We start from the raw sequence: 115343 nt of genomic DNA, 5'->3' as shown, positions 1-115343 counted from the left end.
AGGAAAACAATATGAACTTATCGAAAAACGAATACAAGATGCTGTCCACATGCGCTTTTCTCTCCCTGTTGATCTTTCTCAAAAGCTTTTAAAAAAAATCAAACAAGCTGACCGTATCGCTGCATTTTACGAAGCTATTACGCTTGCTGGATTTAATACAGAAGAAGCTCTCCGCTATTTTGGTTCTCCAAATAATATCCTATCCAATGATCTCAATTTGCAACCCTACTCTACACAACAAATTGAAAATGCCTTTTTAATCCGTTTTAGTACTCTTGATACTCAGAGATCATACTAATATTCTCCTTCCATCATTCATCTTTTATCGCTCTCCTTTAAAAAACGAATATTGGTCCTCTTACCTTTTTTCCTTATTACCTGCTTGAATACAATAACAAAAGAACAAATCCGCTACTCTATAAGTATCTGATAGCCTAAAATTTTTGCCTTGATAATAACTTGTCGCTTTAAACAAACAAAAGCAACTGCTGTTAAATGCCAAGCTCTTCTGAAAAATACTATCAGTAATATCCCAGAAGACTTAGAAATTTACTCATTTCCATAATATCAACGAATGGCAAGCAAAAAAATCAGAGTTCAAATTGAACATGAATACATGAATAAAGGACATATGAGAGAATGCTCATTAATTTTATCAAAGTTTCAATAATAAATTCTCTCTTGTAAAGATTTTAAATGAAACAAGATTTTATTTAAATCTATAAACTTCCTTATCCGCTGGAAAAGCACGAGATGTAACATCTTCTGCATAGTTCTTAATTGCAGTCTCCATTGCTTGTTCAAGAGCCCCATAACGGCGTACAAATTTAGGAACCAAAGTGCCATAGCCCAACATATCTTCCATCACCAATATCTGCCCATCACATTGATTAGATGCTCCAATGCCAATAGTAGGAATAGAAAGCATTTTTGTAAGCTTTACCGCTAATGGTTCGATAACCCCTTCCACAACAACAGCAAAGGCCCCTGCTTGTTCAATCGCTATCGCGTCTTCTTCAATTTGTCGCCAATTACTTTCATCACGCCCTTGCGTCTTAAAACCACCAAAACGATTTACGGACTGTGGTGTAAGACCAATATGGCTCATAATGGGAATACCGCGTTTACACAAGAAATCAATTGTTTCTGCTATATAAACACCACCTTCAAGCTTAATTGCACCACACCCTGTTTCTGCAACAATCCGTGACGCATTAGAAAAAGCTTGTTCTGGACTTTCTTCATAAGAACCAAAAGGCATATCAACAACCACTAATGCCTTTTTAGACCCACGCATAACTGCTTGCCCATGCAAAATCATCATATCAACACTGACAGGGAGTGTTGTTTCAAACCCATGCACAACCATCCCAACGCTATCACCAACCAAAAGAAAGTCACAATATGGATCAGCAATCCGCGCACTATAAGCTTGGTAAGCTGTTAAGGATACAATTGGTTCTTGTCCTTTTCTCGACTTTATTTCAGAAGCAGTTATACGCTTTATGGTTTTCTGTACACTCATTTTAAGCCCTTCTATTGCAAAATATATTGATCAATAAGCCTAACCTCACCAAAACGAACAGTGAGTAATAAAACTGCGGGTTTCTCTAACATCCCCTTAACTATAGATAAAGTTTCCATATCTCGTAAATCTATTGATTCAATGATCGCACGGGATTCTTGCTGTAAAATATCACGAACAATTTGACACAATTTATCAATGGAGCGTTCCCCTTGGCGATAAAGCCTTTCAACAGCTTTGCCGCTTTCAGGAATAATTTTTGCCGCTTTGCGTTCTTCTAATGTTAAAAGCTGATTACGTGAAGAGCTGGCCACACCATCTGCATCACGTAAAATAGGCACACCAATAATTTCAATAGGAAAAGCTAAATCCTCAACCATACGACGAATAATCAAAATTTGTTGAAAATCTTTTTCCCCAAAAAAAGCTTTATCGGGTTGAACAATATTAAAAAGCTTAGCAACAACGCTGGTCACACCACAAAAATGTCCTGGACGTAATCTTCCCATCAAAATACGCGATAATTTTTCTACCTTCACAATTGTGTCATTTCCCTGTGGCCACATTTCTTCTACAGAAGGTGCAAAAACATACTCAACACCTGCTTGCTTCAACAAAGAACAATCACCGGCCAAATCTCTTGGATATTTATCAAAATCTTCATGAGGACCAAATTGCTTTGGATTGACAAAAATAGAAACCACACTCACGTCACACATAGCCTTTGCTTGCTGTACTAATGCAAGGTGACCTTTATGCAGTGCCCCCATGGTTGGAACAAAACCAATAGAGTGTCCTAAACGTCTTTCTTCTGCGAGACACCGGCGTACCTCGGCAATTGTTTTCAAGATTTGCATCTTCATATTCTTTTCATTTTTATCAAATCAACAAATTAATTTCTGCATCTGAAATTGCCGTTCAAACAATTGTATTAAATTCATACGCACGGATGGCTGTTTTATAGTCCGTGGTTCCCAGACATGACGCATTAAAAAGAAACCTGTTAAAATGAAACCATTTATTATATCTTTAAAATCTGCAGGACGTGTTGTTCTTTGCACAAGAAACTGTGGTAGAGTTAGAAGTTTCTCTTTCCAAGGATATCCTGCTTCCTCACAGACAGCTCGTCCCGACTTCGGCGATACATAACAAAGCCTTTCTGAACGCCCTGTTGCTGCGCAATGAGACAAATCAAGTCCAAAGCCAAGTTCTTCAAGAAGTCGCATTTCAAAGCGCACAAGTAATTCTGCATTTACAAATGGCTCAGCAAAATTCTGCATAAAAAGATGTAAAAGATCATATAAAATGGGATGCGGATCACGTTCAGGAAGAAGACGCAAATGGAAAGCTATCAACTGCAAAGCATAAAGTGCTTCTGGTAAAAGGATTAATCGTGCCGCATATAGATCAAGTGCTTCAAGCTTAAAAAGTCCTAGATGTTCTTCTAAACGCGCACCCCATTCAGCTTCAACTAGATTCCCAGGTTGAAGAAGAGCTGCCATACGACGCGAACGTCCTCCTTTTACCACTCCCATATAACGGCCATGCTGACGTGTCATGATTTCAAGAATAACACTTGTTTCACCATATTGGCGTGTACCAAGGATAATGGCTTGTTCTTTCCATCTCATGTTATTTTAAAAAATCTAACCCCATTTCACGATAACGCTCTGGATCAGTACCCCAATTCTCACGCACTTTCACAAAGAGAAAAAGATGAACCTTCTGTTCCATAATTTCCATTAGTTCCTTACGTGCTGCCTGACCAATCGCTTTAATTGTATCGCCTTTTGCTCCTAAAACAATTTTTTTCTGACTATTACGCTCGACATAAATCACTTGATTAATTTTAACTGAACCATCTGAGCGTTCTTCCCAGTTTTCTGTTTCAACCGTCGAAGAATAAGGTAACTCATCATGAAGGCGAAGGAAAAGTTTTTCACGGGTAATTTCAGCAGCAAGATGACGCATAGGCATATCTGAAATTTGATCTTCTGGATAATACCACGGTCCCTCCTGCATCATGTTACTCAATGCATAAAGCAAGTCCTTGCAACCCGACCCATTTAGAGCCGAAATCATAAAAGTCTGCACAAACGGCACATGCTCATTAATTTTAGTGGTTAGTGCTAAAAGGGACGATTTAACAACTGTATCAACCTTATTAAGAACGAGTATTTTATCCTGTTTAATATTTTTTACAATATCTAACATCGCATAGACATCATCCGAAAGACCATTTTGAGCATCAATTAAAACTAAAAGAACATCAGCACTCTTAGCGCTCCCCCATGCAGCAGACACCATTGCACGTTCTAACCGCTTATGAGGAGAAAAAACACCTGGTGTATCAATCAACACAATTTGCGTATTATCATGCATGACAATACCGCGGATCAAAGTTCGTGTTGTTTGTACCTTATGCGTTACAATTGAAACCTTTGTTCCAACTAATTGATTAACTAATGTTGATTTTCCGGCATTAGGCATTCCAATAAGTACAACAAAACCAGAACGCGTTTTAATAACGTCATCCATGATCATTTTTTCCCATTGTCTTCCATATACCTTCTCGTTGTAAAATTTTCTCAGCTGCCATTCTTTCAGCATATCTTTTAGAGCTGCCTTGCCCAATTTCTGGAGCAAACCCCAAAACATTGACCTCCACCATAAAAACAGGATCATGATCTGGGCCAGAACGCTTTATAACCCTATAATGTGGTTGTGCATTTCCTTGCATGTGAGCCCATTCTTGTAATTCCGTTTTAGCATCACGTCGACCAGCATCCATTTGTTTTGCCCGATTTTGCCAATATCTCTGAATAAAAGGGCGGACGTTTTCCAAGCCTCCCTCTAAATACATCACAGCTATCAAAGCTTCTATCACATCAGCATGCATATTGGTGAGTCGGCGCCCCTCAAAGTTTCTCATTTCAAAACCAACATGAATCATATCAGGTAGCCCCATCTCTCGTGCAATATCAGCACATGTTTGCGCATTGACCAAACCGTTTAAACGTACAGATAACTCACCTTCACTTGCTTGCGGGAAAAATTGATAGAGCATTTCTGCAATTAAAAGTCCTAGAACCCGATCACCTAAAAATTCTAGTCTTTCATAATTCCCTTGTTCCGAATCTTGTACACTAGAATGCGTTAATGCTCGCTTTAATCTCTCTTCATCTTTAAAACGATGCCCTGTCAGCTTTTCAAGCTGATCAATGATTGGACGTTTCATCGTTGATTCCTTGCTTGACAAGCGGCAAATCATGAACAGTATTTATAAAGGAGAACAGACGACTCCAACGCACATCAAACGGCCAGCGCCAAATCTGCCAAGCACTTGAACCATTGCTGATAGAGAAAAAAATCACACTTGCTCGACCAATAAGATTCTCCTCTGGAACATAGCCTACAGCTAAACGACTATCATCTGAATTATCGCGGTTATCCCCCATCATGAAATAATGTCCCTGTGGAACTTCAAAGACCTTCGTATCATCAACTTGTGGAATAAAAGCCAGATCAAGTGTATCGTAGCTAACACCATTCGGCATAGTCTCACGATAAACATCAACAGGGTAATTAACTTCTGTTATATCAGAATTATCAATCTTCCCAATAAAATGCCGCGTAACAGCCTGATCATTAATATAAAGAACACTTTGACGAACTTGTACACGATCACCCGGTAGACCAACAACACGTTTTATATAATCAATACTAGGATTACTTGGTAAACGAAAAACCACAACATCTCCACGTTGAGGCTGGGATGCCCAAATACGTCCCGAAAAAAGAGGAGGCGAAAAGGGCATAGAAAAACGAGAATATCCATATGCATATTTAGAAACAAACAGATAATCTCCTACAAGCAAAGTAGGACGCATTGAACCAGAAGGAATACTAAAAGGTTGAAAAAAGAGGGTCCGAATAAGTGCTGCTAAAAACAGAGCCTGTATTAGAACCCAAATAAATTCAAGAATTCCACCTTTTTCTTTCTTTCTATATATTTTCTCTTTCTGCATCATTACAGACTACCTTCCCATCGTAGATATAATTCATTTTTTATCATAATATTCAAATAATAAAAGCACAATCTCTAACCACGCGGAAGCGCTTCGATAATAATAAATGCCTGTGCCCAAGGAAAATCATCTGTTATACTCAGATGAATGACAGCTTCATAATGAGGAGGCAACAATTTCTGTAATTGCATCTGTGCACGATCTGTAAGTTTCATGACTGGTTTACCAGAGGGCAAATTGACCACTCCCATGTCTTTCCACCATACACCACAAGAAATTCCTGTCCCTAAAGCCTTAGCACACGCTTCTTTGGCGGCAAATCTTTTGGCATAAGAAGAAGATCTTTCTTTGAGGTTTTCAGACTTTATCTGCTCAATATCGGTAAAAATACGTTGAATAAAACGATCGCCATAACGAATCAACATTCTCTCAATGCGTCTGATATCAATGAGATCATTTCCAAGTCCAATGATCATAAATTATTACCCGAATTTCTTTGGAGCGAGTGCTTTTTTTTTATAATCTTTTGGTATCGCTTTTGTTGAAAACGGGCGATTGCTCTGTAAACCCCTATATAAGAAAGAGTACCAAAAACAATACCTAAAAGGGTACCACCTAAAATCATTGGTCTCATAATAGAATCCCAAGCGCCCTTAAAAAGCAAAGGTACATTTGTTAGTGTTAAACCATTAAACAAAATGCGAATTTGAGAAAGAGAAATCTCGTTTACATCGCTAAAAAGCGATAAACAGAAAGAGCCCACCTTATAATCGGCCATTACAATTAATAAAAATGTAAGTGGATTAGAAAAAACCGTCCCAATAATTGCTGCCGCAAAGTTTCCACGCAAAAGCCAAGAAAAAAATATTGCCAAAATAATATGCATCCCAAAAAGAGGCGAACAAGCTAAAAAAATACCAATAGAAAACCCTAACGCAACCTTATGCGGTGTTGCTGATATCCGTAAAATACGTTTACGTATGTAACAAAATGAACGAGAGAATGAACGACGCGGCCATAACCAAAGCCGAATACGCTTTACCAAATCTATTGATTCTCTACGACGAAAAAGCATATGATTCCTAATACTTATCTTGTGACAATAAAATAATGCGTATGATTCAAATTAATTTCTTCAAGCCTTTGCATAAAAAAAAAGAGAAAGACAATTAAATATTCCGACTTCCTGGCTTAACTGCTGGGATTACAGCAAGCTCAGCAGGAATAGCATCACTCGCGTAAGATGCTATCTCATATTCAGCAAGGGCAATTAACGGAACTCCAACATCAACCTTACCACCAGAACGATCAAGAATACATGCACTCGCCAACACCTCTGCCCCTGCTGCCACCATAGCTTCAACCGTCTCACGAATGGAAAGACCTGTTGTAACAATATCTTCAACAATCACAACGCGTGCACCCTTTTTGATTTCAAAACGACGTAACTCAAAAACACCATTTACACGTTCTACCCAAAGAGAAGGAATACCAAGGTGACGTGAAGTTTCGTACGAAGGAATAAGACCACCAATCGCAGGACCAACCACATAATCAACTTTTTCTCCAATCAATTTTTTGATTTTTTCAGCTAACCCACGACATAACTTCTCCGTCAAATCAGCATGCATGAATACTTTCGCTTTCTGCATATAAGTAGCACTATGACGGCCTGATGTTAAAATAAAATGCCCTTCCAGAATAGCATCTGCTTGTTTAAAAATATCAATTACATCTTGTGTATTCATCGTAAAATTCCTCTTCTTATCCATGAACGCGCCGTACTACACTAACCGAACCGGCCTCTTTTAACTGAGAAAAAATACGATTCAAATGTTTTAAATCCCAAACTTCCAGATCAATCATAATTTCTGTAAAATCCGGTGCGGTACAGATAAATGACAAATTTTGAATATTGGCATCATTAGTAGAAATCACTTGGGTAATTTCTGCTAATGAGCCTGGACTATTAACAGCTAAGATATTAACTCGAGCGGGAAAACGTTCACTCATTTGGGCATCAATATCCCAGCGGACATCAATCCATCGTTCTGGTTGATCATCATACGCCATCAAAGCCGAAGACTGTATCGGATAAATAACAATTCCTGATCCTGGTTGCATAATGCCAACAATCCGATCTCCCGGTACCGCTCCTTCAGGAGAAAAACGGACAGGAATATCTCCACGCGTTCCTCGGATAGGTAATGCTTTGGATTGACGTTTGTTGGCAATTGCATCCTTTTCATTTTCTGGAACTTTAAAAATCATCCCTTGAGCATTTTCAATGTTAAACCAGCCTTCTTCTCCAGGCTTAAAAGACGGTTTTTGTACAACACGATGATCTTGATAATCAGGATAAACCGCTTTAACCACATCAGCAGAAGGTAATTCACCACGCCCAACAGCAGCTAAGACGTCTTCCACATCTTTGCGTGCCAAACGAGGCAACACTTGCTTAAGAATATCCTTTGAAAATTGTTTTCCCATATGTTCAAACGAACGCTCGAGTATACGATACCCCAAACCTGAATATTGCTTACGAACAGCTGCGCGAGTTGCTCGACGAATAGCTGAACGCGCTTTTCCTGTTACAACAAGAAATTCCCATGCTGCTGGTGGAATTTGGGCTTGTGAACGTATAATATCAACCTCATCACCATTTTTTAATTTTGTCATTAAAGGCATAATACGACCATTGATTTTCACCCCCACACAAGAATTACCAATGTCTGTATGAACAGCATAAGCAAAATCAATCGGAGTCGCGCCTTTTGGAAAAGCAATCAACCGGCCCTTCGGGGTAAAACAAAAAACTTGATCTTGAAAAAGCTCAAGTTTTGTATGTTCCAAAAACTCTTCTGGATTATCCCCATCTGATAAAGATTGAATCGTTTGACGTAACCATGCATAGGCATTGGTTTCGCTTGATAACTTCGAAGTTGAATAATTGGAACCATGATCTTTATAAATAGAATGTGCTGCAACGCCATACTCAGCAACTTCATCCATAGCAGCAGTTCTAATTTGCAATTCTACACGTTGTCTCGAAGGACCTACAATCGTTGTATGAATGGAACGATAATCATTCTGCTTTGGTATAGAAATATAATCTTTAAAACGACCGGGTACCATTGGCCACGTCGTATGGATAACACCAAGAGCACGATAACAATCATTCACTGTTTCAACAATCACTCGAAAACCGAAAATATCCGATAACTGTTCAAAAGATAATGCTTTACTTTCCATTTTGCGAAAAACTGAATAAGATTTTTTCTGACGACTTTTAACATCTGCTTTAATCCCATACTCGAAAAAAAGCTTTGTCAGTTCATTTTCAATCCTAGAAAGCAAATCACGGTTGCGCTTCGATAATTCAGAAAGACGATTGGTTATCGTACGATAACCTTCTGGATTTAAATAAAAGAAAGAAAGATCTTCTAATTCTTCGCGCATATCTTGCATTCCCATACGACCTGCAAGTGGCGCATAAATATCCATTGTCTCCTCAGCAATCCTGCGACGCTTATCATCACGCATAACACCAAGAGTACGCATATTATGAAGACGATCAGCAAGTTTGACTAAAAGAACACGAACATCATCAGAAATAGCGATAAGAAGTTTACGGAGATTCTCTGCCTGTACTGCCTTCTTCGATACAAGATCAAGCTTATTAAGTTTTGTGAGCCCTTCAACTAACTTACCGATTTCAGAACCAAAAAGCTGATCAATTTCTGCTCGTGTAGCACTCGTATCTTCAATTGTATCATGTAAAAGAGCAACGGCAATCGTCGCTTCATCTAACCGCATATCTGTCAAAATAGCAGCAACTTCTAAAGGATGAGAAAAATAAAGATCACCCGAAGCACGCTTCTGATGAGCATGCTTTCGCATTGCATAATTGTAGGCTTTATTTAATAGAACCTCATCGACGTCAGACTTGTAACGTTGAACACGCCCAACAAGCTCACACTGACGCATCATACGAGCATATCCTTTATCTCTTTACAATTTCATCCTTATCGAACAAGAAAAATAACCGCTACCGCATGACAATCTCTATACGCTTTCATAATATAAATCGCTGCAATTAATAATCGTCACTTTTCTCCGGAACAACCAAACCTTCAATGCCTGCTAAAAGCTCTTCTTCTGACATATAATCAAATGAACCGTTCTCTTCTTCTGACGATGCTCCAAAAACATTCTCAGATTCACTTGAGTGAGAAATAAATTCATTTGCCACTTCTGGCTCATCAACTTCTACATGCTTTTGCAACGAATGAATAAGATCTTCTTTCAAATCAGCAGGTGATAATGTTTCTTCTGCTATTTCACGCAAAGCAACAACTGGATTTTTATCATTATCACGATCAACTGTAATCTGTGCACCCTGTGAAATCTGTCGCGCTCGATGTCCCGCTAAAAGTACCAGCTCAAAGCGATTATCGACTTTATCAATACAATCTTCTACCGTTACGCGGGCCATTTATCTCTCTTTCTTAAAGCTTAAAAAATTTCATAGTGGGTGTAGAGTATATACAATAATCAAAATAAAACACAAGAAAAACAACGCAAGTTTTATTTTTTGCTCAAAAGCTTATTAAAAAGCTTGGACGCTTTATAAAAGCACATTCCTTTGATAAACTCACTCTCTCTTCTAGAAAATTTGTCCTTTTAAATTATACAATCTCTTCAAGTTTATTAAAAATCTTTCTCAATAACAATAGTTTCATGAACACTGTTTATGATAATGATTGCTTATCAATAAGAAATTTTTCCCATTAAATAGCATCTTCATTCCTATCTTAGCTATTGAATAATCACTCTTTAAAAATAATGAGCAGTAGCTTAATGGTAAACTCTGTTACTAAATAGTTCCTTTGCATTCATCATAGTTGTTTACAAAGACATAATCCGTCATACACTCTATAAACAAAATAATTTTTATAAAAATGATAAATGCCACCTCATGAATAGCCAATTAACATCACTTTGCCCAGAACCGCCGAAAAATTGCAATTTATGCCCACGCTTACATAAATTTATCTCTGAGTGGCGTGTAAAAGAACCAAATTGGCATAACGCACCGGTGCGTCCATTTTTTCCCTATAAAGGTGCAGCAACAACACGCCTTCTCATTGTTGGTCTTGCTCCTGGATTACGAGGAGCAAATCGAACTGGACGCCCTTTCACTGGTGATTATGCGGGACACTTACTTTATTCCACTTTAAAAAAATTCGGTTTTGCTCAAGGCACCTTCGAAGAAAGAGCAGATGACACTCTTGAATTAATTGATGTAGCAATTGTCAACTCAGTTCGTTGTGTTCCACCAGAAAATAAACCCACTGGTGCGGAAATTAACACTTGCCGGTACTTCTTTTCTCCTCTTCTTACAAATCTTCCCAAACTTAAAGCTGTTATTACCCTCGGGACTATTGCACATCATTCCACATTACGTGCTCTCAATGCAAAAATTTTGGCTCATCCTTTCGGACACGGAGAAATAAACAATATCGGAGGATTACGTATTTTTTCAAGCTATCACTGTTCACGTTATAACACCAACACTGGGCGTTTAACAGATGCTATGTTTCATCAGATTTTTGAAGCCGCAAAAACATATCTGGATCAATGCTGAAATCTTCAAAGTGATAAAAAAGACATCGAAATCAATTTTATCACCCATATCTTTTTAAAAGTCTTGCTTTTTCACGTCCCCAATCACGTTTCTTTTCCGTTTCGCGCTTATCATGAAGCTTTTTTCCGCGTGCTAAAGCAATTTCCAACTTTGCACGCCCTTTTTCATTAAAATAAAGCTTGAGAGGGACAAGAGTCATTCCTTCACGAGAAGTCGCATTAAAAAATCGTTCCATTTCACGTTTTGAAATTAATAATTTACGCAAACGGCGTGGCTCATGATTAAAACGATTAGCTTGTGTATATTCAGGAATATAGCTATTTACGAGCCATAATTCCCCATTCTCAAAGCTTGCATAACTCTCAGCAATATTCGCCTGATTAGAACGCAAAGATTTCACTTCTGCTCCCTGAAGAACAACACCAGCTTCAAGATTATCAAGAATTTCATAATTAAAACGAGCTTTACGATTGTCAGCAATTATTTTTCGTACTGGCACGTTCTTTTTTTTGTTCATGGCTACAATATCATTTTATTCTTTAAGAAGACCCGCATGCTGCAAAGCCGCATCAATAATTCTCTTTGTACTCTCTTTTAGTGGAACAATCGGTGAACGAACAGAACTACCACAAATTCCTAATTTCACAGCAGCATATTTAATACCTGCAGGACTGGGTTCAATAAAGACTGCACGATTGAGAGGCATCAAACAGTCATTTAATTTAAGAGCTGTTTTATAATCACCACGCAAACAAGCAACTTGAAGCTCTGCACAGAGTTTTGGAGCAACATTGGAAGAAACTGAAATACATCCTACACCTCCATGTGCATTAAAACCTAACGCTGTACAATCATCACCGGAAAGCTGTACAAAATCTGTACCACACTTTTCACGTTGTTCACTCACACGCTCAATTTTGCTTGTTGCATCTTTAACACCAATGATATTTTTAAAATCCCGACACAGGTCTCTCATCGTTTCTACAGACATATCAATAACAGAACGACCAGGAATATTATAAATTATAATAGGGATAGAAATCGCTTTCGCAATAGAAGAAAAATGCGTGTATAAACCAGCCTGACTAGGCTTGTTATAATAGGGCGTAACAACCAAAACTGCATCTGCACCAGCTTTTTGCGCGTGTTGCGCAAGCTCTACAGCTTCACTCGTGCTATTTGATCCTGCTCCAGCAACAACAGGAATACGCTTAGCAACCTGCCCAACACACAATTCTATAACCCTCTTATGTTCTTCATGACTTAAAGTGGGTGATTCACCTGTTGTCCCAACAGGGCTAACACCATGAATACCTTCCGCAATCTGCCACTCAATAAAATTGCAAAATGCTTTCTCATCAATAGCGCCTTCATCATCAAATGGTGTGATAAGCGCGGTCACAGCTCCCTTGAGCATGATAAACTCCCTATAATGTTCTCTTTATTTTTTTAGCCTTTAAAATTACTAATGATAGAGCATAATCTTGCTCTCTCATTGAAGCAAGATGAATTTCACAATAACTCTTACAAGATTTAACATGCTTCTCCTTCAATTCAGAATATTTCTCTAAAGCATCAGATTACATTAACCCGTTTTTCATGCTTGTGCGCTAAAAACTCTTGAGTGTTTCCAAAAAGCGAGGTCTCTAGGTTTTCTCTATGCGCGCACTCTCTCTGCCCTTTTTTGTACAAATCCTTACTGTACTTATACTGGAAACAACAATTTTATTTTCAAGTTCATGGGCACAAACACGCCTTTCATATGGGAAAGCACCAATTCCTCTGAAACGCCCTACCTCTGTTGTCATAAAAAAAGAAGTTCAGAAACCCCTTAGACAGTTTCATATGCTTCCACACAATCCCCCTGCATCCAGTAATGATTCTACTCTCAAACAACTTAAAACTGGTTTAGATGCACTTTTAAACAACAATATTGCAAAAACAATAAGCCTTCGTAATTCAATGGAAAAAGATAGCCTTGATCGTCAGATTTTAACATGGGCAATCGGTATATCTAGCCAAGCCAATGTACCAAGCTCTGAAATCTTTAATGCAATCAAAGAGCTAAAAGGATGGCCAGGCATAGATATTATGCAACGTAATGCTGAACGTGCTTTTATTAATGAAACTAATTCCGTACATGTAATCATCCAAAAATTTTCTCATCATCTCCCTCTCACAGCAAAAGGTATGGCAATATACGCTAAAGCACTTATTGCAACTGGACAAATCACCCGTGCTCGACAAATCATTGCACCATGGTGGCATAAAGAAAAACTTAATGCAAAAGAAGAAGAGCTTATTCTTAAAAGTGCGAGAGTTGCATTAAAACCTATCGATCACCTGCAACGTATGAAATTTATGCTTTATGCACATCGTTTCGATTCCGCTGAGCGCGTTGCAAAGTTAGCCCTTGCTCAATCTCTTTTCAACGCTTTTGTTGCCGTTGAAAAAAATGATCCTAAAGCTGCAGAAAAATTACGCGCTGTGGAGAAATCATGGCAAAAAGATTCCCTCTTACAATTTGCTCGAATTCGCCATCTTCGGCGAACTGGGCAATATAATGTCGCTGCAACACTCATGATGAGAATACCAAGAGATGTATTAAAACTTATGGCTCCTCATGCATTGTGGAAAGAGCAACGTGCGCTTTCTCGCGAAATGCTTGATTTAAACAAACCTAAAATTGCTTATCAACTCGTTACCACACACCCTAGTATGCCCCCCTCATTGGCAATCGATGCTGAATTTCATGCAGGATGGTATGCATTACGGTTTCTTCATGATCCTAAATTAGCAATGCACCATTTTTCGCGTATTCCTCAATTATCTTCTACACCTCTTTCTGCATCCCGTGGATACTATTGGATGGGACGAACAGCAGAAACTCTAGGCGAACAGAAAAATGCTCAGAATTATTTTCAGCGCGCTGCTCATTTTGGAGCAACTTATTATGGTCAATTAGCATTAGCACATCTTAACAAAAAAAAGCTCGAAATTCCTTTTCCTAAACCAACAGCCAATGAACGACAACGTTTTAGCACACGTAATACTATTAAAGCAATTCAACGCCTCGAAGCAGCTGATTATGCTTATTTAGCTAAAATTTTTTATAGAGAACTCGGTAAAAAAATAGAAAGCCCTGGTGAATTAGCTCTTCTCACTGTAATGGCAGAAAAAAATGGAGACTATTATACCAGTCTCAAAATCGGAAAAACTGCTGTGTTTCAAGGGAAAAATGTTGGTGCACTTTCCCATCCTATAGGTGCTATACCAGCCTTTGCCAATGTTTCTGCCGCAAGACAAGCACTTGTTTATGCTATTGCGCGCCAAGAAAGTGAATTTAATCCAACAGCTATATCAAAAGCAGGTGCACAAGGTATCCTCCAATTACTGCCTACAACAGCAAAAACACTTGCAAAAAAATATTCAATCCCATGGTCTTCAAAAAAACTGAGCAGTGATTCCAGTTATAACGCCACATTAGGAACCTATTTTCTCAACGAGCAATTGGAACGCTTTAACGGGTCCTATATATTGACCCTTATTGGTTATAATGCAGGCTCCCGTCGTGTCGATGAATGGATCGAACGTTATGGCGATCCTCGAAGACAAGCCCTTGATAAAGTTATCGACTGGATTGAACGTATTCCTTATACAGAAACACGTAATTACGTGATGCGTGTCATGGAAAATTATGAAGTCTATAAAGCAAGGCTTACTGGAAAAATAGACATAAAAGCCGACCTTCTCTCTGGACGTTTGAAATAATATCACTTGTCTATCCCAAAGCTGTCCACTCTCGTTTTTCAGCTCACAAACCATATCATCACAGAAATTATAAAATAGAGGAAAATTAAATAAAAATCAGCTAAATATCAATGATACTCTGATAATTTTGTTTACCTTTGATAATGGAGGAGGAGGAAAAGATCCAACGCGATGAAGTGCCACCATAGCTAATCGATCAAGTTCCGGATCACCAGCAGAGATGACAATACGACTAGAAAAAATACTCCCCTGCTCACGCACTCTAAATTCTAACTTTACCGTTCCTTTTGCACGACTGATACGCTGTTTTACAACATATTCTTTTTGCATTTCTAATTGCGCCTGTACTTTTGCTAACCATTCTACTAACAAAGCATCTTCAAGTGCCGCTGTATCACCGCCCTGACTGCTAGTAGACGAGCGCACTGCCTTCATCGTCAGGCGTTTGACCATAGCCTTTCGCAGCGGTATTGGTTTTTTATCGGACACTCTACGTTCCACTTTTTGAGGAAGAGGCTTCTCCAAAGACTTGAGAACCGCAAAATCATCTTTTTCTACAATATTCTGAGGCTCTTCGGGTTGAACCTTATCCATTGCTTCTAATCTCTCTGATTTCTGCTCTAAAAGATCAGACTGCAACAGTTCTGATTCTGAACTAACATTCGATAAATCTATATCAATATCGTAAGAATCTGTGTCAACATCCGGCTCTACAGTCTCTTGTACAAAAGACAGCAGAGCTGTCGGTGAAAGTACGCCATTGCTTACACCGGTACTGTAAAAATAAAACCGTGCTGCCAATGCTAGATGCAAAGAAAAAGCGCAAATAAACGCACCAATCCAAAGGATTAATAACCGCCTCGTATTTTTTAAAATCATAGTTTTTTCAATCGCTATTCTAAGCCCAACATTTGTGTTCAAGTTTAATTAAAACAGGCTATTTTGAAATTGCAACTTTTTTCTTGACTGATTTTATCATGTTTAATATGGTCTCTGTGTGGTTTTTTGCTTAATTAAATCACTTTTACTTGGCTGGCTAATTTACCATCGGTGAATCAAGCGTTTTTATAGTTTTAAGCGAGAGAGGGGATGTTTAAGAAAAGGTTAAAATGTGTTATGCGAATAAGACAAGAGAATATTCATAAAAGCTGCGTGATTTTAAGTGCGCTGTCTGTCTTTATACCTTCATTTGTTTTTGCACAAAGCAATGAAAGAAGTTCTATAACTGAGCTCAAACCAATTGTTATTAAAGGAAAAAAAACAGAGGGCAATTCAGGTTCAATAACCATTCTAACCGATCGTAAAACTGCTAAGGATATTGATGAAAAGCAAATAAGTGATGTCCATGAAATTAGTCGTCTCGATCCGTCCATAGCTTATAACTCAGAAAAGAAGAGTTTTGTAATTCGTGGTTTGAATGGAAGCCGTGTTCTCACAACAATGGATGGCATTGTTCTTCCGTGGCTTAGTGATATATTGCGTGATGATATGATGCGTGGAAGCACTGGGACTACCACTACGGGAAATACAGCTTTTGATTTTAGTAGCGTTTCCACATTTGACGTTATTCAAGGGTCGGATTCTAGTCTTTATGGGTCTGGTGCACTAGGGGGTGTCATCGCTTTGCGTACTCTTAATCCTGAAGACCTTATCACTGAAGAAAAGAATTGGGGGAGTCTTATAAAAGGTGGTTATCATTCCGTTGATAATAGTTGGCGCATAAATCAAGCTTTTGCTGTGCATGCTCAACAAACATTTTTGCTCTTCCAAGGCTCCCATGAGCAAGGAAATGAGCGTAAAAATATGGGAACTATAGAGGGATATCAAGAACGTACACGTAAAAATCCCGCTTATTTTGACCAAAATAATTTGCTTTTTAAAATTCATCAGTATTTCAATGGAAAACATCGACTTGGTTTTACAGCGGAACGCTTTGATTATAATAAAAATACGCATTCATTAAATATGAGCGAAAGATACTCCCCTGGTTCCGTTTATAATCAGGAAAATAAACGCCGTGAGCGTCTTTCTCTTTCTTATAATTATAATGGCAATGGAGATACGCTTTTTGATGCATTTCACGGGCAATTTTATTGGTTAAAGCAATCAAATAATGATACTATGAGCGGGGTTCGTGTTAAAGCGCCAAAAGGAGATTATTTGGCAGATAATCTTGTGCGCAATACCAATTATGGTTTAAATGCTCACGCTTTTAAAAACGTGAATGTTGGCACTGTAAGCCATATATTAAAGCTTATCACTAATGTTTCGTTATCTCAATTTCATCATTATTTGTTAGCGAGAGATAATTGTCATTTGGAGGAAAATGCACAGGGATGTCTCTTTATGCCTGCTAATAGATCAGACTCACCAGATGCGAGGAGCTACAATTTTGGTTTAGCTTTTGAAGATGAAATTGGCTTTTCCCATAACCGCTTCCGTGTAACACCTGGTGTTCGTTATGATTGGTATAGGCATATCCCTCAGAAAACCTCCGCTTATGAGAAAGCTCTAATTTCTGACAAATTTCCTCCGGAAAGAAATGGTTCGCATTTTTCTCCTAAATTACGGATGGAGTGGGATGTTCGTGATCAAATAACGCTCTATGCTCAATGGGCGCAGGCTTTTCGTGCACCACGTGTTTCAGAGCTTTACGTCTCTTATATCAAACCCTCTGCTTATTACGTGAAAGGAAATCCTGACCTTAAGGCAGAAACGAGCAATGGATATGATGTTGGTATAAAATATGGAGATAAGAACTTTGGTGGTTCATTCAACGGCTTTATCAATCAATATAAGAATTTCATAGATACTATAGATAAAGGGCCATCAGAAGAGTTTCAGTTTGCGCGTCGGCATTACATGAATCGTTCAAATGTCCGGATTTTTGGTGTTGAAGCAAAAGTACATCTAGCTCTTAAGAGTGGGTTGCATAGCAATTTTGCCCTTGTCTATTCGCAAGGAAAAGATCTTGATAAAAATGAAACTCTAAGCTCAATTCCACCTTTGAAAACAGTTGTTGGATTGGGGTATGCAAAAGAATTTTGGGGAGCAGATGTTGTACTCACTTCCTCTGCAAAACGTGATAAAGCTACTAAAGAATCTAACTATCCCGAAATTCCGGGATATAACATTGTTGATATCTCAGGGTGGTGGAAACCATTTGGTGAAAAAGGATTTGTTATGAGAGCTGGTGTCTATAATCTCTTCAATACAAAATATTGGAATGTATCTGATCTTCCTGCAAGTAAAAGTGCAACACCAGATGATTATTATAGTCAACCTGGGCGTAATTTTAAGGTGTCGTTCGTACAGAAATTTTAGTCACTTTCTTAACTATTAGATCAATATAAAATTTTATCAGTAAAGGAATGAATTATCGTGTTTCTGTTATCATTGTTCTTTAAATTACAATGACTTGAAAGAAAATCTTTCATTCTTCCTAATTGATCGGTTTTTGGTTGTTATGCTGTTAATAAGAGCGGCTTTGTTTTTTGAAAGGTTGGATCACTCATTGAGAGTGGTTCAACTTAATATCTTAGAATTATAAAATTTTGAAAATTAACTCTCTAAAATAACATAAGGAAAGCCCATGTCATTATATACAGCCGAAATGATTCTTCGTTTGCGTGAAGAAAAAAAAGAAATGCGAAATCGTGATTTTGCATTCTCTCTTGGTATATCTGAAGCGGAACTTATTGCTGCTTATTGTACAATCGGAAAAGCCAAGAGACTAGAAGCTGATGTTGCTATACTCTTAGAAAATGCTCCTAAACTTGGAACAGTTATGGCATTAACACGTAATGAGTACGCTGTTCACGAAATAACAGGACGTTTTGAAGAGATTGTTCAAAGTCAACATATCCCAATTACACTTGGTGAAATCGACTTGCGTATTTTTCCAAAACAATGGAAATTTGGTTTCGAATATGACATGGTTGTTCTTGGAAAACCTACGAAAAGTTTGCAATTCTTTGATCAAAGTGGTGTTTCTATTTTTAAACTCTATCCTACAGATACGACAAATATGGAAGAGTGGAGCAAACTTGTTGATAAACTTCTTCGTGAAGATCAATCCCCTGTTCTTGAGATTCTTCCTGCTCCAACTTCAGCTCCATATGATATAGCACAAATAGATATTGAAAAATTCCGAGATCGTTGGCGGAAAATGACCGATGTCCATCAGCTTCATAAAATTATTTCTGAACTAAAAATTAATCGACATGATGCTGTGAAATATGCCGGTAGTGAATTTGCTGATGAATTAGGGGGGGACGCTATTGAAATTATGCTCAATAAAGTTGCACAACAAGAAATCCCAATTATGTGCTTTATCGGCAACAGAGGTTGTATCCAAATTTTCAGTGGAAAAATAAAAAATATTAAGCAAATGGGGCCTTGGATTAATATTCTTGATCATAAATTCGATATGCACTTGTTGCTTTCTGGAATTGATAAAGTGTGGCATGTTCGCAAACCTACGAGTGATGGTTATGTCAGTTCTCTTGAAGTTTTCGATAAAAAAAGTGAGATGATTATTCAATTCTTTGGCCTGCGAAAGGAAGGCCAAAAAGAACGTGAGGATTGGCGCTTTTTATTGAATAGTTTGCCCTCGTATAGAGAAACAGCAATCGCTTAAATCAAGGTGATATCATATGCTTACACTTTTTTTGCATAAACTACTAAAATTTTTCTTTATTTTTATATTGTTTTCTCTTTCCATCTTTTCTCAACCAGTAACGGCTGAACCTACAACGCAATTTTCTAAAAATGCACGTATTGTCTCTATTGGCGGCTCTCTTACAGAAATCGTTTATGCATTAGGAGCACAAGATCAACTTCTTGCCCGCGATAGTACAAGCGTTTATCCGCAAGAAGCGCTTAAACTTCCTGTCCTTGGGTATATGCGTGCTCTTTCACCTGAAGGTGTTTTATCACTTGCTCCAGAAGGTGTTTTATTAGTTGAAGGAAGCGGTCCACCTTCAACAATTGAAATTCTAAAAAAAACATCAATCCCTATTGTGATTGTGCCAGAAAACTATTCCCGCGAAAGTGTTATAGAAAAGATACGCCTCGTTGGTAAAGCCCTTCATCGTGAAGCAGAAGCAGCGACATTAATTAAAAAAATAAGCAATGCATTTGTGGATAATGATGCTCTTTTGGCAAAAGTAACAAAACCAAAGCGTGTTCTTTTTATTTTCTCCGTACAAAATGGGCGTGTTATGGCTTCTGGAACAGATACAGCTGCCGATGGTATGATAAAACTCTCAGGTGGTATCAATGCCATCAACGATTATAAAGGATACAAGTTACTGAATGGCGAAGCATTAATGAAATCAAATCCTGATGTTATTTTACTTGTGAAGCATGGTGAAAAATCCACTAACCTTGAAAAGATTTTAGCTATACCAGCAATTCAAGCAACAAATGCAGCAAAAAATCATGCTATTAAACAGATGGATGTTATGTATCTTTTAGGGTTTGGTCCACGCACCGCAGATGCATCAAGAGAACTTATTAATATGCTTTATAGTGCAAATCAAAATGGTAAGAGCTGATAGAAATGGTCGATAGTCCATCCCTAATGTATACACCTGAAACAAAAGAAAATAAAAACATAGAACGTGCGAATTTGAGAAAGATTGTATTATTAAGTCTTATCATATTCCTCATCTTTAGCATTTTTGCTGGAATTCTGAATGGCCCTTCAAACATTTCTTTCTTTGATTTTCTTCATGTAATGCTTACCAAAGAGTTTTCCATAAGCAGTAGAACACGTGATTATCTCGTGCTTATCGACATTAGACTTCCCCGTATTCTCTTAGGATTATTGATTGGATCAGCTTTAGCCGTCTCTGGTGTGCTCATGCAGGGGCTTTTCCGTAATCCTCTTGCAGATCCTGGAATTGTAGGCGTATCAGCAGGCGCTGGCCTTGGCGCTGTTTTAGCAATTGTTATAGGCATTGCCTTTCCTGCTTCATTAACGCCTTTTCTAGAACCTTATAAAGTTATCATAGGTGCTTTTTTTGGTGGACTTCTTTCAACAATTGTCCTTTATATAATAGCAACCCATCACAGTTTTACCTCTATTGCAACAATGCTTCTTGCAGGTATTGCTCTTGGTGCTTTAAGCAGTGCGGTTGTGGGAACACTTATTTTTATCGCAAACGACCAACAACTCCGTGATATTACTTTTTGGAATCTTGGCTCTCTTGCAGGTGCCACATGGTTAAAAGTTTGGCTTATTCTCCCTTTTATTTGTATTGGTCTTCTTTTTTCACCCCTTTTATCGCGAGCACTTAACGCTCTTGCTCTTGGAGAAGCCGTTGCTAAACATATTGGTTTTAATATTCAATGGATTAAAAATGTTGCTATTCTCCTTGTTGCCCTCATGTGTGGTAGTGCGGTTGCTATTAGTGGGGGCATTGGCTTTATCGGTATTGTTGTTCCTCATATTTTGCGTCAGCTCATTGGTCCAGATCACCGTTATCTTATCCCCTGCTCTGCTCTCTTGGGCGCAGCGTTACTTATTTTTGCTGATACCTTCGCACGCTTAATTGTTGCTCCAGCAGAATTACCAATTGGCATCGTGACAGCACTTTTTGGTGCTCCTTTTTTCCTGTGGATTCTTATATGCAAAAGGGGAACAGAATTTTCATGATTGAAGCAACCAATATTTGCGTTCAACGCGGCAAAAAACAAATTCTTAATCATGTCGACCTTCAAGCGAATTGTGGTGATCTTACCATCATTATCGGTCCTAATGGATCTGGGAAAAGTACTTTCATTAAAGCACTGAGTGGAGAACTTTCCTACAATGGGAAAATAACCTTAAATGGTTATGATGTTCGTCAGACAAAAACTTATGAAATGGCAAAAATGCGTGCAGTGCTCCCACAATCAACAACACTGGCATTTCCATTCCTAGTCCATGAAGTTGTAGAACTTGGTCTATCTGTAAACAAATTTACTTTTACCAAAATTGAATTACAAAATCTTACTCAAAAAGCTTTAGATCGTGTTGGACTTGCTAACTATAGCAAGCAATATTATCATAAATTATCAGGAGGAGAACAAGCTAGGGTGCAACTTGCTCGTGTGCTTTGCCAAGTTTGGAAGCCCGTTGATAATGGAATTTCTCGTTGGATGATCTTAGATGAACCTATTGCTAGCCTTGATATTCAACATCAGCTTGTTGTGATGGATATTGCTAAAAATTTTGCCCGTTGTGGTGGAGGTGTTCTTGCCGTTCTCCACGATCTCAATCTTTCCTCACATTATGCAGATAAAATGATATTGCTAAAACAAGGAAAGGTTCATTGTGAAGGAAATGCCTCTACCGTCTTGACAACACAAAATATACGCGATGTTTATCATTGTCCTTTAATCGTTTCTGAATTACCTAAAGCGGATATTCCATTTATATTACCTCAAACGGTATCCTGCCTATAAAATAATCGGTTTATTCTGAAATCTTTTTTCTTAAATCAAAAAACTAAACTCCCTAGCAAAGTGAAGTACACAAATGTGTGTAGAAATCATCTTTTTCATAAATGAACGCTTTTCTGTATCGTGATACACTATTTTGGAAGGAACTCAGCCCCCTCTCTTTAGTTCATAGTACCTTCACGCGTAACTTTATAATGTTGTTTTCTCATAATAGTCATACACTTTAGCTGTTGTTATAAATAGAAAAAATATTGATTTGTAAGAAAATATATCGCCCGCCTTATCTTGAATTATAACAATGAATAGAGTCATTTTTTTCCCTTGTTCTTATGCAAAATCATTTATTGGCACTTCACAAGAGGGATTGATATAATACATAGAACTTATTTGAAAATGAACTCAAGAATGTCTCTTGTAGACTTCATAATATAAAGAATATGTCTTTCATCATACCATTTTTCAAACAATGTAAGATATTACAAATAGGATTCTTTTTACTATACATTGAACAGTAGTATAATTCCTCTTAAAAAGAGCTTAAAAAAACTCTACCTTCAAACTTTTTAACAACAAATTTTTGATAATCTTTACATATTTTCTCTCTACGATCAGAAAGTTCTGATTGAATATACTTCCAGAACACTTCAAAAATATTTATTAATACTCTCAAATATTTTATTAATGAGAGGTGAACTTTTTATTACTTGCATAAAAAATAACGCGGAATGACTCCGCGTTAACAAGAGCATCAAAATAGTTAGATTATTCGTCACCACCTTATAATCTTCATGATTTTATAGCATAAACAACAGTGATATTAACAGGTCGTGTTTCTCTCTCACCTGTCGGAGAAATGGTTACCTTGTGCGTGTGTGCACCTGCCGATTGCGTCATCCCTGTAATGATTTGATACTGATAACTTGGGTTCCTTCTGCCAAGATCATCAGCACCCCGTGCAACTCCGTGATACTGAAAATTGTGTGTATGTTCACCTGCACTTTCAATGGTAGAAACATGCGAATGTGATTTTATGCAATCTTGCTGTTCATGTGCAAATTGTCTATTTGCGTCTAGACCACGGCCATCATCAAAGCCACGTAAAAACATCCCTCTAAAGTCAGGAACTTTAAAGGTTGTATCATTGTCTTTTCCCCATTTATCACCTATTGCCTTGAATAACTGCGGATAATCTTTGCGCCTATAAGCAGTACCATCGCATAAAAGCCAGCCATTTGGTATTTCTTGCATAGCAAATGTAGCAATAAACCCTGAAGGAAAAAGTTCTACTTTCGGTGGTGGAAGAGGTGTGGGATTCAATAAAAACCAACCCTCACGATCTTTCATTGAAACATCAGCACTATATACCATTTCATAAATACCATCTGTTTGTAGCTCTCCACCTTCTAATGGTATAACACCGGTATTTGTCGCTTTATAGAGTAGCTTTTCTCCTATGTTATTAACGGTTATTGTTGTCGTACCAATGTTTACACCACGAGACTTAAAACGTATGATAATATCATTTTTGTATTTCTCTATAGGCGAAGCTGTCTTCAAGGTGATAAATGTTTTTTTATCTTCCACATTCACCATAAAACTTGAGTCAATAGAGCCACCACTATCTGCAAGATATTCACGCACACGTTGCATCATCGCTCGTGCACTATCATTGACAGAACTAGGTGGCTGCCCCTCTGCCCAATTAATGATACTATCTGAATTAGCATTTTCATCAGCCTTTAACGACCAATCATAAATATTAGACATTATAATCCCCCTCAATAACTCTTCTGGAAATTTCTTTTCTTTTTGCTGATCTCTATGAAGCAATCTTTCCTCATAACAAATGCATCAATTAAGAGTGATAAGACTGTAGATACATACCCAAAATCTGGAAAAACGCTATCATTAGTCGATACAGCATTTCTGCTGTACCCATTTGTGATTTGTTTTTCTCTTTTATTCTTCCCCCAATCAAATGAATTCAATCCACTACATTTTTAATAAAAACGGCACCCCTGCTTTGCGTTACTAATGCAATCACTTCCTTTGGTAAGACTCGCCTATTATTATCTCGCTGTAATTATGCAATTATACTTTGGAATCTTCTGTTTTCTTGTAAAGTTTACAAGATTATTCATAAAATCCCTTGCTGTGGATTTAACATGACTGCAGTCGGAGGAAGTTACCTATTGATAAAATAAAAAACTCATTGATGAACTTGCGCACTTAATAAATCCTGCCATATCTGCTAATACCCTCGGCACTTTTAAATGCTTTATTCTACAATATCTTAGTATATACTAATCCTTTTCTCTATCAGTCTTAGAAATTATGCAAACAATAGAGATCTTTTAATCGGTATTTGCAAAATTTACAGAGCTTGTTTTGCATCATCCTTGCAAATAAACTATGACTTCAGTTGATTTTTTCTATACCACACAAGCTAAAAAATTTACTTTACGCTCTCTATCCTCCCCATCGCATTTTCATCTGCACAGAAAAACCTTTTCAAACAAAACTCATTTGTAAATTTACCCTGAAAACTGTTTTTACTGAATAAAGACCAACGTTCTTAATTGAATAGCTTCTGCTTTTAATCTAACGCATAGCAAAGGATGTCTTCAAGACAGCCAATTACCCCACGATTTAACTCAATAACATAGGAATTATATCTAAAAATACTAAAAAATGCATAATATATTCATCAAAACTGAAGAATATAATCAATTTCTTTAGATTAACTAAAAACCGTAAAGGCTGCTCCCCCTATAAACGTAAACCACAGCTCTCCGAACACCCGCTTACGTAGTTGCCCTCTCCCCTATTAATACTTAGCAGAGCTACCCTTATATGTATTTTATTACATACAGATTTTTTTTGCAAGAGCAATAAACCATGCTGAACAGCACTTTGGCATTATTCGTCTTTTTCTTCCTCATCGTAATATCAGAATCAGTATTCGCCAAACTATTTTTTCACCGCTCCTGTCTTATAAAACCAACATTCTAATCATATTAAAAATAAAATGATTACGTGAGATAAAAGTGATAAAATACTACTCAAAAATTTGTTAGAAGTATATTAAAGTTAGGAATAGGTAAATAACATAACTTAAGCTAAAAATTAAAACAATATACAAAAAGTGATAAGCATACGTTCTATCATTTTAGTCATAAATTTTTACTCTTCCTATTCTTTTCTTTATAAAAAACTTTAGTATCTAACTTTCAACTTCATAGCACCTGTTTTCATTCTCCAAAATACATAAAAATCGTTCAAAACATATCTTTACGATTGACAATATAAATATTTAAGCACAACCATAGTTACGCTAACAGAAAGCCTTTAAGTGGGGGATAGCACGAATATTATGAAAGAGATTGCATCATTTTTTTCAATGAAGCTTTTTGATTTTCATTTAATATATCTTGGTATGAAGGTGATCTTATATGTTCTCCTTAATGTGGGCATACCTGATTAAGACTTTGAATATTTCTCCATTAACATAGCAATCTGTTTTTGAACCATATGTTTATAAGGAAAAAATTTATGCAGAAAAATATTCCATCAATCAGCTGCCCCCCCTTTCCTTCCTCACGTAAAATTTACCAACAAAGTCCTGTCTTTTTTGATGTCCGTGTCCCATTGCGTGAGATTTTATTGACCGATGGCAGTGGTGAGGAACCTTTGAACACCTACGATACTTCCGGCCCATATACCGATAAAGATATGAGGATTGACATTACAAAAGGTTTACCAGCAATTGGTTCATCTTGGCTCTCTAAACGTGCTGATACTGAGCCTTATCCTGCGCGCGCCATTAAACCTGAAGATAATGGGTTAACCTATGATCCTTCCCCTATCCCAATCTTTGAACAAAAGCGTCCTATTTTGCGAGCAAAAAATGGCAAAGCAATTACGCAAATGGCTTATGCTCGTGCAGGTATTATTACCGAAGAAATGGAATATGTTGCTATACGAGAAAATGAAGGACTTGTGATACACGATCAGAAAAAAGTGCAATCAAATAAAAACTTTAATAATGCAATACCAGAAGTGTATACTGCCGAATTTGTTCGCAATGAAATTGCCTGTGGACGCGCTATTATTCCTCAAAATATCAATCATCCAGAATGCGAACCAATGATTATCGGACGCAATTTTCGTGTTAAAATTAATGCTAATATTGGCAATTCAGCCGTTACTTCATCAATGGCAGAAGAAGTCGATAAAATGGTTTGGGCTATTCGTTGGGGAGCAGATACAGTTATGGATCTCTCAACAGGGCGGAATATTCACAATATTCGTGAGTGGATTATTAGAAATTCGCCAGTACCGATTGGAACAGTTCCTCTTTATCAAGCGCTCGAAAAAGTACAAGGTATTGCGGAAAATTTAACATGGGATATTTTCCGTGATACACTCATTGAACAAGCAGAACAAGGGGTTGATTATTTTACCATTCACGCAGGATTAAGATTACCTTTTATCCCTTTGACTGTTGATCGGGTAACAGGTATTGTCTCACGTGGTGGTTCTATTATGGCAAAATGGTGTCTTCATCATCACAAAGAAAGTTTCCTCTACGAGCATTTTAATGAAATTTGTGATATCGCACGCACATATGACATCTCTTTGTCATTGGGAGATGGACTGCGTCCTGGCTCTATCGCCGATGCCAATGATGAAGCCCAATTTGCTGAACTTAAAACTTTAGGAGAATTAACAAAAATTGCTTGGGAAAAAGACGTCCAAGTTATGATTGAAGGCCCTGGACATGTTCCAATGCACAAAATTAAAGAAAATATGGAGCAACAATTAGAGCTCTGTCATGAAGCACCTTTTTATACTTTAGGACCGCTTACCACTGATATTGCTCCTGGTTATGACCATATTACATCGGCAATTGGTGCCGCTATGATTGGATGGTTTGGAACAGCCATGTTGTGTTATGTAACGCCTAAAGAACACTTAGGACTCCCAGATAAAAATGATGTTAAAACTGGTGTGATCACCTATAAAATTGCCGCCCATGCCGCTGATCTTGCCAAAGGTTTACCTCGGGCACAATTGCGCGATAATGCTCTTTCGCGTGCACGATTTGATTTTAGATGGCAGGATCAATTCAACATTTCTCTTGATCCAGATACAGCCTGTACTTTTCATGATGAAACAATGCCTAAAGAAGCCCATAAATTGGTGCATTTTTGTTCCATGTGTGGGCCAAAATTTTGTTCCATGCGTCTTTCTCATGATATTCGTGATGCAGCAACAATGAGAAAAACAAAAGATGAAGGGATGATTGTTATGTCTAAGAAATATCAAAAAAATGGTGATCTTTATATAGATGCCCTTCCTGCTCAAAAAAAGAGTGTCAACAGTTGAAAAATATTCTTATCAAAGGCGCAGGTGTAGGAGGGTTAACAATTGCCTCTATGTTACAACAAAAAGGTGTTGCTGTTACTCTCTCGGCCCCTGCTCATTCTCCTATAGGGACAGCCAGTTGGTATGCGGGAGGAATGCTAGCACCTTACTGTGAAAGAGAAAGTGCCGAACAAATTGTTGAAGACCTTGGTATACAGGCTATAGATTGGTGGGACAAAACGCTTCCCAATCTTGTTATACGACAAGGGACTCTCGTTGTCGCACCTATACGCGATAGGGTAGAGCTTGAACGATTTTCAATGCGCACACATAATCATAAAACTATGAACCGTTCAGAGATAGCTCAGCTTGAACCTGATCTTGCTGAACGCTTTAACTCTGCACTTTTCTATGAAAAGGAAGCACATTTTGATCCTCGCAAAGCACTGATGGCTTTAAAGGAAAATCTTATAAAAAATGGGGCGTGTTTTGTTGATATAGAAATATCTGAATCAAATTTTGATATTGTTATTGATGCAACTGGAATAGCGCGTTTAGGAAAAGATAAAAATATACGGGGTGTACGTGGAGAAATGCTTCTTGTCCGCAGTACAGATATTAAAATTTCTCGACCAATTCGCCTCCTTCATCCACGCATTCCTCTTTACATTGTTCCTCGGCAAGATAATATTTTTATGATTGGAGCAACAATGATTGAGAGTGATTTTGATGGTGCCATCTCTGTGAGGTCAATGATGGAATTACTCAATGCGGCTTATACCTTGCATCCAGCTTTTGCCGAAGCGGAAATTATTGAATCTGGCGTTGGTATACGACCATGCTATCCTGACAACTTTCCTTCTGTGTATAAACATGGTAATTATATTTCTATTAATGGATTTTATAGACATGGTTTCCTTTTATCTCCAGAGATGGCAAAACGAGCAATGAAGTTGGCATTGGAATAAAACATGCAAATATTTGTTAATGGTGAAAGAATCCAAACAGAAGTTATGACTCTCAGTCTAGTGCTTGAAGAATTGGGTTATGATGGAAATTGGCTTGCAACCGCTGTCAATGCAGAAGTTGTTCCCGTCGAGGAACGAAGCCAATTTATCTTGCATGAAGGAGATAAAATTGAAATTTTAAGCCCAATGCAAGGAGGCTAAAACTATGCTGAATCTTTATGGACGTAAATTTTCTTCTCGTCTTATGTTAGGTACAGCGCAATATCCTTCACCAGCAATCCTTCGTGATGCTATTTATAAAGCAAATACAGAAATTGTAACCGTTTCATTGCGCCGAGAAACCGCAGGTGGAAAACAAGGTGGACAATTCTGGCAATTTATTAAAGACCTTAATGTAACAGTGCTTCCCAATACCGCAGGTTGCTATACTGTTAAAGAAGCTGTTACAACGGCTCGACTAGCACGAGATCTTTTTAAAACATCTTGGATTAAACTCGAAATTATTGGGAATCCGGACACCTTACAGCCGAATGTTTTTTCCTTAATCGAAGCAGCGCAAATCTTAAATAGTGAAGGTTTTGAAATTTTTGCCTATACAACCGATGATCTCATCGTTGCGGAAAAACTCTTGGACGTTGGATGCCATGTTATTATGCCTTGGTGCGCTCCTATTGGCTCTGCCAAAGGTCCTCATAATACCGATGGATTGCGTTCTATCCGCGCTTACCTTCCAGATGTTACTCTTGTTATTGATGCCGGAATTGGACGCCCATCCCATGCTGCTGTTGCTATGGAACTGGGGTATGATGCGGTCCTTCTTAACACTGCTGTTGCAAAAGCAGGTGATCCTGTCTTAATGGCTGAAGCATTTTCTAAAGCTGTTCAGGCCGGACGGATAGGGTATAAAGCAGGACTGCTCGAAGCACGTGATACAGCAATTCCTTCAACACCAGTCATTGGAAAAGCCGTATTTTCATGAAACTGGATCCATTTTATCTTATCGTTGACACTGCTGATTGGGTTGAGCGCTTGGTTCCTCTTGGAATAAAACTCATACAATTGCGTATGAAAAATGAAGATCCAAAAACGATTAGCCAACATATTAAGCGTGCAAAAAATGTATGCGATAAATTAGGAGCACAATTAATTATTAATGATCATTGGAAAATAGCAATTGATGAAAAGTGCAATTTTGTTCATCTTGGACAAGAAGACTTAAGCAACGCAGATCTTCCTGCAATTCGTAAAAACGGTATAAAACTTGGTCTGAGTACACACGATGAACATGAGCTCGATATTGCAATATCCGTTAATCCTGAATATATCGCCCTTGGTCCTATTTATCCAACAATTTTAAAAGAAATGAAATGGAAACCGCAAGGATTAGAAAGAATCAAACAATGGAAAAAAAGAATTGGTGCTCTCCCTTTAGTGGGCATTGGGGGCTTAACACCAAAACGCGCCATTGGTGTTTTAAAAGCAGGCGCCAACAGTGCTGCTGTTGTAACCGATATTATCCTTCATAAAAAACCTGAACAGCGTGCAAAACAATGGATAAAGGTAACGCAAGAATGGCGTTAAGACCTTCTATTCTTATTGTTGCAGGAACAGATCCAACAGGAGGGGCGGGTGTTGTTCGTGATATAGAAACAGCTGCCCATTTTCGAATAAAAGCAAATTTAGCTCTTACCTGCGTTAACGTACAAGATGATAACCACGTGACGGAAATTGTCCCTATGGATGGCAAACTTATCGCTGCGCAAATGCGCTGTGCCTTAGAGGCTAATCCCATAAGCGCAATAAAGATCGGTATGACCGGTACACAAGCAATTATAGCAGCAATCTGTAATGTATTAGAAGACTATCCCCATATTCCCGTTATTCTTGATCCTGTACTTATCGCCTCATCAGGAGGAAAACTAACAACAGAAACAATTATTGAAACTATGATTAATGCACTTCTTCCTCATGTTGATCTTCTAACACCAAACAGAGAAGAACTTTCTCTTCTCAGCACAAGCCCCTTGGCATCTCATGATGAACAAGCAATAGAACAAGCCAAAAAACTTCTCTCTTTTGGTTCGCGCTCTATCCTAATAAAAGGTGGACATGCCGAGGGCCCTCTTGCAATCGATAGCTTAATCGATGAAACTGGAATTCTACATATCTCCACTCCACGCTTAAAGGGAACAATGCGTGGAACAGGTTGTATCCTATCAAGCGCTATTGCTGCACATTTGGCATTAAATGAATCTCTCGTTGAAGCCGTCAAAAAAGCAAAAACATATATCTACACATTATTATTAAACCACCGTAAAAAAGAGCTCTAAACTCATATATCTTATAGTGATTGATTAGTATTCTTATAATGAGATTAGCAACGAAAACATCATACAGCTTGAAGAATAATGCTATCTGGTCTATTCCTTTAAGAGATCTATGGATAAAAAAATACGATGTCAAACCAAACTCAGTACTCACTCTCCTATGAAGAGCTTCTCATTTTCTACAAAGAAAGTGGTGCTGATGCCGTGCTGGCTGAAGCACCCATTGACCGCTTTAGTCAATCAGAGGAAAAATTAAAGCAAGTAATAAACACTTCTCATCATCAAAAAATACCACCAATCATAAAGCAGCATAGCTCCCCACCGCGTAACTCTGATACGATACAACACACTCTCTCAGCCATAGAAATGGCAAAAAATGCTCACACACTTGATGAATTAAAGTCCGCCCTCCTCGCTTTTAATGGCTGCTCTTTAAAACTAACAGCAAAAAATACTTGTTTTTCAGATGGAACAGCAGGAAGTCCTCTCATGCTCATAGGAGAAGCACCCGGACGAGAGGAAGATATACAGGGAATTCCTTTTGTAGGAAAAGCAGGAATGTTACTTAATAAAATCCTCGCATCAATTGGCTTAGCAAGAAATAATGTTTACATAGCCAACACCATTCCTTGGCGCCCACCAGGAAACCGTACACCAACGCCAAGAGAAGTCGCATTATGCCGTCCTTTCATTGAACGACAAATTTACTTAGCTAATCCGCGTGTTCTTATAGCGCTGGGAGGGATTGCTATGCAATTTCTTACGGGATCTCAAAATGGAATTATTCGGACTCGGGGAAAATGGTTTACCTATGAGAGCGAAAATAATATAAAAATCCCTGTTATGCCAACTTTTCATCCTGCTTACCTTCTTCGAACACCGAGTCAAAAAAAGCTTACATGGATGGACTTTTTAGAAGTAAAAAATCTCTTAAACAACCTCTCGTAATTTCTTAAACTTCACCCTACCCCACAATATAAAGACCCTTTCGCTCATTCGCACTTAAATACAGATAGGAAAAAATTATGAAACAACCAAAAACGCCCATCTATCGTTTGGAAGATTATCAACCAACACCCTATGCTATCCCTAAAACACAGCTTTACTTTTGTTTAGACCCCCAAAAAACCTTTGTGACAGCAACATTATTCATTGAAGCACGCCAAAATACAAAAGAGAGAATGCCCCTTGTGCTTTCTGGCGATGATCTGTCATTAATTTCTGTTGCTATTAATGGCACAAAATTATCTGACGATGCCTATAAAAGCACTCCTTCATGCTTAGAGATTACAACCCCACCAGCAGCTCCTTTTACATTGCAATTGGTCACAGAACTGAATCCCGAAAGCAATCGCCAACTCATGGGGCTTTATCTTTCAAATGGTGTTTATTGTACACAATGCGAAGCAGAAGGATTTCGTCGTATCACCTATTTTTATGATCGCCCAGATGTTCTTTCCACTTATACAGTAAAAATTGAAGCAGATTCTCAGAAAATTCCCATCTTGCTTTCCAATGGAAACCTTATAGAGACAGGAATTCTTGAAGATAACCGTCATTTTGCTCTTTGGGAAGATCCTTATCCAAAACCATCTTATCTCTTCGCTTTAGTTGGTGGTGATCTTGATAAATTAGAAGATCATTTTACCACCGTCTCTGATCGGCGTATCAAACTTGGCATCTATGTTGAAAAAGGAAAAACCAAACGTGCAACCTATGCAATGGATGCGCTCAAACGTTCTATGCGTTGGGATGAGAAATGTTTTGGACGCGAATATGATCTTGATGTTTTCAATATTGTTGCTGTTTCCGACTTTAATATGGGTGCAATGGAAAACAAAGGGCTTAATATCTTTAATGATAAATATGTTCTTGCAGATCCTGAAACAGCGACTGATCAGGATTATAGAAATATCGAACGTATTATCGCACATGAATATTTTCATAATTGGTCTGGTAATCGTATTACCTGCCGTGATTGGTTTCAACTCTGTTTAAAAGAAGGCTTAACGGTTTACCGTGATCAAGAATTCTCTTCAGATCAAAATGTACGCAGCTTACAGCGAATTGAAAATATAAAAACATTGAAAGCTAAACAATTTACTGAGGATTCTGGTCCTCTTGCTCATCCTGTACGTCCGCGTCAATATAGACAAATCAACAATTTTTATACCGCAACGGTCTATGAAAAAGGTGCGGAAGTTGTTCGTATGGTGCGCACTCTTTTAGGCCCTGCTCTTTTTCGTAAAGGGATGGATCTCTATTTTCAACGCCATGATGGGCAAGCTTGCACAATTGAAGATTTTATCGCCTGTTTTGCTGAAGTTTCTCACCAAGATTTCTCACAATTCATGCTGTGGTATGAACAAGCTGGCACACCTCATGTGGTAATTGATACGGATTATAATGACGGTGTTCTAACAATTCACGCAAAACAACGTATTCCAGAAACGCCGCAACAAGACACAAAAAAGCCTATGCTTATCCCTATCGCTTTTGGGCTCTTGGGAGATAATGGAGAATCTCTCACTTATGAATCTGATACAGATATTCAATCAGACGTTATGCTTCTCTCCAAAGAAAATCAAACGTTCACATTAAGGGGATTACACGAAAAGCCTGTTTTATCACTGCTTCGAGATTTCTCGGCGCCTATCAATTTACAAACTCCATTCAATGAAAGCGAACTCACCTTTCTTGCACAAAATGACAGCAATCAGCTTAATCGTTGGCAGTCGCTTAACCATTTGATGACGCAAGCTCTTATTGAAGCTATTCAGGATAAAACACAAACAAAAGAAAACATGCCCCCTGCTTTACTAAAATTAATTGAAAACATCCTTAAAGATGAAAGTCTTGAACCGGAATTTCGCGCATTTTGTTTAAATTTACCGAGCGAAATTGAACTTGCCTATGCTATCGGTAAAAATATTGATCCAGAGCGGATTCACCACGTGCGCAATCAGTTTTTAGCTTCACTCGCACAGACACATCAGGAACTCTTCACAAAAGTTTATATGCAAATGGAAACCGATGAACCCTATTCACCAAATAGTGTACAAGTTGGAAAACGAGCATTACGCAACATTATGTTAGACTATCTTGCCATTGCGGAAGCCCAACCAAATCGTGCTGCCATACAATATGCAACAGCTGATAATATGACTGATCGCATCGCTAGTCTTACCATTTTAGTGCAGCACTTTACCGAAAGTGAGCAGACACAAAATGCCTTAAATGACTTTGAAAACCGCTACCGGCATGATCCTTTGGTCATGGATAAATGGTTTTCCATTCAAGCAATGGTTGCAGGAACATCAACACTTATCCATGTTCAAAAACTCATGGAACATCCACTTTTTTCAAAAGATAATCCCAATCGCGTACGAGCCTTGATTGGTGTGTTTGCCTCTAATAATCTAACAGGCTTTAATCGAGCTGATGGTGCATCCTATCATTTCCTTTGCCAAATCATTTTAGAAATTGACAAAAAAAATCCACAGCTTGCTTCATGGTTATTAACAACAATGCGCTCTTGGCGACAATTAGAACCTGTTCGGCAACAAAAATTTGAAACTGCATTAAAAATAATTGCAGAAGCTCACCAATTGTCAAGCGATGTCGCTGATATCATCGATCGTCTCCTCGCTTGAAATAAAAAAAATACTTATAATCAATATGTTATAACATACCTTGTAAAATCATATCAACACACTAGGCGAGAACGCTGAGCCTATAAACAGGAAGTTTAAACCTGTTTATAGGCCACATTAGAATACCTTTCCACTTCCATAATCCACATTCAATAACAGTAAAATTATTTTTTCTAAAAAAAGACTGGACAGAGGACTCCTGTTTTGATTCATTGCACTTTATGGGGTTGTTATGAATATCGAAGCAGTTTTTAAAATATATTATTCCGTAATTAAAGGAACCAGAAATGGCTAAATTGGACGCATATAATGCGCCAACAGAGGGGTATGCTAATTCAAAATCAGGCGCTGACAATCATAAAGCGCACAAGGAGCATATCAACCTGTTTTCTGGCTCAGCCTATCAAAAACTTCTTTTTATTGAACCTTGGCTGCGACGTTCACTCCCCTTTGTCATTCTTGTATTTCTTGTCGTGCTAGCAGCAATTCGTTTTATATCAATCTATGATTGGCGCCATGCGATTGATAAAAGCACACGTTCTACTCTCACTCTCTCGGCCTCTCATATTACTAATATAATTGAACATGATTTACTTGCTACTACGCAAAAGGGCAAAGTCGTTACCCTTTCTCACAATCATTTGCAAAATATCCTTACTAGTTTTAGCACTCAAGGCCTTGTCAATCCCAACACTGTTATGGCCATAGTCGATCAAAAAGGTAATGTCCTAGCTTCATCAAATTCCGAGATTATTGTAGGAAAACCTTTACAAGATTTTATCTCTGAAAGCATTGCTTTACAAGCTCTGGAAAAACATGCTGAAGTCATGAAAATCACAATAGGTAAAGATGTTGCCGCCCTTGCTGCTTTTCAGCAAACAGAAAATGGACACTATGGTGTTTTCATCAGTGAAAAAACACAGCATATCTACACGCAATGGCGCAAAATTTTCTCATTAAATATGACCCTGTTGATAGGAACAAGCGGTGTTATTTTAGCTCTCCTCTACGCCTATTACAATCAAATTATAAGAGCACGCAATACAGATTTGATTTCAGAAAAAACTCAAAATCGCATTGATATGGCAATGATGCGTGGACGCTGCGGTCTATGGGATTGGAATATGGCAAGCGGACGTGTTTACTGGTCGCGAGCAATTTATGAAATGCTTGGCTATGTTCCTCAAGATGCACTCCTCTCAATTTCCCAAATTACTGCTATTATCAACCCAAATGATGCTAATTTTTTTGATCTTGCTCAAGAATTAATGAGTGGTAAAAAAAAGCATATTGATCTTAATGTCCCCATGCGTCATGCTGATGGCCATTATATATGGATGCGTATTCGTGCTGAAGTTACCGACGAAGAAGAACCCCATTTGGTCGGTATTGCCTTCGATGTCAGTGAACAACGGCAAATCGCAGAAGAAACAGCGCAAGCTGATCTTCGAATTCGCGATGCAATTGAAAATATTTCAGAATCTTTTGTCTTATGGGATGCCGAGGAGCGTTTAGTTATGTCTAATAGCAAGTTTTGCGAATATGCAGCTATCCCTAAACAGGTTTTACAATCAGGAATCCAACGTGCAACCGTCGAAGCTATGGCTCGCCCTGCAATCAGTGAATATCCTCTCAAGGATGATGGTGATGGTAACTTAACGAGCATTCGCCAAACTGCCGATGGTTGTTGGCTTAAAATTAATGAACGCCGCACACAAGATGGAGGACTTGTTTGCATTGGTACAGATATTTCCGAACTTAAACAACAACAAGAAAAATTTGAAGATAGTGAAAGACGCCTTTTTTCTTTTATTCAAGAGCTCAAACGTGCTCGAGGAAACGCGCAACAACGTGCAACAGAAGTTGAAAAACTTAATAAAAGTCTGAAAGCAGAAAAAGAGCGCGCTGAAAGTGCTAACAAAGCTAAATCAGAGTTTTTAGCGAATATGTCCCATGAATTGCGCACTCCACTTAATGCTATTCTTGGCTTTTCGGATATCATGTTGCAATCCACCTTTGGTCCTCTTGGCTCACAACGCTACAAAGAATATATGCATGATATTTACAATTCAGGAACACATCTCCTCACACTTATTAACGATATCCTTGATATGTCCAAAATCGAAGCTGGTAGATTTTCTCTTGATTGTAAAAATATCAATCTCGAGCCCATCATCAGTGAAGCTGTACGAACACTCACGCCACAGGCCCAAGAAAAAAATATTTCTGTTACAACAAATATTGCTCCAGAACTGCACGCAGAAGTGGATGGCCGTGCTATGAAACAGATCTTTCTTAATCTCATCTCTAATGCTGTTAAATTCACACCTTCTGGAGGGAGTATTGATATCTACGCTTTTAGGAAAAAAAATAACCTTATTTGTAGAATTAAAGATACAGGCGTTGGTATTCCTCAATCAGCAATAAAAAAACTTGGACAGCCTTTTGAACAAGTTGAAAATCAGCTCACTAAAACCCATACTGGTTCAGGACTTGGTCTGGCCATTTCGCGCTCCCTATTAGAACTCCATAAAGGGAAACTTGAAATTATCTCCAAAGAAATGAAGGGAACAACTGTTACCATTACAATGCCAATCAAACAAAGTTAAATTCCTCCTTTTGTTCTCGTTGTAGCAAAATCTGTTTCCGCCAAGCCCCCCAACGATATCCAGAGATAAAACCATTCTTGCGCACAACACGATGGCAAGGAATAATTAATGCTAATTTGTTACACGCACATGCATGAGCAACTGCACGAAAAGCATTGGGCATACCAATACGTTGCGCTAACGCTTCATATGAAATTGTTGCACCACATGGAATGTTACGTAAAACTTCCCAGACTTTCTGTTGAAAGACTGTACCCCTTATATCTAAGGGAAAATTATATTTTCTTACCAACTGAGGCGTTTCTATCATTGCTACAATATGTGCAACTTCGCTCTTAAATGTCTTATCATTATCCACCTGTTTTGCATCACCAAAACGTACCATGAACTCCTGTAATAATTGTTCTGTAGTATCTCCCAACGCTATATTACAAATTCCTTTTTGAGACTTTGCCACCAAAAGCCCGCCTATCGAGACGTTTTTCAAATAAAATATTTTTTGTTGGGAAATGTTTGGCATTTTGACTTTTTATATTTTAAAGGATTTCAGCACCATAAATAAAAGAAGTTTTCTCATCACATTCTCTAAAAGGGAAAACAAAATCTCCTTCAAATTCATCTCCTGAAGGATTATTCAATAATCATACTTGCCCCATTTTATGGAATAATAGATAAAATAGTAAGAATCTCAATTTCTGTTATACTTCAATCCTATTCGTTAAATATATCATGAATATAATTTTTTATCTTAAAAGTTTTTCTATTTGTATTTTCTTCCATCTAAACAAAACCTTTATAACAACACAAAAAACAAATTTCTAAGGAAAGAGAAAAGCAAGTCTAAAAGATACTCCAAATAAAATAACTTCTCTCTTAAAAGAGAATGCTCTATATCTCTAATAAAGATAAGAGTCCCATTTAAAAATGGGGTTTTTTAAAAATTTAAGCTTGTAATAAATTAAATTTTATAAGCTATATCAACACAAAAATCATTTGTTTTATAACCAATTTCAATTTGGTCATGGGCTAATTTTTTCTTACCATAATCTGAATAACGATATTCCGCACGCACGTAGCACCAAACCATTTTTACTTTAAAGTATGATGCATAATTGGATCAAACACCGCGCTCTCTTCTTGCACGAAATCCTCTGTTCGACTGGCTCTTCCGAGCTCTTCTGAAACTACTTTGGTTTTCTTCTTCCTCGACGATTTAACATCTTTTGTGTCCTTTTTATCAGACCACATTATATCCGTATCAATACCTATAATAAAACCACTGCCAACATCAATATTGGAACCCATATAGATACTCCCTACAAAACTAGAAAGTTTTGGCAGAGACTCTTTTGCTCATTGGAGTCCATTTTACCGTATTATTTCTTAAATAACTTGCACTGATTTCATTTGAAAAATTACAAATTTGACCTCCAAGGTAAAGACCTGTTCAAGAAAACGCTGAAATTGCGATAACAGATGCTGGCTGCTCCGAAGCTATAACACCCACCGTCTGCACTGTAGAAACTAAAGTTTAAAAAAATAGAATTTGTGATTAAATATTTTGTAGTCATAAGGCTCCCCTAAAAGCTAATGTGACACACAATGGCTGGATGTTTTCATATTAAAAAAAATCTGTAGCAAAAATGATACATTATAAAAAAATAAACTATCGATTGAAAAAATCCCAAAGAATTCATGAAGATGTCTGTCTGATATGTATCTCTCTATAAGGGACAATATCACAGATATACCTTAAAAAATAAACAAAAAGGACCCTCTGCTAATAGGTAAAAAGTCTTACTCGAATTTTCTGCATAAACAATAACAGTGAGAATAATCTGATTTTAGAGAAAAATTCATCACACTAAGCATGAAAGATACAATACAAAGCTGATATACAGATTATGCTCTTTAAAAAAGATACTTAGATAAAATATAAGAAAGAAATATATAAATAAAAATCTATAATAATGAAAACATTGTAAATATTACTCATAAAAATTATTTATTTCATATTTTTAGTTTCTATTATTCAATAGCTTCTTATTATATATTAATTTTTGCATTTTAACTAACAATCACACAGAATGATTTCATAAATTATTATAAGATACATTCAATATTTCATTACGCGTGTAAAAATTGAACAGACTGATTGCCCAGTTTCCTCAAGTAATTTTTCAACACGAAGCAAATCAGGCTCTCCAACACTTCTTAACAAAAGGTCACTTAATCCAGGTGGCATATCATGAGAATCGAGAGAAGCATTTAAGCAAAGTCTTATAATTTGGCTCAAATTTGTATAAAGGCTATAGGCATGATGTAAATCAGAAATAAATGACTGATTAAGAAAACTGTTCGGTAACTGAGCTAAAATCTCCGCTGTCGTCGCACCAATTTGAAATGCAATCACATGCGTAATAAGAGCAAATTGAGCAATAAACTCTAAGTCCATAATACCACCAGACATTGTTTTCAAATCCCATCGATTCTCTGGCGGTTTTTCTTTTGCAATTAAAGCACGCATTTCACATACTGCTTTTGCTACATCCTTCTTATGACGAGGAAAAGAAATAATTTCACATACTTCATTTTCTAATTTTTGTAAAAAATCAGGATCCCCTGCGATACCCCGTGCCCGTGTTAAAGCAAGATGTTCCCATATCCATGCTTCTTTACGATAATATTTTTTAAAAAATTGAAAAGAAACAGCAACAGGCCCTTTATTTCCTAATGGCCGTAATCTTAAATCAACAGCATAAAGAATCCCTTGGCTTGTAAGAGTAGATAAAGCTGCAATCAAACGCTGTGTAAAACGAGTATAATATTGAGAAATATAAAGCGGCTTTTCTCCATCAGATATTTCCGCATCCTCATCATGTTCATAAAGCAAAATAAGATCAATATCTGAACCCGCAGTTAATTCATGACTTCCAAGCTTCCCCATACCTAGTATGCCGAAACGTCCTCCTTTAATACTACCATGAAGACTTGAAAATTCTTTTTGAACTGCAGAAAATGTTTTCGCAATCACAGTATCCGCAAGTGCAGTAAACGCAAAACCTGCTTTTTCTCCTGTAATTGTACCATTTAATATTCGAATACCAATCAAAAAACGTTGCTCATCAGCAAACCCCCTTAAGTGATCGAGAATTTCTTCATAAGACGTTATATTTTCAAGAAAACATTCAAGCCGTTTTTCGAGGTAAGTTTTTGTTGGCAATTCTGAAAAAAGAGTTGGATCTAACATTCCATCAAAAACATGTGGCTTACGTGTAATAATCTCAGCAAGACGTGGCGCAGCTCCCATGATAAGCACCAACATATCTAAAAGAGAGGGATTAGATTGTAACAAACTAAAAAGCTGAATTCCTGAAGGTAAACCTTGTAAAAAGCTATCAAAACACAACATCACTTCATCAGCCCGCTTTGTCGCACCAAAAGCTTTCAAAAGTGCTGGAGTTAATTCTGTTAATCTCTCACGTGCTTCCGCAGATTGCGTCGCTTTATAACGCCCACAATGGAGCGTACGCATAATACGACAAATATCACTTGCTCTTTCAAAACCTAAACGACTTAATGTTACTAATGTCTCTGGATCATCTTCTTCACCCGTAAAAACTAAATTGCCAATTTCTAAACCAAGTTCTTGCTCATTTTCAAATAACGCAGCATAATGTTTTTCAACAACCTGAAGTATTTTTAATAAATCACGGATAAAGCTACTGCTCTCTTGATAGCCCATCAAATAGGCAACACTCGTAAATTGAGAAATATCATTTGGAAGAAGGTGCGTTTGTTCATCTGCAAGCATTTGAATACGATGTTCCACATTTCGTAAAAAAGCATAACTTTTTATAAGGCTCTCTTTCGTTTTTTCATTGATCCAACCAAGTTTGTAAAGTTCTGCTAACATTGCAACTGTTTGACGTCCACGTAATTGAGAAAAACGTCCACCAGCAATGAGTTGTTGTGTTTGAACAAAAAACTCAATCTCACGAATTCCACCTCGCCCTAATTTTATATTATGACCATAAGCAGCAATTTGACCATAATTTTTATATGCATGAATTTGACGTTTGATCGAATGAATATCAGCAATAGCAGCATAATCTAAATATTTCCGCCATACATAAGGAAAAAGCTCTTTGAGAAAGTTAAAACCTGCCTTTTTATCGCCCGCCACTGGACGTGCTTTAATCATAGCGGCTCGCTCCCAATTTTGCCCACGCCCCTCATAATAACGCAATGCAGTCCTTACCGGTAAGGCTAAAGGAGTTGAGCTTGGATCTGGTCGAAGTCGAAAATCAAGACGAAAGACATATCCATCCGCAGTACGTTCTTGAATGATACGGATCAATCGACGGACCATTTTAGAAAATACATCAACACTGTCAGAAAGATTACCAATATGAGGGGACATTTCATCAATGAAAACAATAAGATCAATATCAGAAGAATAATTAAGTTCTCCTGCCCCTAATTTTCCCATCCCTAAAATGATTAAACCACAATCTTTTTCTGGATCATCACGACTCGACAAACTTATCTTACCATGATCATGTGCCTCTCTTAAAAGAAAACGAAGAGCTACACTTAACGCAATTTCTCCCAAACGAGTCAACCAAGTGCATGAAATTTCGTAAGTAAAAATACCACTCAAATCAGCTAACGCAATGAGAACATGTGCTTCTCGTTTTTTGCGCCTTAAAGCAGCCATTAATGAAGTTTCCTGTATAACTTCATTCTTATCAATTTTTGCAATATCATCGATGATTTCGCTCAATCTCGTTTCTATATCAACATTTAATAAGGGACTAAGATAAGATGGATTAGCAATTAAAACCTCACGCAAAAAAGGAGATAAAGTCATAACCGAGCTTATAAACTCAATTTGCTTTCCCTTATTTGAAATATAAGAAACAAGCGATTCTAATTTTTCCTTCCTTGCTTGTTCTTCAAGATCCCTCAACCATTGAGAACCACTCTCATCAAGGGGGCATAACGAGAGAAGCTGTTTTTTTAAAAAAGCATTTTTCATCTGTCCTCCCTTAAAAGGCATTGTCCCTTTTTTCTTTGCATTATACGGCAAAGAAAAAGAGCTAGAGTTATTAAAATAATGAAGCAGAAACACCTTTAAGGAAATAATAAAACAGCCCTAAGCCCTGGATTTGCATTTTCCAGTAAAAGTTCACCACCATGAAGTTTCATAACGGCTTTTGCTATACTTAAACCAATACCAAAACCGGGCTGTGTGCGACTTTCTTCAAGGCGAAAAAAACGTTCTGTTACTTTTTCACGTTTATCCGCTGCAATTCCTGGACCATTATCGCTCACGACAACCAATAAATGTTCACCACGATATTCCATCGATAAGCAAACCTTTGCTTTCCTTCCATCTTTAGATGCATATTTAATTGCATTATCGATAAGATTAAAAATTGATTGAGCAACAAGTTCACGATTCAACTTAAGCTCTTTATCAAACGTATCCCCTAAGCGAAGCAAAACACCTAATTCTTCAGCAAAAGGCTCATAAAGTTCAACGGCATCTTCAAGGATTAACTTCATATTCATAACTTCAAGATGTTCAATTGTACTACTCGCTTCAATGCGTGAAATCATTAAAATAGCATTAAAAGTACGAATAAGTTGATCTGATTCAGAAATGACCCCATCAAGTGCTTGACGATATTCAAGCTTTGTCTTTTGTCCAGAAAGCGCTTCTTCAGCACGGTTTCTAAGGCGTGTCAGCGGTGTTTTCAAATCATGAGCAATATTGTCTGATACTTGACGCAAACCAATATTTAATTCTTCAATGCGGTCTAACATAACATTAAGATTAGCGGATAATCGATCAAACTCATCGCCTACTCCAGAAACAGGTAACCGCCCACTGAAATCACCATCCATCAAGCGCTGCGATGCATCTGTCACATGATCAATCCTTTGCAAGGCTCGCCTACCAACAAAAAACCATATGAGTAAAGCACCTCCAAGCATTGCCACAAGAGCAATCATAACTGCTTTACGAATAACCACTGCAAAACGCTCTGGTTCATCCAAATCTCGCCCTATAAGGACTTTCATAGCATTGGGCAAATCAACAACAATAGCCAAAGCGCGATGTTCACTTGTTTTGCCATGTTCCCCAAAACGTGAATACAAAAAAGAATTTGCAATAAAACCGTTATGATTCAAAAGACCTAATTCAATCCGTGCAACATTGCCTGCTAAAATGCGCCCCATCGGATCAGCAACAAGATAAAGAAAAGCCCCCGGTTGTCGTGAACGATAATCAATAGTGCGCATTAATAAAGGAAGACCACCATAATTATAAGCATTTTCAATATACCTCAATTCTTCATGTAAAGCTTGCTCCGTTTGCTCCGTTAACAACGAAGCAGAAAATGCCGTCATATAAATAGAAAGTCCTGTTGCAACGAGCCCAAACAATAAAATATAAAGTACTGAAAGCCTGAAAGCAGTCGTACGGATTATATTGATCAAACGATTCATTTTTTATCATCTGGTGTTTTCAGCATATACCCAGCTCCACGTACAGTATGGAGAAGTGGAATATCAAAATCTTTTTCAATTTTTGCTCTTAAACGGGATATATGCACATCAATGACATTGGTCTGCGGATCAAAATGGTAATCCCAAACATTTTCCAAAAGCATAGTGCGTGTAACAACCTGACCAGCATAACGCATCAAATATTCAAGTAAACGAAATTCTCGTGGTTGCAATATGATATTTCTTTCCCCTCGTTTTACTGTATGTGCTAACCGATCAAGTTCGAGATTTCCTACACAATAAACAGTTTCTGCCTCTTTAGGATTTTTCCGCCGTTGTAACACTTCAACGCGAGCAAGAAGCTCAGAAAAAGCATAAGGTTTTGTCAGATAATCATCACCCCCTGCACGCAAACCCGTCACACGATCATTCACTTGCCCTAGAGCTGAAAGGATAAGAACTGGTGTCTCATTGCCCTTAGCACGTAATTCAGAAATAATAGAAAGACCATCCCGATGCAAAAGCATCCTATCAATAACCATAACGTCATAACTTTCTGTATCAGCTAAAGCATACCCAGTGTCCCCATCATAGGCAACATCAACTGAATGTCCCGCTTCAAAGAAAGCTTTTTCGAGATAACGACCCGTCTCACGATCATCTTCGATAACGAGTATCTTCATAAACACATCTCCGTTATTTTATCAAATCGTGTAGTAGGACAGAAATCTACAAGATCTCTATCCTACACCAAAAAAAGTGTTATTTTTTTAAAATTGGAAGAGCGACAAAACGATTTTGACCATTTGTTCGCACTTGTAGAAGGACAGCTTTTCGTCCTAGCTTTTGAGCGTTCTTGATTGTGTCGGTAATATCAGAAATCTTTTTAACAGATTTATTATTCACTGTCACAATCACATCACCAGGGCGTATACCTTTATCTGCTGCATCTGAATCCGAATCTACATCCGTTACGACCAATCCTAAACCATCATCAGAAGGAGCAACAATCAAACCGTAATCTTCTAATGTTTCATCTGAATTACTCCGTTCATTTGAATATTTTGTTCCCTCTTTTTTCCCTTCATCTTCAGGCATTGAAGCAAGTTTAACTTTTATATTTTCTTCCTTACCAGATCTCCAAATCCCCAACGTTACTGTTTCGTCTGGTCTAATATTTGCTATACGCTTTGCTAAATCACGAGTATCATTAATTTTTTCACCATTCACTGAAATAATGACATCTCCTGCCTTGATACCAGCCTTCTCTGCGGGCCCTTTTAATAGATCAGTGATTAAAGTACCCTTATCCTCTTTCAAACCTATCGAGTCAGCAATTTCTTTTGTTACAGGTTGAATCTGCACCCCAAGCCAACCACGTTGAACGGAACCTTTTTCGATAAGTTGTTGCACAACTTGTTTCGCTGTCGCTGCCGGAATAGCAAAAGCAATCCCAACATTTCCTCCAGAAGGAGAAAAAATTGCTGTATTAACTCCTACGACCTTTCCATTGAGATCAAAAGTTGGTCCACCAGAATTTCCTCTATTAACAGCAGCATCAATTTGAATAAAATCATCATAGGAACCTGTCCCAATATCACGTCCACGCGCTGAAACAATTCCTGCTGTCACTGTTCCTCCAAGGCCAAAAGGATTACCGATAGCAACAACCCAATCACCAACGCGAAGCTTTAAATCATCACCAAAATCAACATAGGAGAATTTTCTTTTGTCGTTTACTTTCAAGACAGCAAGATCAGTTTTTGGATCTGATCCAATGAGCTTAGCGTTTAACTCTGTACCATCATCAAGAACAACAGAATAACTTGTGCCATCAGAAACCACATGATTATTGGTCACAATATAACCATCAGATGAGATAAGAAAGCCGGAACCAAAAGCTATAGGACGGAGTCTATGTGAGCGTGAGGGGAACTTGTTTTTAGGCTTATCCAACTCATAAAACTCTTTAAAAAATCTTTTTAAAGGATGTTGATCTGGTAGTTGGTCAATACCCGGTCCACTAAAAAAATTACTAAAAAACCAATCTTCTTTCTTTTTATTGCTCTTCACTTGCACTGAAACAACTGCAGGTTTCACTTGAGAAACAATATCTGCAAATCCCGGCTGCTGCATTAACGAAGTAAATACAGAACTTGCATGAGCCGTTGTCGTCCACAAGCTTGATGCACATCCACTAAAAAACAGTGCACTTTCCAACACAGCAGAAAAGCTTACTGCAACTAATGTTTTAAAGAAAGTTTTTTTAACCATTTGGTATACGCTCCTATTCAATCATATTCTTCTCTAGATGGCGATCATGTATAAGACACCAGACCTTACCGTTTTCTGTCTAAATCGTTAAAGTTTTGTAAGGTTTAAGGTCACAACAACGTATAATTATCAATAAGATTGAATTGCTAATTTAAACAACCTAAATTTTTTCATACAGTATTTCCTCTAATACAACAGTATTTTTGACTTTTTTCCCTCAAAAACACTCAAAATCATTATTTTTCTGCTTGCAGCATCTTATCCGAAACAAGATGGCACTCACACCAATAGAGAGAATTATAAAAGGAGACAACCATAAAAACCAAGTTGTTTTATTAAATGGTGGCTTTAAGAGAATAAAGTCACCATATCGCTCAACAAGAAAATCAATCACTTCTTGATTAGTAAGACCCACTTTTAATTGTTCCCGAATCAACAACCGTAAATCACGTGCTAAGGGAGCATCTGAATCATCAATTGATTGACTTTGGCAAATTGGACAACGCAAATATGATGAAATCTCACGTGCACGTGACTCAAGAACTGTATCGTTTAAAATTTCATCCGGCTCCACTGCTCTTGCTAACGACAAAGAAAAAAGAGTAACAAAAAAAAGCAAAGTCCAAAATAGACCCTTTTTCATCTCGATACCTTCTCAAAAAATTTAAAGCGGAAGGCTATACGTTGATGCAACCCTCTACGGAGCCAATAACCAAAAAGAGAAAAACATCCGCCCATAGCCATCATCAATGCCCCTAACCAAACACAAATTACATAAGGCTTCCACCATATAGACACAACAAGCCCTTTATTATCCATCCGTCTCGGCACAATATATAGCTGAGATAAGCCATGATTTTGAATACCAACTTCTGTTGTTGACGTGTTTTGACTTGAATAAAAACGTTTTGATGCCGTTATATTGCGCACACCATTTTTATTTTCATATATTGTAAAATGAAATTCTATTATAGAATAATTTGGTCCAGCACCATCGCGGACTTTATCCAAATGAAGTGTTTTACCTGCTATTGTGACCATATCTCCTATCTGCATGGTTAAAATCCGCTCTTGTGAGAAAGTCGCAACACAAACAATGCCAAACAATGTAACACCTAATCCCATATGGGCCATTGCCGCACCAAAAATTGACCATGGTAATCCAATAAATCTCTTAATCCGCACCGAAAACGCTGTCTTTCGGTGTCCGCTTTTTTCCCAAAGATCAACTAAACTACTTAAGAAAACAAAGGCTGCAAGTCCAACTCCTAAAGTAGCAAAAATATCACGCAAAGGTGCTGCATAAAATGTTATAAAACAGATTACACAAACTAATATAAAAACAAGCCACAACCGCTCAACAACTGCAAGGAAATCACCACGTTTCCATGCCATCATTGATCCGAACGGAACAAATAATAACAATAACACCATTAACGGCCCACAAGTAAGATTGAAAAAGGCAGCACCTACAGAAATTTTTTGCCCAGTTAATGCTTCAATTAAGTAAGGGTAGAGTGTTCCTATTAAGACTGTTGCTGTTATTGTTGTAAGTAATAAATTATTTAAGACAATAAAACCTTCACGCGAAATTGGCTGAAATAATTTCCCTGTTTTCAAAACAGGAACGCGTAATGCAAAAAGAAAAAAAGCCCCTCCAGTGAAAAAAGATAAAAGTGCAAGAATTGCTCGTCCCCGTGCTGGATCTACAGCAAAACTATGAACAGACGTTAAAAGACCAGAACGAACAAGAAAAGTTCCCATAAGAGAAAGGGAAAAAGTAAGAAGAGCTAAAAATAAAGTCCAACTCTTTAATGTCTCCCGCTTTTCAAGAACAAGAGCACAATGCAAAAAAGCCGTTCCCGAAAGCCATGGCATAAACGAAACGTTTTCAACTGGATCCCAAAACCAATAACCACCCCATCCTAGCTCATAATAAGCCCAATAAGACCCAACCATAATACCTAAAGTCAAAAAGCACCACGCAAGGAGAATCCAAGGACGAAGTAACCGTGCCCAAAGCCCATCAACATGTCCCATAATCAATGCTGCTATTGCAAAAGAAAAACAAAGTGAAAAACCAACATAGCCTAAATAAAGAAGTGGTGGATGAATTGCTAACGCGATATCTTGTAAAAGAGGATTGAGATCTTTTCCCTGTAATGCCGGTGGATTAACACGTAAAAAGGGGTTGGACATAAAAAGCATAAAAAAAAGAAAAGCGCTAGTAATCCAACTTTGGCATATTAAAATAAGGGCTTTAAGCTGTTCTGGAAAATGTTGGCTAAATAAGGCCATCAATGTGCTAAAAAAAGCGAGACTTAAAACCCATAATAACATAGATCCTTCGTGGTTTCCCCAAACACCAGTGATCTTATACAGCATCGGTTTTTCTGAATGAGAGTTCTCAACAACATTCAAAACAGAAAAATCAGATACGATATAGGCGTGAACAATAATCAAAAAAGATAAAAACAATAATGTAAAAGTAATATATGTTAGGGGAACAGCTGTTTGCATTAACGAGCGCTCCTTCCACAAAAAACCTAAAATAGGAAGGAAAGCCCCTAATAAACTCACTGCAAAAGCTGCAGATAAAAAAATATGACCCAATTCAACAAACACAACCGAATTATTTCTCCAAATTGTGATGTTTTTTCAAACGATCAGCTGTTTCTTTAGACATATAAGTTTCATCATGTTTTGCTAAAATACGCGTACCTACGAAAAAAAACTTTTTATCGAAATATCCTTCTACGATAACCCCCTGACCTTCCCGAAAAAGATCGGGTAAAATACCATTGAAAATCACTTTTTCACGTTTTATGTTATCCGTTACAAAAAAAATAACGCCCATCTCTCCGATATATTCAACCGTCCCCTTTTCAACAAAACCACCTAAACGCAAAGAACGCCCAGTTAAAATATCTTCTCTTGTGATTTCAGATGGTATTCGAAAAAAACTAACTGCATTACGCATTGCATACATAATAAGACTCGATGCAATTGTTATAATCAAACAATATGATAAGGTTAACAGCAATCGCTTTTTTTTCCGCTGCTTTAAAATGTCCCTCAATGAAGGGGCGTTATGGAAGGAGAAGCTACTCATAGACTATCTACAAAATTTCTTTTATAAATGCGGTGTATAAACATTTACTCTTTGCATGCCTTATCTTACAAAGAATCTTGACACATCTCACATACGAGCGCAATGTTTTACCCAATCCCTTTATCACTTTTAAATACTCGCTCTATCTGAATAATCTAAATTGGCTAAAATTGCTTTTCTCAGTATTTTAATCAGATTCATTCCGTAACTGAATGATCATGGCTTCAATACGTGATCGTCCTGTAAAATTCTCAGGCATTGCATTCAAAAAATTTTGTAAAAACCGCACTGCTTGCACAGACCTCCCTGCCTGATGAAGTGCTTCAGCGAGTAATAAACGAGGATAAAAATCATTTGGCGCTAAATCTGCTGCTTTTTGAAAGGCATCTTGTGCTTCTTGCGTAATTATTCCACCCCCATAACCAACCAATGCCAACCCATATCCAACAAGCCTTGGCGCAGATTCTCCGTTCAACCGCAGTGCATCTAAATAAATGTTCACTGCATTCTGAAATTGGCTTTCCTCGAGGTATCCAACTGCTAACGCATCCGCTAACTTGCCATCATGAGGTGCACGAAAAAACAAAACTTGTAGACGAACAAGCTGTTCACGCTTACTAAGCATCTTTGGGTCCTTATCCATTAACATGCTAAAATAATAACTTTTAACTTCTGGATTACCTGTAATACCGTAAATACTCCAGGTGATAAGAAGAACAAAGAAAATACTAAGAACATTAAGAGTATGCCTATTTTTATGATGCATGCAAGTCTTATCAAAATTAACTGAAGACATACGACTTCTATAGCTATCAATGGTATGAACTCTCCACTTTTTTTTTGCTCCACAATTATGGAGCGAAAAAAAAAGAACACTTGCTAGAAGAGTAAGAAAAAATGCTGCCAAAACTAGTAATAGCATATCATTTTGATGCCAATCTGAAAATCAAAAAACTTAGCCAATTTACACTCTTCTCCTACGCAAAAAAATTCTGATGTAAAACGATAGCCTCCCACATTCTCATGGATAGCATCGTAAAGTTTATCATTCATTGTTCGCATAAGTATCAAGAGCATAAAACAAAATTTTATTTCTCCATTTTAATCACAGACAGATATTATCTCTCAAAATTATTAAAGAACACTCTACCCTCTATATTTTTGTAAAAACACTGCTGCATACTTACAAATTGAATATACATTACCTCACGTCAAAAAGAGAAAATAATTTATCTTCTACCTTTACAACTTCATATTTTCCCTAAACTAGGTTATATTTCGGTTTCAGAAGTTATCCAAAAATAAAGAGGTTAATAAAAGCGATATTCTTATAGAGAGATTGTTGATATTGAAGAATAAATAACAGGTGCGGCAGGTGTTTTTTTATGGTTTTAATCCCATCTTAAAAGACAAGAGTGCAAAAAAGAAAGCCGTATCAATTTATATGACGCAGTTTACTGATAGAAGCTTTGATAGAAAATTCAAAATGTTGAATATTATTGTGTACAAAAGGTATCATATTGCAAGCTTTCTATTCTCTTTATAAAAACTTATCCTAAAAAACATAAATGAAGAATAAGAAAGCTCTCTTTCAGATTATCACATTTGAATGAAAAAAAACCTGTTAGCTTTGTGATGCTTTAAACGTATTAAGATATTAAGCTCATGTTTGAGATCTCTAAAATTATGCAATCCACATAACGATTAATCCCTTTCAAATTTCGCTCAAAAAAGAGCAAAAGCCATATCATTCTTTAAATCTATGCAACTACTGTTATCGACAATTTTAAACGATTGCGTTTTAACAATGCGATTTGTTGTGATAAAAACGTATTGTAAAATTTATGAACTGTTATGGATGATAACTGCTTTTTGCCCTATTGCTGCCTTTAGCCCTGTCTCATCGATAATGATGATGTCATCACTGCTGACTTGAGCACTTGCATTGTTGGTGATGACTGCGGTTATGATGCTTCCTGCTGTCAAGTTGTTTTTTTCTGCAAGTACCGTGCTAGCAATAATGCCTCCAATCAGCATTGTTTGCTCTTTTATAGTGATATCAAAACCTCCCGCTCCTGCCTCTGAACTCCTGATTTCTCCAGAACGCTGGTATAATGACAGAAGCATTGAGCCTTTTACAAAGGGCTCAAAAATAAAAGGCAAACCTCCTTAATTTATAGGGTGATTATTAAACATCTTTCTCTATAAAAGTATCAGTGTTTTTTCTCAGTTAACTCTTATTCGTATTCTAATACAATTTGCTTTTTCTTTAAATTATAAAATTTAAGCACATAAAAACAAATAACAAGCCAAATAATCCAACTAACACCTACAATTAAAACCGGCCGCGTATCATCAAAAAACCATAGCAGAATAAAAATAAAAATCATAAACAAAATAGAAAAAATTGGTCCTATGGGCCAAAAGGGTATCGGAAACTTTAAACCACATTGTACTTCTTTAGACATTTTAAGCCGCATAAAAATTTGCGAAAGTAAAATCATCATCCAAACAAAAACCGTTGCAAATGTTGCCATGGCTGCAATAAGAAAAAATAGCCCCTCATGGTAAAAATAATTAAGGACAACACCAAGAAGAAAAACTATGAAGATTAGTAAAATAACAAGAATTGGTATACCGTTTTTTGATAAATATTGAAATTTCTTCAAAGCATAACCTTCTTGCGATAACCCATGTATCATGCGACAAGCACCATACATCCCACTATTCATCGCTGAAATAGCCGCTGTAACAACAACAATGTTCAAAATATTAGCTGCATATGAGATCCCAAGGTTTTCAAAAATTGAAACAAAAGGACTCTTCATAAGACCAATTTTATTCCAAGGATAAAGGGACATTAAAACAGCTAAAGTCATAATATAAAATAGTAAAATACGAACTGGAGTAGAATTAATTGCTTTTGAAATCGTTTGATGAGGACTTTGTACTTCCATCACTGCCATCCCTATGATTTCTATGCCACCAAAAGCAAAGACCACAACGCTGAAACAAGCTAAAAAACCAAACCAACCATTCGGAAAGATACCACCATTTTTCCACAAATTATGGATACTAACAGAAGAAGAATTTACACCGCTATCCCAACCACATAAAATAATTGCTATCCCTAAAACAATCATCGCAATGATCGCAATAATTTTAATAGAAGACAACCAAAACTCTAGTTCACCGTACACTTCTACCGCTGCTAAATTAATCCCTGTAATAATCAGTGTAATACTAAGTGCCCATATCCAAGGTGCAACATTAGGATACCAAAACCCCATATAAGTCGCAAAAGCCGTGATATCAGCTAAACCCACAAGAATCATCTCGAAGACGTATGTCCACCCCGTTAAAAAACCCGCCAATGGTGATATGTAATTTGCTGCATAACGAGCAAAAGAACCAGGTAATGGATTATGAATAATCATCTCACCAAGAGCTCGCATAACCATAAAAATCACTAAACCAGAAACACAATAAGCAATCAAAACACTTGGACCAGCAAGCTTAATCGCTTGTGCAGACCCGTAAAAAAGGCCTGTTCCAATAGCAGAACCAAGAGCTAAAAAAATAACTTGTCGCTTACTCATACCTCTTTTCAGTTCATTTGTTACCATTTCTTTCCTTCTTCAATGAAATGTTGACTAAGACTCACACCAAGAACATCCGCTTTATAACAAATAAAGCTTCATATCTTACTCACGAATATATTGTAAAAAACATTGAACAATGGCTAGTCAAACACTCTATCTTAGACAATGAAAGAATAATTTTATTTTAAATTATTCAGTTTTTTATAGCCTAAAATTTGTATCATTTTATGAAATTACGGAACAAATGAGCACCATTATTATATTTTTTAGCTCCCAATTTTGCAACAACTCTTGCATTTAGACAGTTCATAAGAGGAATTTCTAATCCTTTCTTCAACAGCTTTTATCCCCATACCAATCTCATGTGTGACGTGTAAAGACATGGTTCTGATTATTTTAATACGAACAGATTTGAAATGAAAGAGCCATACGATATTCGCGGATCGCATTCAATAGGCAAAATAATAAATTATATAGAGAGATCAATATGTTGATTTGATTATGATTTTGTTAATTCATTGTCACATTCTTTATTTTGTGCAAAAAAAACATTGTAATTGGTACAATATCAATCTCTATACTTTCGTATCAGCTTATTCAAATAGAAGCTTAAAAATGCGTATTGCTATAGTTGAGAGCGAATACATTAATTATTATGATCTTAAGCAAATTCTCTATCATTATTTTACTCATAACACACAAGAATTATATACAATAATGCATAAAATAACCTTTAATACCTTGAATAATCTTATTAATGATAAAGTGAATCTCGCCAATTTTCAAAGCTTTTAGAAAATGTATCTCCAACCCATTTCTTCAAAACTCTAACAATTTTAAGCATATGATTTGTGAAAAAAAGAACTATTTCAGTAAAAATAATCTTCTTTTGCCCGATAATAGATCTATCCTGTTCTTCAGCATTTTAACCTGAAATACTAGAAACAATTATATTTTTTTCTGAATTATATCTTTCTCTTGGGCAACCCTAACAATGAAAAGTCCCTCTTTAGATCTATCTTTCCAGAGCTTCGCATTAATTTCCATTATTTGTAAAAAACAAAAAATAAATGCTATTAAAATATAGATTTTACTCTTCTTAAACATTTATTTCTCCTTTATTTTTATTAAAAGAAATTATAAAATTTAAATATTCTTAAAAAAGAAAAAATAATAAAATATTAAACTTATTTAGTGATAAATAATATAATATACTTTGCGTAAAGACAAAATATAAATAAAATATATAAACTTTCAATTATATTTTATATAATAAAAATGCAAAACTCATTTTCTATAATATTATCTTTTATAAGACTGTTTTGATAAATAAAATTATCATGAAACATAGCATGAGGAAGACAATTTGGTAAAAGTACCCAAGACATATCAAAAAGTCAATGAACCTATATTTATTTAAAAGCTTGAATGTATTATAGATCTTCTAATTTTTCTGAAATAATCTAAAAATAAAACGTCACTTTTTCTTTATTGATCGCAAATAAATATTATTTTGGTTGTAGTTGAGGAAAAATTGTTTTTGGTAAAACAGAGAATAAGTGCCCTTCACGCACAAGAATGTGCCCCTTATGAAGATCTGGAGCCATATAGCGATCTTCCTCAAGAGGAGCAATCTTTTTGCGTAGATAGTTCATAACGGCTTGCAAGAAAGAGCTTGTTTTTAAAGGTGCACGATATTCAATTCCTTGTGCTGCAATGAGTGTTTCAATACCAATAATCGTAAAAAGATTTTCACTCATCGCCAACAACCGACGAGCACCATGGCAAGCCATTGAAACATGGTCTTCCTGATTTGCTGAAGTTGGTGTTGAATCAACTGAGGCAGGATGCGCCATTTGTTTATTTTCAGACATTAAAGCAGCTGCAGTTACCTCAGCAATCATAAAACCTGAATTAAGGCCCGCATTTTGTGCTAAAAAAGCTGGAAGCCCATAAGAAACTGCTGGATCAACCATAAGAGCGATACGCCTTTGAGAAATAGAGCCTATTTCACATAACGCAAGAGCAATTTGATCAGCAGCAAATGCTACAGGTTCAGCGTGAAAATTTCCCCCCGATACAACCTCGCCATTGCTTAGAATTAATGGATTATCTGTGACTGCATTCGCTTCAATAATGAGTGTTTTTGCTGCTGCTAGAAGAATATCAAAACATGCCCCCATAACCTGTGGTTGACAACGTATACAGTAAGGATCCTGTACACGATTATCATCATGCAAATGCGCAACCCGAATTTCTGAATCCTCTAAAAGCTTTTCTAATGTTTGTGATACAGCAATCTGCCCATAATGGCCCCGTAAAATATGGATATCAGGGTGAAATGGTGCCGTTGATCCCATGATAGCATCCGTTGTCAATGCCCCAGCAAGAAGTCCACCACACAAGGCTCGATAACTCTGGAAAAGACCTGCCAAAGCAAGGGCTGTTGATGTTTGAGTACCATTAATAAGAGCTAGACCTTCTTTTGCTTCTAAAATAATAGGAAACAACCCTGCTTCCTTTAGAGCAGACGCCCCACTCATACGAATATTTTGAAAGAAGGCTTCTCCCTCTCCCATCATAACAGCAGCCATATGAGCAAGTGGTGCAAGATCACCGGATGCACCAACTGACCCCTTTTCAGGAATGACAGGAATGACACCTTTTGTAAGCATGTTTTCTAGTAAATGTACTAACTCTAAACGCACACCGGAAGCACCTCGCCCTAAAGAAAGAAGCTTTAAGGTCATTATCAAACGCACAATATTTTCAGCTAAAGGTTCTCCCACACCACAACAATGTGACAAAATAAGATTTCTTTGTAAAAGAGCTACATCGTTTGCATCAATTTTAATCGAAGCCAATTTGCCAAAACCAGTATTGATGCCATAAACTGGCTTACTTCCAGCAGCAATTTCAGCAATACGCTCTGCTCCCTTCCTGATAACGAAGTGCGTATCATTGTGAAGTTTACTCACTTCACCATTGAAATAAATAGCCTCTAAATCGCTAAGCGTTACCTCACCCGGTTTTAGTATAATCGTCATAACTTACTTTCTTATTTACTTAAATCATAAGACTAGAATTATTGAATTTTCTATCAAACAAAAAAGGGTTAGCACCTCTCTGGAAAGCTTAAAAACTGCCAGATAAATAAATTTTGCTCATTTTTTAACTTATAAATAGCAAGATTAACTATTGCATTTTTAAGTACCATTTTATTAGAAAATCCTTTACACATCCTTTCCTAGGGTTAAGGTAGGATCTGCTTTATTCCCTATTAGAGAGTTCTGTTGTGGATTTTTTGTATCATAGATTCCCCCTCAAGATAATAAAAATAGAAATTAAATAATTAAAAAGATCAATAGGAAATTTATACTATGTTTATGCATAACACAAATATTCCTTAAAATATAAGTTAAAATAAATTACTAATAAAAATAGACCTCTCCATACAATAGAGGTAAATTGTTTAAAAAATTTTGCTTAATCAGCAATAGATATTCAAACTCATATATTCTCTAAATAAACAGTTATAATCATGAAAATATCATATACGGTGTGTATCGGAGCATTGATACCCTTTGCTGTATCCATGTTATTGGAATGCACTATAGAGAGATAATCTAAATGCGCACAATAGATTTTCCCCAAAATATGTACATGAAAATTACAAAAATTTAAAACACCATCCAACTTAAAAAAATAAAAGAATATATAGAATTTAAAAAAATTATAAATTTCATAATATTATTCCTACTGTCATTATTTTAATTTTAATGGATTTATAAAAAATAACAATATGAAGCGTATAACTAATGCTGCTTTACAGATAAATTCCATGAAAGATTCTCTGTAAGAGGATAAGAAAAACGTCTTTCCTTCATTTATAGAAAGGGGTTAGGACATTAAAATATAGGTTTTAAGAGTTTAATCCATTTCTGTAGACCCAAGGTAAAAAAACCTTACATGATAAGTTTTTCCATTGTACATCCCTCTCCTTTAATATTCAAAGCATTCAATGAAAGATTAATAAATAACAAACAACTCGATTGACCTAAAATTTTTTGGTTATTCTCTCCATAACTAACAAGGAGCTTCAATCACCATTTAATAAAAATAGCTTCGTTTTCATGAGATAATCTTGTCATAAAGATGATGCGAAATGCGATTGAAAAGTTTGGTGCACCCGACAGAATTCGAATCTGTGACCTCTGCCTTCGGAGGGCAGCGCTCTATCCAGCTGAGCTACGGGTGCTTAAAACTAATCATTGGTAGCCTTTTAACTGAACATCCTCTCAGCTTCAATGGATAATTATCATTCTTAAAAAAACACCTGCTTATAGTTTATACGGCGATAAAATTTTTTTGCCACATCCTGCTATAATATAGTACCTTAAACAGATTACTTTTCATACATAATCCTTTTTCTTATAAAAACAGTTTTTACATACAGCTTCAAAACTCCTCTCAAATAGGCTAAAAAATAAGTTGTGAATATCAGGATAATTTTTAATGACTACATTACCAAAGCGCTTCCATTTTATCTCTTCTAAAACTGAGGAAGCTATCAAAGCTACTCATAAATTAATTTCTGTTTATGGTCATTCTCCTCTGGAAGAAGCTGACGTTGTTATTGCAATAGGGGGTGATGGAACCATGTTACAAACAGTACGAGATGTTATGAACACTGGAAAACCTATTTACGGCATGAATCAAGGTTCTGTAGGATTTCTTATGAACGAATTCCATGAACAGGAATTGCCCCATCGTATTGCTGTCGCGCATAAAAAGGAAATCCATCCTCTACGTATGATTGCAAAAGACGAATGCCAAGGAACTATTGAAGCACTCGCAATCAATGAAGTCTCACTTTTTCGTCAATCTTATCAAGCAGCAAAAATTCGTATTAGTATTGATGACAATATACGCATGGAACAATTAAGTTGTGATGGTATTCTCGTTGCCACACCAGCAGGATCTACTGCCTATAATTTATCAGCACAAGGACCTATTTTACCCCTCATGGCTCCACTTATGGCACTAACGCCTGTTAGTCCCTTTCGCCCTCGGCGTTGGCATGGAGCACTGCTGCCAAATACGGCAGTCATACGCTTTGATATGCTCGAACCTGAAAAACGCCCCGTAAACGCTGCAGCCGATAATGTTGAAGTTAAATCTGTCCATTCAGTTACTATTTCAACAGCAACAGAAGTAACAGCCTCAATTCTTTTTGACTTTAACCATTCATGGGATGAACGGATTTTATCAGAACAATTTCGCTATTAATTATTGTATTATGCTTGCTATATATATATGATTGTTATAGTTAACTTTTTTTGAAGGTCTCTTAGCCCTTAAGAAAAGTATAAAATACTTAGTCCCACGAATAGTTCGGATAGCGAAACTAAAATCGCAGAGCAATTGATAAAAAAATGATACCACCTTTAAACAGTTTTGATGATTTAGGTCTTTCCGAAAAAGTTATCAAAGCAGTAAAATCCGCAGGATATACAGTTCCAACACCTATTCAGAGTGGAACAATCCCCCATGTACTTCAAAGAAAGGACGTTTTAGGAATCGCTCAGACAGGTACGGGAAAAACAGCTTCTTTCGTTTTGCCCATGCTCACACTCCTTGAAAAAGGTCGTGCAAGAGCACGAATGCCTCGTACTCTCATATTAGAACCAACACGAGAACTTGCAGCCCAAGTTGAAGAAAATTTCGATAAATACGGAATAAATCATCGTTTAAATGTTGCACTTTTAATTGGCGGTGTTTCTTTTGAAAACCAAGACCGTAAACTTGAACGAGGAGCTGATGTTCTTATCGCAACACCAGGACGTCTGCTTGATCATTTTGAACGCGGTAAATTACTGATGATGGGTGTTGAAATTCTTGTTATTGATGAAGCTGATCGCATGTTAGATATGGGGTTTATTCCTGATATTGAACGTATCTGTAAACTAACTCCTTTTACGCGTCAAACTTTGTTCTTTTCCGCAACAATGGCACCAGAAATTACCAAACTAACAAAGCAATTTCTACATTCTCCTATCTCTGTTGAGGTTACAAAAGCATCCTCAACAGCGACCACAATTACACAACGACTCGTCAAATCTGGGAATAAATCATGGGATAAAAGAGCAGTTTTGCGAGAGCTTATTCACAATGAGAGCGATGCACTTAGAAATGCTATTATTTTTTGTAATCGGAAGAAAGACATTTCTGAATTGTTTAGATCACTCGTCAAACATAATTTTAGTGTAGGCGCACTCCATGGCGATATGGATCAATATTCACGTACAAATACACTTAATGATTTCAAAAATAATAAACTCAAACTTCTTGTTGCTTCTGATGTTGCTGCTCGTGGACTCGATATCCCAGCGGTAAGTCATGTTTTCAACTATGACGTTCCCACACATGCTGAAGACTACATTCATCGAATTGGTCGTACAGGACGTGCAAATCGTAGCGGAAAAGCTTTCACGATTGTCACAAAAGCTGACCAAAAATATATCAGTGCTATTGAAGAAATGAGCAATGAAAAAATTGAATGGCTTAATGGAGACCTCTCTACCTTAATACCCAATGATCAAGAAGACGACATTGTTTTAAAGAAAAGGTCTCCAAAATTAGCGAAGAAATCTACTCCCAAAGAGCATACTGTTCAAACAAAAAAGTCCTCAAAAGACGATAAACTAGATTGTCTCCAAACCGCAAATAACAAAGCAAAACCACCTGAACAACATCGCCTTCGAAAAAACAAAGAGTCCTCTTTGCTTGGATTTGGTGATGATATCCCCGCATTTATGCTCATAAAAACCCGTAATTAAACTGGAAGTTCACTCTCTTGAGGGCACAGAAAACAAATAAAATACTCTGAAAAGGCTGTTATTCCCCTTGAATCGCGAGCCTTTCTATTATCTTCTCACGTCCCAAGAGCGGTAAAAACTTTCCCATTTCAGGTCCATGATCCATTCCTGTAAGAGCCTGACGTAATGGCATAAACAAAGCTTTCCCGCTACGTCCTGTTTTTTCTTTTAATACGCTTGTCCAAACTTTCCAACTTTCATCATTCAAAACACCTTTAGGCAAAAAGTCGAGTGCCCGATGAACAAATGCGCGATCTTCAAGAGCCACCATATCAAAGCTCTGTTTATCATGAATTATTTTCCACCACAAAACAGCATCATTGACTTTATCAATATTGCCTCTTATCGCGTTCCAAAAGCACTCAGCCTTTTCTCCATCAATCAAAAGACTTTGAAGCCGCGTTTTAACCTTCTCATAGGTTAATGCATGAACAAGATGGCTATTCAAAGTAAAAAGATCAGCAATATCAAATTTAGCAACGGATCTAGATGTATCTTTAAGATTGAAATGCTCTAAAAGCGCTGCTTGATTAGGATAGGGATGCACATTTTGCGATGTCCCAATTAAAACAGCAAGGCATTGCACAGCGATGGATTCAAATCCTTCTTCTCTTAGAAAACGAATAGAAAGATCATTATTCCGTTTTGAAAGCCCTTTTCCTAAAACTGTAGCCAATAAATTAATATGACCAAAAACTGGTAATTCAGCACTGAGAGCTTTAAAAAGAGCGATCTGAGCGCCTGTATTTGTAATGTGATCATCTCCACGAATAATATGGGTCACAGCCATATCTATATCATCAACGACGGAGGGTAATGTATAAAGATAGCTTCCATCTTCACGAATTAAAACAGGATCTGAAAGAGAAGCCAAATCAATAGTCTGCTTTCCTTTTACTGCATCATTCCAGCTAATTTCCGTTCGCTTTGTTTGTAAAGGATTATCTTCAAAATTAGGGAGAAGAAAACGCCAGTGCGGTTTACGACCTTGCAATTCAAATGCTTCTTTCTCCTCTGGTGTCAATTTCAATGCAGCACGATCATAAACAGGGGGTAATTTGCGCGAAAGCTGGATTTTACGGCGCCGGTCTAACTCTTCTGCTGTCTCATAACAGGGATAAAGAAGACCCCGTTGTTTGAGAGTTTCTGCAACTTCATCATATCGACTAAACCGTTTAGATTGGTAATAAATCTCATCTGGTTGAATACCAAGCCACTCAAGATCAACGGCAATAGCATCAACATATTCCTGTTGAGAGCGTTCAACATCTGTATCATCATAGCGCAAAATAAATGCCCCATTATGCGCTTGCGCATAAAGCCAGTTGAACAAAGCCGTACGAATATTACCAATGTGAATATAACCTGTTGGAGAAGGCGCAAAACGGACTTTTATCATAAAACAATACTCAATTTGTATCGCGAAAACGATTGACAATAGGATAACGACGATCACGACCGAAATTCTTGTGACTGATTTTTACACCGGGAGCCGATTGTCGTCTTTTGTATTCTGCACCATAAAGAAGCTGTTCAATTTTTTCAACTGTTTCCCGTAAATACCCTCGTTTTACAATATCACAAACACTCATGTCCTTTTCTACAAGAGATTGCAAGATATCATCCAAAACAGGATATGGAGGAAGAGAATCTTCGTCTTTTTGGTTTTCCCGAAGTTCTGCAGAAGGTGCTTTTTCTATAATATTGAGTGGAATGACAACTCCTTCTGGTCCCTTCAAGTTTTGCAAGTGGTTTTTATTGCGCCATTGTGCTAATGCATAAACCTGCATTTTATAAATATCTTTAAGAGGATTAAACCCTCCATTCATATCACCATAAAGTGTTGCATATCCCACAGCCATTTCTGACTTATTGCCTGTTGTTACCACCATGGAGCCAAATTTATTGGAAAGCGCCATCAAGAGAGTGCCGCGCATACGACTCTGAAGATTTTCCTCTGTCACATCAGGCGGCAACCCTGCAAAAACAGGCGCCATCGTGTTCAAAAAAGCTTCAACAGGTTGCATAATCGGTACTATTTCATAATGACATCCTAAAAGATCTGCACACTCCTTAGCATCTTTTAATGATTCTTGCGAAGTATAATGATAGGGCATCATTACGGTACGGACCCTGTCAGCGCCAAGAGCATCTACTGCCATTGCCGTACAAAGAGCTGAATCAATTCCTCCCGAAAGACCAAGAATAACATCCTTAAAACGGTTTTTATTGACATAATCTCCTAAACCCAAAACACAGGCTTGATAATCAGCAGATACCCCATTGAGAAGATTTTCATTTGGACCAAAAATACATTGCCATTCTGTCGTTGTTCGTTGCCAATGACTTAAAGCAATATGGCTTTCAAAATGCTTCATTTGAAAAACCATTTTACCTTGTCCATTTAACGCAAAAGATCCTCCATCAAAAACAAGTTCATCTTGACCACCAACTTGATTAGCGTAAATAACAGGCAAGCTAGATTGGAGAGCTTGCACACGAACAACTTCTATACGTTTTAGTGTTTTATTACGAGAATAGGGAGATCCATTAAGGACAAGGATGATCTCAGCTCCTTTATGACCAAGCTCTGCACAAAGGAAGGGATCATTCCAAATATCCTCACAAATCACTATTCCTAGTCTTATCCCGTGATAAATAATTGGCTCAGGGCGTGGACCGGAAGAAAATAGGCGTTTTTCATCAAATTCAGCATAATTAGGTAAATCAAACTTGTAGCTTTCAGCAATCACCTGCCCTTTATCAAGAAGCATGACACCATTGTAAATGTTATTATTCCGTCTGAGAGGAAGACCAATTATAATTCCTGGACCCCCTACTGTTATTTTTGCTAATTTCTCAACAGCATCTTCACATGTTTTTATAAAAGCAGTTTTAAGAACAAGATCTTCTGGCGGATAAGCACTTATAAAAAGCTCAGTGAATAAAACAAGATCTGCTCCCTCTTTCTTAGCCTTTTGATGCGCCATGACAGCAAGAGCAAAATTTCCTTCAATATCACCAACGACAGGATTTAATTGGGCAATTGCTACCCGAAAATCATTTTTCATAAGCCTTTATATCATTTCATCAGTTTGGTAAGCATAACTTTGCTTTCATTATCGAAAATATTCCTTTTCCAAAAACATTCTCTCTCATAAACAGCTAGCATAAAAAGACTATGCAACTTTTTGCCTAACCATTTGCTGCAAGAGCGAATGAATCAGTACGACGGTTTTTTTTTAAAAGCTCAGCAACAAGAAAAGCCAATTCCAATGCTTGATCTGCATTTAAGCGTGGATCACATTGCGTATGATAGCGATCAGACAAATTTTCTACAGAAATAGCATGTGCTCCACCCGTACATTCTGTAACATCACGACCAGTCATTTCTATATGAATTCCCCCTGGATAAGTGCCTTCCCCACAATGCACAGAAAAAAACTTTTCCACTTCTTTTAAAACATAATCAAAGGGACGTGTTTTATAGCCATTTACGGTAACCGTATTGCCATGCATTGGATCACATGACCATATAACCTTGCGCTGCTCACGCTCAACGGCATGAATCAATTTAGGGAGATAACTCTCAATTTTATCATAACCAAAACGCGTAATGAGCGTCAATCGCCCCGGTTCATTTTCAGGATTTAGAATATCAATCAACCTCAAAAGTGCATCAGGCTCAAGAGAAGGACCACACTTCAATCCTATAGGATTTTTAATACCGCGGCAATATTCAACGTGTGCGTAATCAATCTGGCGTGTACGATCACCAATCCACAACATATGGCCAGATGTTGCATACCAATCTCCAGAAGTCGAATCAATTCGCGTCAAAGCTTCTTCATAGCCAAGCAAAAGTGCTTCATGGCTGGTATAAAAAGATGTTTCACGTAATGAAGAATTCGTTTTAGATGTAATTCCTATGGAACGCATAAAATCAATTGCTTCCGAAATGCGCTCTGCCAACAACTCATAACGTGCACCCTGTGGACTATTAGAAACAAAACTTAACATCCACGCATGAACATTTTCTAAATCAGCATATCCCCCTTGTGAAAAAGCACGCAATAGATTCAGTGTTGCTGCAGATTGGCGATAAGCCATAGACATTCGTTGTGGATCAGGAACACGAGAATCTGCTCCAAATTCGATGCCATTAATAATATCCCCCCGATAAGAAGGAAGTTCAACTCCTCCTTTGCTTTCCGTATCAGAAGAGCGTGGTTTTGCAAATTGTCCAGCAATACGACCTATTTTAACAACGGGTTTAGAACTGCCAAAAGTCAAAACAATTGCCATTTGTAAAAATACACGAAAAAAATCACGGATATTATCAGCTTCATGTTCTGCAAAACTTTCTGCACAATCTCCACCCTGTAATAAAAACGCTTGACCTTGTGCAACAGCTGCTAATTCATTTTTTAAATCACGCGCTTCACCCGCAAAAACCAAAGGAGGATAGCTGCGTAGCTTTCGTTCAACTTCTACTAACACAGATTGATCCGGATAATTCGGTACTTGTTTAATTGGCCTTGCTCGCCAAGAGTTAGGTGCCCATTCTTTCATCATTATACTCTCTCTAGAGCTTAAACTCACTGCTTGTCGTCTTAAAAACTTTGTTAATTACCCTAACATGTGCTGTTCAATTTTCTACTTTTTCCCCATTTTTATAGACATAACTTGGTTTATACATCGTTACTAGCTCTTCTGCCATCGTTGGATGCACGGCCATTGTTTCATCAAAGATATCTTTTGTCAGCTTTCCCTTGAGGGATATGCCAATGAGCTGCGCCATCTCACCAGCGTTCTCTCCTAAAATATGAGCTCCCACCACAATCCGGCTTTCACCATCGACAATAAGCTTCATAAACATTTTTTCTGAGCTTCCAGAAAGAACATTGCGCATAGGAGAAAAAACTGTACGATAAATCTCAAGATGCTTATAACGATGGCGTGCTTCTTCTTCTGAAAAACCAATCGTTCCAATCTCAGGCTGTGAAAAAACTGCTGTCGTGATTAAATCATAATCAGGTATTGTGGGTGTATTCTCAAACGCCGTCTTAACAAAACACATCGCATCATGAATCGCAACAGGTGTTAATTGAACATGACCTGTTACATCACCAACAGCCCAAATATGGGGTACAGTTGTTGTCATTCTTTCATCAACAACAACCGCTCCAAATCCATCTACTTGAACACCTGCCCGCTCGAGTCTTAAACCCGTTGTATTTGGCACACGCCCTGTAGCCAACATAATCTGATCAGTGCTGATCGTTTGCCCATTTGATAGAACAACGTCATAACAATTCTCTCTCGCTTGGACTTCAGAAACTGTTACTCCATAAATAAGAGAAATTCCTTTTTCGATCATTGCATCATTAAGCAACTGGCGCAAATCATAGTCAAAATTACGAAGGATTAAATCACCACGATGAAGTAGCGTTGTTTTGACACCTAATTCATGAAAAATGTTAGCAAATTCAACACCAATATAGCCACCACCAACAATGACTATCGACTTTGGAAGTTCTTCAAGATCAAAAATTTCATTCGAAGTAAGACAAAAATCACCACCTTTTATTGCAGTGTTTGACGCAACTTTTGCCCCTGTTGCGATTAAAATTTTTTCCGCTCTAACCCGCTCACCTGTTGCAGAGAGCTCTAATGTATGATCATCCACAAAAACCGCACGGCTTTCATAAATATGAACATTATTGTTTTGTAATCCCTTGCGATAAAGCCCTTCTAATCTTGATATTTCTTTATTTTTAGCCGCAACTAATTTTTTCCAGCTAAAAACTGGGTCAGCATATTCCCATCCAAAACCAACGCTTTTACTGAACTCTTTTGCATATTGTGAAGCATAAACATATAATTTCTTGGGAACACAACCACGAATAACGCACGTTCCTCCTATACGATATTCTTCTGCTATAGCGACACGTTTACCAAGTCCTCCGGCAAGGCGTGCAGCACGCACTCCACCAGAACCACTTCCAATAACAAATAAATCAAAGTCAAAAGATCCCACGAATTAGTCCTTTTCACACGCCTAAAATAATAGAGTATGGTCATTTATTATCAAACAAAAGTCTTTTTTATTTTCAAGCACTCTTTTTTCTATAAAGCAACTCCCTGCAAAACGTTCCTTTTATTAAAAACGGCGGAAAACCGCCGCTTTTTTAACACAAAAATCACACATTCATTGGAATGAAATCAATCAAATTATTTTTGATTTTCTGAAGTGTTTGATTTCATAGGCGTAGAAGTATTTGACTTCGTAGGCGTAATGGAATTGTTCAAATTCAGTGTTTCAGACATCTCTTTTTTTACATTTTTTATAAGATCCTGCATAAGAGAAGAACGCCATGTATCAAATGTAGAATAAGCATCACGCGCAATATTTGGAACTTCTGTTAAAAACTTTTTACCAGTATCCGAACTATAAAATGCTGTAATGGCATCAAGTTCTTGTTGAGTAAAATATTTTGCATATACGTGAGCAATCTCTTTTTCTAAATCAGAGCGCCGTTTAGCCAAAGCAAGCGCTTGCTTGTCTACAATATCAGAAATAGCAGTTGCTAAATTAGGATCATCGCTGATGAGTTCATTTTTGAGATCATGTGCCGCATTCGGTAAAAAATTATCAAATTGATCCGTTGCGCGAATAGCACTTATAGCCTTTCTAGCCGAATCTAAATGCTGTTCACTCACACCTTGTGCATAAACCATTCCAATACTCATAACAAAAACGGCAACCGCACCGAAATATACGACAAAACGCTGAAAAGAAAATATTGTTTTCATTTAATGATTACCCCGATAATTAATTATAATTCAAATTCGTTATTTTATTCAAAACCTTCAACACTCTTTTTATTGTGCTAGCATACCGACATCTAAACCGTTTTCTCTAAAAATTAAAGGATTCTAAAACTTTTATTTGACCATCAGCCATTGCTACAATTGCACGTGAAGCTAGCCCTAAGAAAAGACCATGCTCGATAACACCAGGAATTGCAAGGAGTGCATTCGATAATAATTTGGGCTGCAAAATATGTCCCCAAAATGCATCAAGAATGAAATGCCCCCCATCTGTTTCAAAAGGGTTTTCTCCATTCATTCGTAGAACAATTTCTCCAGAAAGCCCCAAATCATTAGCTACTTTTTCGACAGCTCTATGTGTCACATGTATACCAAATGGGTTGACTTCAATAGGCAATGCAAAGGCACCAAGCGTTTTTACTATTTTTGTTTCATCAGCAATAATAATCATCGTACGCGATGCAGACGCTACAATTTTTTCACGCAACAATGCCCCTCCTCCTCCTTTAATGAGAGACATCTCTGGTCCAATTTCATCTGCTCCATCAATATCAAGATCAAGTTCAGGTATTTGTTCCAACGTAGCAACTGGAACCCCAAACTTACGACAGAGCTGCTCAGAATACAGTGAGGTAGCAACACCAGTCACACGCAAACCACCGGCAACACGCTCTCCAAGGAGGCGAATAAATTCATTTACAGTCGAACCAGAGCCTATACCAAGCCGCATATCATCTTTAACAAATTCAAGCGCTTTAGCCGCTGCCATTTTTTTTAACTGCTGAACATCCATGAATTACTTTGACCTTTGTATCAAACAATAACATTTATTACAGATCGATAAAAAAGGAGCCTATTGCATCAATCTGCTATAAATTTATGCGCCATTTTAGGTAAAAAAGTGTTAATTGTTATAAAATATACGATGACTATAAAATAGAGACATTAACAATTTTATATCTCCGATAAAATTTATTGACATTTTTTACCATCAATAAGCATTTTAACTGAGCTTACAATTGTTGATAAGATATAGTACATACTTCTGGAAAATTATAAATTGTCCAGATATTAAAAAGGTTGGCTGCTTTTTTGAAAAACCGTAACTTATTGGTTTGTTCTGATGAAACTGATAACTTTATAACAAAAATAACAAAGTATCATCATAAATGTATCTATCTTTTTCTATTCTTGTTCCCAGACTAAAGAAGAAGGGAGATGTGGTGATTATACAATTTTTGTGAATATTGTCTGTGCGTATTCCACGGTCTATGAAATCCCTTCGAAGACCAAATAATATCGCCATTTTTGTTCATCATCATACTCCCTCGTGACAAAAAATGTTGAGGGGTAAATATTATTTTTGCTTTCTTATTGCATGCCTGATTATCTCTTGCAAATGCCGTAATTATGATATCTGCCCCTACACATCGATCTGTTACACCACGCAACACAATCACTTTAAAACCATTTTCTAATAAAGATGCACACATATCATTATCACAAATGAACTGCCCCTTAAACGAAGGACCATATTTTGTTGGTTTAATGGTCTCATTTATACGAAATGATTTTTCCCATATAGACGTCGTGAACTTAGAACTATGGTAACGATCGATATATAATTCCTTTTCATGGAGAACACCTACAAGCCTCATATTGTCGGCTATAATCAGTTGTACCGGTGAATGCATCAAGCACACATAAAGACCAGCTAAAATAAAAAGGCTAAAAAAGAACCTGATGAATGTTTTACAAAAAATCAGCCCAACCAAACCTATGCTCAATAAAACCAATGCAGATAATGGCATAAATCCAGGATTTAAATCAGGAGAAATGTCCTTTATAGCGTGAGCAATTTTTATCACAAGATCAACACCAAACCCCATAATTTGAAGCGGTAACCATTCAAGATCCCAAAACATTGCAAGGACGGCTATTAATCCAAAAGGTATGATAAGAATTGATACGATCGGCAAAGCTAAAGCGTTGCTGATAATACTAAAAAACGCAATATTGGAAAAATGATAAGCAGCGTAAATTCCGCTCGCTGTTCCCGCTACAAAAGAAGATGCACAAATTGAAAGTATCGATAAAAATGTAAAATGAATCACTCCACCTCCAACATAAGATGGTGTTATTTTTCTTTTACGGAAAAATGATTTTCCACTCCACCAATCAAAAAATGCAATCAAAGCTGCAGTTGCAGAAAAGGACATTTGAAAGCTTGGACCTAATATTTCATGCGGCTTAACAGCCAAAGTTATCAAACCGGCAATAGCAAAATTGCGCATTGTTACGGCAGAACGATTACATAAAACAGCAACCAACATAACAGCAATCATCACAAAACTTCTCTGTGCTGATACAGCCATTCCAGAGAGGAACAAATAAAAAGCTGTCATCATTAATGCAGCAATAGCTGCAAATTTTTTAGCGGAATAATAAGATGAAAATACTGGAAAAAGTGCCAAAAAACTACGGATGATTACGAGAACTATGCCACTTAATAAAGTCATATGCAAACCTGATATTGATAAAATGTGTGCTAATCCAGCCGTACGTAATGCTTCATTTGTCTCATTTGAAATACCACCTCGCTGTCCTGTTATAAGAGCAGCTGCAACACTGCCCTTTTCTCGCTCAATTGCCATACGGATTCTTTGTGTCATGTTGGTCCGTAAATTTTCAATTTTTTGTAGGAATATATCTAATATCCTATTGGGCTGTGAAACCGATATTTTTATTGGCCTTCCTAAGTAAATTCCCTGGGCTCCAATTCCTTTAAAGTAATTATGAAAACTAAAATCATAGCTTCCTGGACGTACCGGTCCAGATAATGCACGGAGTTTAACTCTCCCATAGAGTCCATCGCCTATTGCCAATCTATATGGTAAATGCCGTGCTAACAAACGAACACGATAAGGAACATGGTGTAAGACTGGTTTTTTAGTCTTCAAAACATCTAAAACCAAATGAGATTGCCCTTTTTGCTTTGACTCAATAGAAACAATTCTTCCTGTTAACGTGGTGACAATTTCGCTGCTCAACATTGGTGTAGACAGACGCCACGTCTCTATTTTTGCAGCGAAAGCTCCTAAGACAATACAAAACATAAATCCCGTGGTAATCCATATTCTCCGATAAACACGAAAAAGATAGAGCATTCCAAGCAAAATACTCATCAGCACACCAAATTGCCCCCAACTTGGCTCTTGCTCTAAACTAAAATAAAAAAGGATACCTATGGAAAAAAAGATCAATATTAGCGAAAAAAGGATTCCTAAAGAGATTTCTTTGTTTATGCAATCTACAAACCACTTCCCTAAAAAAGTTATTGCTTCTTTCAAAGGTGTTAATAAAAAAATCCTTTGTTGGTTACAGCTGTTGCTATTTGCATCAGAAAGATAAAGGAAAGAAAAAGCATCTTTCCATGGAAGATTCACTCTTTTTCTTTTTATCCCGCCGCTTATGGATAAAGCATTCTTAACTTTATTTTGCTTAAACATCTGCAAATTTCCCACTTTAACTTGCAATGCTGCTATTGCACACCCTCTCACCTATGCTAACATAATCTTTCCATAAAGTTCTATAAATAACATCTTAATTTTAAAGGAAGATATCCGTGTCCGTTATTACCCGCTTTGCCCCCTCACCAACAGGCTTCCTGCATATCGGAGGTGCTCGTACTGCTCTGTTTAATTGGCTTTATGCAAAACATACTGGTGGCAAAATGCTTCTACGAATTGAAGATACCGATCGAGAACGCTCAACAGAAGCAGCTGTGAAAGCCATTATAGAGAGCTTGCACTGGATGGAACTGAACTATGACGGTGTCCCTATTTCACAATTTGAACGCGCAGAACGCCATCGCCAAATCGCTGAACAATTGGTAAAAGAGGGAAAAGCTTATTATTGTTATGCTTCTCCTGAAGAATTAGCTGAAATGCGTGAAAATGCCCGTGCAGAAGGTCGCCCACCACGTTATGATGGACGTTGGCGAGATCGTGATATCTCTCAAGCTCCTAAAGATATAAAACCTGTTATTCGTATCAAAACACCCCAAGATGGAGAAACAATTGTACACGACCGTGTTCAAGGTGATGTTCACTTCCCTAATAAAGATCTGGATGATTTTATCATTTTGCGTTCCGATGGCTCGCCTACCTATATGCACGCCGTTGTTGTTGACGATCATGATATGGGCGTAACACATATCATCCGTGGAGATGATCACCTCACAAACGCAGCTCGCCAAGCAATTATTTTTAATGCAATGGGATGGAATATTCCTGTTATGGCACATATTCCACTTATTCATGGTGAAAATGGTGCAAAACTCTCAAAGCGGCATGGTGCATTAGGTGTCGATGCCTATCGATCAATGGGGTATCTTCCTGCCGCTTTGCGTAATTATCTCGTCCGTCTCGGTTGGAGTCATGGTGATGATGAACTCATGTCAATCGAAGAAATGATTTCTTGGTTTGATATTGATGATATTAATAAAGGTGCTGCACGTTTTGACTTCAAAAAGCTCGATGCTATTAATGGACACTATATACGCACGAGCAATGACCAAGACCTTTTTAACGCTGCTCTTAGTATTTTACCAGAAATTGAAGGTGGCTTACAAATAATGGAAAGACTTGATGAACAACTCCGTGCACAATTTTTAACAGCTATACCAAATTTGAAAGAACGTTCGAAAACCCTGTGCGAGCTCATTGACAATGCCTCATTCATTTTTGCACAACGGCCATTACAGCTCGATGAAAAAGCGCAAACAATCCTAGATAAAAAGAGTCAAGCCATTTTAAACGGTATTTACCTTGTCCTGAAAGCATGCTCCTCTTGGGACATAGAAACGCTAGATAAAGCCCTTCGTTCTTATGCACAAACACAAGATCTCAAATTTGGGTCTATTGCCCAACCAGTTCGAGCAGCTCTCACAGGACGCACAACATCGCCTGGTGTTTTTGATGTTCTTATTCTATTAGGGCGAGACGAGTCTCTCAATCGCATCAATGACCAACTTGCAACAACATATACATAATTTATTAACCCAATGAGCATTTGCATATAATGTTTCCACGAGAACTAAAAATCATCTTCTTTCTCAAATTATTGGAATATGTATCTACTAAAATTGCAAAAAAAATATTTTTTAGATTGCATGAACCAACTTTTAGAGTAAATCTACTTTTCAATGAAAGAGAGGAGGAATTTCAATTATATACCTCCCTATCTAGTGATAGCGAAAACTTAATTTTAGGAGCGAGGGATCTGAAAGGAATATCTAATGTCTGAGAATACAGCACACATTACAATAGATAATAAAAAAATAGAATTTCCAATGCGTAAAGGTACTCTTGGTCCTGATGTCATTGAGATTGCATCTCTCTATAAACAAGCTGGAACTTTTACATATGATCCTGGTTTTACCTCAACGGCTTCTTGTGAATCAAAAATCACTTATATTGATGGTGACAAAGGAGTACTGCTTTATCGCGGTTACCCTATCGATCAACTGGCTGAAAAAGGAGACTTTCTCGAAAGCTGTTATCTTTTACTTTATGGTGAACTTCCAACAAAACAAGAAAAAAATGACTTTGATCGCTGTATTATGCAACACACGATGGTGCACGAACAGTTTGCGCGGTTCTTTCACGGATTTCGTCGCGACTCGCATCCTATGGCTGTCATGGTTGCATGCCTTGGAGCTATGTCTGCATTCTATCACGATTCTATTGATATTACAGACCCTCAACAAAGAATGATTGCCTCTGTTCGTCTCATCTCAAAGGTTCCAACTCTTGCTGCAATGGCCTATAAATACAGTATTGGACAAGCTTTTGTTTATCCGCGTAATGATCTTAGTTACGCTGCGAATTTCCTCCGTATGTGTTTTTCTGTCCCTTGTGAAGAATACAAAACCAATCCCGTGCTTACTCGAGCAATGGATCGAATCTTTATCCTTCATGCAGATCATGAACAAAATGCTTCTACATCCACTGTACGCCTTGCAGGATCATCCGGCGCTAATCCGTTTGCATGCATTGCTGCAGGTGTTGCTTGTCTTTGGGGACCAGCGCATGGAGGAGCTAATGAAGCATGTCTGAAAATGCTACAAGAAATAGGGGACGTTAAAAGAATTCCTGAATTTATTGCGCGTGCCAAAGATAGAAATGATCCTTTCCGACTGATGGGATTTGGTCATCGTGTCTATAAAAATTATGATCCACGGGCAAAAATCATGCAAAAAACTTGCCATGAAGTTTTAAAAGAACTGAATATTCAAGATGATCCGCTGCTTGATATCGCTATAGAGCTTGAAAAAATTGCCTTAAATGATGAGTATTTTGTTGAGAAAAAGCTTTATCCAAATGTTGATTTCTATTCTGGTATTACATTAAAAGCTCTAGGGTTTCCAACCGAAATGTTTACTGTTCTTTTTGCATTAGCACGGAGTGTTGGTTGGGTTGCTCAATGGAAAGAAATGATTGAGGATCCAGCACAAAAGATTGGTCGTCCTCGTCAGCTCTATACAGGTTATACCATGCGTGAATATATCTCTATAGATGAACGTATGAATTAAACACAATAACCCAATCAATAAAGCTCCAATTTACTGGAGCTTTATTGTAGGTAATCAAACGCTACAATCTAAAAGTGCATTTACAAACTTTGAGTTTGAAACTCTTTTTAAAGATATCACCTATAGGAATTATACAGAAAATTTTCTCCTGACATTTTTCAATAAATCAAGAAAATTTATAATGCTTTTTAAAATTTAGAAAAAAGAAACAGAAAACTTCAACGTATGTTTCTTGTTCTGCTCAATTAGGCGTATTTCCCATCATACCCTAGATAGATTTATCAGAATTGTCGCGTATTAAACTTAAAAACATTAAGAATTTTGCTAGCTTCCGCTAAAAACAGTACTTTAACAAAACTACCAAAACACTCTTGGTAACTACACGCCAAACATTTTTTACGTCTCTTCAGAAAATTTGCAAAAAATGAAACATGCTCATAAAACCTGCTTAAGCCAAAAAACACTTTCCCAATGAAATGCTGCAAGAAGCATTATTGTGTAATGATCACCGCCTCGTGAATGCTTCTCATTATTTGTTAGTAATGCGCTTTTTTACAAGAAAAATATTCAGCTTCTCAAAAAATCAATTTCTATAGATCTTTCGAAGTATCTAAGAATTTTACAATACCAATGATGACAAGAATATTTAACATTTTACTTTTTCTGCTAATAGCTAAAAGTTTCTTTAATATCGAAATTGAATAATTTTTCTTCAAAGTTAAATTATACAATTTAGAAATAAATAATTTTGATAATGATATCGATTAGAATGATAGAAAAATAAAAGACTCATAAATTTTTAAATTGCTCAAAAAGAGCTTACAGATTATAAAAATTTATGATCTTTTCACATTTTTCCGCTTATCCAATAGGAGAACAGAATGAAATTATTAACTATAGCTCTTATAATAAGCGCAACACTGTTCACCCACTCTGCCAATACTCAAACGTTGAAAATTGCCAGTGATGCTTCTTATCCTCCATTTAGTTACATTGACTCAAATAATAAGTTGCAAGGTTTTGATATTGATATATCTTATGCGCTTTGTAAAAAAATGAATGTTGAGTGCACTCTCATCACTCAAAATTTCGAAGGTATGATTCCCGGTCTCCTTGCAAAAAAATATGACGCTATTATCTCTTCCCTTGCTCCTACACAAGAGCGCTTACAAATAATTGACTTTACAGATCCCTATTATCACACAGCATTGGCTGTAGTTGTTAGCAAAGACTCAGAAATTAAAGAGATCTCATCTGAAGCCTTTAAAGGCAAAAATATTGGTGTGCAATCCAATACAACACAAGCTGCTTATGCAGAAGATCATTATGCCTCTGAAGGAGCAAATATTAAGCTCTATCCTACAATAATAGAAGTCAATCGTGATCTCTTGAGCCGTCGAGTTGATATCGTTATCGTTGATAAAATACAAGCTCTAAGCTGGCTTGAAAATGAAGGAAAAGATTGTTGCCAGCTTCTAGGAACTCTGGAAGAAGCGAAATTTCCCATTGCAATTGCACTGCGTCAAAATAATAATGATCTTAAAAACAAGTTTAATAAGGCGATCAAAGAAATTCGTTTGGATGGGACTTATGAAAAAATTATAAAAAAACATTTTACAGTTGATCTTTATTAAAGATCAACTGAAATTAAATGAATTGTTTATCTCTAAACAAATTCACATTTATCAAAAGATTAATTCTTGTATGTTTCTCGATATCTAAGCTTTTTATAAGTTCAATGATTTATTTTTAGCTTCCTGATATCTAAAATATGCTTCGATCTTCAATTGAATAGTCTTTTGTAAAGCTAAATTTTTGGTTCTTGTGAATAAAATAGTAAAGATAAACCATCTCATGAAAAGAATGTAATATGAACAATGAGAGAGCTATTTTGCTGCTACATTTAGCATAGCTGTATTAATGAAAAGATGTTTATCGTTATGATATCAAAATAAACATTCACACATTTTTCATTGCTACCAAAAGAACTTACAGACTATAAAAAACTTATGCCACTCTCATATTAGCTCGCTTATCCAATAGGAGAACAGAATGAAATTATTAACAATAGTTCTTATAATAAGCGCGACATTGTTCAGTCACTCTGCCAATACTCAGACGCTGAAAATTGCAAGTGAAGGTTCCTACCCTCCATTTAGCTACATTGATTCAAATAACAAACTTCAGGGTTTTGATGTTGATATATCTCACGCGCTTTGTGAAAAAATGAACATTGAATGCATTATTAATACTCAAGATTTTGAAGGAATGATTCCTGGGCTTCTTGCAAAAAAATACGACGCTATTGTTGCTTCCCTTGCTCTCACACCAGAACGCTTACAAAAGATTGATTTTACAGATCCCTATTATACCACAGAATTGGCTGTCATTGTTAACAAAGATTCAGAAATTAAAAAGATCTCAGCTGAAGCCTTTAAAGGTAAAAATCTTGGTGTACAATCAAATACAACACAAGCTGCATATGCAGAAGATCATTATGCCTCTGAAGGAGCAAATATTAAGCTCTATCCTACAACAATCGAAGTGAATCGTGATCTTTTAAGCCGTCGGCTTGATATCGTTATCGCTGATAAATTACAAGCATCAAACTGGCTCAAAAATGAAGGAAAAGATTGCTGCCAACTTCTAGGAACTCTGGAAGAAATAAAATTTCCTATTGCAATTGCACTCCGTAAAAATAACAAGGATCTTAAAAACAAATTTAATAAGGCGATCAAAGAAATCCATTTGGATGGAACTTATGAAAAAATTATGAAAAAATATTTTACAGATGATATTTATTAAATATCAGTTGGACTAAAGTTAAAAAAACTGTCTAACTCTTTGTGAGGAGTGTAAACATGATTGAAAATTTAACATTGCTATCATTTAGCAATGGGGGATGGGGGGTGGTCATACTTTCTAGCGCAGGCATGACTTTATCATTGGCTTTATGCTGCGGGCTCTTAGGGCTTCCTCTAGGACTTCTCAATGCATTGATGATTCGTTCTAATATTAAAATCGCTAAAGCTATAGCAACTCTCTTTTCATCAGTATTTCGTGGTTTACCAGAACTTTTAACCTTATTTTTAGTATACTATGGATTGCAAAATAGTATTCAAATCATCCTTGATTATTTTAATATTGAAATCATGTTTAGTATTAACGCTTTTGTCGCTGGCGTTCTCGCTCTCAGTATGGTTCTTGCAGCCTTTTCTTGTGAGGTTTGGCTTGGAGCGTTCAACATTTTTGATAAAGGACAATATGAAGCGGCTAAAGCTTTAGGACTTTCGAACTCGACCACGTTTTTTCGTATTGTCTTTCCTCAGCTCATCCGAAATGCTTTGCCAGGACTTTCTAATAATTGGCTTACTTTACTCAAAGATACATCGCTCGTGTCAACCATTTCCCTTGTTGATCTCATGCGACAAACAAATTTAGCAGTTGCAGCCACCGATAAACCTATGTTGTTTTATCTTGTTGCATGTTTACTCTATTTATTATTTTCAGCGTTGTTTTCTACACTCCTGCGCTGTTTTGAAATATACACTCAAGCAGGATATCGAAAGGTATTGAGCTGATGATTCCTGAATGGCTTCATTTCCTTTTTAATCCTACTCTTTTGAACCGTTATGGTCCAAAATTTATTGATGGCTTTATTGTTACTTTTGAGCTTGTTTTTATTGCTTGCTCCATTGGTTTTTTTCTTGGTATGCTTATCGCATTTTTACGTTTGTCAAATAATAAGTTTTTACGATACCTTGGAGAGATTTATGTCTATTTTTTCCGCGGATCTCCTTTATTAGCCCAACTGTTCCTCTTTTATTACGGCCTTGGTTCAATGAATAACTTCTGGCAACAGGTTGGTTTATGGTGGTTCTTTCAAAATGCGTGGTATTGTTGTCTTTTCGTTTTTTCACTCAATTCTGCTGCCTATCAATCTGAAATCTTTAAAGGAAGTTTTCTCTCTGTAACAACTGGACAACGTGAAGCATCAAAAGCTTTAGGATTAAGCAGTTCGGTAACATTTTTTAGAGTTATTCTTCCACAAGCCATGATCGTAGCATTACGCCCTTTGGGAAATGAAGTTATTTTAATGATTAAATCTAGTGCTATTGCTTCACTCATTACTGTTTATGATTTAATGGGAATTGCCAAACTAACTTATTCACGTACATTCGATTTTCAAATTTATGTTTGGGCTGCACTTATCTATCTTCTTATCGTTGAACTTATTCATCGTTTTATTGTTTTTATCGAACATCGTTTAACCCGATATTTACGGTAAATAAAGTGCACGAAAACCTCTATAAAATCAAAATGTTAAACTAATCAATTTGCTAATGAAAGAATACCACAAGATGAATTTTGAAAAGAATAAATCTGATCATACTACTCAAAATTCTGTAATTTCTATTCGGAATTTAAATAAATGGTACGGAAATTTTCAAGTACTCTATGATATTAACTTCGAGGTAAAAACTGGCGAACGCATCGTTATCTGTGGGCCTTCCGGATCAGGAAAGTCAACTTTGATTCGTTGTATTAATCAATTGGAAAAGGCACAAAAAGGTTCAATTTGCATCCATAACATTGATATTCATGCTGCCCCTCTATACCAGCAAAAAAATGTTCTCCGTAAAATAGGAATGGTCTTTCAAAATTTTAATTTGTTTCCTCATATGAGCGTTATACAAAATTGTATTTTAGCACCTATGGCAGTTCAAGGACTTTCTAAAAAACAAGCAAAAGAACGAGCAATTCGTTATCTTACTAATGTTGGCATTGAACAACACTGTGAAAAGTACCCTTTACAACTCTCTGGCGGGCAACAACAGCGTGTTGCAATTGCCCGTGCACTTTGTATGGAACCTGAAGTAATGCTTTTTGATGAGCCAACATCGGCTCTTGATCCAGAAAGTGTTGGAGAGGTTTTAGAAGTTATGGTTCAATTGGCAAATACAGGTATAACTATGCTCTGTGTTACCCACGAAATGGGCTTCGCACGTGAAGTCTCAGAAAGAATACTCTTTTTAGAAAATGGAAAAATTATTGAAGATACAGCATCTAACGAATTTTTTACCAATCCTAAAAGCCAACGTGCTTATGATTTTCTTTCTAAAATTAAACACTAATATTAATATTATTTGGTTGATACAATTTTAGCTCTTTCTTTTAGAAGAGTGATGATTGTCTGCGCACCAATAACTCCCGGTGGTAACTCAATTTTCATTTTTTGTTCTACCATCTCAAATGCGTCGAGTTGTGCCTGTCTCACTAAAGGGTTATACAAAAGCCGTTCTATCTGCCTTGCTAATACGCCAGGACGTAAAAATTCATTAAAATATTCTGGAACAATAGGTTGATCAGAAATAATATTGGGAAGAGCGCCTGTCCATAACGTTATTTTGGGAAAAATGAATAATTTAGAAAAAAAATCAAGTTTATAGCAAAGAACCATAGGAACTTTTGCTAATGTTAATTCGAGTGAAACCGTACCATGTGACGCAAGTGCAGCATCTGCTTGTGCAAAAGCACGCCATTTTTCATCTTCACTAACAACAATTTCTACTTTACTTTTCCAGCCTTCTACAAAATCACGAATTCTATCCACTAAATGTGGCAAAGTTGGCAAAATAATACGCAAATGAGGGTTACGTTGTACAAGAATTTCTACTGTTTCTCGAAAAATCGGCATTAAAGAACGAATTTCTGAATTGCGTGATCCTGGTAGGATAACTAGTGTAGGCGATGATGCTTGTTCACCAGACAAGTGTGTTTTTTCTGATAGGCGCCTTTTTTCTGATTGAACAGTCAAAAGTGGAGGGTGCGTTAAAAGACGATGACCAACATAAGTAGTATCAGGACCTTCCAAGTCCCTCATAATTTTTTCTTCAAAAGGAAAAATTGCTAAAACATGATCAACAAATTTGCGCATAGCTTTAGCACGCTCTGGACGCCATGCCCAAACAGTTGGTGCAACGTATTTAATAATAGGAATAGAAGGTGCTAAAATACGCACCTTTTTTGCAACGCGATGGGTAAAATCAGGACTATCAATAATAATGAGACAATCAGGTTGCTCTTGTGCGATAAATTTAGACAAATTACGAATATGCATCAGTAATGAAGGCAATTTTTTCAATACTGCACCTAAACCTACTAACGCGATATCATGAGAATCAAAAAAACTGTCTAAACCTAATTCCTTTAAATGCCTTCCACCAACACCAATCAACTGAATGGTGCACCCTGTCTGTTGTGATAAACAAGAAATCAAATCTGCCCCAAGAAAATCACCAGATTCCTCACCTGCAACAACAGCAATTTTTAAGAAATTATTATCACTCATGATCAGACCTCACAAAAGTTTCTATGAAAAGTGAGTGTTTGTCAGCTTTTTCTATCGTTTCCTTTGCTGCTAATATTAGGCTTCTATTCGCTTCCACAGCAATGCCAGATAATCCACCTTTTGCAGCATTCACTACCGTCATAGGTCCAATTGATGGCAAATCAACACGATGATCTTGTTGTGGTTTTGCACATTTAACAAGAACACCACCTTTAGGCGGTATTTGCTGTCTTTCTCGCATTTCACAAACTCGCCACAGCATATTATCAGTCCCCTCCGCTCCTTCTACCGCAACCACTCTTCCATTGACAGCTACAGCTGCTTGCCCAATATCTAATCGACCTAAAAGCTTCGCTGCTTCAGCTGCCAATAAAATATCTCTTCTTTCTTTTAGAGAAGCATGTCGCACTGTTAGATCAAATTGCATTGGAGCCAAGAGGTCTGGTACTATCTCGTGGGCACCAAGTACACAAAAACCATACCCTTCAATAATCCGTATAAAAGCCTTCAATAAAGTATCATCACCTCTCGTTAAAGCCACGAATACCTTAGGTAAAGCTAAAAGGGTTGTCCAATCGAGCTGCAACTGTTTAAGAAGTGGGCGTTTCTTTACACCACCTGCTAAAACAATATTACGAATTTTCGCTGCTTTCAAGATTTTAATGAGTCGGGCTAACTCTACAATTGATAACTCACAATGCTCATAGCGATAAAGTGCGGTATCCGCCTCATCACGTAAAAGTACGAGAAAAGGGTTTTGTCCATCTTTCTCAAGAGCCTGAGCAACAGTGATAGGTAAAATGCCATTTCCTGCTATAATAGCAGTACGACCGGAAAGAAAACTTCTTGCATGAGAATCAGTCATGTTTAATTCCTATTTTCTTTTAGTTCATCACCTTAAAATTTTGGTGTACAATAGAATCGCTTTCCTTTTTCCTTAATAAAATTAACGACATCAACAACAGATTGAGAAGTCGAATAGACAGAAGCAACATCGCTCACACGCTCTTTGAAAGGTTTACTGCGATCAAAAAGCATGACAAACGCGTGACGGAGTGCATGAATATCTTTACGCTCAAGCCCTGCACGTTTCATGCCAATAATATTTAAACCAACAAGTTTTGCCTGTACACCAACAGCTGTCCCATAGGGAATTAAATCGCCAACCAGTGCAGAGACACCACCAATGAATGCGTGATGCCCAATACGAACAAATTGATGAACAGCGGCACCACCACCAATAATAACATAATCACCAACAGTAACATGACCAGCGATCATGGCATTATTTGCAAATGTTACATGGTCCCCTACATGACAATCGTGAGCAATATGCGCATAACAAAAAAACTGGCAATTATCACCAACAATTGTCATGCCCACACTCGAATCAGAGCCTCTATGCATTGTTACGCCTTCACGAATCGTACAATTTTTGCCAATAGAAAGCTTTGTATGACCTCCCTTATGTTTATTATTTTGCGGATCTGCCCCTAAAACTGCATGTGCAAACACTTTACTATTAGCTCCTAAGGTTGTATTCCCTATTACTACAACATGACTCATCAAGCTGCATCCATCGCCTATAACAGCCTCTGAACTAATATGACAAAATGGTCCAACTTGTACATTCTCACCAAGCTGTGCTCCTTTCTCTACAAGAGCAGTTGAATGGATTTTTGTACCGGACATTTTTATATTCCCATCGATCTTATTTATGCTTTTTCGATAATCATCGCAGCAATTTCCGCTTCAGCAACGCAGACATCCTCTACTTTTGCAACACACGAAAAACGCCGCATACCAGACCTCTTTTTCAAAAGATGAACATAAATCTTTAGCTGATCACCAGGAACAACCGGCTTACGGAATTTCGCGTTATCAACAGTCATAAGATAAACTAAATTTGTTTGCTTATTCCCTAATTGTAAAAGTGAAATTGCCCCAGCTGTTTGAGCCATAGCCTCTAGAATCAAGACCCCAGGCATAACCGGTTTTGCAGGAAAATGTCCCATAAAATGGGGCTCATTAATCGTTATATTTTTAATACCAATAGCTTCTTGCTCACCATCAATTTCAATTATGCGATCAATCAATAAAAATGGATAACGATGCGGTAATATTGATAGCAATTTTTCAATATCTATAGACTCTAAATTTTTAATTTCGTCGGTGTTGGTCATATTAGCGTTTCTCCTTTTTAACTTTACCAATACTACGCAACGCCGCCACTTCACGGAACCACTGCTTAAGTGGCCGTGCTGGACTTCCTCCCCATTTTTCTCCATCCGGAATGTCATTCATAACTCCACTACGAGCAGCAATCTGAACATATTTGCCTATTACGATATGATCTGCTACCCCGACGCTCCCACCAAGTTGAGACATGTCACCTATTGATGTACTTCCAGCAATTCCGCATTGCCCAGCAATAAGGCAATATCGTCCAATCTTTACATTGTGAGCAATCTGTACAAGATTGTCGATCTTGCTCCCTTCACCAATAATGGTGTCCTCAAGTGTTCCCCGATCAATCGCTGTATTCGCACCAATCTCTACATCATCTTTGATAATAACACGGCCAAGCTGTGGAATCTTTTCAATTCCAGAAACACCACCAACATACCCAAAACCATCTTGCCCAATGCAAACACCAGGATAAATTTGAACCCTATCACCTATTAAAGAACATTGAATTGTTACCTTAGGAGCAATATAACAATCACCCCCAATACGACAATTTTCACCGATTACAGCAGTAGATGAAATAAGAGTGCCTGCACCAATCTCAACATTTCGACCAATAACAGCCCCTGCTTCAACACATACTTCATGCGCCAATTTAGCAGTTGGATGAATATATGCATGTGGTGAAATTTCTCGCTCCCCAAACCAAGGTTTTGGTTTAACAGAATCAGGAAATAAGATGCGACCAATCTGAGCAAAATCACGTTTTGGCGTGGATGTTACCAAAATCGCCATAGATTCAGGAACCTTCAAGGCAATTTCATTCGTACAAAAAACGGCAACAGCAGAACTCCCTACTAGAGCATCAGAAAACTTCCTATGCTCTACAAATACAAGAGAACCCTCTGCAGCGCTCTCAAGTGAAGAAAGAGCACTGATAACTTTGTCAGAAAATTCTGGATTCAGAAGCTTAGCTCCTGTCAACTTTGCAACATCAGCAACGGTCAAACGCCGAGACGGCGTAAAGAAAAATGTATCCGCCATCAAAACAATTTCTCTCCCAGCCTAACCCATTTTTTCTCTAAAAAAAATTCAAATCAGAACTTCGTAGAAATACCAAAATTTAATTTCTGTAGACGATCACCTTCCTGCTTTGTTATTGGCCAAGCATAATCAAAACGTAGCGGACCAAATGGCGAATCCCACATCAAACTTAAACCAGCAGACGAACGCCAAGCACTTTTAGTATGTGTAACAGGAGGCTCACCCTGAAAAACAGGTTGATAATTATTTCCATAAAGTGTTGCAATATCCGCGAATAGAGCACCGCGCAATCCTAAACCTTCAGGAACAACAGGTATAGGAAATTGCACCTCAGCAGTTGCATTCATATATGTTGTTCCGCCTAAGAAATAAACTTCGCCTTTACTAGAAACCTGACGAGGACCTATTCCATTATATTTAAATCCTCGGATCATATCAGTATTTATTTTAAACATATCGAAGATACGAACACCACCTTTACCTATTCCGTGAATATATCCACCCCCGAAAGAAAGCAAACCAACGAGATCCATCTGTTCAGAAAGCGTCTTATACATCATTGCTTTACCAGTTGTCTTCAAGAACTTTGCACTTCCACCAAGCCCCGCATATTCTTGAAGAACACGGACATACCACCCATCATGTGGATTTTTCATATCGTCAATAGTATTATAGGTCAAACCATAACTAATAGATGAACGCTTCCAAGGGCTGTGTTTTGCAGCTTGAACAATTGCACCAGAATATTTTCCGTATAATTCCCTTATGTCAGATTCTTTGTTTAAATCATATTTTTTACCAAAATCATATTCTTCTTGCACATAAGAATAAGCTAAATTAGCAGATAATTGATCATTAATAGGCAACGCAAACCGAAGAGATCCACCTGTTTGTCGTACATCATATGCTTTATCAGCACGATAAGTAGTGCGAAAAATATCAACACCTGCAGATAAACGATAACCTAAAAAATAAGGATCAACAAATGACAGATTGTAATTACGAGATTTTTCTTGCCCAGCACCTAAGCCTAAACGAACATATTGGCCTCGTCCTCCAAGATTACGTTCGGTAACAGACACTTCAAGTGACATACCAGGGCTTGTACCACCTGTTGTATATCCTCCAGACAAAGAAAGGTCTCCTGTTGAAGCCTCAACTACATCTATAACTAAGGTAACCTGATCAGATTGATCCGTTGGAACCATTGAAATATTAACAGCTTTGAAAAAACCTAGACTCTCTAGGCGACGTTTTGCTCGCTGCACTAGAGTTTGATTGTAAGCATCCCCTTCATTTAAATCAATCTCACGGCGAATGACATAATCACGGGTCTTTTCATTGCCGCGGACTTCAATACGCTGAATATAAGCACGCGGACCTTGTTCAATGTTATATAAAATCGAAATTGTATGATTTGCTAAATTACGATTTCCTCGTGGTTCAACTTTAGCAAAAGCATAGCCCGAATCAGCTACCTTATTATTGATAAGTGCAACAGACTGTTCGATGTCCTCTGCACTATAAATATCACCTGGTCGCGTTTTAAGAATCCCTTTTACAGATTGAACGTCAATCCCATCAACATCACTTTCAACCTGAATATCACTAATTTTATAACGAACACCCTCATCAAGAACAAAATAAATTTTGTAGGTATTACTCGTTTCATCAAAGGTTGCTTTAGAGGAAACAACACGAAAATCCGCATAACCACGATTATAATAAAAGCGACGTAAAGCTTCTTCATCAGCGGCTAAACGCTCTTCACTATAAACATCACCCCCCAACAACAATGAAAACATGCTTGAAGATTTTGTTGAAATTACATCTCGCAAACGGCGGCTTCCAAACGCATGATTTCCCTTAAAAACGATATCACTAATCTTTGTCTTCCGCCCTTCAGTAATATTAAATACTACATTTACGCGCCCTTTTCCCAAGTTAATAGTCTGCACTCTTACAGCGACATTATTACGACCAACCGTTTTATAAGCTTCACGAATCGTATTAACATCAGCTGAAAGCTTAGCGGAATTAAAGGGCTCATTTGGTTTTAAAGAAATAAATCGCTTAAGATCAGGATCTTTAAGAGATTTATTGCCCTGAAACAGCACTTGGTTGACCACTTCATATTCTTTGACAAACACGATCAGCTTGTTACCAGCCTGATTCATTTTAACTTCATAAAATAAGCCTAATCCAAAAAGACGTTTTACAGCAGCATCGACATCACCACTGGAAAAACTCTGTCCAATTTTAATGTCCATATTATCTCGAACTGCCTGAGCACTTACAAATTTATTCCCACGAACCTCAATAGAGTGGACCACAGATGCTTGCGCTTCTCCAACCACTGCAATCGACAAAAAGGCTGTCGTTGGAGCAATTACTCCCATACCTAATACCAATAAAGATACTGCATTTAAAAACTTTGAATTTGTAGTCATTGGCTCTTTTTACCTTACTCTTAATTCTCTGAACACGACGCCTCAAAAGCTAACTGCCATACCAACTCTTTTTACACAGCGAGACTTTCCACCCCTTAATTTATTATAACACACTCTGCCACAATATTTTGTGGACATGGTAAACAAACTTCAATCTATTCTTTTCATTATTACTCAATTTGTAAAATTTTTTCCATCATTTATTAGCTAAACCAACAAAAATAATCATTAAAGAGCGCAAAAATCATAAAGACGAAAACGACTAAAAAACCCAAGCGAAAAAAAAATTCCCGAATTTTAGTGGATATGGACCTCCCAGTAAGAGCTTCAATAACGTGAAATAACAAATGCCCACCATCAAGTGGCGGAAGTGGAAAAAGATTAATAAGCCCAACACTTATCGAAAGAAAAGCTGCAAAATTCAACAAAGAGATAAAACCTGTTTCACTCACTTTCCAAGCAATTTGAACAGTCTTAGAAGGACCACCCATCCGACAATGATCTTCTTTTCCTCCTATCAAACGACTCATAAAAAAAATTGTTTGGGTAACAATAAATGTAGCGCGTGCCGATGCTTCTTTTACAGCTCTTAAAAAATTGTAGTTAATATATTTCACATAAGTTGGATCTAAACGCGCTGGATTGTCTGGATCAACAGGAGCTCCTACACCTATCATACCACTTTGAATGCGATTACCAAATCCATCATCTCGTTCAATCACTTTTGGTTTGATAATCGTTGTAAACACCTGCCCCATGCGCTCTATTTTAAACTCTATAGGATCTTCACCATGTAAAGTCATATAATTTATCAGATCTTCAAAACTTTCAACTCGTCGACCATCCATTTCAAGAAAACGATCGCCTCGTGCTAAACCAGCTTGAAAAGCAGGAGAATCTTTTACCAAAGAACCAACAACCGGTTCAATGGTTGCACGACCATAAACAAAGAAAAAAAAGCTTAAAATAATAACGGTAAAAAGGCCATTGAATAAGGGACCCGCAAAAACAGTTGCTGCTTTTTTCCAAGCATGCGCACTAGCAAATGACCCTTCAACACCCGAAAAGGACTTGAATGATGTCACATCTCCTTCATCCCCAACAAATTTTACATACCCTCCTAAAGGGATAAGTGCTAAACGCCACTGTGTATTGTTTTTATCTGTATACCCGACTATTTGTGGTCCAAATCCAAGCGAAAAAACCGATGCCTTAATACCACACCACCGCCCAACGAGATAATGCCCAATTTCGTGGACAAAAATGATAATCATAACGATGAAAAAAATACTCAAACCTCTTAAAAGAAAATCGCTCCCAGTAATCATATGATTTAAAAATTCCAAAATATTTTCTCCTCATTAAACCATCTCAAAAAGATTAAAAGGTGTATCCATATTAGACATAAACGAACCAATTAAATAAAGAAAAAAAGCAGCGCCTATCAACCCATCCATACGGTCCATAAACCCACCATGTCCAGGCAATAAAGAACTAGAATCTTTAACAGAAAATCGCCTTTTTAACCATGATTGGCCTAAATCACTCAACTGTGAAACAATTGATAAAATGAGAGAAAGCAATGGAATGAAAAAACTTGTTAAGTTTATGTCAAAAAATCGAGAAGCAATCAATATACCGCCAAAAACGCCGACAAATGTACCACCAATCGCCCCTGCCCATGTTTTATTAGGAGAAAATTGTGGCGCCAATTTAGGACCACCCAATGCACGGCCGCTAAAATAGCCCGCGATATCCGTCCCCCATACTATTGTAAATAAGAAAAGAACAATTTGAAATCCTAACGATTCATAGCCTCGTAAAAAGCATAAAGCTACAACCGGAAACGTTGCATATAAAAAACCTAAAAAAACCCAAGCACTCTCTCTCATAGGTCCAATAGCCAACACTGCTGCAAAAACTATCAAAACACAAAAAATTAATGACGCTGATACATTCAATAACAAAAAAGAACCAAAAACCAAATAAAAAATACTTGCTAATATTTTCTGTGAAATACGCCATTTCTCTTTAGTAATACCAATCCATTCATAAAGAATAAAACCGCCAACACCCCATACAAACAAAAAAAATAAAATTCCCCCCAGCCATGTTAAAGACAACGCAAGAATGCCAAAAATTAAAGCAGTCAAGATACGATACGTAAGATTAGACAAAATAACATCCAAACAATAAAAAAGACAAATTCAAAAGTTAACATAAGCAGAAAAGCTTTGCTAGACAGTTTTTATGTTCATATTTTTGCAAAATTTCCTTACAATCCGCCTTATATTATCTGATATAATAAAATGGCACTTATAAGACCAATAATCTGCGTAAAAAGCTTTAAAAGTCTCCATATTAAAATTAACCCTAGAATATATTTCTTAAAATTCTATGGGTATTAAATAATCAGAAAGTCGCCGTCTACTCCTTTGAATTATGGAATCTCAATCTGATACCCTCTCTCATGGAACGGCATTTTTTTATCAAATTACAAACCATCTGAAAAAAATTATGTGAAATAGCAGTCGTTTGACCTATCCCATTGTATTTCTTATAATAAAAAATAATAACAAAATTAAAGTGGTATTCTTTATACCATATTCCTTCTCTAACATCTTCCACAGCAGATTTTAACAACCTCCAAGAATGAAAATAGTTTTATTATGGAGCTTACCAAAAATATGTTAGATGAGAATCTTATTATCCTACTCGATAATTTTTTTTGCGGAAAACCTTATTGAATATATAGATATAGATTTTTAGAAAAGTCTATTTCCATTTGTATGGTCTTCTATCAACGATAAAAATCATTTTGCCTTCTCATTCTTAAAAAGGTGTTAGACAGTAGAAAGTACACTCTTTTTTAGCAACCAGTCGTCTTAAACATGCATAATTTCAGACTCTTTCACGGCCAAAATTTTATCAATATCAGCAATAGTCTCATCTGTAAGTTTCTGAACTTTGTCGGAGAAACCATGCGCTTCATCTTGACTAATTTCACCTTCTTTTTCTAATTTTTTCAAATTATCCATACCATCACGACGAACATGCCGAGTAGCAACACGAGCTTGCTCTGCATATTGATGAGCAATTTTTACCAACTCTTTTCGACGTTCTTCATTTAATTCAGGTAAAGGAATACGTAAGTTCATGCCATCAGTTATGGGATTTAAACCAAGACTAGAATCACGAATAGCACGCTCTACAGCTCCTACCATAGCTTTATCCCACACAGAGACCGAAAGCATTCTCGGTTCTGGAACAGAAATATTCGCAACCTGATTTATATGTACAACAGAACCATAAGCCTCAACGGTTAACGGCTCTAATAAACTTGCCGAAGCTCGTCCAGTCCGCAAACCACCTAACTCATGCTTAAAAGCCGAAATAGCGCCATCCATACGACGTTTCAGATCATCCATAATCGATGTAACATTCATATTTTTATCTCCTTCAATACAGCTTGAAGATTATATTTCATTCCGATACTATCGTAAATCGTCCCGTTCCATTTAATACCTTAGCTAAACCACCTTTTTCATGAATGGAATAAACAATAATTGGCACATTGTTTTCCCGTGCTAAAGTAACCGCTGTCGTATCCATAACAGACAATCCCCATTGCAAAATCTCGACATGTGTTAATTGATCAAAACGCTTAGCTGTAGGATCTAATTTGGGATCTGCAGAATAAATACCATCCACTTGTGTTCCTTTTAAAAGAACATCTGCACCAATTTCCGCTGCACGTAAAGTAGCAGCAGAATCAGTGGTAAAAAATGGATTACCCGTACCGCCTGCAAAAATAACAACTTTTCCTTGATTCATATAACCTATTGCCTTACGTTGTGAGAAACTCTCACAAATTTGCGGCATAGCTATCGCAGACAAGACAATTGCTTCAACCCCTAATTTTGATAATGATGTTCGCAATGCTAAAGAATTAATAGCAGTTGCAAGCATACCCATATGATCTCCTGTCACACGATCTCCACCTCGCGACGCAACAGCAACTCCGCGAAAAATATTTCCTCCACCGATAACAATAGCAACTTCCACCCCCATTACCCGCACTTCAGCAATATCGGAAGCGATACGATCGACAACAGAAACATCAATTCCAAAGCTCTGCCCGCCCATAAGGGCCTCACCAGAAACCTTTAAAAGAATACGTTTATACCGCCGCGCTAATGTCATTGATAATCTCCCCAAAAGCACCGTTACTTTTTGCTTTCGACACCACTAAGGGCACCACTTTATCACGTGACGCCCTTTCAATAATCATATTTTTTATATCAGTGATTTTATAATCAATGGTATGAGATTCAAATCTCTGAAAAAATTTATAAATCACTACCCCTTTGCCGCTGCGGCAACCTCTGCTGCAAAATCAGATACCTCTTTCTCTACACCTTCCCCTAGCGCAAAACGAATAAAGCCTGTAATTTTTGCTGACGCACCAATAGATTTTTCTGCTTCTTTTAAAGCTGCTTCAACACTCATATCAGGATTCATAACAAAAGCCTGAGAAAGCAAAACAACCTCTTCAAAAAACTTACGCATACGACCTTCCACCATTTTTTCAATGATATTTTCTGGCTTTCCAGACTGGCGTGCCTGATCTGAAAAAATTGCTTTCTCACGCTCAACAGCACTGGAATCAACATTTTCCGCAGTTAACGCTAAAGGATTAGTTGCAGCAATATGCATCGCAACCTGTCGGCCAAAAGCAGCGGCTGCCTCCTTATTGCCTGTCGTTTCAACAGCAACCAAAACACCAAGTTTACCAAGTCCATCAGCCACACTATTGTGTATATAAGTAGCAACAACACCATTCTCAACAGAGAGTTTAGCAGAACGGCGAAAGGCCATATTCTCTCCAATGGTACCAATTGCATCTTTAATTGTAGCCTTTACAGTCTTTTCAGAACCAGGATAAAGAGAGCTAGAAACAGCATCAACACTTCCGTGCGTTCCTAAAGCAGCTGTTGCTACATTGCGAACAATGTCTTGGAATAGATCGTTGCGCGCCACAAAATCTGTTTCAGAATTAATCTCAACTAAAACTGCGCTTGAATCGTTTGACGCAACTCCAATCAATCCTTCAGCTGCTGTACGACCAGCCTTTTTATCTGCCTTGGCTATCCCTTTTTTACGAAGCCAATCAACAGCAGCTTCCATATCACCATTCGTTTCTGCCAGTGCCGCTTTACAGTCCATCATACCAGCACCTGATAATTCCCGAAGTTCTTTTACTTGTGCAGCAGTAATGCTCATATTTTCCTCTTTATTCTATAACGGTAAAAGCGTGCAAGAACAAAACCCTATACACGCCTATAACCTTTCCTTTAGAAAATAAATACCCTAACGGGCGTTTTCATATTACTCAGAAACTGCAATTGCATTTTCCAAAACAGGTTCTACAGGTGCATCAACTTGAGCCCCTAAATCGACGCCCATTGCACCTTGTTGACGAGCAATACCATCAAGAGCTGCACGAGCAAAAAGATCACAATAAAGAGAAATTGCACGTGACGCATCATCATTACCTGGAATTGGATGCGTAACATTATCAGGATCACAGTTGGTATCAATAATAGCAATAACTGGAATCCCTAAACGCTTCGCTTCTTGGATAGCAATATTTTCTTTATTTGTATCAATAATAAATATAAGGTCTGGAACAGACCCCATATCCTTAATACCACCAAGTGCACGATTAAGCTTTTCACGATCACGCTCAAGATTTAAACGCTCTTTTTTGGTAAAACCTTGTGCTTCAGCAGCAAGAATTTTGTCCAGCTTACGCAAACGGTGAATCGAATGGGAAATCGTTTTCCAGTTTGTAAGCATACCGCCAAGCCAGCGCGCATTAACATAATATTGTGCCGAACGATTTGCCGCATCAGCAATGATGTCAGATGCCTGCCGTTTCGTCCCAACAAAGAGAATGCGCCCACCACGTGCAACCGTATCTGAAACAAGTTTAAGCGCTTGATGTAAAAGAGGGACAGTCTGAGCAAGATCAATAATATGGATATTATTACGCTCACCGTAAATATAAGGAGTCATCTTTGGATTCCAGCGATGAGTCTGGTGGCCAAAATGTACACCTGCTTCTAAAAGCTGGTGCATAGTAAAATCTGGTAGTGCCATAGTTTATCCTTTCCGGTTCAACCTCCGCGGAAAAAGCAGATCAAGCTGCTACCGGGGGACGTTTGCTAGATTCTTTTTGCAAACACCCAAATTCCGCGTGTGGAATAACACTACCATACTAATATTTGTTTCTTTTTCAAGTTATTTTCTGCAATCATTTAATGTTTACATTGATTAAGATTCTTGCCAACCTCGAGAAATTCAAGACTGTTCAATTTTGCACGCACTGAAAAAGTCCCGTAATCTACATGGAGATCACGCATAACACCATTCTCATATAAGAGAAAACGAGTACGATAGACTGGAAGACCATCTTTCTTTTCTATATCATCAAAATAAGAAATCGTAACGGGCCAATAGTCCTCCTCATCTAATTTTCCCATTTTTTTTGTTTCATCGTCAGAGAACAGTGTCTTCTTCTCCCCAATGACGATACTTTCTTTTATAATTTTATCTGCTTTATCTGTTCCATCAAATACATTGACATTGTAAAAATGATTGCCTGCTTTTGCATGGCGGATGATATTCTTTAGTTGCATAATTGGAAACTCAGCCATTGCGAGCTTGTATTCTTTTTCTTTTGGTGTTTTTAATTTCACAATAATTCCATCTTGAAGACGCTCCGCTACTCCTTCAGCACGATGTGTAACCTCTTGTCCCACTTGGTCTGTAACATTAAAATGAAACGTACGACTATCACCCGTTTCATAACTCGTTGTCTGTTGATCGGTTAAACGCGTCGGCATATCTTCACTCTGAATACGACTGATAAAACGAAAACGTGTGGTATAACCCTGACATACTGACCCCGTTAGCTCGTAAACCATTCGTCCAGACATCGCTGAAATTGTCATTTCATGAGAAACACTATCGAGTTGAAAATCATAAATTGCTCGATGAGGTGCAATAAAAATAACTTCTTCAGCTTTGGCAGTAGATAAAAAAACAAGATATAAAATTATTAATAAAGATCTAATCATTCCCAACTTCCAATTCTATCGCCATTTTATAACATCATACAATAAGGCAAAAAAAGCTAGCTTCTGAATTAACCACACATTTCCTTAAATCAAAAAATAGTTTATGCAATGGATGTATTGTAAAAAAAGCTATGGAGTTTAAATTATGACCAATTTGATTGAAACCCACCTAAAAAAATTTGCAATCACTCTTCCTGAAGCAACCCAACCCATTGCTAATTATGTAACTGCTTCACAAAGTGGCAACCAACTTTTTATTTCTGGACAATTGCCTTTTTCCGATGGAAAACCTGTAGCTACCGGTAAAGTTGGTGCAACAGTGAGTGCCGAACAAGCAAAAAAAGCAGCCGAAGTCTGTGCGCTCAATATTCTCGCACAGATTAAAGTAGCTCTTGGTGATTTAAAGAGAATAAAACGCATCGTAAAAATCACTGTTTTTGTCGCTGTAGATCCTCACTTTACTGGTATTCCTCTTGTTGCCAATGGCGCTTCTGATCTATTCGTCAATATTCTTGGTGAAGCTGGGAAACATGCCCGTTCCGCTGTTGGTGTTGCTTCTCTCCCTATGGATGTTCCAGTAGAAGTTGAAGCTATCATAGAAATCTAACCCCCTACCAATAGCAATACATCTATCTCAAGCGACAACCAAATGCGAAATCTCTCTTCTCATCTTATCCTAGCCTTTGCATTTTTTATATTGGAATTAATGTTTTGAATTAAAACGCACAAAAGGAAATATTTATATGAAACAGATTTATGACGATAACAATATTTTTGCCAAATTGATTCGCAATGAAATCCCTTCTGTTCGTGTTTATGAAGATGACGATGTGATTGCATTCATGGATATTATGCCACAAGCACCAGGACATACACTTGTTATTCCTCGCAAAGGCTCTAGAAATCTCCTTGATGCAGACACTGAAACATTGTTTCCAGTTATTAAAGCTGTTCAAAAAATCGCCAAGGCCGTTAAAAAAGCCTTTCAAGCAGATGGTATAACAGTCATGCAATTTAATGAAGCAGCCAGCCAACAAACCGTTTATCATCTCCATTTCCATATTATACCACGTATGGAAGGAATAGAGCTTTCCTCTCATAATAATGTTATAGCACCTACGGAAATACTTGAAGAGAACGCAAAAAAAATCCGTGCAGCACTTTAACAAAGTCGCTTTAAGTCATTGAACTTTTTTCCTCACATATTTTTTTGTAAGGTGCGTCATTTTTTTATTTTTTGAATCAGATGACATATTGGAAGATGAAACTTTTAACTGCAACCTCTCTTTTCCTCCATTTAATTTTTGTGTCATTACGCGTACCGTGCCACCATTTCGTAACTTTCCAAATAAAATTTCGTCAGCCAATGGCTTCTTAATATGTTCTTGTATAACACGGCTCAATGGACGGGCCCCCATCTGGAGATCGTATCCTTTATTAGCAAGCCAAATCATGGCAGGAGGACTTAATTCAAAACAAATTCCTCGATCAGCTAATTGAGCTTCAAGCTGAAAGATAAATTTTTGCACAATCTGATTGATAACGACCTGAGATAAGGGTGCAAACGGAATAATCGCATCTAACCGGTTACGAAATTCCGGTGTAAATAACTTATTAATTGCTTCAATATCATCACCATCACGATACACTTTGCCAAATCCGATCGCTGACTTTGCCATATCTGAAGCACCAGCATTGGTTGTCATAATTAAAATGATGTTGCAGAAATCAATTTTTTTACCACTATGATCTGTTAACTTACCATAATCCATCACTTGCAATAAAATATTAAATAACTCTGGATGCGCTTTTTCAATTTCATCCAGCAAAAGAACAGCGTGAGGCTTCTGATCAACTGCATCTGTAAGGAGTCCCCCTTGATCAAATCCTATATAACCTGGAGGTGCCCCAATTAAGCGCGCCACCGTATGCCGTTCCATATATTCTGACATATCAAAACGTAACAATTCAAGACCTAAGGAAGATGCGAGCTGTTTTGCAACTTCAGTTTTTCCCACACCCGTTGGTCCTGAAAATAGATAACTTCCTATCGGTTTATCTGTTTCGCGTAATCCCGCTCGCGCCAATTTAATTGACGATACTAAGGCGGAAATTGCCTCATCTTGTCCATAAATAACATGCTTGAGTTCTCTTTCAAGCTTGCTAAGGATCTTTTGATCATCACTGGAAACTGTTTTTGGTGGAATCCTTGCCATAGTGGCAACAGTTGCTTCAATTTCTTTAACACCTATACTCTTTTTCCGTTGTTTTTTTGGTAAAAGCTTTTGCGCTGCACCACTCTCATCAACAACATCAATTGCTTTATCAGGTAACCGGCGATCAATCATATAACGTGAAGACAATTCTACAGATGCCTTCATCGCCTGATCAGTATATTTAATTTGATGAAAATCTTCAAAATAAGGCTTCAACCCTTGCAAAATCTTAATTGCATCGGCAATAGAAGGTTCATTAACATCAATCTTCTGAAAACGGCGCTCTAAAGCACGATCTTGTTCAAAGATTTTACGATATTCTTTGTAAGTCGTCGAACCAATACATCGAATAGTTCCGGAAGATAATGCAGGTTTTAAAAGATTAGCGGCATCCATATTTCCTCCCAATGTTGCCCCTGCTCCAATTAAAGTATGAATTTCATCAATAAATAAAACAGCATCTGGATACTGCTCAAATTCTTTAATGAGGTGCTTTAACCGTTCTTCAAAATCACCACGATAACGTGTACCAGCAACAAGTCCTCCCATATCAAGGAAAAATATCGTCACATTTGATAAAACTTCAGGCACCTGCCCATCAACAATGCGTTTTGCTAATCCTTCAATTATAGCGGTTTTTCCAACTCCAGGATCACCAACCAAAAGCGGATTATTTTTTGATCTTCTACATAAAATCTGAATTATGCGTGAAATTTCCATTTCACGACCAATTAATAAATCAATTTTTCCATTACGTGCTTTACTATTGAGATCAACACAATAAGCAGTTAGGGCACTCGTCACCTTTTCATCATGATCTGAAATCTGCTGATCCAATTGTTCTTCAAGTCCCTCAAGTAACATAGATAATCCCTCATCCCGCGTGATACCATGTGAAATAAAACGTACAGCATCATAACGTGTCATTCCCATCTCTTGAAGGAAATATGCTGCATGACTTTCACGTTCAGAAAAAATTGCCACGAGAACATTTGCTCCCGATACTTCTTCTTTTCCAGCGGATTGAGCATGAATCACTGCACGTTGAATAACACGCTGGAAAAATGTTGTCGGTTTTGTATTCTCATCAGCTCTAATTTGTACATCCAATTCTGACCGAATATAGTTTGTTAAGCGCTCTCGTAATTCTTCCACATCTACTTGACAAGCCTGAATTACCAAATTTGCATCAGCATCATCTAGCAGAGCAAGTAGAAGATGTTCTAATGTCGCATATTCATGCTGCGCTTGAGTAGCAATTGTTAATGCGCGATGCAAAACTTCTTCAAGACTAGGTGTAAAAGATGGCATAATCCCTCACTTCCATTCCATCACACATTGTAATGGATATTCATTTTGACGTGCACACTCCCTAACTTGTACTATTTTCATTTCAGCGACTTCATAACTATAAGTTCCACATTCACCTACCCCATTTTGGTGTACATGTAACATAATACAAGTTGCTTCTTCGAAAGTTTTTTTGAAAAATTTTTTCAAAATAAAAACAACAAAATCCATAGGAGTGTAATCATCATTAAGTAAAAGAACACGATACAGCTTAGGCTTTTGAAGTCTTGGTCTAATTTTTATAATGGCATCATGCCTGCTTTCGTCCAAATTCTTGCCTTTTTCATTGTGTATAATAAGAACTATAGGATTTATTATAAGCTTTTGTACCATTATTATTTCCTATGCAGAGCATTTTTATTAATTTTAAGTTCTTTCATCACTATTGCAACACTTGTTTATTGAAAAATAACTTTCTTTTATGATTAGCTTTTAGTCAAATACGGAAACTCACAAAATGATTTTTGTAAACAAATTAGTAATATCATTCGTCTAAATTGTATCAACGAGCGGCAAAAACACAGAAACTTTACAGAATTTTCAGAATAAACGGAGGAATAGGATACTGCGCGTGTATACTAACTGCCAAAAAATTGTGCGGTGTTATCAAAAGATAGCAATTGCTTTTGTTATTTTAGCTTTTTCTTACTCTTGGGCATCGGCTACGCCTCAAGGAGCTTATCCTGATAAATATGCTGCTATCGTTATAGATGCAAATACAGGAAAAACTTTATTTCAAGCCAATGCAACCCTAAAACGTTACCCAGCTTCTTTGACAAAAATAATGACGCTATACCTACTCTTTGAAGCTATGAAGATGCGTCGTGTAACACCAAATACTCCTATCCCCGTCTCACATTATGCAGCAACACGCCCACCAACAAAAATCGGGTTTAAAGCAGGCCAAACAATTTCTGTAGAAGCTGCTGCCAAAGCACTCATCACAAGATCAGCAAATGATGTAGCAACTGCAATTGCAGAATACCTCGGTGGCAATGAAAAAAAATTCGCGCGAATGATGACAGCAAAAGCCCGCAAACTTGGCATGACGCAGACACATTTTGCAAATGCTTCAGGGCTTCCAGATGTACGCAACTATACCACGGCACGGGATATAGCTACTTTGTCATTAGCATTACGAAAAAAATTTCCACAACAGTATCAATTGTTCAAAATAAAAAGTTTTACGTTCCGTGGTCATACAATTAACAATCACAATAAGCTCGTGAAAATAATGAAAGGCGTCGATGGAATTAAAACCGGCTACACACAAATGTCAGGTTCTAATTTAGCAACTTCAATGAATCTTAATGGGCGCTCCATCGTTGCTGTCGTTATGGGAGGGAAATCATCTACCGCACGTGATGAGCATATGGCCAATTTATTAAATCAATATTTGCCAAAAGCAAGCTTAATGAAAAATAACAAACACTTAATGGCTTCTGTACGCCACAACTTACCTACGGGCGCAAATACTCCTATACCTATCGTAAAAGCTGAGCCAACCAATTTCGATGAGGAAGTTTCTCCTATGTTAACAGCGTTTGCAGAACAACCTAGAAATTCTAATATGGCGATAGCCGCTGTAAATCAAGCAATTATACCAATTCCTAATCCTCAAAAAGCTATGCCCGTTGAGACTCATAAAATTGTTACAGTCTCTTTGTCTACAAATGCCGGATGGGCCATCCAAATTGGTTCTCTCCCTAGCGAAGAACAAGCAAAAACTTTGCTTTTAAAAGCAAAAGATACAGCTTATTCTGCTTTAAAAAGCACATCTTCACATATGCAACTCTTTGAGAAAAATGGGCGTCGTTATTACCGTGCTCGTTTTATAGGTTTTCAATCAAAAAAAGCTGCATTCAGCGCTTGTTCTACATTAAAGAAAGCAAATTTTAACTGCTATGCAGTAGCTTACTAAAAGTTATTGAATTCTGCATTAAGGATAGTATCATGATATATAATGCTCTTGCTTCATCCTCTGAAAAAGAAAAATTGTTGAAGCAATCATCTTTTCTCTCATTGCGCTCTCTTCACGATGCTGCAACAAAACTTGCTAGTTTAAAATATGCTCCAGCAACATTAGACACAAAATCTCTTGTCAACCTTCTTATTTGTCAAACAACACGAAATCGTCGTCTCGCAATGCCTCCTGTACGCATTCATTTACGCGTTGCAAGCCAAACCGGTAATGTACCTATTAAAATTCATCTAGGTGCAACAAATAGCTGATTTATAATAATTTTCCCAAGAGCGCTATTCATTCATAAGAATATTCATACACCGCATCCAATCTTTAAAAATGCTTTAGAAAATGCGCGTTTCCCTAAAATTTATAAGAATTGCGTTTGCGTTTTTTTGTCCAACTCTCAGATCAACTTTTCAATAAAACGATCTCTTAAAATAGGCAATATATTAATTTATAATGATCATTCATCGTTTTGCATGTTGGATGAGAGCCTCGAATATCCTAAGTTTCTCTCATTTCAAACCTGCTTATGTTGAATCAATCAAAACCATCCCCTTGGACATCACAATTGAGATTATCGTGTGGATAAAAAATAGAGAAGTAAAAATGCCTCTTATGAATCGTCTGAATAGCAAGGGCTGTTGCTAACATTGGGGGCTGATAAATAATATGACAGGGCAGGCTGGTACCTTCATAAATGTAAAGAGGGTGGTGCTCAATGGATTTACCGCTATACCATTCACGGGCGGCGTCGTGAAATAGGCTTGGGGGCTTTAAGAGATGTCTCTTTAAAACAAGCCCGTGAATTGGCAACTGGGTGACGTTCTGTTTTACGTGAAGGTCGTGATCCCATTAAAGAACGTGAAAAACAAAAGCGTGAGGCAATGCGCAATCTGCATTATTTAAAAGATATCGCTTTAGATACTTTTGAAAGTCGTAAAGCTGAACTCAAACATGATGGTAAAGATGGGAATTGGTTTTTACCTTTACGCCTTCATATTCTCCCTAAATTAGGTTGTTTACCGGTTTAAGAAATGACCTAAACAGATATACGCAATGTTCTCTCTCCCATCTGGCATACAAAAGCTGGAACAGCAGAGAAAGCCCTAAACCGCCTTAATCTTTGTCTTAAACATGCGGCCGCCTTGAGATTGGATATTGATTTACAGGAAATAGCAAAAGCACCCGTGCTCTTAGGAAAACAACGCCATAAAGCTCCGCATAGATCGGCAATGAATAGAAGAGAGGTCCCAGCTTTTTATAAAACACTTTGCGAAACAAGAGCCATACTACAATTGGCTTTGCGGTTGCTTATTCTGACAGGTGTTCGCACAAACCCTTTGCGTCATATCATAAAGATCAGATTCAAGATGATATATGGATCATCCCTGCTGAAAATATGAAAGGAAAACGTAATGTTACAACACAGTTTCGCGTGCCTTTATCAACAGAAGCATTAGAAATTTTAAAACAAGCTCACCCCCTATCTCGCAATAAAAGAGCAGTTGTTAATATTGAGAACTACAAAATATAATGGTTGTACCTTTATCCGTGATAAAATACCCCATAAAAATTTTACTCAATTAAATATCCGTTGTATTTTAACAGGATATTGCGTTAACTGCGAGACCAGCTTTACTTGTTTCTTTATAGTGTTCACTCATATCATGTCCGGTCTGACGCATTGTTTCTATACAAGCATCAAGAGAAACAAAATGCTCTCCATTCCCATGCAAGGCAAGAGAACAAGCCGTTACCGCCTTAACAGCTCCCATTGCATTACGCTCAATGCAAGGAACTTGTACAAGACCTGCAACTGGATCACATGTCATCCCCAAATGATGTTCAAGCGCAATCTCTGCTGCATTTTCAATTTGAGCTGGTGTACCACCCAACGCGGCTGTCAACCCTGCAGCTGCCATTGAAGATGCCGTCCCAACTTCACCCTGACACCCTACTTCTGCACCAGAAATAGAAGCGTTATGTTTTATGACTCCACCTATAGCTGCTGCGGTCAACAAAAAATTATGGATTCCCTCTCGATCTGCATCATCATAAAACTGAAGATAATAACGCAAAACGGCAGGCAGAACACCGGCAGCCCCATTTGTCGGTGCCGTAACAACACGACCACCTGCGGCATTTTCCTCATTCACTGCTATAGCATATACTGAAAGCCAATCATTTGCCCAAAGTGGATAATTGTGATTTTTTTTTCGATTTTCTAAAAGTTTTTCATACAGCTTTTTAGCGCGTCTTGGAACATGTAACCCACCTGGCAACTCACCTTCTTGTGCAAGACCTCTATCAACACAATTTGTCATAGCGGAAAAAATTTCATCAAGCCCTGTATCAAGAGCAGAACGCTCCATCTTTATTTCTTCATTTAGACGCTTCATTTCAGCAATTGAAAGTCCTGAACTTTCTGCCATTAATAACATTTTACGTGCAGAATCAAAAGGATATGGTACTTGAAACGTTTCTTGTTGTGCATTACCATTCATATCGCTTATTTCATCCTCAGTCACAACAAAACCGCCACCGATAGAATAATAAATCTGCCGCAAAAGAACATTCCCATCAATATCAAGCCCTTCAAATGCAAGTCCATTCGCATGTCCAGGTAAGACTTCCTTTCGTTCAAAGATAAGATCATTTTGCAAATCAAACTGATAAGTAGAATGGCCTTTTGGTTGCACTTTTTTCTCACGTGCTACCTTTTCTAACAAGAAGCCCATACAATCAGGATTAACAGTAGAGGCTTTTTCTCCCAAAAGCCCTAAAACAATAGCTCTATCTGTAGCATGACCAATTCCCGTGAAAGCCAAAGAACCATAAAGATAAACTCGTATACGAGAAATTACAGTATCAAATGGTTGAGAAATATTTCGTGCAAGAATCTCTTGCAAAAACATGTTAGCCGCTGTCATCGGCCCCATCGTATGAGAACTAGAAGGACCAATACCAATTTTAAAAAGTTCAAAAACAGATAAAAACACTCTTCACCCCAAAATGCTATACAGCTTGAGTATACGCTTTTTTATCACTGTTGTCCCATTTAAAATCAAATTGTAAGATAAGCTAAAAAAATGATAGCAATAAATATGACCGTTGCTCGTCTTGCTACCAACCAACACGTCTTTTCTATAGCGCTTTCCATAGCCAACCTTCAAAATAGATGATGATCCTAAAATAACCATTCTCTTAATTTTTCAAACGTAGTAAAATAAGTGTTAACACGCAATATTAAAAAAATTCAATAAAAATGAGAAGTTCTCACGGGAATATTTTTATAATGGCTCAAGCTCTTTAAAAATGACACTCATTTCCATAAAAATATTCCCATAAATGTGATTAAATAAAGCGTACAAAATTCTCTATTGGTTCACGTTCAGTTACAAAATTGTTTTCTGGAGCACTCCCGTCGCGATAACCAAGGGCCATACCACAAATAATTTGCCGATCTGAGGGGACTGACAAAAGTGTACGAATTTGTTTATGATAATCAGCAAAAGCAGCTTGGGGACACGTATCTAATCCAAACCCACGTGCTGCTAACATGATGGTCTGCATAAACATGCCTAAATCAAGCCAGCTTCCTCTTTCCATGTCATAATCCATGGTAAACAAAAGCCCTACAGGCGCACCAAAAAATGAAAAATTCCGCGCTTTTTGATGAAGTGTTTTTTCCTGTTCATCTTTTTGAATCCCAAGACTCTTATAAAGATCCAAACCAATTTTTTGGCGCCTCGAAAGATAAGGCTCACGCCATTGACGCGGGTAATAACGAACTTCACGCTCCCCTTTTATACCTAAGAGTGCGAGTTGTGAAAGTTCTTGTCCTACTTTCTGCAACATAGTTCCTGTAAGGACAATGACTTGCCATGGTTGAATATTAGTTCCAGATGGTGTACGAGCCGCAAGTTTTAAGATTTCTTTAATTGTTTCCTGTGAGACTGGCTGATCAGTAAAAGCACGTATCGATTTACGTGATAGAATAGACTGAAAAATATCAATGGAAGAATCAACCGTCATTGTTTTTACTTTCTCTTTGAAACATAAATTTAAATATCATTATTTTCTCATTCATAGCCGGTGTGTCGCAAGACCTTTGCAACTCTTTTGCATTCACTCTACTTTTTTGAAAAACTTACCACTTTTAATGCCCTTCAACGCTTATCATTAAAGAACAGACAGCTCATCTCTCTTAAGGAAAAGAAAATCGTTAAAAATGAAGAAGAAATAAAATCCATAATCAACGGTTAACTCCTAATTCAGCTAAACTTTCAAAAAAAGTCTCTTCTATACGCTCTAAATCATGTAGAAGATCATCAATATCGCGCTGCATCTGATGTAAATAAACCCGTTTTTTATTAATCCTTACAATTAATTCTTTAAGCTTTTTCTCATCATCTGGTGGTTTTCCTCCTATAGTCAACATATCAGATATTTCAGACAAAGAAAATTTAACTCTTTTAGCACGCAGTATTTGTTTTAATTTATGACGATCACTTTGCGTATAAAGCCGTAAGCTCCCACGACGAAAAGGCACAAGAAGCCCTTCTTCTTCATAATAACGCAAAGTCCGAGCAGTTATTGAAAATTCGCGTGTCAACTCACCAATTGAATAATATTCGTGCATTTTATCATTCTGTTTTATAGATCACACTGTTATCAGATATCTGTTTCTTTACAAAATTTTAATTAGAATTTCATCCTCTGCTTTCCTCAATTCTTAAATGTAAGAAAACACAATAAGCCAACAAGAATGCTTAAAACAATAAGCGCCTTATAGCTTTTAAAGTCATGTTTTTTAGAAAAACACGGAATTTCTACATTCTGAGATCTGTAAAAAAACGCCCAAATCCTATATTCGGGCGCTCTCCTATTATTTTTTTATCAGTAGGCAAATTATTCAGCAACTGTTTCAGTTGTCATATTTGTTAACATAGCCTTAGCCATCTCGTTATTGCTAGATTTACGCCGCTCATCGACAATCAAATCATCACGAACCGTTGCAATACGGCGAATTTGAGCAATCGTACCACCTGTACCCGCAGGAATAAGGCGACCAACAATAACATTCTCCTTAAGACCTTGCAAAGTATCAATTTTACCAGAAACTGCTGCTTCAGTAAGTACTCTTGTTGTTTCCTGAAATGATGCTGCCGAAATAAACGACGGCGTTTGAAGAGATGCTTTTGTAATCCCAAGAAGAATGGGGGTACCCGATACAGGTTTTTTCCCTTCTGCAATCAAATTATCATTAATTTCATCAAGCTCTATACGATCTACATGATCACCCGCAATATAACCTGAATCTCCAGATTCAGTAATCTCAACCTTTTGTAACATCTGACGAACAATCACTTCAATATGCTTGTCATTAATTAAAACACCTTGCAAACGATAAACTTCTTGAATTTCATTAACAAGATAAGATGCCAAAGCCTCAACCCCCTTAATTGCTAAGATATCATGAGGTGCTGGATTGCCATCGAGGATATAGTCTCCTTTTTCAATTTGATCGCCCTCTTGGAAGTGAAACAATTTACCCTTTGGAATTAAATATTCTACTGGTTCAAGAGTTTCATCGTTTGGTTCGATGATAATACGACGCTTATTCTTATAACCGCGACCAAAACGAATGGTACCACTAACTTCAGCAATGATAGCATGATCTTTTGGACGTCGCGCTTCAAAAAGCTCAGCCACACGTGGTAGACCACCTGTAATATCTTTTGTCTTAGCACTTTCCATTGGCAAGCGAGCAATAACATCACCAGCCTTAACATGAGAACCAGGCTCAACAGAAAGAATAGTTTCTACTGACATCATATAACGGGCTTCGCCCCCCTTATACAATTTAGCAATGGTCTCACCTTTTTTATCTGTATGAATGATAATAGCTGGCTTTAGATCAGCACCACGGGGATTAGCGCGCCAATCAATCACCAAGCGCTTTGTAATACCGGTCGATTCATCAGCCGTTTCAGTAACTGATAAACCATCAATCATATCTTCAAAACCTACATAGCCTTCAACTTCAGTCAAAATTGGACGTGTATAAGGATCCCATTCTGCTATACGTTGCCCACATTTAACCACATCACCATCATCAACAAAAATATGCGCACCATAGCTAACACGATGCACTACACGCTCTTTTCCAGACTCATCCTTAATAAGGATAGCCATATTACGTCCCATAACCACCAAATGACCTTCAGAATTGCGAACCACATTGCGATTGCGAATTTCTACTATCCCTTCATAGGATGCTTCTAAATGAGATGAATCCACAACCTGCGCCGTTCCCCCCAAGTGGAAAGTACGCATAGTAAGCTGCGTTCCTGGTTCACCAATGGACTGAGCAGCAATAACACCAACTGCCTCACCCTGATTCACTGGTGTTCCACGTGCCAAATCACGACCATAGCATTTGGCACAAACACCAAGACGCGTTTCACATGTTAAAGCAGAGCGGATTTGAACTGATTGAATTCCAGCTTCTTCAATCTTAGCAATATCAGCTTCCTCAATCATCGCACCACCTTCAAGGAGAACCTCACCAGAAACGGGATGTAAAATATCAACAAGTGCTGTGCGACCAAGAATCCTTTGCCCAAGAGATGCAACAATTTGTCCTGCATCAACAATAGGCTGCATAGTAAGCCCCTTCGCAGTACCACAATCAACTGCTGAAATAATAGCATCCTGTGCAACATCAACAAGGCGGCGTGTTAGATAACCAGAATTTGCTGTTTTCAAAGCAGTATCGGCAAGCCCTTTCCGTGCACCGTGAGTTGAATTGAAGTATTCGTTAACGGTTAGACCTTCCTTAAAGTTTGAAATAATTGGTGTTTCAATAATTTCACCCGACGGCTTTGCCATCAACCCACGCATACCAGCTAACTGTTTCATCTGGTTAGCAGAACCACGTGCACCAGAATGCGACATCATATAGATTGAATTCATTGGCCGTTGACGACCTGTTTTAGGATCAAATTCAACAGCCTGAATACGCTTCATCATCTCATCGGCAACACGATCAGTACATTTACCCCACGCATCTACAACTTTGTTATATTTTTCGCCTTGCGTAATCAAACCGTCATTATATTGCTGTTCGTATTCTTTAGCTAAAGATTCCGTTTCTGCAACCAAACGCGACTTGCTATCAGGGATAACCATATCATCCTTGCCGAATGAAATTCCTGCACGACAAGCATAAGAAAAGCCAAGCTGCATAATACGATCACAGAAAATAACTGTCTCTTTTTGCCCACAGTGCCGATAAACCTGATCAATCAATTTAGAGATATTCTTTTTAGTCATTTCTTGATTGACAATATCAAACGAGATATTTGGATTTTTTGGCAAAAGCTCCCCAATGATCAAACGTCCAGGTGTTGTATCGTAAAGTTTAGCAACTTCTTTTCCATCTTCCCCTATATTTTTAACACGGCCCTTAATCTTCGTATGAAGAGTTATGACCTTATTTTCTAAGGCATGATGAAGCTCACCTATATCAGAAAAAGCCATTCCCTCGCCTGGTTCTTTTTCAGAAACAATCGAAAGATAATAAAGACCAAGAACCATATCCTGTGATGGAACAATAATCGGTGCACCGTTGGCTGGATGAAGAATATTATTGGTCGACATCATCAAAACACGCGCTTCAAGCTGTGCTTCAAGAGAAAGTGGAACATGAACCGCCATCTGATCGCCATCAAAATCCGCATTAAAAGCAGTACACACCAATGGATGAAGCTGTATAGCTTTACCTTCAATCAAGATGGGTTCAAAAGCTTGAATCCCCAAACGGTGCAATGTTGGCGCACGATTCAGTAAAACAGGATGTTCACGGATAACCTCATCTAAGATATCCCAAACTTCCGGATGTTCTTTCTCAACAAGTTTCTTTGCCTGTTTTACAGTTGATGAATATCCCTTCGCATCAAGACGTGCATAAATAAATGGTTTAAATAATTCGAGAGCCATCTTTTTAGGAAGACCGCATTGATGCAATTTTAACTCAGGGCCTGTCACAATAACAGAACGGCCTGAATAATCAACACGCTTTCCAAGTAAGTTTTGGCGGAAACGCCCTTGCTTACCCTTTAACATATCTGAAAGAGATTTAAGTGGACGCTTATTTGCTCCAGTAATCACACGACCGCGTCGACCATTATCAAATAATGCATCAACCGCTTCTTGCACCATACGCTTTTCATTGCGCACAATAATTCCAGGAGCACGCAATTCAATCAACCGTTTTAAACGGTTATTACGGTTTATCACCCGTCGATAAAGATCATTCAGATCCGATGTCGCAAAACGCCCACCATCAAGTGGAACCAATGGACGTAAATCAGGCGGAATAACTGGAATCGTCTTCATAATCATCCATTCTGGCTTATTGCCAGATTCAAGGAAATTTTCAACGATCTTAAGCCGCTTAATTAGCTTTTTCTGTTTTAACTCCGAAGTCGTCTCAGACAATTCGACACGTAAATCATTCGCAAGCTTCTCTAATTCCATGCTAGCTAGGAGCTCATAAATAGCCTCAGCCCCAATCATAGCTGTAAACTGATCTTCTCCAAACTCATCAATAGCAAGCATATACTCTTCTTCAGAAAGAAGCTGATGGAGCTTAAGGGATGTCAATCCTGGTTCCGTTATAATATAATTCTCAAAATAGAGAACCCGCTCAATATCCTTCAAAGTTAAATCTAAAAGTGTAGAAATGCGACCTGGCAACGATTTAAGGAACCAAATATGCGCAACAGGTGCCGCAAGCTCAATATGCCCCATACGCTCGCGACGCACGCGTGAAAGAGTTACCTCTACACCACACTTCTCACAGATAATACCCTTATATTTCATGCGTTTATATTTACCGCATAGACATTCATAGTCCTTAATAGGACCAAAGATACGCGCGCAAAAAAGACCATCACGCTCTGGCTTAAAAGTTCTGTAATTAATAGTCTCAGGCTTCTTGATCTCACCGTACGACCAAGACAAAATCTTCTCAGGGCTCGCAATGGAAATACGAATAGAGTCAAATGTCTGCGCTGGCGCCTGAGGATTGAAAAGATTCATGACCTCGTGGTTCATGCCGTTCTCCTTCAAAGATTCTTAGAACCCATTATTATCTCTCATTAATTTTATCACAGAGCTCATTTAAAACTATTTCTACTTTTTAAACTGCCTGTGATACCTTAATAAAAATTTCTTATTTAACTTCTCAAGACAATCAGAGCGCACTTCCTCTCGTGCGCTCTCCTTAAATTACTATTCTGCTGTATCAGATAAGGCTCGTTGTGCAATAAGCTCACGCGCGTCATCAAGTTCCACATTAAGAGCGAGTGAGCGCATTTCTTTTACTAACACATTAAAGCTTTCCGGTATACCCGCCTCAAATGTATCATCACCGCGCACGATAGCCTCATAGACTTTCGTTCGACCAGCCACATCATCCGATTTTACAGTCAACATCTCCTGCAAAGTGTATGCAGCACCATAAGCTTCAAGTGCCCAGACCTCCATCTCACCAAAACGCTGACCACCAAATTGTGCTTTACCACCTAATGGCTGCTGAGTAACAAGCGAATATGGTCCAATCGAGCGCGCATGAATCTTATCATCAACAAGGTGATGCAATTTCAACATGTAAATATATCCAACTGTCACGGGACGATCAAAAGGCTCTCCAGTACGACCATCATAAAGGGTAACCTGACCTGAGCTATCTAGTCCTGCATCTTCCAGCATCATGTTGATATCAGATTCATGCGCTCCATCAAAAACAGGCGTTGCAATTGAAACACCCTTCTTCATCTGCAGAGCCAATTTGTAAAGGCTTTCATTATCATACTGACGGACTGGTTCATTATGATTATTATCAGGCATCAGATTTTCGATACGCTGACGCAAAGGAAGTATATCCCCAGTCTCTTGATATAACTCGATCAAGTCGCCAATCTTCTTGCCCATACCAGCACACGCCCAACCAAGATGTGTCTCAAGAATTTGTCCAACATTCATACGACTAGGCACACCAAGCGGATTTAAGACGATATCAGCATGGGTTCCATCTTCAAGAAACGGCATATCTTCTACGGGAAGAATACGTGATACAACCCCCTTATTACCATGACGTCCTGCCATTTTGTCACCCGGTTGGATTTTGCGTTTTACAGCAACAAAAACCTTTACCATTTTCATGACACCAGGAGGCATTTCATCGCCTCTTTGGACCTTCTCAACTTTATCCATAAAGCGACGTTGTAATGCCTCTTTTGATTCATCATATTGCTTACGCAAAGCCTCAATTTCATTCTGAAGCTTTTCATCCTCAACAGCAAAGTGCCACCATTGCGAACGTGGATAGTGAGCCATCACCGTAGTATCAAGCTTCTTACTGCCTGAAAAACCTTTGGGACCTTCTACAGCAACTTTACCTGTCAACATATCAGAAAGACGTGCATAAACATTGCGATCAAGAATCGACTGTTCATCATCACGATCTTTAGCTAAACGCTCAATTTCCTCACGTTCAATTGCCATTGCACGTTCATCTTTTTCCACACCATGGCGGTTAAAAACACGAACTTCAACAACAGTTCCAAAAGTTCCAGGAGGCATTCGCATAGAAGTGTCACGAACATCTGAAGCTTTTTCCCCAAAAATGGCACGCAAAAGCTTCTCTTCTGGCGTCATAGGACTTTCACCCTTTGGCGTAATTTTGCCAACCAAAATATCACCAGGCTGAACTTCAGCACCAATATAGATAATACCAGCTTCATCAAGATTCCTTAACGCTTCTTCTGCAACATTAGGAATATCGCGCGTTATTTCTTCAGGCCCAAGTTTTGTATCACGTGCTGCAACTTCAAATTCTTCAATGTGAATCGAAGTAAAAACATCATCGGCAACAATGCGTTCAGATAACAAAATGGAATCTTCATAGTTGTAGCCATTCCAAGGCATAAATGCCACAAGAACATTTCGTCCAAGAGCTAAATCACCAAGGTCCGTAGAAGGACCATCTGCAATAATATCACCCTTCTCTATCCGATCCCCTACATGCACGAGAGGACGCTGATTAATACAGGTAGACTGATTGGAACGCTGAAATTTCTGCAAACGATAAATATCAACACCAGATTTTGACGGATCCAAGTCTTCTGTCGCACGGATCACAATACGCGTTGCATCGACTTGATCAACAATACCAGAACGCTTTGCACTAACGGCTGCCCCCGAATCGCGGGCAACAACGGATTCCATTCCTGTACCAACAAATGGCGCTTCAGCACGTACAAGTGGAACTGCCTGACGTTGCATGTTTGATCCCATCAATGCACGATTCGCATCATCATTTTCCAAAAATGGAATAAGAGCTGCTGCTACTGAAACCAACTGCTTTGGCGAAACATCCATCAAATCCACGTGATCACGCGGCGCCATCAAAACTTCACCGGCATGACGACAAACAACAAACTCTTCTGTAAAGCGCCCTTCAGCATCCAATGAAGAATTAGCTTGGGCCACATAATGCTTTGATTCCTCCATCGCAGACAGATAAATAACTTCTGTTGTCACTTTACCATCAATAATTTTGCGATAGGGACTTTCAATAAAACCATATTTATTAACCCGTGCGAATGTTGCTAAGGAGTTAATCAAACCAATATTGGGACCTTCCGGCGTTTCAATCGGACAAATGCGACCATAATGCGTAGGATGCACGTCACGCACTTCAAAACCTGCACGTTCACGGGTTAAGCCTCCTGGGCCAAGCGCAGAAAGACGGCGCTTGTGCGTAATTTCTGACAATGGATTGGTTTGATCCATAAACTGTGACAATTGCGAAGATCCAAAAAACTCGCGAACCGCTGCAGCCGCAGGCTTTGCATTGATCAAATCCTGTGGCATGACTGTATCAATTTCAACGGATGACATACGCTCTTTTATCGCACGTTCCATACGGAGCAAACCAATGCGATACTGATTTTCCATCAACTCCCCAACTGAACGAACGCGACGATTGCCAAGGTTATCAATATCATCAATTTCACCACGACCATCACGCAATTCAACCAACATCTTAACAACAGCAAGAATATCTTCTTGACGCAAAATGCGAACCGTATCTGGACAATCAAGATCCATACGTAAATTCATCTTAACACGCCCTACAGCAGAAAGATCATAACGCTCTGGATCAAAAAACAATGAATGGAACATAGCTTCTGCTGTATCCATTGTCGGCGGCTCACCGGGACGCATAACCCGATAAATATCAAATAATGCATCTTGCCGGCTTTCATTTTTATCTACTTTTAAAGTATTACGGATATATGCACCAATATTCATATGATCAATATCAAGGATATTAATTTGATCTGCGTTAACATCAAACAAAACCTTCAATATTTTTTCATCAATTTCATCACCAGCTTCAAGATAAATCTCACCTGTCTGATAATTAACTATATCTTCCGCAAGATAACATCCTAATAAATCGTCCTCACTAACTTTAACTGCTTTGAGACCTTTCTCGGCTAAAGATTTTGCAGCACGAAGCGTTAACTTTTTACCAGCCTCAGAAACAACTTCACCACTGTCTGCATCTACAAGGTCAGAAACAAGCTTCATGCCTTTAAAGCGTTCAATAGAATAAGGGATGCGCCATCCGTCTCCATCTCGCTCATAACTAACTTTATTATAAAAGGTCGACAAAATATCTGATGCATCCATCCCCAATGCCATCAAAAGACTCGTAACGGGAATCTTGCGTCGCCGATCAATACGAGCATAAATGATGTCCTTCGCATCAAATTCAATATCAAGCCAAGAACCACGATAAGGAATAACACGAGCAGCAAAAAGAAATTTCCCCGATGAATGCGACTTTCCTTTGTCATGATCAAAAAAGACACCAGGAGAGCGATGCATCTGTGAAACAATAACACGCTCCGTACCATTAACGATAAAAGTGCCATTCGTCGTCATTAAAGGCATATCGCCCATATAAACGCCTTGCTCTTTAATATCTTTGATATCTTTTGATCCAGTATCCTCATCAATATCAAAAACAATTAAACGTAATATCACCTTTAATGGCGCAGCATACGTCAAATCACGCTGGCGGCATTCTTCAACATCAAATTTTGGTAAATCAAATTCATAACCAACAAACTCAAGCATAGCTGTACCGGAAAAGTCCGAAATAGGAAATACCGATTTAAAAACAGCCTGCAAACCTTCATCTGGTCGCCCACCTTCCGGTTCCTCAATCATGAGAAACTGATCGTATGACGCTTTTTGAACCTCAATAAGATTTGGCATCTCTGCCACCTCAGGAATCTTACCGAAAAATTTGCGTACGCGCTTACGACCATTGAATTGAGACATCATCGCTAGGGTCTGAGCCATCGTCGCTCCTTGATTTTTACTCTCCAAGGTAGACTAAACCTTGAAAGCTTTATGTCATTAACCTGCACATGCAGAACAGTTCATCTGATACCCGATAATGGATACCACCCATTCGCTCCTTTAACACAAACCATTTACTCCTTGGCTCTATGATAAAGGAACTAGAAGCAAAACCTATACCCATTACAACCATTCGACCGCTGGGAAAAGGCTTCATTAATTATCTTCCTCCTTTTCAAGAGAAAGGAAATCGGCGAACATAAAAGCCCGCCGATAAAATAAAACTTATTTAAGTTCAACTTTAGCACCAGCAGCTTCAAGTTGAGACTTAATTTTCTCTGCTTCATCTTTAGAAGCACCCTCTTTAATAGGTTTAGGTGCTCCTTCAACAAGATCTTTAGCTTCCTTAAGACCAAGACCTGTAAGAGCTCGAACTTCCTTAATGACATTAATTTTTTGTGCACCACCCTCAACAAGAATAACATCAAATTCTGTCTTTTCTTCAGCAGCTGGAGCAGCGGCACCAGCAACAGCAGCAACAGCCACAGGAGCAGCAGCCGAAACGCCCCATTTTTCTTCGAGCAACTTAGAAAGCTCCGCAGCCTCTAAAAGAGTTAGATTAGAAAGGTCTTCTACGATCTTCGCTAGATCAGCCATTTTTACATTCCTTTAATTAAAAGATTTGAACCATTGTTAAAACTTATTCAAAAAAACAGAAAAGCATCAAAACTCTTCCATAAATATGAATACAAAACAGCCTTAAGCCGCCTTATCCTCCTGAGCATATGCTCCAATGACACGAGCAACCTGACCAGCAGGTGCATTAATAACCTGTGCGATACGGGTTGCAGGAGTAGAAATCATACCCACAAGCTTTGCTCGCAACTCGTTTAGTGAAGGCAATGCAGCCAACGACTTCACAGCATCTACACTCAAACTTGTTGCACCCATTGAACCACCAAGGATAACAAATTTGTCATTGTTTTTCGCAAAATCAACAGCAACTTTCGGTGCTGTAATCGGATCTTCTGAATAAGCAATAAGGGTTTGCCCAACAAACAAATCCATTATCGATTCAGATTCCGTGCCCTGAAGAGCGATTTTAGCAAGACGGTTTTTGGCGACTTTAACGGCACCGCCAGCTTCACCCATTTTCGAACGAAGATCGTTCATCTGTGAAACTGTCAGACCGGAATAATGCGCAACAACAACAGAACCAGACTTTTGAAAAGCCTCGTTAAGCCATGTAACAAATTCGCGTTTCTCCGCTCTATTCACTGTCTCTCTCCATTTAACAGATTTTCTAAAAAAAACCTGTTGGTTACCTTTGATAACATAAAATACCCTATGCTATCGATGAGGATCCTGTCCCCTTTTTCACGCAAAACGTTCAAAGGCAACCCTGGCTCAAACCCTTTAAGTCCTTTAACTTTCAGTTTTTACCCCAGTCTCATGTGGGTTTTTTCGATTAAGATACTTCAAATAGCATCACCCACAATCTCGGACAGGATATTCCGGAATTTCTTCCGGTATACCCTAAGCTCGTCAAAGCTTAGATAGCTCAATGCCGATAATAATCGACATTTTAAACATAATCTCGTTATTCACATACCCCAAAACAAAATTATAAATCTGTTTAAACTTGCTCAGAACGAACAGTTGCAGGATCAACTTTAATTCCAATCCCCATAGTCGACGAAACTGCAACGCGCTTAACATATTCACCTTTTGCACCTTGCGGCTTAGCTTTAATAACAGCACTAGCAAAAGCTTTAATATTTTCCACTATCTTTTCAACACCAAAAGAAGCTTTCCCTATACCAGCATGCACAATACCAGCTTTTTCAACGCGAAACTCAACAGCACCACCTTTAGAAGCCTTAACAGCACTAGCAACATCAAGTGTTACAGTACCAACCTTCGGATTTGGCATCAAACTGCGTGGACCAAGAATCTTACCAAGACGACCAACAAGAGGCATCATATCAGGCGTTGCAATACAACGATCAAAATCAATCACACCACCGTTAATACGCTCAAATAAATCTTCAGCTCCTACAATATCAGCACCAGCAGCCTTAGCCTCCTCAGCCTTATCGCCACGTGCAAAAACGGCAACACGAGTCTTTCGCCCCGTCCCATTAGGCAGATGCGCAACACCACGAACCATTTGATCAGCATGACGAGGATCAACACCCAAATTCATTGAAATCTCTATTGTTTCATCAAATTTAGCAACTGCACGCTCTTTAACCATCGAAACCGCATCTTTTAAAGCGTAAAGCTCATTAAAATTAATATCTTTGCGGATATTTTTTATTCTCTTTGCTACTTTTGCCATAACATTAGCCCACCACTTCCAAGCCCATAGAGCGAGCAGAACCTTCAACCATACGCATCGCCGACTCAATGTCATTTGCGTTAAGATCCTTCATCTTTGCTTGTGCAATTGAACGAATCTTATCACGAGAAATACTCCCTACAGACAATTTACCAGGTTCTTTTGAACCAGATTTTAAATTTGCTTCCTTCTTCAAGAAAAACGAGACAGGAGGTGTCTTCAAAGAAAATGTGAAAGACTTATCTTGGTAATAAGTGATAACAACTGGAATCGGCGCACCCTTTTCCATTTCCTGCGTAGCTGCATTAAATGCCTTACAGAATTCCATAATATTAATACCGCGCTGACCAAGAGCAGGACCAATTGGTGGAGACGGTGTAGCCGCTCCTGCAGGAACTTGCAACTTGAGCTGCCCTATACTTTTTTTTGCCATAACAATCTGCCTTCAATTTAACTGGTATACCGACAACTCACTTGTCTTCTACCCTCTGCAGTTAAGTGGTCCGGATCATCAAGCCGACAAAAGCTACAAATCACCTCCCACAAGTTACTCACAGTGATTAACATCACTCTAAGTTCATCAGAGTTTTTCAACCTGACCAAACTCTAAATCAACAGGCGTTGGACGCCCAAAAATCAACACCTCCACCTTAAGACGAGAACGCTCTTCTTCAACCTCTTGAACGATCCCATTAAATGAAACAAAAGGCCCATCGGCAACACGAACTTGCTCCCCAACCTCAAACAATACAGAAGACTTTGGAGACTCAACACCCTCCTGAACTTGTTTCAGAATTTGCTCAACCTCTCGATCAGAAATTGGAATGGGACGCGCATCTGATCCCAAAAAACCTGTTACCTTAGGAGTATTTTTAATGAGATGATAAACCTCATCTGTTAACTCAGCACAAACAAGAACATAACCAGGAAAAAACTTCCGCTCAGCATCAACCTTGCGCCCACGACGAACCTCTACAACACGCTCTGTAGGAACAAAAATCTTCTCAAACAGATGATCAAGCCCTTTTTGCTTCGCTTCCTTGTCGATAGCTTCTGCTACCTTTTTTTCAAAATTCGAATATGCTTGAACAATATACCAACGAGCAGCCACAGTCACACTTCCTTGCACTCTCAACTAAAAAGATATTTTAGAAGATCAATACCACGCCAAACACTAAAATGCATAAACTGATCCACAATAAAAAAGAAAACTGAGGCAAACGCAGTCACCAACAAAACCATAACAGTAGAAATGACAGTCTCACGACGCGTAGGCCATTTTACCTTAACTGTTTCTGCATACACTTGTTTTAAAAACGTTATTGGATTGGTTTTAGATGCCATCAGTCACACTATATTCTTTCTATATTCTTTTTAGCCTTATTGTGTCTTATACAATAAAATAAATACGATCAAAGTGCGAAAAGCCAATCTTCAGCCTTATGCAACTTCCTCATTCTCTACTCAATACAGATTCACAAACAAAAAAACAAGCCCCGTAGAAAAAAAAGCAAAGAAGGCAGTTTAAAATCCACCTCCTCAAAGCTAAAATATTATTCTCTTTTGGCAGGGGCAGCAGGACTTGAACCCGCGACCTGCGGTTTTGGAGACCGCCGCTCTACCAACTGAGCTATACCCCTAACTTTTAACGCCGCTTAACAACCTCTTAATAACAGAGGCGTTTC

At 37.7% G+C, this 115343-nt stretch carries 92 protein-coding genes, 2 tRNA genes and 1 pseudogene (1 of these 95 running past the window's edge); 31 read left to right on the top strand and 64 right to left on the bottom strand.

The genetic code is table 11. The annotated features are described in order from the left end of the window. Positions 1-298, top strand: the 3' end of a protein-coding gene (locus AC0QT1_RS04250; protein ID WP_473200894.1) for a YfbR-like 5'-deoxynucleotidase. 323 nt of this gene lie to the left of the window's left edge; the window shows 298 of its 621 coding nt (coding positions 324-621); its start codon lies beyond the left edge, outside the window; its stop codon occupies positions 296-298. Between the two features lie 411 nt (positions 299-709). Here AC0QT1_RS04250 and panB read toward each other — a convergent pair whose 3' ends face one another. The 11 genes from panB to rpoZ all read right to left on the bottom strand — a co-directional run bounded on the left by panB (position 710) and on the right by rpoZ (position 10048). Next, positions 710-1525: a 3-methyl-2-oxobutanoate hydroxymethyltransferase gene (gene panB, locus AC0QT1_RS04245; protein WP_473201707.1), complete on the bottom strand. Its 816-nt coding sequence runs from the start codon at positions 1523-1525 to the stop codon at positions 710-712. Positions 1526-1536: 11 nt separating this feature from the next. Next, positions 1537-2382: a pantoate--beta-alanine ligase gene (gene panC / locus AC0QT1_RS04240; RefSeq protein WP_473200892.1), complete on the bottom strand. Its 846-nt coding sequence runs from the start codon at positions 2380-2382 to the stop codon at positions 1537-1539. Between the two features lie 27 nt (positions 2383-2409). Then, positions 2410-3156 carry a DNA repair protein RecO gene (gene recO / locus AC0QT1_RS04235; RefSeq protein WP_473200891.1) on the bottom strand — a complete coding sequence of 249 codons (747 nt, stop codon included), beginning with the start codon at positions 3154-3156 and terminating at the stop codon, positions 2410-2412. 1 nt (position 3157) lies between these two features. Continuing rightward, positions 3158-4063: a GTPase Era gene (era, locus tag AC0QT1_RS04230; protein ID WP_473200890.1), complete on the bottom strand. Its 906-nt coding sequence runs from the start codon at positions 4061-4063 to the stop codon at positions 3158-3160. Then, positions 4056-4763 carry a ribonuclease III gene (rnc, locus tag AC0QT1_RS04225; protein ID WP_473201706.1) on the bottom strand — a complete coding sequence of 236 codons (708 nt, stop codon included), beginning with the start codon at positions 4761-4763 and terminating at the stop codon, positions 4056-4058. The genes era and rnc overlap by 8 nt, the downstream gene beginning before the upstream one ends. Beyond that, positions 4744-5556 (bottom strand): signal peptidase I, encoded by an 813-nt coding sequence (gene lepB, locus AC0QT1_RS04220; protein ID WP_473200888.1) that lies wholly within the window; start codon positions 5554-5556, stop codon positions 4744-4746. Before lepB ends, rnc begins: the two co-directional genes overlap by 20 nt. Before the next feature lie 71 nt (positions 5557-5627). After that, a complete protein-coding gene (gene acpS / locus AC0QT1_RS04215; RefSeq protein ID WP_473200887.1) occupies positions 5628-6029 on the bottom strand; it encodes a holo-ACP synthase in 402 nt (133 codons plus the stop codon). Continuing rightward, positions 6026-6628, bottom strand: a complete 603-nt coding sequence (locus AC0QT1_RS04210) for a DUF2062 domain-containing protein (protein WP_473200886.1) — start codon at positions 6626-6628, stop codon at positions 6026-6028. The genes acpS and AC0QT1_RS04210 overlap by 4 nt, the downstream gene beginning before the upstream one ends. 94 nt (positions 6629-6722) lie before the next feature. After that, positions 6723-7301 (bottom strand): orotate phosphoribosyltransferase, encoded by a 579-nt coding sequence (gene pyrE, locus AC0QT1_RS04205; protein WP_473201705.1) that lies wholly within the window; start codon positions 7299-7301, stop codon positions 6723-6725. A gap of 16 nt (positions 7302-7317) precedes the next feature. Further along, positions 7318-9543 (bottom strand): RelA/SpoT family protein, encoded by a 2226-nt coding sequence (locus tag AC0QT1_RS04200; protein ID WP_473200884.1) that lies wholly within the window; start codon positions 9541-9543, stop codon positions 7318-7320. A 106-nt stretch (positions 9544-9649) separates the two neighbouring features. Further along, positions 9650-10048, bottom strand: coding sequence for a DNA-directed RNA polymerase subunit omega (gene rpoZ, locus AC0QT1_RS04195; RefSeq protein ID WP_473200883.1), 399 nt, complete (start codon positions 10046-10048; stop codon positions 9650-9652). 483 nt (positions 10049-10531) lie between these two features. Between rpoZ and AC0QT1_RS04190 the strand changes: the two genes are divergently transcribed. Next, positions 10532-11200: a uracil-DNA glycosylase gene (locus tag AC0QT1_RS04190; RefSeq protein ID WP_473200882.1), complete on the top strand. Its 669-nt coding sequence runs from the start codon at positions 10532-10534 to the stop codon at positions 11198-11200. A gap of 40 nt (positions 11201-11240) precedes the next feature. On the opposite strand, the gene smpB is transcribed toward AC0QT1_RS04190, so the two are convergent. Further along, positions 11241-11717 carry an SsrA-binding protein SmpB gene (smpB, locus tag AC0QT1_RS04185; protein ID WP_473200881.1) on the bottom strand — a complete coding sequence of 159 codons (477 nt, stop codon included), beginning with the start codon at positions 11715-11717 and terminating at the stop codon, positions 11241-11243. Positions 11718-11732: 15 nt separating this feature from the next. Next, on the bottom strand, positions 11733-12617 hold the full coding sequence (dapA, locus tag AC0QT1_RS04180; RefSeq protein WP_473200880.1) for a 4-hydroxy-tetrahydrodipicolinate synthase: 885 nt from the start codon (positions 12615-12617) through the stop codon (positions 11733-11735). Between the two features lie 242 nt (positions 12618-12859). On the opposite strand from dapA, the gene AC0QT1_RS04175 reads away from it, so the two are divergent. After that, complete coding sequence (locus AC0QT1_RS04175) at positions 12860-14971, top strand: lytic transglycosylase domain-containing protein (protein ID WP_473201704.1); 2112 nt, start codon at positions 12860-12862, stop codon at positions 14969-14971. 96 nt (positions 14972-15067) lie between these two features. On the opposite strand, the gene AC0QT1_RS04170 is transcribed toward AC0QT1_RS04175, so the two are convergent. Further along, on the bottom strand, positions 15068-15850 hold the full coding sequence (locus AC0QT1_RS04170) for an energy transducer TonB family protein (RefSeq protein WP_473201703.1): 783 nt from the start codon (positions 15848-15850) through the stop codon (positions 15068-15070). A gap of 237 nt (positions 15851-16087) precedes the next feature. Between AC0QT1_RS04170 and AC0QT1_RS04165 the strand changes: the two genes are divergently transcribed. From AC0QT1_RS04165 to AC0QT1_RS04145, 5 genes are all read left to right on the top strand, one after another. Continuing rightward, positions 16088-18295: a TonB-dependent hemoglobin/transferrin/lactoferrin family receptor gene (locus AC0QT1_RS04165; protein ID WP_473201702.1), complete on the top strand. Its 2208-nt coding sequence runs from the start codon at positions 16088-16090 to the stop codon at positions 18293-18295. A 268-nt stretch (positions 18296-18563) separates the two neighbouring features. Next, complete coding sequence (locus AC0QT1_RS04160) at positions 18564-19610, top strand: hemin-degrading factor (RefSeq protein WP_473200876.1); 1047 nt, start codon at positions 18564-18566, stop codon at positions 19608-19610. A 16-nt stretch (positions 19611-19626) separates the two neighbouring features. After that, on the top strand, positions 19627-20529 hold the full coding sequence (locus tag AC0QT1_RS04155) for a heme/hemin ABC transporter substrate-binding protein (protein ID WP_473200875.1): 903 nt from the start codon (positions 19627-19629) through the stop codon (positions 20527-20529). A 5-nt stretch (positions 20530-20534) separates the two neighbouring features. Beyond that, complete coding sequence (locus AC0QT1_RS04150) at positions 20535-21632, top strand: FecCD family ABC transporter permease (protein WP_473200874.1); 1098 nt, start codon at positions 20535-20537, stop codon at positions 21630-21632. After that, positions 21629-22423, top strand: coding sequence for a heme ABC transporter ATP-binding protein (locus AC0QT1_RS04145; protein ID WP_473200873.1), 795 nt, complete (start codon positions 21629-21631; stop codon positions 22421-22423). Before AC0QT1_RS04150 ends, AC0QT1_RS04145 begins: the two co-directional genes overlap by 4 nt. A 783-nt stretch (positions 22424-23206) precedes the next feature. Here AC0QT1_RS04145 and AC0QT1_RS04140 read toward each other — a convergent pair. After that, entirely contained in the window at positions 23207-24187 is a 981-nt protein-coding gene (locus AC0QT1_RS04140; RefSeq protein WP_473200872.1) for a phage tail protein, read from the bottom strand. A 1785-nt stretch (positions 24188-25972) separates the two neighbouring features. Here AC0QT1_RS04140 and thiC point away from each other — a divergent pair. The 9 genes from thiC (at position 25973) to AC0QT1_RS04095 (ending at position 37344) form a co-directional block, all read left to right on the top strand. Further along, the gene (thiC, locus tag AC0QT1_RS04135; RefSeq protein WP_473200871.1) at positions 25973-27808 is read left to right on the top strand and encodes a phosphomethylpyrimidine synthase ThiC; all 1836 of its coding nucleotides are present in this window, start codon (positions 25973-25975) and stop codon (positions 27806-27808) included. After that, positions 27805-28755: an FAD-dependent oxidoreductase gene (locus AC0QT1_RS04130; protein WP_473200870.1), complete on the top strand. Its 951-nt coding sequence runs from the start codon at positions 27805-27807 to the stop codon at positions 28753-28755. The genes thiC and AC0QT1_RS04130 overlap by 4 nt, the downstream gene beginning before the upstream one ends. A gap of 3 nt (positions 28756-28758) precedes the next feature. Next, a complete protein-coding gene (thiS, locus tag AC0QT1_RS04125) occupies positions 28759-28956 on the top strand; it encodes a sulfur carrier protein ThiS (protein WP_473200869.1) in 198 nt (65 codons plus the stop codon). 4 nt (positions 28957-28960) lie between these two features. Next, the gene (locus AC0QT1_RS04120) at positions 28961-29734 is read left to right on the top strand and encodes a thiazole synthase (protein WP_473200868.1); all 774 of its coding nucleotides are present in this window, start codon (positions 28961-28963) and stop codon (positions 29732-29734) included. Beyond that, on the top strand, positions 29731-30336 hold the full coding sequence (locus AC0QT1_RS04115) for a thiamine phosphate synthase (RefSeq protein ID WP_473200867.1): 606 nt from the start codon (positions 29731-29733) through the stop codon (positions 30334-30336). Before AC0QT1_RS04120 ends, AC0QT1_RS04115 begins: the two co-directional genes overlap by 4 nt. Next, positions 30327-31085: a hydroxymethylpyrimidine/phosphomethylpyrimidine kinase gene (locus tag AC0QT1_RS04110; protein ID WP_473200866.1), complete on the top strand. Its 759-nt coding sequence runs from the start codon at positions 30327-30329 to the stop codon at positions 31083-31085. The genes AC0QT1_RS04115 and AC0QT1_RS04110 overlap by 10 nt, the downstream gene beginning before the upstream one ends. A 126-nt stretch (positions 31086-31211) precedes the next feature. Next, entirely contained in the window at positions 31212-32030 is an 819-nt protein-coding gene (locus tag AC0QT1_RS04105; protein ID WP_473200865.1) for a uracil-DNA glycosylase, read from the top strand. Positions 32031-32107: 77 nt separating this feature from the next. Further along, a complete protein-coding gene (pepN, locus tag AC0QT1_RS04100) occupies positions 32108-34735 on the top strand; it encodes an aminopeptidase N (RefSeq protein ID WP_473201701.1) in 2628 nt (875 codons plus the stop codon). A gap of 287 nt (positions 34736-35022) precedes the next feature. After that, complete coding sequence (locus AC0QT1_RS04095; RefSeq protein WP_473201700.1) at positions 35023-37344, top strand: sensor histidine kinase; 2322 nt, start codon at positions 35023-35025, stop codon at positions 37342-37344. Here AC0QT1_RS04095 and AC0QT1_RS04090 read toward each other — a convergent pair. The 14 genes from AC0QT1_RS04090 to AC0QT1_RS04025 all read right to left on the bottom strand — a co-directional run bounded on the left by AC0QT1_RS04090 (position 37331) and on the right by AC0QT1_RS04025 (position 57109). Further along, positions 37331-37864, bottom strand: coding sequence for a methylated-DNA--[protein]-cysteine S-methyltransferase (locus AC0QT1_RS04090; protein ID WP_473200862.1), 534 nt, complete (start codon positions 37862-37864; stop codon positions 37331-37333). The two genes, AC0QT1_RS04095 and AC0QT1_RS04090, sit on opposite strands and share 14 nt — an antisense overlap. A 569-nt stretch (positions 37865-38433) precedes the next feature. Then, a complete protein-coding gene (locus tag AC0QT1_RS04085; RefSeq protein WP_473200860.1) occupies positions 38434-38649 on the bottom strand; it encodes a hypothetical protein in 216 nt (71 codons plus the stop codon). Between the two features lie 811 nt (positions 38650-39460). Continuing rightward, positions 39461-42385: a bifunctional [glutamine synthetase] adenylyltransferase/[glutamine synthetase]-adenylyl-L-tyrosine phosphorylase gene (locus AC0QT1_RS04080; RefSeq protein ID WP_473201699.1), complete on the bottom strand. Its 2925-nt coding sequence runs from the start codon at positions 42383-42385 to the stop codon at positions 39461-39463. 95 nt (positions 42386-42480) lie between these two features. Beyond that, a complete protein-coding gene (locus AC0QT1_RS04075; protein ID WP_473200858.1) occupies positions 42481-43863 on the bottom strand; it encodes a sensor histidine kinase in 1383 nt (460 codons plus the stop codon). Beyond that, complete coding sequence (locus tag AC0QT1_RS04070; protein WP_473201698.1) at positions 43860-44546, bottom strand: winged helix-turn-helix domain-containing protein; 687 nt, start codon at positions 44544-44546, stop codon at positions 43860-43862. Before AC0QT1_RS04070 ends, AC0QT1_RS04075 begins: the two co-directional genes overlap by 4 nt. A gap of 79 nt (positions 44547-44625) precedes the next feature. Beyond that, positions 44626-46137 carry a Do family serine endopeptidase gene (locus AC0QT1_RS04065; protein WP_473200856.1) on the bottom strand — a complete coding sequence of 504 codons (1512 nt, stop codon included), beginning with the start codon at positions 46135-46137 and terminating at the stop codon, positions 44626-44628. A 217-nt stretch (positions 46138-46354) separates the two neighbouring features. Beyond that, complete coding sequence (locus tag AC0QT1_RS04060) at positions 46355-46780, bottom strand: cytochrome c-type biogenesis protein (protein WP_473201697.1); 426 nt, start codon at positions 46778-46780, stop codon at positions 46355-46357. Continuing rightward, a complete protein-coding gene (locus AC0QT1_RS04055) occupies positions 46777-48762 on the bottom strand; it encodes a heme lyase CcmF/NrfE family subunit (protein ID WP_473201696.1) in 1986 nt (661 codons plus the stop codon). The genes AC0QT1_RS04060 and AC0QT1_RS04055 overlap by 4 nt, the downstream gene beginning before the upstream one ends. A gap of 7 nt (positions 48763-48769) precedes the next feature. Further along, positions 48770-49249 carry a cytochrome c maturation protein CcmE gene (gene ccmE / locus AC0QT1_RS04050; RefSeq protein WP_473200853.1) on the bottom strand — a complete coding sequence of 160 codons (480 nt, stop codon included), beginning with the start codon at positions 49247-49249 and terminating at the stop codon, positions 48770-48772. Between the two features lie 187 nt (positions 49250-49436). Next, on the bottom strand, positions 49437-50171 hold the full coding sequence (locus AC0QT1_RS04045) for a tetratricopeptide repeat protein (RefSeq protein ID WP_473200960.1): 735 nt from the start codon (positions 50169-50171) through the stop codon (positions 49437-49439). 920 nt (positions 50172-51091) lie between these two features. Beyond that, the gene (locus AC0QT1_RS04040; RefSeq protein WP_473201695.1) at positions 51092-51412 is read right to left on the bottom strand and encodes a hypothetical protein; all 321 of its coding nucleotides are present in this window, start codon (positions 51410-51412) and stop codon (positions 51092-51094) included. A 74-nt stretch (positions 51413-51486) separates the two neighbouring features. Continuing rightward, entirely contained in the window at positions 51487-52875 is a 1389-nt protein-coding gene (locus AC0QT1_RS04035; protein ID WP_473200958.1) for an amino acid permease, read from the bottom strand. A gap of 1484 nt (positions 52876-54359) precedes the next feature. After that, positions 54360-55898, bottom strand: a complete 1539-nt coding sequence (hutH, locus tag AC0QT1_RS04030; protein WP_473200957.1) for a histidine ammonia-lyase — start codon at positions 55896-55898, stop codon at positions 54360-54362. A 1134-nt stretch (positions 55899-57032) separates the two neighbouring features. Beyond that, positions 57033-57109 (bottom strand) — tRNA-Arg (locus tag AC0QT1_RS04025). Positions 57110-57366: 257 nt separating this feature from the next. Here AC0QT1_RS04025 and AC0QT1_RS04020 point away from each other — a divergent pair. Together AC0QT1_RS04020 and AC0QT1_RS04015 are read left to right on the top strand one after the other, a co-directional pair. After that, positions 57367-58140: an NAD kinase gene (locus AC0QT1_RS04020; protein ID WP_473200956.1), complete on the top strand. Its 774-nt coding sequence runs from the start codon at positions 57367-57369 to the stop codon at positions 58138-58140. A 146-nt stretch (positions 58141-58286) separates the two neighbouring features. Continuing rightward, positions 58287-59690, top strand: a complete 1404-nt coding sequence (locus AC0QT1_RS04015; protein WP_473201694.1) for a DEAD/DEAH box helicase — start codon at positions 58287-58289, stop codon at positions 59688-59690. Between the two features lie 58 nt (positions 59691-59748). On the opposite strand, the gene gltX (AC0QT1_RS04010) is transcribed toward AC0QT1_RS04015, so the two are convergent. From gltX (AC0QT1_RS04010) to AC0QT1_RS03980, 7 genes are all read right to left on the bottom strand, one after another. Further along, on the bottom strand, positions 59749-61128 hold the full coding sequence (gene gltX / locus AC0QT1_RS04010; RefSeq protein WP_473200954.1) for a glutamate--tRNA ligase: 1380 nt from the start codon (positions 61126-61128) through the stop codon (positions 59749-59751). A 10-nt stretch (positions 61129-61138) separates the two neighbouring features. After that, entirely contained in the window at positions 61139-62800 is a 1662-nt protein-coding gene (locus AC0QT1_RS04005; RefSeq protein WP_473200953.1) for an NAD+ synthase, read from the bottom strand. 124 nt (positions 62801-62924) lie between these two features. After that, positions 62925-64304, bottom strand: a complete 1380-nt coding sequence (locus AC0QT1_RS04000) for a class II 3-deoxy-7-phosphoheptulonate synthase (RefSeq protein ID WP_473201693.1) — start codon at positions 64302-64304, stop codon at positions 62925-62927. 73 nt (positions 64305-64377) lie between these two features. Further along, on the bottom strand, positions 64378-65769 hold the full coding sequence (gene gor, locus AC0QT1_RS03995) for a glutathione-disulfide reductase (RefSeq protein ID WP_473201692.1): 1392 nt from the start codon (positions 65767-65769) through the stop codon (positions 64378-64380). A gap of 194 nt (positions 65770-65963) precedes the next feature. Then, entirely contained in the window at positions 65964-66545 is a 582-nt protein-coding gene (locus tag AC0QT1_RS03990; RefSeq protein WP_473200950.1) for a DUF2059 domain-containing protein, read from the bottom strand. A 106-nt stretch (positions 66546-66651) separates the two neighbouring features. Next, entirely contained in the window at positions 66652-67356 is a 705-nt protein-coding gene (gene rpiA, locus AC0QT1_RS03985; RefSeq protein ID WP_473201691.1) for a ribose-5-phosphate isomerase RpiA, read from the bottom strand. Positions 67357-67765: 409 nt separating this feature from the next. Then, entirely contained in the window at positions 67766-70072 is a 2307-nt protein-coding gene (locus AC0QT1_RS03980; RefSeq protein WP_473201690.1) for a ComEC/Rec2 family competence protein, read from the bottom strand. Positions 70073-70188: 116 nt separating this feature from the next. On the opposite strand from AC0QT1_RS03980, the gene gltX (AC0QT1_RS03975) reads away from it, so the two are divergent. The 7 genes from gltX (AC0QT1_RS03975) (at position 70189) to AC0QT1_RS03945 (ending at position 78293) form a co-directional block, all read left to right on the top strand. Then, a complete protein-coding gene (gene gltX, locus AC0QT1_RS03975; RefSeq protein WP_473200947.1) occupies positions 70189-71616 on the top strand; it encodes a glutamate--tRNA ligase in 1428 nt (475 codons plus the stop codon). Between the two features lie 246 nt (positions 71617-71862). Continuing rightward, entirely contained in the window at positions 71863-73158 is a 1296-nt protein-coding gene (gene gltA / locus AC0QT1_RS03970; protein WP_473201689.1) for a citrate synthase, read from the top strand. 881 nt (positions 73159-74039) lie between these two features. Next, entirely contained in the window at positions 74040-74792 is a 753-nt protein-coding gene (locus AC0QT1_RS03965; RefSeq protein WP_473201688.1) for a transporter substrate-binding domain-containing protein, read from the top strand. A 418-nt stretch (positions 74793-75210) separates the two neighbouring features. Next, complete coding sequence (locus tag AC0QT1_RS03960; protein WP_473200944.1) at positions 75211-75963, top strand: transporter substrate-binding domain-containing protein; 753 nt, start codon at positions 75211-75213, stop codon at positions 75961-75963. Between the two features lie 56 nt (positions 75964-76019). Next, a complete protein-coding gene (locus AC0QT1_RS03955; protein WP_473200943.1) occupies positions 76020-76739 on the top strand; it encodes an ABC transporter permease in 720 nt (239 codons plus the stop codon). Then, positions 76739-77446: an ABC transporter permease gene (locus tag AC0QT1_RS03950; RefSeq protein ID WP_473201687.1), complete on the top strand. Its 708-nt coding sequence runs from the start codon at positions 76739-76741 to the stop codon at positions 77444-77446. Before AC0QT1_RS03955 ends, AC0QT1_RS03950 begins: the two co-directional genes overlap by 1 nt. A gap of 73 nt (positions 77447-77519) precedes the next feature. After that, the gene (locus tag AC0QT1_RS03945) at positions 77520-78293 is read left to right on the top strand and encodes an amino acid ABC transporter ATP-binding protein (protein WP_473200941.1); all 774 of its coding nucleotides are present in this window, start codon (positions 77520-77522) and stop codon (positions 78291-78293) included. Positions 78294-78301: 8 nt separating this feature from the next. Here AC0QT1_RS03945 and lpxB read toward each other — a convergent pair whose 3' ends face one another. The 14 genes from lpxB to AC0QT1_RS03875 all read right to left on the bottom strand — a co-directional run bounded on the left by lpxB (position 78302) and on the right by AC0QT1_RS03875 (position 92333). Further along, positions 78302-79510, bottom strand: coding sequence for a lipid-A-disaccharide synthase (lpxB, locus tag AC0QT1_RS03940; RefSeq protein ID WP_473201686.1), 1209 nt, complete (start codon positions 79508-79510; stop codon positions 78302-78304). Then, entirely contained in the window at positions 79503-80375 is an 873-nt protein-coding gene (locus AC0QT1_RS03935) for an LpxI family protein (protein ID WP_473201685.1), read from the bottom strand. Before AC0QT1_RS03935 ends, lpxB begins: the two co-directional genes overlap by 8 nt. Positions 80376-80407: 32 nt before the next feature. Further along, positions 80408-81202, bottom strand: a complete 795-nt coding sequence (lpxA, locus tag AC0QT1_RS03930) for an acyl-ACP--UDP-N-acetylglucosamine O-acyltransferase (protein ID WP_473200938.1) — start codon at positions 81200-81202, stop codon at positions 80408-80410. Between the two features lie 23 nt (positions 81203-81225). Next, positions 81226-81693, bottom strand: a complete 468-nt coding sequence (fabZ, locus tag AC0QT1_RS03925; RefSeq protein ID WP_473200937.1) for a 3-hydroxyacyl-ACP dehydratase FabZ — start codon at positions 81691-81693, stop codon at positions 81226-81228. A gap of 1 nt (position 81694) precedes the next feature. Then, positions 81695-82741: a UDP-3-O-(3-hydroxymyristoyl)glucosamine N-acyltransferase gene (gene lpxD, locus AC0QT1_RS03920; protein ID WP_473200936.1), complete on the bottom strand. Its 1047-nt coding sequence runs from the start codon at positions 82739-82741 to the stop codon at positions 81695-81697. Between the two features lie 53 nt (positions 82742-82794). Further along, the gene (gene bamA, locus AC0QT1_RS03915) at positions 82795-85191 is read right to left on the bottom strand and encodes an outer membrane protein assembly factor BamA (protein ID WP_473201684.1); all 2397 of its coding nucleotides are present in this window, start codon (positions 85189-85191) and stop codon (positions 82795-82797) included. 203 nt (positions 85192-85394) lie between these two features. Continuing rightward, positions 85395-86537 carry a M50 family metallopeptidase gene (locus AC0QT1_RS03910; RefSeq protein WP_473201683.1) on the bottom strand — a complete coding sequence of 381 codons (1143 nt, stop codon included), beginning with the start codon at positions 86535-86537 and terminating at the stop codon, positions 85395-85397. A gap of 15 nt (positions 86538-86552) precedes the next feature. Further along, positions 86553-87368 (bottom strand): phosphatidate cytidylyltransferase, encoded by an 816-nt coding sequence (locus tag AC0QT1_RS03905; RefSeq protein ID WP_473201682.1) that lies wholly within the window; start codon positions 87366-87368, stop codon positions 86553-86555. A gap of 708 nt (positions 87369-88076) precedes the next feature. After that, entirely contained in the window at positions 88077-88637 is a 561-nt protein-coding gene (gene frr / locus AC0QT1_RS03900; RefSeq protein ID WP_473200932.1) for a ribosome recycling factor, read from the bottom strand. 37 nt (positions 88638-88674) lie between these two features. Then, positions 88675-89394, bottom strand: coding sequence for a UMP kinase (gene pyrH, locus AC0QT1_RS03895; RefSeq protein WP_473200931.1), 720 nt, complete (start codon positions 89392-89394; stop codon positions 88675-88677). Next, positions 89372-89551 carry a hypothetical protein gene (locus tag AC0QT1_RS03890; protein ID WP_473201681.1) on the bottom strand — a complete coding sequence of 60 codons (180 nt, stop codon included), beginning with the start codon at positions 89549-89551 and terminating at the stop codon, positions 89372-89374. The genes pyrH and AC0QT1_RS03890 overlap by 23 nt, the downstream gene beginning before the upstream one ends. Then, positions 89551-90474, bottom strand: coding sequence for a translation elongation factor Ts (tsf, locus tag AC0QT1_RS03885; RefSeq protein WP_473201680.1), 924 nt, complete (start codon positions 90472-90474; stop codon positions 89551-89553). The genes AC0QT1_RS03890 and tsf overlap by 1 nt, the downstream gene beginning before the upstream one ends. Positions 90475-90579: 105 nt before the next feature. Next, a complete protein-coding gene (gene rpsB, locus AC0QT1_RS03880; RefSeq protein ID WP_473200929.1) occupies positions 90580-91353 on the bottom strand; it encodes a 30S ribosomal protein S2 in 774 nt (257 codons plus the stop codon). Positions 91354-91511: 158 nt separating this feature from the next. Further along, the gene (locus tag AC0QT1_RS03875; RefSeq protein WP_473201679.1) at positions 91512-92333 is read right to left on the bottom strand and encodes a cell envelope integrity EipB family protein; all 822 of its coding nucleotides are present in this window, start codon (positions 92331-92333) and stop codon (positions 91512-91514) included. 145 nt (positions 92334-92478) lie between these two features. Here AC0QT1_RS03875 and AC0QT1_RS03870 point away from each other — a divergent pair, with 145 nt between their 5' ends. Next, positions 92479-92940 carry a RidA family protein gene (locus AC0QT1_RS03870; RefSeq protein ID WP_473200927.1) on the top strand — a complete coding sequence of 154 codons (462 nt, stop codon included), beginning with the start codon at positions 92479-92481 and terminating at the stop codon, positions 92938-92940. 136 nt (positions 92941-93076) lie between these two features. Further along, entirely contained in the window at positions 93077-93499 is a 423-nt protein-coding gene (locus AC0QT1_RS03865; protein ID WP_473200926.1) for an HIT family protein, read from the top strand. 15 nt (positions 93500-93514) lie between these two features. Here AC0QT1_RS03865 and clpA read toward each other — a convergent pair whose 3' ends face one another. Then, positions 93515-95860, bottom strand: coding sequence for an ATP-dependent Clp protease ATP-binding subunit ClpA (clpA, locus tag AC0QT1_RS03860; protein WP_473201678.1), 2346 nt, complete (start codon positions 95858-95860; stop codon positions 93515-93517). Between the two features lie 6 nt (positions 95861-95866). Beyond that, positions 95867-96232: an ATP-dependent Clp protease adapter ClpS gene (clpS, locus tag AC0QT1_RS03855; RefSeq protein WP_473200924.1), complete on the bottom strand. Its 366-nt coding sequence runs from the start codon at positions 96230-96232 to the stop codon at positions 95867-95869. A gap of 238 nt (positions 96233-96470) precedes the next feature. Between clpS and AC0QT1_RS03850 the strand changes: the two genes are divergently transcribed. The 3 genes and pseudogenes from AC0QT1_RS03850 to AC0QT1_RS03840 form a co-directional block, all read left to right on the top strand. Beyond that, entirely contained in the window at positions 96471-97820 is a 1350-nt protein-coding gene (locus tag AC0QT1_RS03850; protein WP_473200923.1) for a serine hydrolase, read from the top strand. Positions 97821-97852: 32 nt separating this feature from the next. Further along, the gene (locus tag AC0QT1_RS03845; RefSeq protein WP_473200922.1) at positions 97853-98131 is read left to right on the top strand and encodes a hypothetical protein; all 279 of its coding nucleotides are present in this window, start codon (positions 97853-97855) and stop codon (positions 98129-98131) included. Between the two features lie 343 nt (positions 98132-98474). Beyond that, positions 98475-99363 (top strand): annotated as a pseudogene (locus tag AC0QT1_RS03840) (tyrosine-type recombinase/integrase); the annotation flags it as partial. A 106-nt stretch (positions 99364-99469) separates the two neighbouring features. On the opposite strand, the gene AC0QT1_RS03835 reads toward AC0QT1_RS03840, so the two are convergent. The 12 genes from AC0QT1_RS03835 to AC0QT1_RS03780 form a co-directional block, all read right to left on the bottom strand. Next, complete coding sequence (locus AC0QT1_RS03835; protein ID WP_473201677.1) at positions 99470-100867, bottom strand: L-serine ammonia-lyase; 1398 nt, start codon at positions 100865-100867, stop codon at positions 99470-99472. Positions 100868-101222: 355 nt separating this feature from the next. Further along, positions 101223-101903: a nitroreductase gene (locus AC0QT1_RS03830; protein WP_473200920.1), complete on the bottom strand. Its 681-nt coding sequence runs from the start codon at positions 101901-101903 to the stop codon at positions 101223-101225. Positions 101904-102123: 220 nt separating this feature from the next. Next, entirely contained in the window at positions 102124-102510 is a 387-nt protein-coding gene (locus AC0QT1_RS03825) for a MerR family transcriptional regulator (protein ID WP_473200919.1), read from the bottom strand. 269 nt (positions 102511-102779) lie between these two features. Then, a complete protein-coding gene (gene rpoC / locus AC0QT1_RS03820) occupies positions 102780-106991 on the bottom strand; it encodes a DNA-directed RNA polymerase subunit beta' (RefSeq protein WP_473200918.1) in 4212 nt (1403 codons plus the stop codon). Positions 106992-107168: 177 nt separating this feature from the next. Then, positions 107169-111317, bottom strand: a complete 4149-nt coding sequence (gene rpoB, locus AC0QT1_RS03815; protein ID WP_473200917.1) for a DNA-directed RNA polymerase subunit beta — start codon at positions 111315-111317, stop codon at positions 107169-107171. 285 nt (positions 111318-111602) lie between these two features. Further along, positions 111603-111974: a 50S ribosomal protein L7/L12 gene (gene rplL, locus AC0QT1_RS03810; RefSeq protein WP_004860149.1), complete on the bottom strand. Its 372-nt coding sequence runs from the start codon at positions 111972-111974 to the stop codon at positions 111603-111605. 102 nt (positions 111975-112076) lie between these two features. Continuing rightward, the gene (gene rplJ, locus AC0QT1_RS03805) at positions 112077-112595 is read right to left on the bottom strand and encodes a 50S ribosomal protein L10 (RefSeq protein ID WP_473200916.1); all 519 of its coding nucleotides are present in this window, start codon (positions 112593-112595) and stop codon (positions 112077-112079) included. Between the two features lie 358 nt (positions 112596-112953). After that, positions 112954-113658 (bottom strand): 50S ribosomal protein L1, encoded by a 705-nt coding sequence (gene rplA, locus AC0QT1_RS03800; protein ID WP_473200961.1) that lies wholly within the window; start codon positions 113656-113658, stop codon positions 112954-112956. 4 nt (positions 113659-113662) lie between these two features. Further along, on the bottom strand, positions 113663-114091 hold the full coding sequence (gene rplK, locus AC0QT1_RS03795; RefSeq protein ID WP_473200915.1) for a 50S ribosomal protein L11: 429 nt from the start codon (positions 114089-114091) through the stop codon (positions 113663-113665). A gap of 147 nt (positions 114092-114238) precedes the next feature. After that, positions 114239-114769, bottom strand: coding sequence for a transcription termination/antitermination protein NusG (gene nusG, locus AC0QT1_RS03790; RefSeq protein ID WP_473200914.1), 531 nt, complete (start codon positions 114767-114769; stop codon positions 114239-114241). Positions 114770-114789: 20 nt separating this feature from the next. Further along, positions 114790-115002 carry a preprotein translocase subunit SecE gene (gene secE / locus AC0QT1_RS03785; protein WP_473200913.1) on the bottom strand — a complete coding sequence of 71 codons (213 nt, stop codon included), beginning with the start codon at positions 115000-115002 and terminating at the stop codon, positions 114790-114792. Between the two features lie 220 nt (positions 115003-115222). Next, positions 115223-115298: transfer RNA gene (locus AC0QT1_RS03780), tRNA-Trp, on the bottom strand. Positions 115299-115343 lie beyond the last annotated feature (45 nt).

The sequence above is a fragment of the Bartonella sp. P12B genome, from assembly GCF_055796185.1.
Note: the sequence above shows the minus strand (reverse complement) of the source record. Positions and strands in the feature narration are given on the sequence as shown.

Coding starts and splice junctions, on each gene's coding strand:
- ccmE (WP_473200853.1), bottom strand. CDS start 49,249: ATGAGTAGCTTCTCCTTCCATAACGCCCCTTCATTGAGGGACATTTTA.
- AC0QT1_RS03990 (WP_473200950.1), bottom strand. CDS start 66,545: ATGAAAACAATATTTTCTTTTCAGCGTTTTGTCGTATATTTCGGTGCG.
- smpB (WP_473200881.1), bottom strand. CDS start 11,717: ATGAACAAAAAAAAGAACGTGCCAGTACGAAAAATAATTGCTGACAAT.
- AC0QT1_RS03950 (WP_473201687.1), top strand. CDS start 76,739: ATGATTCCTGAATGGCTTCATTTCCTTTTTAATCCTACTCTTTTGAAC.
- pyrE (WP_473201705.1), bottom strand. CDS start 7,301: ATGAATACACAAGATGTAATTGATATTTTTAAACAAGCAGATGCTATT.
- AC0QT1_RS03955 (WP_473200943.1), top strand. CDS start 76,020: ATGATTGAAAATTTAACATTGCTATCATTTAGCAATGGGGGATGGGGG.
- AC0QT1_RS04155 (WP_473200875.1), top strand. CDS start 19,627: ATGCTTACACTTTTTTTGCATAAACTACTAAAATTTTTCTTTATTTTT.
- AC0QT1_RS04165 (WP_473201702.1), top strand. CDS start 16,088: ATGCGAATAAGACAAGAGAATATTCATAAAAGCTGCGTGATTTTAAGT.
- AC0QT1_RS04060 (WP_473201697.1), bottom strand. CDS start 46,780: ATGAAAAAGGGTCTATTTTGGACTTTGCTTTTTTTTGTTACTCTTTTT.
- AC0QT1_RS04035 (WP_473200958.1), bottom strand. CDS start 52,875: ATGGTAACAAATGAACTGAAAAGAGGTATGAGTAAGCGACAAGTTATT.
- AC0QT1_RS04115 (WP_473200867.1), top strand. CDS start 29,731: ATGAAACTGGATCCATTTTATCTTATCGTTGACACTGCTGATTGGGTT.
- AC0QT1_RS04105 (WP_473200865.1), top strand. CDS start 31,212: ATGTCAAACCAAACTCAGTACTCACTCTCCTATGAAGAGCTTCTCATT.
- AC0QT1_RS04170 (WP_473201703.1), bottom strand. CDS start 15,850: ATGATTTTAAAAAATACGAGGCGGTTATTAATCCTTTGGATTGGTGCG.
- AC0QT1_RS04085 (WP_473200860.1), bottom strand. CDS start 38,649: ATGGGTTCCAATATTGATGTTGGCAGTGGTTTTATTATAGGTATTGAT.
- gltA (WP_473201689.1), top strand. CDS start 71,863: ATGTCTGAGAATACAGCACACATTACAATAGATAATAAAAAAATAGAA.
- tsf (WP_473201680.1), bottom strand. CDS start 90,474: ATGAGCATTACTGCTGCACAAGTAAAAGAACTTCGGGAATTATCAGGT.
- clpA (WP_473201678.1), bottom strand. CDS start 95,860: ATGCCATCTTTTACACCTAGTCTTGAAGAAGTTTTGCATCGCGCATTA.
- rplL (WP_004860149.1), bottom strand. CDS start 111,974: ATGGCTGATCTAGCGAAGATCGTAGAAGACCTTTCTAATCTAACTCTT.
- rplK (WP_473200915.1), bottom strand. CDS start 114,091: ATGGCAAAAAAAAGTATAGGGCAGCTCAAGTTGCAAGTTCCTGCAGGA.
- lpxB (WP_473201686.1), bottom strand. CDS start 79,510: ATGAGTGATAATAATTTCTTAAAAATTGCTGTTGTTGCAGGTGAGGAA.
- AC0QT1_RS04110 (WP_473200866.1), top strand. CDS start 30,327: ATGGCGTTAAGACCTTCTATTCTTATTGTTGCAGGAACAGATCCAACA.
- AC0QT1_RS03945 (WP_473200941.1), top strand. CDS start 77,520: ATGAATTTTGAAAAGAATAAATCTGATCATACTACTCAAAATTCTGTA.
- AC0QT1_RS04065 (WP_473200856.1), bottom strand. CDS start 46,137: ATGGTTAAAAAAACTTTCTTTAAAACATTAGTTGCAGTAAGCTTTTCT.
- dapA (WP_473200880.1), bottom strand. CDS start 12,617: ATGCTCAAGGGAGCTGTGACCGCGCTTATCACACCATTTGATGATGAA.
- AC0QT1_RS03965 (WP_473201688.1), top strand. CDS start 74,040: ATGAAATTATTAACTATAGCTCTTATAATAAGCGCAACACTGTTCACC.
- AC0QT1_RS04020 (WP_473200956.1), top strand. CDS start 57,367: ATGACTACATTACCAAAGCGCTTCCATTTTATCTCTTCTAAAACTGAG.
- AC0QT1_RS04095 (WP_473201700.1), top strand. CDS start 35,023: ATGGCTAAATTGGACGCATATAATGCGCCAACAGAGGGGTATGCTAAT.
- thiC (WP_473200871.1), top strand. CDS start 25,973: ATGCAGAAAAATATTCCATCAATCAGCTGCCCCCCCTTTCCTTCCTCA.
- lepB (WP_473200888.1), bottom strand. CDS start 5,556: ATGATGCAGAAAGAGAAAATATATAGAAAGAAAGAAAAAGGTGGAATT.
- gltX (WP_473200954.1), bottom strand. CDS start 61,128: ATGATAAAAGTCCGTTTTGCGCCTTCTCCAACAGGTTATATTCACATT.
- AC0QT1_RS04175 (WP_473201704.1), top strand. CDS start 12,860: ATGCGCGCACTCTCTCTGCCCTTTTTTGTACAAATCCTTACTGTACTT.
- AC0QT1_RS04120 (WP_473200868.1), top strand. CDS start 28,961: ATGCTGAATCTTTATGGACGTAAATTTTCTTCTCGTCTTATGTTAGGT.
- AC0QT1_RS04090 (WP_473200862.1), bottom strand. CDS start 37,864: ATGCCAAACATTTCCCAACAAAAAATATTTTATTTGAAAAACGTCTCG.
- era (WP_473200890.1), bottom strand. CDS start 4,063: ATGGATGACGTTATTAAAACGCGTTCTGGTTTTGTTGTACTTATTGGA.
- frr (WP_473200932.1), bottom strand. CDS start 88,637: ATGAATGTTACATCGATTATGGATGATCTGAAACGTCGTATGGATGGC.
- pyrH (WP_473200931.1), bottom strand. CDS start 89,394: ATGACATTAGCGCGGCGGTATAAACGTATTCTTTTAAAGGTTTCTGGT.
- rpsB (WP_473200929.1), bottom strand. CDS start 91,353: ATGGCACTACCAGATTTTACTATGCACCAGCTTTTAGAAGCAGGTGTA.
- fabZ (WP_473200937.1), bottom strand. CDS start 81,693: ATGACCAACACCGACGAAATTAAAAATTTAGAGTCTATAGATATTGAA.
- AC0QT1_RS03830 (WP_473200920.1), bottom strand. CDS start 101,903: ATGACGGTTGATTCTTCCATTGATATTTTTCAGTCTATTCTATCACGT.
- recO (WP_473200891.1), bottom strand. CDS start 3,156: ATGAGATGGAAAGAACAAGCCATTATCCTTGGTACACGCCAATATGGT.
- AC0QT1_RS04045 (WP_473200960.1), bottom strand. CDS start 50,171: ATGCTATTACTAGTTTTGGCAGCATTTTTTCTTACTCTTCTAGCAAGT.
- secE (WP_473200913.1), bottom strand. CDS start 115,002: ATGGCATCTAAAACCAATCCAATAACGTTTTTAAAACAAGTGTATGCA.
- pepN (WP_473201701.1), top strand. CDS start 32,108: ATGAAACAACCAAAAACGCCCATCTATCGTTTGGAAGATTATCAACCA.
- AC0QT1_RS04005 (WP_473200953.1), bottom strand. CDS start 62,800: ATGAAAAATGATTTTCGGGTAGCAATTGCCCAATTAAATCCTGTCGTT.
- AC0QT1_RS03865 (WP_473200926.1), top strand. CDS start 93,077: ATGAAACAGATTTATGACGATAACAATATTTTTGCCAAATTGATTCGC.
- AC0QT1_RS03875 (WP_473201679.1), bottom strand. CDS start 92,333: ATGATTAGATCTTTATTAATAATTTTATATCTTGTTTTTTTATCTACT.
- hutH (WP_473200957.1), bottom strand. CDS start 55,898: ATGACGATTATACTAAAACCGGGTGAGGTAACGCTTAGCGATTTAGAG.
- rpiA (WP_473201691.1), bottom strand. CDS start 67,356: ATGGATGTTCAGCAGTTAAAAAAAATGGCAGCGGCTAAAGCGCTTGAA.
- rpoC (WP_473200918.1), bottom strand. CDS start 106,991: ATGAACCACGAGGTCATGAATCTTTTCAATCCTCAGGCGCCAGCGCAG.
- lpxD (WP_473200936.1), bottom strand. CDS start 82,741: ATGGCGGATACATTTTTCTTTACGCCGTCTCGGCGTTTGACCGTTGCT.
- bamA (WP_473201684.1), bottom strand. CDS start 85,191: ATGACTACAAATTCAAAGTTTTTAAATGCAGTATCTTTATTGGTATTA.
- rnc (WP_473201706.1), bottom strand. CDS start 4,763: ATGAAACGTCCAATCATTGATCAGCTTGAAAAGCTGACAGGGCATCGT.
- clpS (WP_473200924.1), bottom strand. CDS start 96,232: ATGGTACAAAAGCTTATAATAAATCCTATAGTTCTTATTATACACAAT.
- AC0QT1_RS04140 (WP_473200872.1), bottom strand. CDS start 24,187: ATGTCTAATATTTATGATTGGTCGTTAAAGGCTGATGAAAATGCTAAT.
- AC0QT1_RS04200 (WP_473200884.1), bottom strand. CDS start 9,543: ATGATGCGTCAGTGTGAGCTTGTTGGGCGTGTTCAACGTTACAAGTCT.
- acpS (WP_473200887.1), bottom strand. CDS start 6,029: ATGATCATTGGACTTGGAAATGATCTCATTGATATCAGACGCATTGAG.
- AC0QT1_RS03825 (WP_473200919.1), bottom strand. CDS start 102,510: ATGCACGAATATTATTCAATTGGTGAGTTGACACGCGAATTTTCAATA.
- AC0QT1_RS04015 (WP_473201694.1), top strand. CDS start 58,287: ATGATACCACCTTTAAACAGTTTTGATGATTTAGGTCTTTCCGAAAAA.
- rplA (WP_473200961.1), bottom strand. CDS start 113,658: ATGGCAAAAGTAGCAAAGAGAATAAAAAATATCCGCAAAGATATTAAT.
- panC (WP_473200892.1), bottom strand. CDS start 2,382: ATGCAAATCTTGAAAACAATTGCCGAGGTACGCCGGTGTCTCGCAGAA.
- AC0QT1_RS04070 (WP_473201698.1), bottom strand. CDS start 44,546: ATGAAGATACTCGTTATCGAAGATGATCGTGAGACGGGTCGTTATCTC.
- AC0QT1_RS04145 (WP_473200873.1), top strand. CDS start 21,629: ATGATTGAAGCAACCAATATTTGCGTTCAACGCGGCAAAAAACAAATT.
- AC0QT1_RS04190 (WP_473200882.1), top strand. CDS start 10,532: ATGAATAGCCAATTAACATCACTTTGCCCAGAACCGCCGAAAAATTGC.
- thiS (WP_473200869.1), top strand. CDS start 28,759: ATGCAAATATTTGTTAATGGTGAAAGAATCCAAACAGAAGTTATGACT.
- AC0QT1_RS04000 (WP_473201693.1), bottom strand. CDS start 64,304: ATGATGAAAGAATGGGCACCTAACTCTTGGCGAGCAAGGCCAATTAAA.
- AC0QT1_RS04160 (WP_473200876.1), top strand. CDS start 18,564: ATGTCATTATATACAGCCGAAATGATTCTTCGTTTGCGTGAAGAAAAA.
- AC0QT1_RS03960 (WP_473200944.1), top strand. CDS start 75,211: ATGAAATTATTAACAATAGTTCTTATAATAAGCGCGACATTGTTCAGT.
- AC0QT1_RS04210 (WP_473200886.1), bottom strand. CDS start 6,628: ATGCTTTTTCGTCGTAGAGAATCAATAGATTTGGTAAAGCGTATTCGG.
- rpoB (WP_473200917.1), bottom strand. CDS start 111,317: ATGGCTCAGACCCTAGCGATGATGTCTCAATTCAATGGTCGTAAGCGC.
- panB (WP_473201707.1), bottom strand. CDS start 1,525: ATGAGTGTACAGAAAACCATAAAGCGTATAACTGCTTCTGAAATAAAG.
- AC0QT1_RS03980 (WP_473201690.1), bottom strand. CDS start 70,072: ATGTTTAAGCAAAATAAAGTTAAGAATGCTTTATCCATAAGCGGCGGG.
- rpoZ (WP_473200883.1), bottom strand. CDS start 10,048: ATGGCCCGCGTAACGGTAGAAGATTGTATTGATAAAGTCGATAATCGC.
- AC0QT1_RS03870 (WP_473200927.1), top strand. CDS start 92,479: ATGACCAATTTGATTGAAACCCACCTAAAAAAATTTGCAATCACTCTT.
- AC0QT1_RS04075 (WP_473200858.1), bottom strand. CDS start 43,863: ATGAATCGTTTGATCAATATAATCCGTACGACTGCTTTCAGGCTTTCA.
- AC0QT1_RS04150 (WP_473200874.1), top strand. CDS start 20,535: ATGGTCGATAGTCCATCCCTAATGTATACACCTGAAACAAAAGAAAAT.
- lpxA (WP_473200938.1), bottom strand. CDS start 81,202: ATGTCCGGTACAAAAATCCATTCAACTGCTCTTGTAGAGAAAGGAGCA.
- AC0QT1_RS03845 (WP_473200922.1), top strand. CDS start 97,853: ATGATATATAATGCTCTTGCTTCATCCTCTGAAAAAGAAAAATTGTTG.
- AC0QT1_RS04080 (WP_473201699.1), bottom strand. CDS start 42,385: ATGAAAAATGCTTTTTTAAAAAAACAGCTTCTCTCGTTATGCCCCCTT.
- AC0QT1_RS03935 (WP_473201685.1), bottom strand. CDS start 80,375: ATGACTGATTCTCATGCAAGAAGTTTTCTTTCCGGTCGTACTGCTATT.